Annotated in this window: 95 protein-coding genes and 1 tRNA gene (1 of these 96 running past the window's edge); 44 read left to right on the forward strand and 52 right to left on the reverse strand. The window is 59.0% G+C overall.

Annotation, left to right across the window (positions count from 1 at the left end):
* A protein-coding gene (locus AKL25_RS02265; protein WP_050475997.1) for a methyl-accepting chemotaxis protein crosses the window boundary here: on the forward strand, nucleotides 1-1,108 show its 3' portion. The gene continues 632 nt to the left of window position 1, outside the view; only the last 1,108 of its 1,740 coding nucleotides appear in the window; its start codon lies beyond the left edge, outside the window; the stop codon is at nucleotides 1,106-1,108.
* A 175-nt stretch (nucleotides 1,109-1,283) separates the two neighbouring features.
* Here AKL25_RS02265 and AKL25_RS02270 read toward each other — a convergent pair whose 3' ends face one another.
* The 4 genes from AKL25_RS02270 to AKL25_RS02285 form a co-directional block, all read right to left on the reverse strand.
* Nucleotides 1,284-2,720, reverse strand: coding sequence for an aldehyde dehydrogenase family protein (locus AKL25_RS02270; RefSeq protein ID WP_050475998.1), 1,437 nt, complete (start codon nucleotides 2,718-2,720; stop codon nucleotides 1,284-1,286).
* An 89-nt stretch (nucleotides 2,721-2,809) separates the two neighbouring features.
* Complete coding sequence (kdgD, locus tag AKL25_RS02275) at nucleotides 2,810-3,724, reverse strand: 5-dehydro-4-deoxyglucarate dehydratase (protein ID WP_050475999.1); 915 nt, start codon at nucleotides 3,722-3,724, stop codon at nucleotides 2,810-2,812.
* Nucleotides 3,725-3,971: 247 nt separating this feature from the next.
* A complete protein-coding gene (locus tag AKL25_RS02280) occupies nucleotides 3,972-4,760 on the reverse strand; it encodes a FadR/GntR family transcriptional regulator (protein WP_050476000.1) in 789 nt (262 codons plus the stop codon).
* Between the two features lie 258 nt (nucleotides 4,761-5,018).
* Nucleotides 5,019-6,554: a PAS domain S-box protein gene (locus AKL25_RS02285; protein ID WP_050476001.1), complete on the reverse strand. Its 1,536-nt coding sequence runs from the start codon at nucleotides 6,552-6,554 to the stop codon at nucleotides 5,019-5,021.
* Between the two features lie 273 nt (nucleotides 6,555-6,827).
* On the opposite strand from AKL25_RS02285, the gene AKL25_RS02290 reads away from it, so the two are divergent.
* The 15 genes from AKL25_RS02290 (at nucleotide 6,828) to motD (ending at nucleotide 21,557) form a co-directional block, all read left to right on the forward strand.
* The gene (locus AKL25_RS02290; protein WP_050476002.1) at nucleotides 6,828-7,214 is read left to right on the forward strand and encodes a hypothetical protein; all 387 of its coding nucleotides are present in this window, start codon (nucleotides 6,828-6,830) and stop codon (nucleotides 7,212-7,214) included.
* A gap of 90 nt (nucleotides 7,215-7,304) precedes the next feature.
* Nucleotides 7,305-7,381 (forward strand) — tRNA-Pro (locus AKL25_RS02295).
* A gap of 400 nt (nucleotides 7,382-7,781) precedes the next feature.
* Entirely contained in the window at nucleotides 7,782-9,494 is a 1,713-nt protein-coding gene (locus AKL25_RS02300; RefSeq protein ID WP_050476003.1) for a methyl-accepting chemotaxis protein, read from the forward strand.
* Between the two features lie 95 nt (nucleotides 9,495-9,589).
* Nucleotides 9,590-10,456: a CheR family methyltransferase gene (locus AKL25_RS02305; protein WP_050476004.1), complete on the forward strand. Its 867-nt coding sequence runs from the start codon at nucleotides 9,590-9,592 to the stop codon at nucleotides 10,454-10,456.
* Nucleotides 10,457-10,459: 3 nt separating this feature from the next.
* The gene (gene cheD / locus AKL25_RS02310; protein ID WP_050476005.1) at nucleotides 10,460-11,065 is read left to right on the forward strand and encodes a chemoreceptor glutamine deamidase CheD; all 606 of its coding nucleotides are present in this window, start codon (nucleotides 10,460-10,462) and stop codon (nucleotides 11,063-11,065) included.
* Between the two features lie 93 nt (nucleotides 11,066-11,158).
* Nucleotides 11,159-12,238: a protein-glutamate methylesterase/protein-glutamine glutaminase gene (locus tag AKL25_RS02315; protein ID WP_050476006.1), complete on the forward strand. Its 1,080-nt coding sequence runs from the start codon at nucleotides 11,159-11,161 to the stop codon at nucleotides 12,236-12,238.
* 152 nt (nucleotides 12,239-12,390) lie between these two features.
* Nucleotides 12,391-12,786, forward strand: a complete 396-nt coding sequence (gene cheY, locus AKL25_RS02320; protein ID WP_050476007.1) for a chemotaxis response regulator CheY — start codon at nucleotides 12,391-12,393, stop codon at nucleotides 12,784-12,786.
* Nucleotides 12,773-13,429, forward strand: a complete 657-nt coding sequence (cheZ, locus tag AKL25_RS02325) for a protein phosphatase CheZ (RefSeq protein WP_050476008.1) — start codon at nucleotides 12,773-12,775, stop codon at nucleotides 13,427-13,429. The genes cheY and cheZ overlap by 14 nt, the downstream gene beginning before the upstream one ends.
* 277 nt (nucleotides 13,430-13,706) lie before the next feature.
* A complete protein-coding gene (gene flhB / locus AKL25_RS02330) occupies nucleotides 13,707-14,888 on the forward strand; it encodes a flagellar biosynthesis protein FlhB (protein WP_050476009.1) in 1,182 nt (393 codons plus the stop codon).
* Complete coding sequence (gene flhA / locus AKL25_RS02335; RefSeq protein ID WP_205627199.1) at nucleotides 14,885-16,984, forward strand: flagellar biosynthesis protein FlhA; 2,100 nt, start codon at nucleotides 14,885-14,887, stop codon at nucleotides 16,982-16,984. The genes flhB and flhA overlap by 4 nt, the downstream gene beginning before the upstream one ends.
* Nucleotides 16,981-18,432, forward strand: coding sequence for a flagellar biosynthesis GTPase FlhF (gene flhF, locus AKL25_RS02340; protein ID WP_050476010.1), 1,452 nt, complete (start codon nucleotides 16,981-16,983; stop codon nucleotides 18,430-18,432). The genes flhA and flhF overlap by 4 nt, the downstream gene beginning before the upstream one ends.
* 34 nt (nucleotides 18,433-18,466) lie before the next feature.
* On the forward strand, nucleotides 18,467-19,264 hold the full coding sequence (locus tag AKL25_RS02345) for a MinD/ParA family ATP-binding protein (RefSeq protein WP_050476011.1): 798 nt from the start codon (nucleotides 18,467-18,469) through the stop codon (nucleotides 19,262-19,264).
* 6 nt (nucleotides 19,265-19,270) lie between these two features.
* Entirely contained in the window at nucleotides 19,271-20,005 is a 735-nt protein-coding gene (locus AKL25_RS02350) for an RNA polymerase sigma factor FliA (protein ID WP_050476012.1), read from the forward strand.
* Complete coding sequence (locus tag AKL25_RS02355; RefSeq protein WP_050476013.1) at nucleotides 19,987-20,733, forward strand: flagellar motor protein; 747 nt, start codon at nucleotides 19,987-19,989, stop codon at nucleotides 20,731-20,733. The genes AKL25_RS02350 and AKL25_RS02355 overlap by 19 nt, the downstream gene beginning before the upstream one ends.
* 23 nt (nucleotides 20,734-20,756) lie before the next feature.
* Nucleotides 20,757-21,557, forward strand: coding sequence for a flagellar motor protein MotD (gene motD / locus AKL25_RS02360; protein WP_050476014.1), 801 nt, complete (start codon nucleotides 20,757-20,759; stop codon nucleotides 21,555-21,557).
* 87 nt (nucleotides 21,558-21,644) lie between these two features.
* Here the strand turns inward: motD and AKL25_RS02365 are convergent, their stop codons facing one another.
* The 3 genes from AKL25_RS02365 to flgA all read right to left on the reverse strand — a co-directional run bounded on the left by AKL25_RS02365 (nucleotide 21,645) and on the right by flgA (nucleotide 23,274).
* Nucleotides 21,645-22,124, reverse strand: coding sequence for a flagella synthesis protein FlgN (locus tag AKL25_RS02365; protein ID WP_050476015.1), 480 nt, complete (start codon nucleotides 22,122-22,124; stop codon nucleotides 21,645-21,647).
* A gap of 4 nt (nucleotides 22,125-22,128) precedes the next feature.
* Complete coding sequence (gene flgM, locus AKL25_RS02370; protein ID WP_050476016.1) at nucleotides 22,129-22,443, reverse strand: flagellar biosynthesis anti-sigma factor FlgM; 315 nt, start codon at nucleotides 22,441-22,443, stop codon at nucleotides 22,129-22,131.
* Between the two features lie 108 nt (nucleotides 22,444-22,551).
* On the reverse strand, nucleotides 22,552-23,274 hold the full coding sequence (gene flgA / locus AKL25_RS02375; RefSeq protein ID WP_050476017.1) for a flagellar basal body P-ring formation chaperone FlgA: 723 nt from the start codon (nucleotides 23,272-23,274) through the stop codon (nucleotides 22,552-22,554).
* A gap of 211 nt (nucleotides 23,275-23,485) precedes the next feature.
* Here flgA and flgB point away from each other — a divergent pair, with 211 nt between their 5' ends.
* The 11 genes from flgB (at nucleotide 23,486) to flgL (ending at nucleotide 34,375) form a co-directional block, all read left to right on the forward strand.
* Nucleotides 23,486-23,908, forward strand: coding sequence for a flagellar basal body rod protein FlgB (gene flgB, locus AKL25_RS02380; RefSeq protein ID WP_050476018.1), 423 nt, complete (start codon nucleotides 23,486-23,488; stop codon nucleotides 23,906-23,908).
* A 5-nt stretch (nucleotides 23,909-23,913) separates the two neighbouring features.
* Nucleotides 23,914-24,318 carry a flagellar basal body rod protein FlgC gene (gene flgC, locus AKL25_RS02385; RefSeq protein ID WP_007882609.1) on the forward strand — a complete coding sequence of 135 codons (405 nt, stop codon included), beginning with the start codon at nucleotides 23,914-23,916 and terminating at the stop codon, nucleotides 24,316-24,318.
* Nucleotides 24,319-24,332: 14 nt separating this feature from the next.
* The gene (locus tag AKL25_RS02390) at nucleotides 24,333-25,046 is read left to right on the forward strand and encodes a flagellar hook assembly protein FlgD (protein ID WP_050476019.1); all 714 of its coding nucleotides are present in this window, start codon (nucleotides 24,333-24,335) and stop codon (nucleotides 25,044-25,046) included.
* 33 nt (nucleotides 25,047-25,079) lie between these two features.
* Entirely contained in the window at nucleotides 25,080-26,348 is a 1,269-nt protein-coding gene (gene flgE / locus AKL25_RS02395; protein ID WP_050476020.1) for a flagellar hook protein FlgE, read from the forward strand.
* A 71-nt stretch (nucleotides 26,349-26,419) separates the two neighbouring features.
* A complete protein-coding gene (gene flgF / locus AKL25_RS02400; RefSeq protein ID WP_050476021.1) occupies nucleotides 26,420-27,160 on the forward strand; it encodes a flagellar basal-body rod protein FlgF in 741 nt (246 codons plus the stop codon).
* Nucleotides 27,161-27,181: 21 nt separating this feature from the next.
* On the forward strand, nucleotides 27,182-27,964 hold the full coding sequence (gene flgG, locus AKL25_RS02405) for a flagellar basal-body rod protein FlgG (protein WP_050476022.1): 783 nt from the start codon (nucleotides 27,182-27,184) through the stop codon (nucleotides 27,962-27,964).
* Between the two features lie 58 nt (nucleotides 27,965-28,022).
* Entirely contained in the window at nucleotides 28,023-28,682 is a 660-nt protein-coding gene (locus AKL25_RS02410) for a flagellar basal body L-ring protein FlgH (RefSeq protein ID WP_050476023.1), read from the forward strand.
* 15 nt (nucleotides 28,683-28,697) lie between these two features.
* Nucleotides 28,698-29,837 carry a flagellar basal body P-ring protein FlgI gene (locus tag AKL25_RS02415; RefSeq protein ID WP_050476124.1) on the forward strand — a complete coding sequence of 380 codons (1,140 nt, stop codon included), beginning with the start codon at nucleotides 28,698-28,700 and terminating at the stop codon, nucleotides 29,835-29,837.
* 13 nt (nucleotides 29,838-29,850) lie between these two features.
* Entirely contained in the window at nucleotides 29,851-30,798 is a 948-nt protein-coding gene (gene flgJ / locus AKL25_RS02420) for a flagellar assembly peptidoglycan hydrolase FlgJ (RefSeq protein WP_050476024.1), read from the forward strand.
* 162 nt (nucleotides 30,799-30,960) lie between these two features.
* Nucleotides 30,961-33,222 (forward strand): flagellar hook-associated protein FlgK, encoded by a 2,262-nt coding sequence (gene flgK, locus AKL25_RS02425; RefSeq protein WP_050476025.1) that lies wholly within the window; start codon nucleotides 30,961-30,963, stop codon nucleotides 33,220-33,222.
* A 19-nt stretch (nucleotides 33,223-33,241) separates the two neighbouring features.
* Entirely contained in the window at nucleotides 33,242-34,375 is a 1,134-nt protein-coding gene (gene flgL / locus AKL25_RS02430) for a flagellar hook-associated protein FlgL (protein WP_050476026.1), read from the forward strand.
* 73 nt (nucleotides 34,376-34,448) lie between these two features.
* Here flgL and AKL25_RS02435 read toward each other — a convergent pair whose 3' ends face one another.
* The 16 genes from AKL25_RS02435 to fliF all read right to left on the reverse strand — a co-directional run bounded on the left by AKL25_RS02435 (nucleotide 34,449) and on the right by fliF (nucleotide 50,421).
* On the reverse strand, nucleotides 34,449-35,876 hold the full coding sequence (locus tag AKL25_RS02435; RefSeq protein WP_050476027.1) for an efflux transporter outer membrane subunit: 1,428 nt from the start codon (nucleotides 35,874-35,876) through the stop codon (nucleotides 34,449-34,451).
* Complete coding sequence (locus AKL25_RS02440; RefSeq protein ID WP_050476028.1) at nucleotides 35,876-37,831, reverse strand: MacB family efflux pump subunit; 1,956 nt, start codon at nucleotides 37,829-37,831, stop codon at nucleotides 35,876-35,878. The genes AKL25_RS02435 and AKL25_RS02440 overlap by 1 nt, the downstream gene beginning before the upstream one ends.
* Before the next feature lie 11 nt (nucleotides 37,832-37,842).
* Complete coding sequence (locus AKL25_RS02445; protein ID WP_050476029.1) at nucleotides 37,843-39,057, reverse strand: efflux RND transporter periplasmic adaptor subunit; 1,215 nt, start codon at nucleotides 39,055-39,057, stop codon at nucleotides 37,843-37,845.
* A gap of 137 nt (nucleotides 39,058-39,194) precedes the next feature.
* The gene (fliR, locus tag AKL25_RS02450) at nucleotides 39,195-39,998 is read right to left on the reverse strand and encodes a flagellar biosynthetic protein FliR (RefSeq protein ID WP_050476030.1); all 804 of its coding nucleotides are present in this window, start codon (nucleotides 39,996-39,998) and stop codon (nucleotides 39,195-39,197) included.
* Between the two features lie 41 nt (nucleotides 39,999-40,039).
* Nucleotides 40,040-40,309, reverse strand: a complete 270-nt coding sequence (fliQ, locus tag AKL25_RS02455) for a flagellar biosynthesis protein FliQ (RefSeq protein WP_007882592.1) — start codon at nucleotides 40,307-40,309, stop codon at nucleotides 40,040-40,042.
* Nucleotides 40,310-40,318: 9 nt separating this feature from the next.
* The gene (gene fliP, locus AKL25_RS02460; protein ID WP_050476031.1) at nucleotides 40,319-41,086 is read right to left on the reverse strand and encodes a flagellar type III secretion system pore protein FliP; all 768 of its coding nucleotides are present in this window, start codon (nucleotides 41,084-41,086) and stop codon (nucleotides 40,319-40,321) included.
* Nucleotides 41,073-41,543, reverse strand: a complete 471-nt coding sequence (gene fliO / locus AKL25_RS02465) for a flagellar biosynthetic protein FliO (RefSeq protein ID WP_083444541.1) — start codon at nucleotides 41,541-41,543, stop codon at nucleotides 41,073-41,075. The genes fliP and fliO overlap by 14 nt, the downstream gene beginning before the upstream one ends.
* Nucleotides 41,540-41,989: a flagellar motor switch protein FliN gene (gene fliN / locus AKL25_RS02470; RefSeq protein WP_050476032.1), complete on the reverse strand. Its 450-nt coding sequence runs from the start codon at nucleotides 41,987-41,989 to the stop codon at nucleotides 41,540-41,542. Before fliN ends, fliO begins: the two co-directional genes overlap by 4 nt.
* The gene (gene fliM / locus AKL25_RS02475) at nucleotides 41,982-42,995 is read right to left on the reverse strand and encodes a flagellar motor switch protein FliM (RefSeq protein WP_050476033.1); all 1,014 of its coding nucleotides are present in this window, start codon (nucleotides 42,993-42,995) and stop codon (nucleotides 41,982-41,984) included. Before fliM ends, fliN begins: the two co-directional genes overlap by 8 nt.
* Before the next feature lie 4 nt (nucleotides 42,996-42,999).
* Complete coding sequence (fliL, locus tag AKL25_RS02480; RefSeq protein WP_050476034.1) at nucleotides 43,000-43,521, reverse strand: flagellar basal body-associated protein FliL; 522 nt, start codon at nucleotides 43,519-43,521, stop codon at nucleotides 43,000-43,002.
* A 150-nt stretch (nucleotides 43,522-43,671) separates the two neighbouring features.
* Nucleotides 43,672-44,925: a flagellar hook-length control protein FliK gene (locus AKL25_RS02485; protein WP_050476035.1), complete on the reverse strand. Its 1,254-nt coding sequence runs from the start codon at nucleotides 44,923-44,925 to the stop codon at nucleotides 43,672-43,674.
* 38 nt (nucleotides 44,926-44,963) lie between these two features.
* Complete coding sequence (gene fliJ, locus AKL25_RS02490; RefSeq protein WP_050476036.1) at nucleotides 44,964-45,404, reverse strand: flagellar export protein FliJ; 441 nt, start codon at nucleotides 45,402-45,404, stop codon at nucleotides 44,964-44,966.
* Between the two features lie 37 nt (nucleotides 45,405-45,441).
* Nucleotides 45,442-46,845, reverse strand: a complete 1,404-nt coding sequence (fliI, locus tag AKL25_RS02495) for a flagellar protein export ATPase FliI (protein WP_050476037.1) — start codon at nucleotides 46,843-46,845, stop codon at nucleotides 45,442-45,444.
* Nucleotides 46,846-46,887: 42 nt separating this feature from the next.
* Nucleotides 46,888-47,586, reverse strand: coding sequence for a flagellar assembly protein FliH (gene fliH / locus AKL25_RS02500; RefSeq protein ID WP_050476038.1), 699 nt, complete (start codon nucleotides 47,584-47,586; stop codon nucleotides 46,888-46,890).
* A gap of 77 nt (nucleotides 47,587-47,663) precedes the next feature.
* Entirely contained in the window at nucleotides 47,664-48,659 is a 996-nt protein-coding gene (gene fliG / locus AKL25_RS02505) for a flagellar motor switch protein FliG (protein WP_050476039.1), read from the reverse strand.
* On the reverse strand, nucleotides 48,652-50,421 hold the full coding sequence (fliF, locus tag AKL25_RS02510) for a flagellar basal-body MS-ring/collar protein FliF (RefSeq protein ID WP_050476040.1): 1,770 nt from the start codon (nucleotides 50,419-50,421) through the stop codon (nucleotides 48,652-48,654). The genes fliG and fliF overlap by 8 nt, the downstream gene beginning before the upstream one ends.
* A 268-nt stretch (nucleotides 50,422-50,689) precedes the next feature.
* Here fliF and fliE point away from each other — a divergent pair, with 268 nt between their 5' ends.
* Nucleotides 50,690-51,040, forward strand: a complete 351-nt coding sequence (fliE, locus tag AKL25_RS02515) for a flagellar hook-basal body complex protein FliE (protein ID WP_240475623.1) — start codon at nucleotides 50,690-50,692, stop codon at nucleotides 51,038-51,040.
* Nucleotides 51,041-51,139: 99 nt separating this feature from the next.
* On the opposite strand, the gene AKL25_RS02520 is transcribed toward fliE, so the two are convergent.
* From AKL25_RS02520 to lexA, 10 genes are all read right to left on the reverse strand, one after another.
* A complete protein-coding gene (locus tag AKL25_RS02520) occupies nucleotides 51,140-51,895 on the reverse strand; it encodes a flagellar brake protein (RefSeq protein WP_050476042.1) in 756 nt (251 codons plus the stop codon).
* 81 nt (nucleotides 51,896-51,976) lie between these two features.
* Nucleotides 51,977-52,264 (reverse strand): EscU/YscU/HrcU family type III secretion system export apparatus switch protein, encoded by a 288-nt coding sequence (locus AKL25_RS02525; RefSeq protein ID WP_050476043.1) that lies wholly within the window; start codon nucleotides 52,262-52,264, stop codon nucleotides 51,977-51,979.
* On the reverse strand, nucleotides 52,251-53,426 hold the full coding sequence (gene fliK, locus AKL25_RS02530) for a flagellar hook-length control protein FliK (protein WP_050476044.1): 1,176 nt from the start codon (nucleotides 53,424-53,426) through the stop codon (nucleotides 52,251-52,253). The genes AKL25_RS02525 and fliK overlap by 14 nt, the downstream gene beginning before the upstream one ends.
* A 2-nt stretch (nucleotides 53,427-53,428) precedes the next feature.
* A complete protein-coding gene (locus tag AKL25_RS02535) occupies nucleotides 53,429-53,767 on the reverse strand; it encodes a flagellar protein FliT (protein ID WP_050476045.1) in 339 nt (112 codons plus the stop codon).
* Between the two features lie 48 nt (nucleotides 53,768-53,815).
* Nucleotides 53,816-54,235, reverse strand: a complete 420-nt coding sequence (gene fliS, locus AKL25_RS02540) for a flagellar export chaperone FliS (RefSeq protein ID WP_050476046.1) — start codon at nucleotides 54,233-54,235, stop codon at nucleotides 53,816-53,818.
* 27 nt (nucleotides 54,236-54,262) lie between these two features.
* A complete protein-coding gene (gene fliD / locus AKL25_RS02545) occupies nucleotides 54,263-56,335 on the reverse strand; it encodes a flagellar filament capping protein FliD (RefSeq protein WP_050476047.1) in 2,073 nt (690 codons plus the stop codon).
* Nucleotides 56,336-56,573: 238 nt separating this feature from the next.
* Nucleotides 56,574-56,933 carry a flagellar protein FlaG gene (locus AKL25_RS02550; protein ID WP_050476048.1) on the reverse strand — a complete coding sequence of 120 codons (360 nt, stop codon included), beginning with the start codon at nucleotides 56,931-56,933 and terminating at the stop codon, nucleotides 56,574-56,576.
* Between the two features lie 82 nt (nucleotides 56,934-57,015).
* On the reverse strand, nucleotides 57,016-58,104 hold the full coding sequence (locus tag AKL25_RS02555; protein ID WP_050476049.1) for a flagellin N-terminal helical domain-containing protein: 1,089 nt from the start codon (nucleotides 58,102-58,104) through the stop codon (nucleotides 57,016-57,018).
* Nucleotides 58,105-58,436: 332 nt separating this feature from the next.
* A complete protein-coding gene (locus AKL25_RS02560) occupies nucleotides 58,437-60,404 on the reverse strand; it encodes a tetratricopeptide repeat protein (protein ID WP_050476050.1) in 1,968 nt (655 codons plus the stop codon).
* A gap of 191 nt (nucleotides 60,405-60,595) precedes the next feature.
* On the reverse strand, nucleotides 60,596-61,249 hold the full coding sequence (lexA, locus tag AKL25_RS02565) for a transcriptional repressor LexA (protein WP_050476051.1): 654 nt from the start codon (nucleotides 61,247-61,249) through the stop codon (nucleotides 60,596-60,598).
* Nucleotides 61,250-61,504: 255 nt separating this feature from the next.
* Here lexA and rpsF point away from each other — a divergent pair, with 255 nt between their 5' ends.
* The 7 genes from rpsF (at nucleotide 61,505) to AKL25_RS02600 (ending at nucleotide 66,415) form a co-directional block, all read left to right on the forward strand.
* A complete protein-coding gene (rpsF, locus tag AKL25_RS02570; RefSeq protein ID WP_007882559.1) occupies nucleotides 61,505-61,873 on the forward strand; it encodes a 30S ribosomal protein S6 in 369 nt (122 codons plus the stop codon).
* A gap of 34 nt (nucleotides 61,874-61,907) precedes the next feature.
* Nucleotides 61,908-62,201 carry a primosomal replication protein N gene (priB, locus tag AKL25_RS02575; protein ID WP_050476052.1) on the forward strand — a complete coding sequence of 98 codons (294 nt, stop codon included), beginning with the start codon at nucleotides 61,908-61,910 and terminating at the stop codon, nucleotides 62,199-62,201.
* A 34-nt stretch (nucleotides 62,202-62,235) separates the two neighbouring features.
* Nucleotides 62,236-62,520 carry a 30S ribosomal protein S18 gene (gene rpsR, locus AKL25_RS02580; RefSeq protein WP_007882558.1) on the forward strand — a complete coding sequence of 95 codons (285 nt, stop codon included), beginning with the start codon at nucleotides 62,236-62,238 and terminating at the stop codon, nucleotides 62,518-62,520.
* 26 nt (nucleotides 62,521-62,546) lie between these two features.
* Complete coding sequence (gene rplI / locus AKL25_RS02585; RefSeq protein ID WP_050476053.1) at nucleotides 62,547-62,999, forward strand: 50S ribosomal protein L9; 453 nt, start codon at nucleotides 62,547-62,549, stop codon at nucleotides 62,997-62,999.
* Nucleotides 63,000-63,180: 181 nt separating this feature from the next.
* Nucleotides 63,181-64,587 carry a replicative DNA helicase gene (locus AKL25_RS02590; protein WP_050476054.1) on the forward strand — a complete coding sequence of 469 codons (1,407 nt, stop codon included), beginning with the start codon at nucleotides 63,181-63,183 and terminating at the stop codon, nucleotides 64,585-64,587.
* A gap of 114 nt (nucleotides 64,588-64,701) precedes the next feature.
* A complete protein-coding gene (locus AKL25_RS02595) occupies nucleotides 64,702-65,328 on the forward strand; it encodes a DUF47 domain-containing protein (RefSeq protein WP_016833914.1) in 627 nt (208 codons plus the stop codon).
* A 79-nt stretch (nucleotides 65,329-65,407) separates the two neighbouring features.
* Nucleotides 65,408-66,415 carry an inorganic phosphate transporter gene (locus AKL25_RS02600; protein WP_050476126.1) on the forward strand — a complete coding sequence of 336 codons (1,008 nt, stop codon included), beginning with the start codon at nucleotides 65,408-65,410 and terminating at the stop codon, nucleotides 66,413-66,415.
* A gap of 85 nt (nucleotides 66,416-66,500) precedes the next feature.
* Here AKL25_RS02600 and AKL25_RS02605 read toward each other — a convergent pair whose 3' ends face one another.
* From AKL25_RS02605 to AKL25_RS02650, 10 genes are all read right to left on the reverse strand, one after another.
* Nucleotides 66,501-68,183 (reverse strand): PhoH family protein, encoded by a 1,683-nt coding sequence (locus AKL25_RS02605; RefSeq protein ID WP_050476055.1) that lies wholly within the window; start codon nucleotides 68,181-68,183, stop codon nucleotides 66,501-66,503.
* Between the two features lie 438 nt (nucleotides 68,184-68,621).
* Entirely contained in the window at nucleotides 68,622-69,065 is a 444-nt protein-coding gene (locus AKL25_RS02610) for a peroxiredoxin (protein ID WP_083444542.1), read from the reverse strand.
* 87 nt (nucleotides 69,066-69,152) lie between these two features.
* On the reverse strand, nucleotides 69,153-70,097 hold the full coding sequence (locus AKL25_RS02615) for a polysaccharide deacetylase family protein (protein ID WP_050476057.1): 945 nt from the start codon (nucleotides 70,095-70,097) through the stop codon (nucleotides 69,153-69,155).
* A 275-nt stretch (nucleotides 70,098-70,372) separates the two neighbouring features.
* Nucleotides 70,373-71,428 carry a bifunctional UDP-4-keto-pentose/UDP-xylose synthase gene (locus AKL25_RS02620; protein WP_050476058.1) on the reverse strand — a complete coding sequence of 352 codons (1,056 nt, stop codon included), beginning with the start codon at nucleotides 71,426-71,428 and terminating at the stop codon, nucleotides 70,373-70,375.
* A gap of 14 nt (nucleotides 71,429-71,442) precedes the next feature.
* On the reverse strand, nucleotides 71,443-72,360 hold the full coding sequence (locus AKL25_RS02625; protein WP_050476059.1) for a formyltransferase: 918 nt from the start codon (nucleotides 72,358-72,360) through the stop codon (nucleotides 71,443-71,445).
* Nucleotides 72,357-73,313: a glycosyltransferase gene (locus tag AKL25_RS02630; RefSeq protein ID WP_050476127.1), complete on the reverse strand. Its 957-nt coding sequence runs from the start codon at nucleotides 73,311-73,313 to the stop codon at nucleotides 72,357-72,359. The genes AKL25_RS02625 and AKL25_RS02630 overlap by 4 nt, the downstream gene beginning before the upstream one ends.
* A 149-nt stretch (nucleotides 73,314-73,462) precedes the next feature.
* Nucleotides 73,463-74,584, reverse strand: coding sequence for a DegT/DnrJ/EryC1/StrS family aminotransferase (locus AKL25_RS02635; RefSeq protein ID WP_050476060.1), 1,122 nt, complete (start codon nucleotides 74,582-74,584; stop codon nucleotides 73,463-73,465).
* Between the two features lie 150 nt (nucleotides 74,585-74,734).
* The gene (locus AKL25_RS02640) at nucleotides 74,735-75,106 is read right to left on the reverse strand and encodes an EamA family transporter (protein ID WP_007882542.1); all 372 of its coding nucleotides are present in this window, start codon (nucleotides 75,104-75,106) and stop codon (nucleotides 74,735-74,737) included.
* Nucleotides 75,107-75,121: 15 nt separating this feature from the next.
* Entirely contained in the window at nucleotides 75,122-76,849 is a 1,728-nt protein-coding gene (locus AKL25_RS02645) for a glycosyltransferase family 39 protein (RefSeq protein WP_050476061.1), read from the reverse strand.
* 131 nt (nucleotides 76,850-76,980) lie between these two features.
* Complete coding sequence (locus AKL25_RS02650; RefSeq protein WP_050476128.1) at nucleotides 76,981-77,355, reverse strand: Mth938-like domain-containing protein; 375 nt, start codon at nucleotides 77,353-77,355, stop codon at nucleotides 76,981-76,983.
* A gap of 200 nt (nucleotides 77,356-77,555) precedes the next feature.
* On the opposite strand from AKL25_RS02650, the gene AKL25_RS02655 reads away from it, so the two are divergent.
* Together AKL25_RS02655 and AKL25_RS02660 are read left to right on the forward strand one after the other, a co-directional pair.
* Nucleotides 77,556-78,785 carry a pyridoxal phosphate-dependent aminotransferase gene (locus AKL25_RS02655; RefSeq protein ID WP_050476062.1) on the forward strand — a complete coding sequence of 410 codons (1,230 nt, stop codon included), beginning with the start codon at nucleotides 77,556-77,558 and terminating at the stop codon, nucleotides 78,783-78,785.
* Nucleotides 78,786-78,930: 145 nt separating this feature from the next.
* Nucleotides 78,931-80,241, forward strand: coding sequence for a homoserine dehydrogenase (locus AKL25_RS02660; protein WP_050476129.1), 1,311 nt, complete (start codon nucleotides 78,931-78,933; stop codon nucleotides 80,239-80,241).
* Nucleotides 80,242-80,365: 124 nt separating this feature from the next.
* Here AKL25_RS02660 and AKL25_RS02665 read toward each other — a convergent pair whose 3' ends face one another.
* The 5 genes from AKL25_RS02665 to AKL25_RS02685 form a co-directional block, all read right to left on the reverse strand.
* On the reverse strand, nucleotides 80,366-80,785 hold the full coding sequence (locus tag AKL25_RS02665; RefSeq protein WP_083444550.1) for a surface-adhesin E family protein: 420 nt from the start codon (nucleotides 80,783-80,785) through the stop codon (nucleotides 80,366-80,368).
* A gap of 257 nt (nucleotides 80,786-81,042) precedes the next feature.
* Complete coding sequence (locus AKL25_RS02670) at nucleotides 81,043-81,894, reverse strand: hypothetical protein (protein WP_050476064.1); 852 nt, start codon at nucleotides 81,892-81,894, stop codon at nucleotides 81,043-81,045.
* Nucleotides 81,895-81,933: 39 nt separating this feature from the next.
* Nucleotides 81,934-82,533 (reverse strand): penicillin-binding protein activator LpoB, encoded by a 600-nt coding sequence (gene lpoB, locus AKL25_RS02675; protein WP_050476065.1) that lies wholly within the window; start codon nucleotides 82,531-82,533, stop codon nucleotides 81,934-81,936.
* An 84-nt stretch (nucleotides 82,534-82,617) separates the two neighbouring features.
* Nucleotides 82,618-83,040 (reverse strand): YcfL family putative periplasmic lipoprotein, encoded by a 423-nt coding sequence (locus AKL25_RS02680; protein WP_050476066.1) that lies wholly within the window; start codon nucleotides 83,038-83,040, stop codon nucleotides 82,618-82,620.
* A gap of 70 nt (nucleotides 83,041-83,110) precedes the next feature.
* On the reverse strand, nucleotides 83,111-84,739 hold the full coding sequence (locus AKL25_RS02685; RefSeq protein WP_050476067.1) for a COG3014 family protein: 1,629 nt from the start codon (nucleotides 84,737-84,739) through the stop codon (nucleotides 83,111-83,113).
* Nucleotides 84,740-84,918: 179 nt separating this feature from the next.
* Here AKL25_RS02685 and AKL25_RS02690 point away from each other — a divergent pair, with 179 nt between their 5' ends.
* The 3 genes from AKL25_RS02690 to AKL25_RS02700 all read left to right on the forward strand — a co-directional run bounded on the left by AKL25_RS02690 (nucleotide 84,919) and on the right by AKL25_RS02700 (nucleotide 89,080).
* Nucleotides 84,919-86,067, forward strand: a complete 1,149-nt coding sequence (locus tag AKL25_RS02690) for a helix-turn-helix transcriptional regulator (protein WP_050476068.1) — start codon at nucleotides 84,919-84,921, stop codon at nucleotides 86,065-86,067.
* Between the two features lie 101 nt (nucleotides 86,068-86,168).
* Nucleotides 86,169-87,629, forward strand: coding sequence for a threonine synthase (gene thrC / locus AKL25_RS02695; protein ID WP_050476069.1), 1,461 nt, complete (start codon nucleotides 86,169-86,171; stop codon nucleotides 87,627-87,629).
* A gap of 197 nt (nucleotides 87,630-87,826) precedes the next feature.
* On the forward strand, nucleotides 87,827-89,080 hold the full coding sequence (locus AKL25_RS02700) for a serine hydrolase domain-containing protein (RefSeq protein ID WP_240475625.1): 1,254 nt from the start codon (nucleotides 87,827-87,829) through the stop codon (nucleotides 89,078-89,080).
* A 31-nt stretch (nucleotides 89,081-89,111) separates the two neighbouring features.
* Here the strand turns inward: AKL25_RS02700 and AKL25_RS02705 are convergent, their stop codons facing one another.
* A complete protein-coding gene (locus AKL25_RS02705; protein WP_050476070.1) occupies nucleotides 89,112-90,020 on the reverse strand; it encodes a LysR family transcriptional regulator in 909 nt (302 codons plus the stop codon).
* Between the two features lie 180 nt (nucleotides 90,021-90,200).
* Between AKL25_RS02705 and aceB the strand changes: the two genes are divergently transcribed.
* A complete protein-coding gene (aceB, locus tag AKL25_RS02710; protein ID WP_050476071.1) occupies nucleotides 90,201-91,787 on the forward strand; it encodes a malate synthase A in 1,587 nt (528 codons plus the stop codon).
* Between the two features lie 287 nt (nucleotides 91,788-92,074).
* Here the strand turns inward: aceB and AKL25_RS02715 are convergent, their stop codons facing one another.
* The 3 genes from AKL25_RS02715 to ispD form a co-directional block, all read right to left on the reverse strand.
* Entirely contained in the window at nucleotides 92,075-92,278 is a 204-nt protein-coding gene (locus tag AKL25_RS02715; RefSeq protein ID WP_007878889.1) for a cold-shock protein, read from the reverse strand.
* Nucleotides 92,279-92,440: 162 nt separating this feature from the next.
* Complete coding sequence (ispF, locus tag AKL25_RS02720) at nucleotides 92,441-92,935, reverse strand: 2-C-methyl-D-erythritol 2,4-cyclodiphosphate synthase (RefSeq protein WP_050476072.1); 495 nt, start codon at nucleotides 92,933-92,935, stop codon at nucleotides 92,441-92,443.
* A complete protein-coding gene (gene ispD, locus AKL25_RS02725) occupies nucleotides 92,932-93,672 on the reverse strand; it encodes a 2-C-methyl-D-erythritol 4-phosphate cytidylyltransferase (RefSeq protein WP_050476073.1) in 741 nt (246 codons plus the stop codon). The genes ispF and ispD overlap by 4 nt, the downstream gene beginning before the upstream one ends.
* Nucleotides 93,673-93,886: 214 nt before the next feature.
* On the opposite strand from ispD, the gene mfd reads away from it, so the two are divergent.
* The 3 genes from mfd (at nucleotide 93,887) to AKL25_RS02740 (ending at nucleotide 98,645) form a co-directional block, all read left to right on the forward strand.
* Complete coding sequence (mfd, locus tag AKL25_RS02730; protein ID WP_050476074.1) at nucleotides 93,887-97,342, forward strand: transcription-repair coupling factor; 3,456 nt, start codon at nucleotides 93,887-93,889, stop codon at nucleotides 97,340-97,342.
* A gap of 75 nt (nucleotides 97,343-97,417) precedes the next feature.
* A complete protein-coding gene (gene serB, locus AKL25_RS02735) occupies nucleotides 97,418-98,260 on the forward strand; it encodes a phosphoserine phosphatase SerB (protein WP_050476075.1) in 843 nt (280 codons plus the stop codon).
* Between the two features lie 22 nt (nucleotides 98,261-98,282).
* On the forward strand, nucleotides 98,283-98,645 hold the full coding sequence (locus AKL25_RS02740) for a DUF4870 family protein (RefSeq protein WP_050476131.1): 363 nt from the start codon (nucleotides 98,283-98,285) through the stop codon (nucleotides 98,643-98,645).
* Nucleotides 98,646-98,730 lie beyond the last annotated feature (85 nt).

A 98,730-nucleotide genomic window follows, 5' to 3' on the forward strand; every position in this document is an offset into this window, starting at 1 on the left:
CCTGCGCGGAATTGTGCTGACGCCGCTCAACCGCGCCGTCACCTTGCTGGATCAGGTGGCCAATGGCGATCTGACCATGAAGATTGCCGACCCCGGCCGCAATGAAATCGGCCGTCTGTTTGCTTCCATCCGCAGCATGCAGCAAGGTCTGCTCAACACCGTCTCGCGCGTGCGCAGCAGCACCGACATCATCAACACCGGCGCACAGGAAATCGCCGCCGGCAATCTCGATCTGTCGTCGCGCACCGAGACCCAGGCCAGCTCGCTGGAGGAGACCGCCGCGTCGATGGAGCAACTGACCGGCACCGTGAAGCAGAATGCCGAAAACGCCCAGCAAGCCAACCAGCTGGCGCACTCGGCGTCAGAGACTGCAGTCAAGGGCGGCGAAGTGGTGGCGCAGGTGGTCGAGACCATGAATGCGATCAACGAATCGTCCAGGAAGATCGTCGACATCATCAGCGTGATCGACGGCATCGCGTTTCAGACCAACATCCTCGCGTTGAATGCGGCGGTGGAAGCCGCGCGCGCCGGCGAGCAGGGCCGCGGCTTTGCCGTCGTCGCGTCGGAAGTGCGCAGCCTCGCGCAGCGTTCCGCCGCTGCCGCGAAAGAGATCAAGGGACTGATTACCGACTCGGTGGAGAAAGTCGATTCCGGCAGCCGCTTGGTCGAGCATGCCGGCAAGACCATGAGCGAAGTGGTGGAGAGCGTGCGCCGCGTGACCGACATCGTCGGCGAGATCAGCTCGGCCAGCCGCGAACAGAGCGACGGCATCGGCCAGGTCAACAATGCCATCACGCAGATGGATGAAGTCACGCAGCAAAATGCCGCACTGGTGGAAGAGGCGGCCGCCGCGGCGCAATCCTTGCAGACGCAGGCGGTGACGTTGGCCGATGCGGTCAGCATTTTCCGTATCGACGCCAATGCACAGGCGCTTGCGCCGGTGGCGCGTCCGAGGACGGTGTCTGCTTCGGTGCCGAAGGCGGTGGCTGCAGCGCCAGCTCCTGTCAAGCCGGTGTTGGCAAAGCCTGCAACGAATGCAGTCGCACCATCGAAAGCTGCGCCGAAGTTGCCGTCGCCCGGTTCCGACGACAATTGGGAGCAGTTCTGAATCCCGGTGTTGTCTGATTTGAAAAGCATCGCTCAGGCGGTGCTTTTTTTACGCCTGCAGTTTTTGAGCGAGCATAAAAAAAGCGCCGGAACACACGTCCCGGCGCTGAAACCGCCGTTGCCGGCGGCTGTGGATACCTGATGAGGATCAGGGGTTCTTTACGCGGCCTGCGCCATTACGCGGCGGTGTAAGCAGTCTTCACGGTGGTGTAGAACTCGGCGGCATACGCGCCTTGTTCGCGTGGACCGAAGCTCGACGCCTTGCGGCCGCCGAACGGTACGTGGTAGTCGACACCTGCGGTTGCCGTGTTGACCATCACCATGCCGGCTTGCGCATGGCGCTTGAAGTGGGTGGCGTACTTCAGCGACGTGGTGCAGATGCCCGACGACAGGCCGAACTCGGTGTCGTTGGCCAGTTGCAGCGCGTGTTCGTAATTGTCGGCCGGGATCACGGAAGCGACCGGTCCGAAGATTTCTTCACGCGAGATGCGCATGTCGTTATTGCAGTCGGCGAACAGCGCCGGCGTCATGTAGAAACCGTCGGTGTCGCGTTTGACGCGCTCGCCGCCGAAGGCCAGACGCGCGCCTTCCTGTTTGCCGATTTCCACGTACGACAGGTTCTGGTCGAGTTGCGACTGATCGACCACCGGGCCGATGTTGGTGTCGGCCGTCAATGCATGGCCGATCTTCAGGCCGGCCAGCTGATTGCGTGCTGCTTCGATGAAGCGCGGGTAGATGTCTTTTTCGACGATGATGCGGCTCGACGCCGTGCAGCGTTGACCGGTCGAGAAGAAGGCGCCTTGCACGGCAGCCGTGACGGCGACGTTGAGGTCGGCGTCGTTGAGCACGACCAGCGGATTCTTGCCGCCCATTTCGAGCTGGAACTTGGCCATGCGGGCGACGCAGCCTTGCGCCACGCGGGCGCCGGTCGAGACCGAGCCGGTGAAGGTCAGGGCAGTGACGCGACGGTCGTCGATGAAGCGCTGGCCGACCACCGAACCGCGACCCATGACCAGGTTGAACACGCCGGCCGGGATACCCGAGCGGCTGATGATGTCGGCAATCGCCCAGGCGCTGCCCGGCACCAGTTCAGCCGGTTTGAAGACGACGGTGTTGCCGTAGGCCAGCGCCGGTGCGATCTTCCATGCCGGGATCGCCATCGGGAAATTCCACGGCGCGATGATGCCGACCACGCCGACCGGTTCGCGGGTGATTTCGATGTCCATGCCGGGACGCACGGAGGCCAGTTTCTGGCCCTGGATGCGCAGCACTTCGGCAGCGAAGAATTTGAAGATGTTGCCGGCGCGGCCGGCTTCGCCGATACCTTCGGCCAGGGTCTTGCCTTCTTCGCGCGACAGCAGGCGGCCGAGTTCTTCCTTGCGTGCGAGGATTTCGGAGCCGATCTTGTCCAGCGCATCCGAACGCGCCTGGATGTTGCCGACGCTCCAGGCCGGGAAAGCGGCGTGTGCAGCGGCGATGGCGATGTCGGCTTGCGCGGCATCGGCTTGTGCGTACTCACCGATGATGTCGGACAGGTCGGACGGGTTGACGTTCTTGTTGATGCTGGCGCCTTGCAGCCATTCACCGTTGATGTAATTTGCGAATTGGGTCATCGGGTTCTCCTGGGTGTGGATGCCAAAACTGACCGCGGGACGAATCCGGCGGTCAGTCGAGGATTGAGTTACTTATTGTGGTGTTGCAATTACTGAGGTCCGAGGCGCTTGATCAGCGCAGCCAGTTCTTCATGTTCGGCTTCGGTGCAGGCGGTCAGCGGCGTACGCACCGGGCCTGCATCGTGACCGACAACCTTGGCGCCGGCCTTGACGATGCTCACTGCATAACCGGCCTTGCGATTGCGGATGGCCAGGTAAGGCAGGAAGAATTCGTCGATCAGCTTGCCGACGGTGGCGTGGTCTTCCTTGGCGATGGCGTGGTAGAAGTCCATCGCCGTCTTCGGGATGAAGTTGAACACGGCCGACGAGTAGACCGGCACGCCCAGCGCCTTGTAAGCAGCTGCGTAGACTTCCGCAGTCGGCAGGCCGCCGAGGTAGGTGAAGCGATCGCCCAGACGGCGGCGGATCGTGACCATGGATTCGATTTCACCGACGCCGTCCTTGAAACCGATCAGGTTAGGGCAGCGCTCGGCCAGGCGTTCCAGCATGTCGGCGTTCAGTTTGCAGACGCCGCGGTTGTAAATGATGACGCCGAACTTGACCGATTTGCAGACCGCTTCGACGTGCTCGGCGATGCCGTCCTGGCTGGCTTCGGTCAGGTAATGCGGCATCAGCAGGATGCCGTGCGCGCCCAGGCGTTCGGCTTCTTGTGCATAGGCAATCGCAGCGCGGGTAGGGCCGCCGGCGCCGGCAATGATAGGCACCTTGCCTTTGCAGGTTTCCACGGCGGTGCGGATGATGTCGGAATATTCGCCCGGCACCAGCGAGAAGAACTCACCTGTACCACCGGCCGCGAACAGCGCGCTGGCGCCGTAAGGTGCCAGCCATTCCAGACGTTCGATGTAGGTCTTCGGGCGGAAGTCGCCTTGCTCGTCGAAGTCAGTCAGCGGGAAAGAGAGCAGGCCGGCGGAAAGGATCTGTTTCAGGTCTTGTGGTGTGTACATGTCAGTAGGTGCCAGGTGATGAAGTTAAAAATACCGTCGCGCTTGAGAACAAATTCCGAACATGGTCAGCGCTTCTGGATGGAACTCGTTCTTAAGTGTCTTAAGATATCAGTCATCGTACAACATGAATTGGGAGAAAGCCAGCAGTTTTTTGCTGCCGGCCGGTGTTGCGTTGATTTTGCGCTGATGTCGTTATCAGCTTGCTACGGTAGTGCAGGACAATTCTGAAATACGTTTTATTGCCTGGTCAGGTATCCGACGTGTCCGAGGTCTTTTGCGTACCTGCTGCCGATTCAGCTGCTTCCTGCGCACGGCGCAGACGCTCGCGGCTGTTGGTCAGGTGGTTGCGCATGGCCGCGCGCGCCGCTTCGGTGTCGCGGCGGGCGATGGCTTCGTAGATGTCTTCGTGTTCGCGCTGCACGCGGTCCAGATAGCTGGCTTGCGGGTCGCGCGCCAGTTCGGCGGTGTTCAGGCGCTTGCGCGGGATCACGCCGGCGCCGAGGTGACTCAGGATTTCAATGAAATAGCGGTTGCCGGTGGCGGTGGCGATCTGGAAATGGAAGCGGAAGTCCGGGCCGACGGTGTCATTGCCTTTCTTCAGGTTCTCATGGAAGGCGTCCAGCGCCTGGCGGATCTCCAGCAGTTGTTCGTCGGTGCGGCGTGCGGCGGCCAGGCCGGCGGTTTCGGTTTCCAGGCTGATGCGCAACTCCAGCAGCGCCAGCAGATCCTTCATCGTGGTGATGGTGGCCGGGTCGATATTGATGTTGCCGGCCTTTTGCGCCTCCAGCACGAAGGTGCCGATGCCGTGCCGCGTTTCCACCAGTCCGGCGGCCTGCAGGCGTGAAATCGCTTCGCGCACCACGGTGCGGCTGACGCCCTGGGTGAGCATGATTTCAGACTCGGTCGGCAGCTTCTCGCCCGGCTTGATGGCGCCGTTGGAGATCATTTCGGAAATCGCGCCAACCACTTCCTGAGACAGGCTCTGGGTTTTCTTGCGTGGGCGCATCAGCGGGCTGGGTGTCTCGTTAACTTCCATTTTTATAGGTCGATATGTGTGAAAGTAGCCTGGTATTGCGTGAAAACGCGTCCGGACGAACGCCGTCAGCCCGCAAAAAGATATGCGACATCTTACCAGAGGATGACTGGGTTTCCTACGTTCGATACCGGTTTGAGGCGTCTTCGGCGCGTATTCTTGCCGGATTGACGGTCATTTTTCAGGTTCGGGCGGGAGACTTCGGTAAAAGTGCGGTTGGAAGCCGCCCATCTCAACAATGAACGCGATCGGTAACCGCCATCAATTCTTGCTGCGCAGCGTCTTGGCCAGGTCGGACAATTGATAGGGTTTGTTGAGAAAGGAGAAGCCGTGCACGCTGCCTTGCGTCGAGTTCAGGCCGGGCAGGGGATAGCCCGAGGCGAGGATGATTTTAGTGGCCGGATATTGTTCGCGCGTCAGTTTCGCCAGTTCGACGCCGCTGATGCTGTTGGGCATGACCACGTCGCTGAACAGGATGTCGACGGAGGTGCGTTCCAATACCTCCAGCGCTTCAGCGCCGCTGGTGGCGGTCAGGGCTTCATAGCCGAGCGTGCGGAAGAGTTCTGCGGTCACTTCCAGCAAGTCGAGCTGGTCGTCGACGATCAACACGGTCTCGATATCGACGCGTCCTTCATTGCGCTCCCGCGCTTCGCTGCTTTCCATCACCGGCAGGTAGACGATGAAGGTCGAGCCGAGCCCGGCTTCGCTGGCGATGGCCACGTCGCCAGCCGATTGATTGATGAAGCCGTGGACCTGGCTTAAGCCCAGGCCTGTGCCTTCACCCGGCGCCTTGGTGGTGAAAAACGGTTCGAAGGCGCGGGCGGCAACATCGGGCGTCATGCCGACGCCGGTGTCCTCGACGCGAATCTCTGCATACAGCCCGGCCGCCAGGCTGTTGACGGCTTTTTCTTTCAGGCGGATCCGGCTGGTGCTGATTGCCAGTTGCCCGCCGTCCGGCATGGCCTGGCAGGCGTTGACGACGAGATTGAGCAGCGCGGTTTCAAAACGCGCGGCGTCGATCTTGACGGGAATCGCGCCGGAATCGAGCTGGAGTTTGAACTGGATCGATGAATTGCCCGCGCGGCGCAGCACCGATTCGAAATCGTTGATCAGGGCATTGAGGTCGTGTTCTTCCGACTGCAGCGGCTGTTGCCGGGCAAACGACAGCAATTGCTGCGTCAGGCCGGCGCCGCGCGAAATGGCGCGACGCATGCTGTCGAGCGTGCGCGAGCCTTGCAGTTCAGGATGCTGCGCAACCAGGACGTCCATGCCGCTGGAGGCGACGGCGAGCAGGTTGTTGAAGTCGTGCGCCACGCCGCCGGTGAGTTTGCCCAGGGCTTCCATTTTCTGCGATTGGAACAGGGCCGCATTGGCCTGTGCCAGCGCTGTGGCGGCTTGCTGTTTTTCGGTGACGTCGCGGGTGATTTTGGCAAAGCCGATCAGCTCGCCGCTTTTCTTCATGATCGGATCGATGACGACGCTGGCCCAGAAGCGCGATCCATCCTTGCGCACGCGCCAGCCTTCGTCTTCGAACTTGCCTTCCGTGACGGCGATGCGCAGCGCGCGCGCCGGCAGTCCGACTTCCTGATCTTCGGCGGTATAAAAACGGGAAAAGTGCGTACCCAGAATCTCTTGCTCGGTATAGCCCTTGAAGCGCTCCGCGCCATTGTTCCAGGTAGTGATATTGCCCTTGACGTCCAGCATGTAGATCGCATAGTCGCGGATCGACGATACCGCCAGCTGGAACTGCTGCGCATCCGTCAATTCGACTTCGCCTGGAAATTCATCAGCTGTCATCTGGCTCGTTCCTTCAAATGGTCGATCAGGCGGAATCAGCGCCGATTATTGAAAAACCTGGCTGCAAGGGTGCAATGACGCACCGACAACATGCGAGGTATTGTGACGCGGACAAGCTTTTGACGCAATTACTGTTACTACATTCGTTACCGTAACCAAAGCGCGAGTTGTCGAAAGAGCATGTGGACGTTTCGCGAAGCGGCCTTGCTGTTTGTTAAAGATTTTGCCTCCTTATCCGTTAATTGATAAATACGAGTACGGAATGGATGAGACATGAAGATCGATGCAAGCGACAACCCGCAGGGTGTCGCCTCCCAAGTGAGTGCAAGCGTCAATAAGGCGAGCGCTCCCAATGACAGTCAGGCGCCGGCGTCGACCGATACGGTGACCTTGTCGGATGCGGCGACGCAATTGGCGAGCGGACTCTCGACACTGGCCGCCGCCGTGGCAGCGATGCCCCTGCCGGCACAGCCGCAGCCGCAAGCTATGAAGCGCCGCAAGGCGCAGGGCAACGGCCTGACGCCGATGCTGGACGTCGATGCCTTCCGTTTGATCCGCGACAAATTGCGTTCGCAGAATCTGGGGCTGAAGCCGGCCGATCCGACCGTGAAGAAACTGAAAGACGCCGCGCAGGACGATGGCAAGATCTCATCCCAATAGGATTTTTCGTCATTCGCACGCTGTTTTTCAAACGCATCGAATGTTGGCAGAGACAAAACAAATTCCACTCTGCTATAATTGCCGGCTCGTCGGGGCGTAGCGCAGCCTGGTAGCGTACTTGCATGGGGTGCAAGGGGTCGAGTGTTCGAATCACTCCGTCCCGACCAAAGAAATCGAAGGGCCACAAGTTTTTGCTTGTGGCCCTTTTTGTTTTTTCTTCGACAGCTTCGCCTTCTCATTGCGGAAGTTGCCTACCGGCAGGTATGGCGCAACAGGTATATAAAGATGATGTTTGCCTAGTCGTGAACGCATCGTCCGGTGGATTTTGCATCGACCGTTCCGGCATAAGCTACACGTAAGTTATGCCTTGTAAGCTGCCTTCAAAATAGGGGGAGACTGCGTGCCGGATTGCATAAATAGAAATCGAGGGCGAACCGGCTCGGCGTATCCAGATCTCCTTTCAGACAAGTTGTTCGGACGACATCCGTACTTGCCGAAACGATAGCAAATCAATAGCAAATAAGCAGCTTATCGGGCGGGGCGGAAATACAGTGAGGAGACTGCCGTATGTTCCAAAGGAAAAGCAAGGCGCTGTCGCGTGCGCTGGGGGTGTTGATGGCGGTGGTGATTCCGGTCGCGGTCGGTGTTGGCGTGTTCGCCGGCCTGGGCGCATCGGGATTGCCGGTGCCGGTGCTGTGGCAGGCGGTGATAGCGACGGCAGCGGCGGTGATCTTGTCCAGTCTTGCGAAGAAAAATGGCGACGCCGGGCAGGGCGCCAGCTTCGTCGACAAGATCGGCAGCGAGATCGATCACATCATGATCGGCGCGGCCGAGACCTCTTATTTTGTCGACTCCATCAAAAATAAAATCGGCCAGGACGTGCAGGCGGCCAACGGCATCGTTGCCGGCTCCGAGCAGAACGCCAGCACCACCGAACAGATTGCCGCCAATGCGGAACGCGCCTCCAAGGTTGCTGCCGACGTGCGTTTGGAAAGCGTGGCCGGACGCGCCGAAGTCGACCTGGGGTTGGCGCAGATCAGCAAGGCGCGCCACGATGCGCAGAACGCTTCGGTCATGATGTCGGCGCTGCAGGAAAAATCCAAGCGCATTCACGGCATTACCGAAGTGATCAGCGAGATTGCCGCACGCACCAATCTGCTGGCCTTGAACGCGGCGATCGAAGCAGCGCGCGCGGGTGAGCACGGGCGCGGCTTTGCGGTGGTGGCCGGCGAAGTGCGCCAACTGGCGCAGCGCACCAAGGAGGCGACCGATGATATCGGCGCGATGGTGCGTTCCATCACCGAAGAGGCGGAGCGCGCCGCCGGCGGCATGCAGGCGCTGAGCGTGAAGGTGCAGGAGGCGTCGCAAAACGTCGAACGCGTACACGGCTTCCTCGGCAGCATCGAGCGCTCGGCGGCCATCTCGGAAGAGGAAATTCAGCAGATCGCCCGCGCGTCTCGCGAGCACGTGGAGACCACGCACCGGATCGCCGAGGCGATCCTCAAGATCCGCGACGGCATGCTGGCCACGGATATCGAGTTGCCGCGCGTCGCCGCATCGGCGATGGCGTTGTCGGAGCGTGCCGAATTGGTGTACGACGCGATTGCCGAGAGCAACGCGAAGACGCAGCACGACGACATCCAGAAAGCGGCGGCGGCAACTGCCAAACGCATCGGCAAGTTGTTCGAGGAGGCGATCGCGGCCGGACGCATCACGCAGGCGGCGCTGTTTGACCGCACGTATAAACCGGTCGCCAACACGAATCCGCCTAAGCACACGACGCAGTTCGACGCCTTCACCGATCGGGTGCTGCCGGATGTGCAAGAAGGGCTGCTGGAGGCGATGCCGCAACTGGCGTATGCCGGCGCGGTCGACAACAACGGTTACTTTCCGACGCACAACAAAAAATTCTCCAGGCCATTGACGGGCGACTATGACACCGATCTGGTGAATAACCGCACCAAGCGCATTTTCAGCGACCGTACCGGAAAGCGTTGCGGGGCGAATACAAAACCCTTCCTCTTGCAGACATACAAGCGCGATACCGGCGAGGTCATGCACGACCTGTCGGTGCCGATTTATGTCAACGGCAAGCATTGGGGCGGTTTCCGCGTCGGCTATCGGTCGAGTCAGGCCGAGGCGGGGGCGCCGGTCGCGGCAACCGGCATTGCTGCCGCGCCGCAAACCGTCAGAACGCCGTCAGAAAAGCCGCCTAAGCAGCTAACCGGCGTGAGCAAGAACGAGAACAGCAAGGGATTGGTGCGCCAGATCTCGGCTTGAACAGCTTGACCGTGCAGGGCAGGTTGATAGACTATTCGACAACGGGGGTATTTGTCTCAGAATCGGGCAGGCCGTAATAGAAAAGGAAAATCAACTTGAAACCTGCGCCACAGAATAAGCTTGATTCTGTCAAAGAGTTCGATTTTACCAATCGTGATTTTGACCGGGTCCGCGACCTGATCTACAAGCGCGCGGGCATCGCTCTGGCAGAAAGCAAGCAGGAAATGGTCTATAGCCGTCTGGCGCGGCGTTTGCGCGCGACCGGCATCGGCTCGTTCGTGCAATACCTGGACCTGTTGGAGCGCGGCGGCGATGCAGACGAGTGGGAAGCCTTCACCAATGCGCTGACCACCAATCTGACGTCCTTCTTCCGCGAATCGCACCACTTTCCCATCCTCGCCGATTTCGTCAAGACCTTGAAGGAGCCGGTCACGGTCTGGTGTTCTGCCGCCTCGACGGGCGAAGAGCCGTACACGATCGCCATGACCTTGTGCGAAGCCTACGGCAGCCTGACGCCGCCGGCGCAGATCATCGCCACCGACATCGATACCAATGTGCTGGCAACCGGCGCCAACGGTGTTTATCCGATGGAGCGCATCGACAAGCTCTCGCCCGAACGCGTGAAGAAGTTCTTCCTGCGCGGCAAGGGCGCTCAGGAGGGCTATGTCCGCGTGCGTCCGGAGCTGCGCAAGATGGTGACCTTCAAACAGTTGAACCTGCTGGGCGACAGTTGGCCGGTGCAGGGGCAATTTGACGTGATTTTTTGCCGCAACGTGATGATCTACTTCGACAAGCCGACGCAGAGCAAGATCCTGTCGCGCTTCGTGCCGCTGATGAAGCCGCATGCCTTGCTGTTTGCCGGCCATTCGGAAAATTTCCTGTATGTCTCCGACGCATTGAAGTTGAAGGGCAAGACTGTCTACGAACTCAATGCGGCGTCACAACGCAAAGTGGGGAAATAAATCATGAACCCCCAAGGCCAGGATCAATTCGCATCCAACGTTTATTACGACCGTACCTTCGACTGCGACGCGGCGAAGATACTGCCTGGCGAATACTATTTCACGCACAAGGACATGATGATCGTCACGGTGCTGGGGTCCTGCGTGTCGGCGTGCATCCGCGACCGCGTCACCGGCATCGGCGGGATGAACCACTTCATGCTGCCCGACAGCGGCGACGGCGACAGCCCGATTTCCGCGTCGATGCGCTATGGCACCTACGCCATGGAAATTCTCATCAACGATGTGCTCAAGGCGGGCGCGCGGCGTGAAAACCTGGAAGCGAAAGTGTTTGGCGGCGGCAATGTATTGCGCGGCTTCATCGCCATCAACGTCGGCGAGCGCAATGCGCAGTTCGTCCGGGATTATCTGAAAGCGGAAAATATCCGCGTCGTGGCCGAAGATCTCAATGACATCTGGCCGCGCAAGGTGTATTTTTTCCCGCGCACCGGCAAGGTGCTGGTGAAAAAGCTCAAGCAGCTGCACAACAATACGCTGGTCAACCGCGAACAGGACTACGCCAGCAGGCTGGTCACGAAACCGGTTGGCGGCGCAGTCGACTTGTTTTAAAGTCGGGCTTGCTCCCTGCGGGGCGAGTTGTACAATGGTTCATAGGCTTCCGCGCGCATGCGCAGGAGCGAGTTTCTGGAAAGTACTGATCGTATGAAAATAAAAGTATTGATCGTTGACGATTCGGCATTGATCCGTAGCGTCATGAAAGAGATCATCGGCAGCCAACCAGATATGGAAGTCGTGGGCGTGGCCCCTGACCCTATCATCGCGCGTGACTTGATCAAGCAAACCAACCCGGATGTATTGACGCTGGATGTCGAAATGCCGCGCATGGACGGCCTCGACTTCCTCGAGAAGCTGATGCGCCTGCGCCCGATGCCGGTGGTGATGGTGTCCTCGCTGACCGAGCGCGGCTCGGAAATCACCCTGCGCGCGCTTGAGCTGGGCGCAGTCGACTTCGTGACCAAGCCGAAGATTTCGATCCAGAGCGGCATGCAGGAATACACCGACATGATCGCCGACAAGATTCGCGCGGCATCGAAGGCCAGCATTCGTCCACGCGCAATCCCGCATCCGGATGCGCACAAGAGCTCAGGCGGCGAACCCTTGCCGCAAATGCGCAATCCGCTGCTGTCGAGCGAAAAGCTGATCATCATCGGCGCCTCCACCGGCGGCACCGAGGCAATCAAGGAGTTTCTGATCAAGATGCCGTCGGATTGCCCGGGCATCCTGATCACGCAGCACATGCCGGAAGGTTTTACGCGCTCGTTCGCGCAGCGCCTGGACAATCTGTGCAAGATTTCGGTCAAGGAAGCGGCCGGCAACGAACGTATCCTGCCGGGCCACGCCTATATCGCGCCGGGGCATTCGCACCTGAAGCTGGTGCGCAGCGGCGCCAACTACATGACGCAGCTTGACCAGGGGCCGCCGGTCAATCGCCATCGGCCGTCGGTCGATGTGCTGTTCCATTCGGCGGCGGCGTGCGCCGGCAAGAACGCGCTCGGCGTGATTTTGACCGGCATGGGCAAGGACGGCGCGCTGGGCATGCTGGAAATGCGCAATGCCGGCGCCTACAATTTTGCGCAGGACGAGGCTTCCTGCGTGGTGTTCGGCATGCCGCGCGAGGCGATTGCCGTCGGCGGCGCGCATGAGGTGTTGTCATTGCAGGCCATGCCGGGCCGCGTGATGAGTTATCTCGCAGAGCACGGCAGTCGTGCATTGCGCGTGTAGTTCAAGTTCAAGTACTATGCAGCCCATTATCGAATAAGATGCTCAGTAGTAGCGCAGTGGCAAATGCGTAGTTTTGTAGGACAGGGCCTCAAGTTTCGCTGTATTCGTGTCGTTATCGTCAACAATTGTTTTGATTCAATGGAGTAATAGTCATGGCAGGCCCAAATACCAAGTTTCTCGTTGTAGACGATTTCTCCACGATGCGCCGCATCGTCCGGAACCTGCTCAAAGAGCTGGGTTACACCAACGTGGATGAAGCCGAAGATGGCGTGCAGGCGTTGCACAAGCTGCGCAGCGATCAGTTCGACTTCGTGGTTTCCGACTGGAACATGCCCAACATGGACGGTCTGACCATGTTGCAGGAAATCCGTAAAGATCCGGCGCTGGCCAAGCTGCCGGTCTTGATGGTGACCGCGGAAGCCAAGAAGGAAAACATTGTTGCCGCCGCGCAAGCCGGCGCCAATGGCTACGTGGTCAAGCCGTTCACGGCAGCGACGCTGGACGAAAAGCTCGGCAAGATCTTCGAAAAGATGGATGCCGGAGGCTAACGTGGATACTGCATCCCAAGGAGCCGTTACTCCGGGGGCGGATCAGCAAGACCAGTTCCTGTCACGCATAGGGCACATGACGCGCAGCTTGCATGACAATCTGCGCGGCTTGGGTTTTGATCGTCTGCTGGAGAAGGCTGCGAGCGATATGCCCGATGCGCGTGATCGTCTCGAATATGTGGCGATGATGACGGAGAAGGCGGCGCAGCGCGTGCTGAACGCGACCGAGACCGCCGGCCCGATGCAGGACGCCATCGGCGAAGGTGCCGGCAGCCTGGCCGCAGAGTGGAAAGCTGTCACCGAAGCCGGTTTTTCCGAAGAGGCCTATCGCGCCATGGCGGAAAAGACCCAGCTGTACCTCGGCTCGACCCGCGAAAATGTCAGCATGACCAAGCAGCAGTTGCTGGACATCATGATGGCGCAGGATTTTCAGGATCTGACCGGGCAGGTGATCAAGCGCGTTACCGCACTGGCGCACGATATTGAAAGCCAGCTGGTGCAACTGCTGGTGGACTACTCGCCGCCGGAAGCCAAGCGCGAAGACAATGGCTTGCTCAACGGTCCGCAGATCAATCCGACGGGCACCAATGTCATCGCCAATCAAAGCCAGGTTGACGATTTGCTGGAAAGCCTCGGTTTCTGAGTCAGGGTTGATCGGATGTTGTTGTTTATCAGATAATTCTCTGCAGCAAACCTCGCCGGGACAGATGTAAATTTTCATCCCGGCGCAGGTATCTCCCTCCGTTATTTCTGCCTCCTCCCTCTGAAGGCAGACTTGGCGTGCTTTTCCTACCCCGAAATACGGGGCGTTTCGCCCCTTATTCCCGCGATGATACAAGGCCTCCGTCGCCAATAATTCCCCCTGATAGTCTCAAAATTCCGTCCTTACAAGCGGAAAGCAGCAATACAGGGGAGCGGCAGTGGCCGAAGATAGCGATCAGGAACGGACCGAACAGCCCACCAGCAAACGCGTTGAAAAAGCGCGTGAGCAGGGCGATGTGCCGCGTTCGCGCGAGATGGCTACGTGTGTCACGTTGCTGATCGGCGGCGCGACGGTCTGGATGTTTACCGGTCCGCTGATCACCAGCCTGAACCGCATCATGGTGTCCACCATGACGTTCGAACGCGAGATGGCCTACGATCCGGTGTTGTTGTTCAATCACCTGAGCGGGCATTTCATGGAAATCGCGGTGGCGATGATCCCGATCGCCTTCATGATGACGCTGGCTGCAGTGGCATCCCCTCTGATCCTCGGCGGCTGGCTGTTCAACAGCAGCTCCCTGGTTCCCAAATTCAGCCGCATGAACCCGATTTCGGGCTTCATGAACATGTTTTCCATCAATTCCCTGGTCGAGCTCGGCAAGGGTATCCTCAAGACCGTCCTGGTGGGCACTGTTGCCTGGCTGGCCATGAAGAGCCATATCGATGCGGTGCTCAATCTCAGTGTTGAGCCGCTTGAGGCCAGCAGCATGCACATGCCGCATCTGCTGTGGTCCAGCTTCATCATGATCGTGTGCGCATTGATCGTGATTGCCGCCATCGATGTGCCCTATCAGTTGTGGAACTACAACCGCAAGCTGAAGATGACCCGTCAGGAAGTCAAGGACGAGCACAAGGAGTCCGACGGTAACCCGCAGATCAAGGGCAAGATTCGCCAACTGCAGCGTGCCGCAGCGCGCCGCCGCATGATGTCCAACGTGCCGACCGCCGACGTGGTGGTGACCAACCCGACGCACTTTGCCGTTGCGCTCAAGTACAGCGAAGGTTCGATGTCGGCGCCGACCGTGGTTGCCAAGGGGACCGAAGCGGTGGCCGCGAAGATCCGCGAACTGGCGCGCGAACACAAAGTGCCGATTCTCGAGGCGCCGCCGCTGGCGCGCGCCTTGCACTACCACACCGAAATCGGCGACGAAATTCCCGAGGCGCTCTATACCGCCGTGGCCGAAGTGCTGGCCTACATCTTCCAGCTGCGCACCTATGGCGCCGGCGGCGGTGTGCGGCCGGAAGAACCGCATGACCTGGATGTGCCGAAAGAAATGGACGATCCTTTGTACAAACGCAAGGCCGCAATTGCTGCCATCCGAGCTAGGGCAGCACGATGAATCTGAACAATATCAGCAGCATGAAACTGCCGGCCTGGGTGCCGGTAAAGCATACCAAGGCGCTGGCTGCGCCGGTACTGATCGTGATGATGCTGGCGATGATGGTGCTGCCGCTGCCTGCGTTCGCACTGGACATCCTGTTCAGCTTCAACATCTCGCTGTCGGTCATCGTCCTGCTGACTGCCTTGTACACCGTCAAGCCGCTCGACTTCGTTGCCTTCCCCGCAGTGCTGCTGGTGAGCACCATGCTGCGCCTGTCGCTCAACGTCGCTTCCACGCGCGTGGTGCTGACCGAAGGCCACACTGGGCCGGACGCCGCAGGTAAGGTGATCGAGGCCTTCGGCCACTTCCTGATCGGCGGCAACTATACCGTCGGTATCGTGGTGTTCATCATCCTGACGATCATCAACTTCACGGTCGTCACCAAGGGCGCCGGCCGTATTGCTGAAGTTGGTGCGCGTTTTACCCTGGATGCGATGCCGGGTAAACAGATGGCGATCGATGCCGACCTGAACGCCGGCATGATCGGCGAGCCCGAGGCGCGTGCGCGCCGCAAGGAAGTGGCACAGGAAGCCGAGTTCTACGGCGCGATGGACGGTGCCAGCAAGTACGTGCGCGGCGACGCCGTGGCCGGCATCATCGTCACCGTCGTCAACATCGTCGGCGGTCTGGTGGTCGGTATGATCCAACATGACCTGGCCTTCGACATGGCGCTCAAGAACTACACCTTGCTGGCCATCGGTGACGGCCTGGTGGCACAGATTCCTTCGCTGATCATCTCGACCGCAGCCGGCGTCGTGGTGTCCCGCGTGGCCAATGACCAGGACGTCGGCGGCCAGCTGATCAACCAGTTGTTTGCCAAGCCGGAAGTGCTTTACCTGACCGCCATCATTATCGGCGGCATGGGGCTGATCCCGGGCATGCCGCATATCGCTTTCATCCTGCTGGCGGGCATATTGGCCGGTACCGCTTATGCGGTCGGCAAGCGTATCCAGGAAGCCGCCGTGCAGACCGAAATGCCGGCGCCGACCGCCGTCGCGCCCGAAATCGAAGAGGCGACCTGGCAAGATATTCTGCCGGTCGACACGCTGGGTCTGGAAGTCGGCTATCGCCTGATCCCGCTGGTCGACAAGGGGCAGGGCGGCGAACTCTTGCGCCGCATCAAGGGCATCCGTAAAAAATTCGCGCAGGAAGTCGGCTTCCTGTCGCCGCCGGTGCACATTCGCGACAATCTGGAATTGAAGCCGTCGGCCTATCGGATTGCGTTGAAGGGTGTGGAAATCGGCAAGGGCGAAGCGACATTCGGCCAATTCCTGGCGATCAATCCAGGCATGGTGACCGGTCCGCTGCCGGGTCTGATGACCAGCGATCCGGCCTTTGGCCTGCCTGCGGTCTGGATCGAAAGCGGCATGCGCGAAATGGCGCAGACCATGGGCTACACCGTGGTCGATACCGGCACCGTGATCGCGACCCACCTGAATCACCTGATTACCTTGCACGCCGCCGAATTGCTCGGCCGCCAGGAAGTGCAGCAACTGCTCGACCACATCGCCAAAGATGCGCCCAAGCTGGTCGAAGATCTGGTGCCGAAGCTCTTGCCTTTGGGCACGGTACAAAAAGTGTTGCAAAACCTGCTCATCGAAGGCGTGCATATTCGGGATATGCGGACTATTATCGAAACCCTGGCCGAAAATGCGGCGCGGGTGCAGGAGCCGAACGAACTTACCGCCATCGTGCGTATTGCCCTGGGCCGCGCGATCATCCAGCAGATTTTCCCGACCGAAGAAGAGTTGTCCGTCATGGCGCTCGACGGCAAGCTGGAACGTTTGCTGATGCAGGCGATGCAGGCCAGCGGTCCGGACGGCGGCGGCATCGAGCCGGGCCTGGCCGACGCACTGATTACACAGACAGAGAATGCAGCACGGCATCAAGAGCAATTGGGTTTGACCCCGGTATTGTTGGTCCCGGCTCCGTTACGAGCATTGTTGTCGCGCTTCCTGCGACGCGCAATGCCGCAGCTCCGGGTGCTTTCGCACGCTGAAGTTCCTGATTCGAAAACGATTAAAGTTACTAGCCTAGTTGGAGGGCAAGCATGAACGTTAAAAAATTTATTGCAGGTTCGTCGCGCGATGCATGGCGCCAGGTTCGCGAAGCGCTTGGACCGGATGCGGTCATCCTCTCCAATCGTAATATCGACGACGGCGTCGAGATTCTGGCGATGGCAAACGAAGACATGTCTTCGCTGGTGGTGCCGGCCATGGCCAAGGACGCGATGCCGCGTCCGGCCGTGCGACGACCTCCCGCGCAACCGGTCCAGCCGCAAGCTGCGGCGCCGCGTCGCGTCGAGCATCAGGGCCTCGGCGTCGAATCGAACGCGATCGAACACAGCGCCGCACAGGCGGAAGCGCGCGTATGGCGCACCCGCAACGCCGCGCGCGCCAGCGCCAAGGAGCAGCAAGAGGGCGCTCAGCAGCAGCGTCCTGCCTCTGCGGCTTCTGCGGCAGCGTCGCCGTCCGCACAGCGTCCGAAGCAATCGCCGATCATGGCTGAATTCGACGGCAAGGATTACGACGAAATTCTGTCCGACGTGATGACCGAAATCCGTTCCATGCGCGGCGTGCTGGAAACGCAACTGGCTGAAATTTCCTGGGGCGGTACGCAAAAGCGTGAACCGGCCAAGGCCGCCATCATGCGTGAAATGCTGGCCGCCGGTTTCAGCGCCAGCCTGTCGCGCCTGATCACGGAAAACTTGCCGCAGAATCCGAAGTCGCAAGATGCGATGTTCTGGGTGAAATCGGTGCTGGCCAAGAATCTGATGACCATGGCCAACGAAAACGAATTGCTGGAAGAGGGCGGCGTCTACGCGCTGGTCGGTCCGACCGGCGTTGGCAAAACGACCACGACCGCCAAGCTGGCGGCGCGCTGTGTGATGCGCCACGGTCCGGGCAAGCTGGCCCTGATCACGACCGATGGTTATCGTATCGGCGGCTACGAGCAATTGCGCATCTACGGCAAGATTCTCGGCGTGATGGTGCACTCGGTGAAAGACGAAGCCGATTTGCGTATCGCTTTGGACGAACTGCGCGGCAAACATACTGTCCTAATCGATACGGCAGGCATGGGCCAGCGCGATCAGATGGTGGCCGAACAGGCAGCCATGCTGTCCGGCGCCGGCACCGAGATCAAGCGCCTGCTTTGCCTCAATGCAACAGCGACCGGCGGCACGCTCAACGAAGTCGTGAGCGCGTATTCGGTCGACGGCCTGGCCGGCTGCATCATCACCAAGCTCGATGAAGCAGCGACCATCGGCAACGTGCTCGATGTTGTCATCCGTCAAAAACTGAATCTGTATTACGTCGCAAACGGTCAGCGCGTTCCCGAAGACTTGCACGTCGCCAACAAGTTGTATCTGGCTGACCGAGCCTTTAAACTGAAACGTGAAACCGCGCCGTTCGAGTTTCAGGATGCAGAGTTGCCCGTTGTTGTCGGACCGACAGCAACGGCCATGAATGACAAAAGCCTGCGGGAGGTGATCCTTGGCTAGCTATGATGTTGATCAAGCGGAAGGACTGCGCCGGATGCTGGAGCGTCCGACGCCGCGCGTGTTCAGTTTCTTCTCGGTACTGCCCGACGACGAAAAAGGCGCGATGCTGATCAATCTGGCTGCTTCTCTGGCCGCGAATGATTGCAACGCCCTGCTGGTCGACGCTTGCATGACGCCATCGAGCATCTTGTCCCGATTCGGCGGACTCACCGTGGCGAGCCTGCTTGACGTCGCACGCCAGGAGCGCGATCTTGAGGAGGCGGTGCGCCTGGTGCCGGAAGGTTTTGCGCTGGCGCGCCTGTCGCGCAAGAATGTTTCTGCGGCAACGCATCCGCAGGCGTCGCGTCTGGCGGCAATTTTCGATGCGCTGACGGAAGAGTCGGACATCACGCTCGTCAACGGCGAGCTCAGCGACGATGATGTTTTGCCGGTTCCCGCCATGGAAATGGGGGAGATCGTCGTGCACATGTCGACCAGCGCCAATTCCATCAAAGCGGCGTACGTGCTGATCAAAAGCCTGAGCGACCGCCTCGGGCGCCGTCCCTTCAATTTGCTGGTGACCGGCGGTTCGGATGCGGAAGCGCAAATGGTGTTCGCCAACATGGCGCAGGCAGCCAACCGTTATCTGGCGGCACAATTGAATTTCATGGGTTCTATCCCGGCCGACGAGCATATCCGCCGTGCTTCGGGGCAGGGCCGTACCGTGTTGGAGGCATTTCCTCTGACCGGCGCAACAGTAGCATTCAAGCGTTTGGCCAATCAGTTCTCGCTTTCCAATCTCACCAAAGGCACGTACGGTATGGCAACCGATGGCGCCAGTCTCGGAGTATGACGTGTTATGTATAACGTCAATGGCAAGACGGACAAGAATGATTTGCTTCGGCAGCATGCGCCGCTGGTAAAAAAGCTGGCGCATCAGATGAAAGCAAAGCTTCCGCCGAGTGTGGAAGTGGACGATTTGATTCAGGCAGGCATGATAGGTCTGCTTGATGCCGTCAATCGCTATGAAGAAACGCATGGTGCGCAGTTCGAAACGTACGCCGTGCAACGCATTCGCGGCGCCATGCTGGATGAGCTGCGCAGCAGCGACTGGCTGCCGCGCAGCATCCGTCAAAGCACGCGCAAGATCGAAGATGCAATCCACGTTCTGATGCAGCAACTGGGACGGCCGCCGCAAGAGGCGGAAGTCGCCAAACAGCTCAAGATGAGTCTGGACGAATACCAGGAGATGCTGACCGAGTGCGGCGGCCATCAACTGATCTATTACGAAGACTTTCACGATGCCGAAGGCGGCCATGAGCATTTCCTCGATCGCTATCAGACCAGCCAGAGCGACGACCCTCTGCAGAATCTGATCAACGGCGGTTTCCGCGAAGCGGTGATCGATTCGATCAAGGCGCTGCCGGAGCGAGAGAAGATCCTGATGGGCCTGTACTACGAACAGGAAATGAACCTGAAAGAAATCGGCGCCGTCATGGGCGTGTCCGAGTCGCGAGTATGCCAGCTGCATAGTCAGGCGATTGCTCGTATGCGCTCGACCTTGAGGGAGCAAGCGTGGACTGGAGTAGCATAGGCGGTTTGGCGTTGGCCCTGGGAGGGATTTTCCTGGGGCAGATATTGGAAGGCGGTCATCTTGGTTCCATCCTGCAGCCGACGGCATTCCTGATCGTCTTTGCCGGCACAGTCGGCGCCGTCCTCCTGCAAACCAGACTCGACAATTTCGTGCGCGGCGTGAAATTGATCGGGTCGGTGTTTTCTCCCCCTGATCACGACCATCGCAAGCTGATTGAAGACATCACGCTCTGGAGCACGGTGTCGCGTCGCGAAGGACTGCTGCATCTGGAGGAATACCTGGACAGCGCGAACGATCCGTTTGTGAAAAAGGGATTGCGCTTGCTGATCGACGGCATCACGCCCGCCAAGATGCTCGAGATCCTCGAAGTCGACATTTCCACCTACGAAACCCGGCAGCGCCAGGCCATGAAAATCTGGGAAGCTGCCGGCGGCTATTCACCGACGATCGGCATCCTCGGGGCCGTGCTGGGGCTTATCCACGTCATGGAAAATCTGGCGGATCCGGCGCGCCTGGGCGGCGGGATTGCGGTGGCGTTTGTTGCCACGATTTATGGCGTAGGCCTCGCCAATCTGTTCTTTTTACCGGTTGGCAATAAACTGAAAGAACTGTTGGCCGCGGAAGTGACCAAACGGGAGATGATTGCCGACAGCCTGTTCGGCATCGCCAGCGGCGACAATCCCCGAGTCATTCAGGAACGCGCCGAGTCCTACTTCGAAAACGCGTAACAACGCAAAATACGGCGGTATCCATGGCGCGCAAAAAACATGAGGAAGAACACGAGAATCATGAGCGCTGGTTGGTTTCCTATGCCGACTTCATCACGCTGCTGTTCGCCTTCTTCGTGGTCATGTACGCGATCTCCCAGGTCAACGAAGGCAAGTACAAGATACTCGCCGACTCACTGATCAATGCCTTCGGCAAAGAGCCGGTATCCACTGCGCCGGTGATCGTGCAGGCCGGCGGCCAGGGCGCGCAGCAAGCCGCCACGCCAAAAATTCCTCCGCTGCAAAAACCGCGCAACAACGAAGCCTTGCGGCGCGAAAAAGAGCGCATGACCGACATGGCGCGCGACATCATGCAAGTGCTGGCGCCGCTGGTGCAGGAGGGCAAGGTGCGTGTGACGCAAACCAGTGTCGGCGTCAACGTCGAGATCAATGCGAACGTCTTGTTTGCGCCGGGCGACGCCAAGGTCAGCAAGGAATCCGAGGAAACGCTGATTGCCATCGCCAGGGTGCTCAGGAACGACGATCATGCGATCCAGATCGAAGGCCATACCGACAACACGCAGATCAGCACGACGGTGTTTCCGTCCAACTGGGAATTGTCGGCAGTGCGCGCCAGTACGGTTGCGCGTCTGTTCGGCAATCAGGGGATTGCCGAAATGCGCTTGACGGCGGTGGGGCATGGATCCAATCAGCCGGTGGCGTCGAATGACACCCCGGAAGGGCGCCTGCGCAACCGGCGCGTGGACGTGATGATCCTGTCGCGCCTGGCAGAGCAGGTGACCGAGGTGCCGATTGCCGACGGCACGCCAAAGATCAGGCCTTAGCCAGCATCAGGCTGATCAATAACGCAAACCTGGCAGGCAATAAAAAAGACCGCATCGGCGGTCTTTTTTTTGCTTTGCGCGGCGGGCTCAGCCTATGCCAAGCGGGCGTCCGGTTGAGCCGACACTGGCCGAACCATCCGGACCGTAGAGCGAACCGCCGCCGCTTCTGCCTTGCAGAATCTTCAGGGCGTTTTGATTGATGGCCATCTGACGGCCGACCAGCGTGCCGTTGACGCGGTTCAGTTCCCGCGCCGATTGCGCCAGTTCGAACAGCTCATTCCATTGTGTTTTCGCGGCATCGGCGCCGTGCTGCTCGAGCCAGCTTTGCATGCCGTTTTCGCTGGCAGGGAAACCTGCCGCCGACAGCAGTTTGTAGCGTTGCTCGGCCAGTCTCGCCATTTCGGCAATGATCTGCGCTTTTTCGTTGATGACGCCGGGAATTTCATCGGCATCGCCGTTACCGCTGAGCAGTGCCTGCTCTTGTTCCAGCGTGGCAACAAGGCGCGACGTTACCTGCTTTTCTTCAGCCAGGTATTGCGAGGGCAATTGCGAAGTCGTGCTTGTCATTACATTAAGCTTTGCTGCGTGTGCTGATCAGATTTTTCACGGTGTCCAACAGGCCGCTGGCAACTTTTTCAGGATCAACCTGGAAGGTGCCATTGGCAATTGCTGCTTTGATTTCTGCAACTTTCTTGGCGTCGAAACTGCCGCTTGGACTTGCTGCCGCCTTCGTACCAAGCGACTGATACTGAGCAGACAACTGTACATTGGCGGAATCGGCGCTGACTGTATCCGTCTTGGCTCCGGTCGCGCCTGGAGTGCGCGGCTGGGGCTGCGCTACCTCGGGTAAACCTGTGCCAGTTTTAAGGGCGTCATTAACGTTCACGGCATCATCCTTGAGTGGTTAGGGCTCTCTGGCCCGCCTGTTGCATAGATTATCGGCGATTTTTCCGCAAACTTTAATTCTTTTTCTCCGGCAATAATTCGTTGCTCGTCAGTAATTGATCTCGACAATTCCGCCCGCTCTGGCGACCCCGCTGACCACCTGTCCGGCGGGCGTCCGGGCTTGCGCTATCTGGCCTTCGCTGGCGTTGTTCAGGGCGCGTCCCTCGGTTGCAATCTGGAAACCCGGGCCGGTGGATACGATGCGGACCGATTGCCCTTGTTGTACGACACGATTGGCGCGTAAAGTATCCTGGCGCAGCGGTGCGCCGGCCGCCAGGGAGATGTTCGCGGTGCGGCCGATCGCCTGGGCCGGGTCAGTGATGATGCCGCTCGGCAAGTTCGACAAATCGCCCTTGACCTTGCTGATGTCGTTGGGGCCGATTGTCTGGCCTTGCGCCAGCGGCGTGGCTGCGACAATATATTCGGCAATGACTTGCACCGTGGCGCGTACGTAAATCGTCCAGGGCGAAGGGGCGGTGCACTTGATGCCGATGGTTGTCTTGCCCCACAGGCGGCCGCCGTTAGGCAGGAAGGCTTGCGGCGACGGGCAAGAGGGCAGGTTCAGGCGGCTGTCGACCGGTTCAATGCTTGCATTGACCGTGCCGGACAGGCCGGTGGTCTGGACTTTGACGAATTGTTCGGCGATCTGCTGCAGGGCGCCAAGATTCTGCCGTGGCGGTGAATTTGCAGGGTCGGGAATTGCCGTTTGTGCAAGCACCGGGGAGCCGATCAGAGGCAGGAGCAACGCCAGCGCTGTGAAGAATGATTTCATAACAACAACTTTAACACCTTAGTGGCCGCAGGAGTGGCCATCGTGTCAGCAATACTAATAGCCGCAGCCCTCATCAAAAGGCTGAACAAGGCACAGATTTATCTCTTTATCGGGCAATCGAGTTTCAGGTGGGGTCGTATGATCCAATGGTATCTAAATCCCATTATCGGCGTAATGCGTACTTTTTGAAGGGCGCATTCAGGAGAAATTGATGGTCGCAAAACTGGATGATTATCTGAGGTTTAACGAGACGGCGCTGAACTTGCGCGCCCAGCGTCAGCAATTGCTGGCGTCCAATATCGCCAATGCCGATACGCCCAATTATAAAGCGCGCGACATCGACTTTGCGAAGACCTTGCAGGGCGCCATGGACGGCAAGACGACCAAAGTGCCGCCGGTGGAGCTGGCGCGTACGTCGGCAGGCCATATTGCCGGCAAGCCGACAGGCGACAGCGGCATCGGCGGGTCGCCGCTGCTGTATCGCACGGTCACGCAGGGTAGCGTGGACGGCAATACCGTCGACATGGACGTCGAGCGCAACCAATTTACCGACAACGCCGTGCGTTACGAAGCAGGCGTTACGGCCGTCAACGGGCAGATCAAGACGCTGCTCGCCGCCATCCAACCGGGCTGATCATCATGTCTCTTTCCAATATCTTCAATGTCGCCGGCTCGGCCATGAGCGCGCAGTCCCAGCGCCTCAATACGGTCGCCAGCAACATCGCCAACGCCGACAGCGCGACCAGCCCGAACGGTCAGCCGTACAAGGCCAAGCAAGTCGTGTTCAAGGCTGTGCCATACGGCAATATTTCCGACAGCGGCGTCAAGGTCGACCAGATCGTCGAAGACCAGGCCCCGCCAAAGCTGACGTATGACCCGAAGCATCCATTGGCTGATGCCAACGGCTATGTCGCCATGCCGAACGTTAATCCGGTAGAGGAGATGGTCAACATGATCTCCGCTTCGCGCTCGTATCAGACCAACGTCGAGACGATGAACACCGCCAAGAATATGTTGATGAAAACCCTCACTATCGGTACTTAAGGAAGATCCTAATCATGACTACTGTTTCCAATGATCTGCTGACGTCCATGAATGGGACGCAAACTTCGACAAGCACTTCCAGCCTGAACGACAACAGCCCTGAAGCGATCCAGCAACGCTTCCTGAAGCTGCTGACGGTGCAGATGCAAAATCAGGATCCGACCAATCCGATGGACAACTCGCAGCTGACCACTCAGCTGGCTCAGCTGTCGACCGTGTCGGGCATCAGTCAGTTGAACTCTACCCTGGCGTCGCTGATGAGCAATCTGGGCGCGTCGCAATCGCTGCAAGCGGCCAACATGATCGGTCACAGCGTTCTGGCGCCGGGCAACAACGTCACGCTGACATCGGACACGACCAAGGATGCCAGCGGCAACGACGTCACTACACAAAAAGCCATCTTCGGCGTGCAACTGGCGGACAACGCGGACAGCGTCAAAGTCACCATCCGCGACTCGGCCGGCAACGTTGTCCACTCGCTGGATCTGGGTCCGCAGAGTTCGGGCACCTTGCCGATCATCTGGAACGGCGCAACCGATGCCGGCGGCCAGGCAAAAGACGGCACCTATACCTTCACCGTGTCGGCAACCAGCGCCGGTACTGCAGTCGGCGCCACTGCTCTGGCGTTCGGTACAGTCGCCAGCGTCAGCACCGGCACCGACGGCGTCAAGCTGAACGTATCGAACATCGGCACCATCAAGACTACCGACGTAGTCCAAATTCTTTAATCCACTGACCGCGTCCAGCAAAAGGAGAATCAAATGAGTTTTCAACAAGGTCTGAGCGGTTTGGCAGGGGCATCGAAGAGCCTCGACGTCATCGGCAACAACGTTGCCAACGCCAGCACAGTGGGTTTCAAATCGGCGCAGGCGCAGTTCGCCGACATGTACGCGAACTCGATGAACCGTTCCGGCAACTCGCCGGTCGGTATCGGCGTGGCAGTGGCTAACGTGCAGCAGGCGTTCACACAGGGCAACGTCACCACCACCAACAATCCGCTGGATATCGCCATCAACGGCGACGGCTTCTTCCGCATGCAAAGCAGCCTGTCGGATGCGGCGCCGCTATACGGCCGTAACGGTCAGTTCCAGCTGGACAAAGATGGCTACATCATCAACCCAAGCGAAAAGGGCGCGTACCTGACCGGTTGGCTGGGTACGGTGGTGGGCGGCGATCCGGTTCCGCTGAAGATCGATACCTCGAATATTCCTGCGACGCAGACGACAGGAGTTACAACCAAGTTGAATCTGGACTCGCGTCTGACCGGGATCAACTCCACGACAACGCCATTCGTTTTCGGTGACTCGACAACGTGGAACAGCACGACCGGCGTGACCGTCTATGACAGTCTGGGTAATAGCTATAACGTTCAGACTTACTACGTTAAGAACACAGCAACGTCGACTGCAACCGCGACCAACTGGGATGTCTATACGACCGTTGACGGTGCGCCATATCCGGCTATCGTGGCTCCTGCCACACAAGCGAAAGTCGGTACGCTGACTTTCGACAATAACGGTATTCTGACCAGCGCGCAGCCTGCCGCGACGCTGAATCTGACCGCGAAACCTGGCGCGGCTTTTGCTGCTGCCGGCATCACCCTGAACTATAGCGGCACGACCCAGACCGGCGCCGATTTTGCACCAGTCGCGCAAAGCCAGGACGGTAAAGAGCCAGGTGTTTTGTCGAGCTTCTCGATCGGCAAAGACGGCCAGATCATGGGCAGCTATTCGAACAATGACACCAAGGTTCTGGGTCAGGTTCTGCTGGTCAATTTCGCCAATCCCAACGGCTTGCAGCCTCTGGGCAGCAACTTGTACACCGCGACGTCCGATGCGGGCGATCCATTGATCGGCAAGCCGACCACCGGCCAGTTCGGTGTCTTGCAAGCGCGTGCCGTGGAAGACTCCAACGTCGATCTGACCACTGAGCTGGTCAACATGATCGTGGCGCAACGCGTTTATCAGGCCAATTCGCAAACCATCAAGGTGCAGGATACCGTCCTGCAAACCTTGGTCAGCCTGCGTTAATCGGTCTGAGCAATCTGCATTAAGCGGGGAAGCGTGCGGCAACACTGCCGCACGCAAATATAGGGGTAACTATGGATCGTGTGATCTACACCGCGATGTCCGGCGCCAAGCACTCATTGGAGCAGCAGGCCAATGCCAGCAACAATCTGGCCAATGCAACGACGACCGGTTTTCGCGAGCAGCTCAACACATTTCGCGCAGTGCCTGTTGTCGGCGAAGGGCTGGCCACGCGTACGTTTGTGGTCGATTCGACCGCAGGCACCAATTTCAGCGCCGGTCCGATTCAGGACACCGGGCGCGCGCTCGATGTCGCCGTTCAGGGGCCGGGCTGGATTGCCGTGCAGAGTTCCGACGGCGGCGAAGCCTATACCCGCAACGGCAGCTTCAAGCTGAGCGAAAACGGCATTCTGCAAACGCAGACCGGCCTGAACGTCATGGGCGACGGCGGTCCGATCAGTATTCCGCCCGATGTCACCATTGCGATCGCTTCCGACGGCACGGTGTCGTCGATTCCGACCACCGGGACGCCAAATGCGGTGAATATCCTGGGACGGATCAAGCTGGTCAATCCGGATGAAAAAGCATTGAAGCGCGGCGATGACGGATTGTTCCGCATGACCGTGGGCACGCAGGCGCCGCCGGACGCCAACGTCCGCCTCGCCGGCGGTGCGCTGGAAGGCAGTAACGTCAATGTCGTCGAGTCGATGGTCAGCATGATCAATCTCGCACGCCAATTCGATCTGAACATGAAGGTGATTACAACCGCCCAAAGTGATGCAGATAAAGCAAACCAAATTCTGTCGTTGAGTTAATAACCAGGTACTGGAGAAAAAATGATTCGTTCCTTGTGGATTTCCAAAACCGGTCTGGATGCGCAGCAAACGCAGCTGGACGTGATCTCCAATAACCTGGCTAACGTCAGCACCAACGGCTTCAAGCGTTCGCGCGCCGTGTTTGAAGATCTGATGTACCAGACCATCCGTCAGCCGGGCGCGCAATCGTCGCAGCAGACGCAATTGCCATCGGGCCTGCAAATCGGTACCGGCGTGCGTCCGGTTGCCACCGAGCGTATTCATACGCAAGGCAACGTGAACCAGACAGACAATGACAAGGACATCGCCATCCAAGGCGCAGGTTTCTTTCAGGTTCTGATGCCGGACGGCACTACGCAATACACGCGTGACGGCTCGTTCCAGACGGACAGCCAGGGTCAACTGGTGACTTCCAGCGGCTACACCGTTCAGCCGCCGATCACGATTCCTGCCAATACCACCAAGCTGACAGTCGGTCGCGACGGCACGGTATCGATCATGCAAGCCGGCTCGACGGCAACAACACAGATCGGCACACTGCAGGTCGCCACCTTCATCAATCCGGCCGGTCTGGAAAGCAAGGGCGAAAACCTGTATGCGGAAACTGCCGCATCCGGCACGCCAGCACCGAATACCCCGGGCACCAACGGCGCCGGCGCACTGTGGCAAGGTTACGTTGAAACATCGAACGTGAACGTGGTCGAGGAAATGGTCAACATGATCCAGACCCAGCGCGCTTACGAAATCAACAGCAAGGCCATCACCACGTCCGACCAGATGCTGGCGAAACTGTCGCAGATGTAATGTTTGGTGTCATGCGTATTTGTATTACTTTGTTTTGTTGAAATGGGATGAGGCAAACATGAATAGCCTGCTGAAACTTGCTGCCATCATCGGGATGTTCGCCATCGCTGGATGTACCACCGTGCCGGAGTCGATCGTCACCGGGCCGAAGTCGGCCCGGCCCGAGCCGGCTTCGTATGCACCGCCGACCAACGGTGCGATTTTCCAGTCGGCGGCATATCGTCCGTTGCTGGAAGATCGTCGTGCGCGTCTGGTGGGCGATACGCTGACCATTGTCATCAATGAAAACACCACGGCCGCCAAGTCGGCCGGCAGTTCGTCCAGCAAGACCGGCAGCGCAAGCGCCATCGCGCCGACCTTGTTCGGCACGTCGATCAAGGAGTTGTCCGGCAGCGGCGGCAGCACCAGCAAATATGATGAGAAGGGCGCCATTTCGTCCAGCAACAACTTTACCGGCACCATCGGCGTGACCGTGATCGAAGTGCTGCAAAACGGCAATCTTCTGGTCAGCGGCGAGAAGCAGGTCGCGCTCGACAAAGGCGTTGAATACGTGCGCTTCTCCGGCACCGTCAGCCCCGACAAGATCGCCACCGGCAATACCGTTTCGTCCACCGCTGTGGCTGACGCCAAAGTGGAATACCGCACCAATACCCGTGTGGATATGGCCGAATTTATGTCCTCGTTGTCGCGCTTTTTCTTCAGCGTCTCACCGTTCTAATCAGGGAGTCGCATGATGATTCAACGTTCATTCCTGGCACAGCAGACCACCCGCCTGGTGTCGGTCCTGCTGGCCTCCGTTACTTTGCTCAGTGCCGGCGTTGCACACGCCGAGCGCCTCAAGGATCTCGCCAGTATTCAGGGCGTGCGCCAGAATCAACTGGTCGGCTACGGCCTGGCCGTCGGTCTCGACGGCAGCGGCGACCAGACCACGCAAACGCCGTTTACCGTACAAAGCGTCGTCAGCATGCTGCAGCAATTGGGCGTCAATCTGCCCAGCACGTCGACCAGCAACATGCAGTTGAAGAACGTCGCTGCCGTGATGGTGACGACCTCGTTGCCGGCATTCTCGCAGCCGGGGCAGACGCTGGACGTCACCGTGTCGTCGATCGGTAACGCCAAGAGCATTCGCGGCGGCACCTTGCTGATGGCGCCGCTCAAAGGCGCCGACGGCCAGATTTACGCCATCGCCCAGGGCAACATCGTGGTCGGCGGCGCCGGCGCTTCCGCAGCCGGCAGCAGCACCACCATCAATCAATTGAGCGTGGGCCGCATTTCTGCCGGCGCCACGGTTGAACGCGCGGTTCCTTCGGCCTTGGGCCAGGGCGACGCCATCAATCTGGAATTGAACGACAACGATTTTTCCACCGCCAGCCGCGTGGTGGAAGCCGTCAACAAGCGTTTTGGCTTTGATACCGCCGTGGCGCAAGATGGCCGCGTGATCCGGATTCGTGCTCCGGTAGGCAGCGGCGAGCGCGTCGCCTTCCTCGGTGCGCTGGAAAATATCGATGTCGTGCCTGCACGCGTCAGCGCCAAGGTCATCCTCAATGCCCGTACCGGCTCGGTCGTGATGAACCAGTCCGTCAGCCTGGACACCTGCGCGGTATCGCACGGCAACCTGTCGGTGGTGATCAATGCAGAGAACAGCATCAGCCAGCCTGGCGCCTTGTCCGGCGGCCAGACGGCAGCCAACCAGAACGCCCAGATCTCGATCAATTCGACGCCCGGCAAAGTCATGTACCTGAAGGGCGGCGCTTCGCTGGCCGACGTCGTCAAGGCGCTCAACGCGATTGGCGCCACGCCACAGGATTTGCTGGCCATTCTGCAAGCGATGAAGGCTGCCGGCTCGTTGCGCGCCGAGCTGGAAATCATCTAATCGAGGCAAGTTCATGATCAACAACATCAAGCCGGTCAATCCGACTGAAAGCCTTGCCGTCGATGCCAACAGCCTGAACAGCCTGAAGTCGTCGGCTGCAGCGCAGTCGCCGGAATCGCTCAAGGGCGCGGCCAAGCAATTCGAGGCCTTGTTCCTGAACATGATGTTGAAGAGCATGCGCGATGCAACGCCGCAAGACGGCATGTTCGACAGCCAGCAGACCAAGATGTTTACCAGCATGCTGGATCAGCAACTGAGCCAGAACATGGCGCAGCGCGGCGTCGGCCTGGCCGACATGCTGGTGCGCCAGTTGTCGCATAGCCTGAACAAGCCGTTCCCGACCGATGACGAAGCGTCGTCGTCAGGCTTGCCGCTGGATATCCCGCTGGCCAACGGCCTCAGCGATCTCGACAAGGCGCGCCTGGTGCAAGGCATCGCCAACGGCACCGACGACGTATCGCAGGGCGGCGGCAAACGCAACAAGGGCGGTCAGCAGCGTCCGGCGCATATCGAAGCATTCCAGAACCGTCTGCAGGCCGATGCCGAAGCCGCCAGCCAGGTCACGGGCATCCCGGCCAAGTTCATGCTGGCGCAAGCCGCATTGGAAACCGGTTGGGGCAAGAAAGAAATCCGCGCCCGCGACGGCAGTTCCGCGCACAATCTGTTCGGCATCAAGGCCACAGGCAACTGGACCGGCAAGGTGGTTGAGGCGACCACGGTTGAGTACGTCAACGGCGTGGCGCAGCGCAAGATTGAAAAATTCCGTGCTTACGACTCCTACTCGGAAGCCTTCCAGGATTACGCCAAGCTGCTGCGCAGCAACCCCCGCTATGAAAAAGTGTTGGCGAACGCGCAAGACGCCCACGGTTTTGCTTACGGCCTGCAACGCGCCGGCTATGCAACCGACCCGCATTATGCGGAAAAGCTATCGCGCATCATCCGACAATCCCTTTCCGCCTGATTGTTGGTCCGGCTCCGGCATGACCGTGGGGGCGATGGCGATGAATGGCGCTTTTTGGGGAACGCCCTTGTATAAGCGCACTCTCAAATTCATTGCCGGTCACTCCTAAAGTTTCCTGACGAAATGCCGTTGATCAGGATATTCCGTTAAAGAAAATATCGTATGGCTACCAGTATCTTCAGTATCGGGCAGAGTGCACTTGCGGCGGCTCAGGCGGCGCAAGCGACGACCAGCCACAATATTTCCAATGCGACAACCCCGGGTTACAACCGGCAGGTGGTCGTGCAAAGCACGGCCGGCGGTATTAACTACGGCTATGGCTTTGTCGGTCAAGGCACTCAGGTCGCGGAAATCAAGCGCGTCTATGACGATTTCCTGTACAAGCAGGTGCTGTCGTCCCAAACGACTGCCAGCTCGCTGGACTCTTACGCCACGCAGATCAGCCAGATCAACAATCTGATCGCCGATACGTCGGCAGGCTTGTCGCCGGCATTGCAAAGTTTCTTCACGAGCACGCAGAATCTGGCGTCGACCCCGAACAATGACGGCGCCCGTCAGTCGGTGATTTCTGCCGGTCAGACGCTGGCTGCGCGTTTCCAGAGCCTGAACGATCAATTGACGCAGAGCCGTAACGGCGTCAACAGCCAGATCACGTCGACCGTCGACACCATCAATACATATGCCAGCCAGATCCTGGCGCTGAATCAGGCCATCCTGAAGGCGTCCGGCGGCAGCGGCGTTGCACCTAACGATTTGCTGGACCAGCGCGATCAGGCCATCGCCGATCTCAACAAGATCGTCAAAGTCACAACCCTGCCGCAAGACAATGGTTCGATGAGCGTCTTCATCGGCAACGGCCAGCCGCTCGTGCTGGGCAATACGATATCGACACTGGTGGCGACAACGGCGACCAATGATCCGACACGCCTGCAGATTTCGTATCAGACCAATGGTCAAAACGTCCTGATTCCGGATTCGGCATTCGCCGGCGGCAGTCTCGGCGGCATCCTGCAATACCGCAGCGAGACGCTCGATCCGGCGCAAAATTCGCTGGGCCGCATTGCCATCGCAATGGCGACGGCGTTCAACACACAGCACAAGCTGGGCCAGGATCAGAACGGCAACCTCGGCACCGATTTCTTCAACGTCGGCAAACCGGTGGTGTATGGCGACACCGGCAACTCGGCGACTGCTGCAGCGACCGCGACCATCACGGATCCATCCAAGCTGTCGACCAGCGACTACAAGCTGAGCTACGACGGCACCAAGTACACATTCACGCGTTTGTCCGACAACACCAAGACGATCGTCGATCCGACTGCTGCGCCGCCGGGCACCTTCCCGGTGACGATTGACGGCGTGACCTATGCCGCTCCTACGATGGCAGCGGGCGACAGCTTCCTGATCAAGCCGACCGTGGCCGGCGCTGCATCCATGAGCGTAGCGATCACCAATACGCAACTGATCGCCGCGGGTACGCCCGTGCTGACTTCCAGCAATGCCGTGACCGACATGGGTATCGTCACTACCGGCAACACCGGTACCGGTGTGATCACTTCGGCCACGGTAGACAAAGCGACATTTACACCTGGCGCTACGCAGACCTACACCTATAACTCCGGCACGACGTCGCTTGCGCTGGTGCCGCCGGCAGCAGTAACAGTGACGACGACCGCCGGCGTGACGACAACCTATGCATCCGGTGCGGCGATTCCGTATTCGGCCGGTGCGACTGTTTCCAGCGGCGGCGTCAGTTTCGTGTTGAGCGGCGCTCCAGCCAACGGCGACACATTCAAGTTTTCGCCGGTTCCTGCAAATACCGGTACCGCCACCATTTCATCCGGTACGATCGATTCGACCTATACGCCATTGGCGGCAGGCACCAAGCTGGCCTTTACGTTTAATAGCGCTACGAATCAATTTACTCCGTCGGCATCGGTCGGCGCTGTGGTGGTGACGCATGCAGACGGCACGACGACCAACTATGCCGCGGGTGCAGCGATCAACTACACGTCGGGCGACACGTTCACGACCGCCGGCGCCAGCTTCAAGATCACCGGCCAGCCGGCCAACGGCGACCAGTTCTATCTCGGCCCGAATACCGGCGGCGTCAACGACAACCGCAACGCCCAGGCATTGAACGCGCTGCAGACCGCCAATACCATCGGCAACACTTCGTTCCAGGGATCGTATTCGCAACTGGTTGCGACTATCGGCAACAAGACCAATGAAATCAATGTCACCAACAAGGCTGAAAATGCCCGTCTGACATCCATTCAGCAGCAGCAGCAGTCCGAGTCCGGCGTGAATCAGGATGAGGAATTGGCCAACATGATCAAGAACCAGACCGCCTACCAGGCAGCAGCCAAGATCATTCAGGCTGCCAGCGATATGCTGAATGTCTTGTTCACCCTTGGCGGTTAAAGTTTGAAGGAAGATTAAAATGCGCATCAGCACCAACATGATTTATCAGTTGAGCAATAACGACCTGACCAGCATGCAGGGCGGGATCTTGAAGCTCAACCAGCAGATCAACGCCGGCCAGACGGTCTTGCTGCCGTCGGATAGCCCGATCGCCGCTGCGCGCGCGCTGGATCTGGCGCAGACGCAAGCGCTGAACACCCAGTTTGCGACGAACCGCAACAACGCCAACAGCTCGCTGGCGACGGTGAGCAATGCACTGACCAGCGTCACCGACATGATGTCCAAGCTCAAGTCCGACATCATCGAAGCCGGCGACGCGTCGTTCTCCAATGCCGAGCGCGCCAACATGGCGACGGAGCTCAAGGGCAACCTCAACGAAATGCTGGGTTTCGCCAATTCGACCGACGGTCTGGGCAATTACGTGTTTGGCGGCTTCAAGAGCGGCACCGCGCCGTTTTCCTTTGATGACTCCGGCAATATCGTCTACAACGGCGACCAGGGCGCACAAACACTGCAGGTCGATTCGACGCGTCAGATGGAAGTCAGCGTGTCGGGACAGTCGGTGTTCCAGGGCAATGGTGTGGATACATTCAAGATGATGCAGAACATGATCACCTTGCTGTCCGTACCCACCACGGAAGCGGCAAACAACGCCGATACCCAGGCTGCCAATACATTTGAATATCCGTCGGGTTCGGGGCAGTTCCCGATCCAGGCTTACAAGACCGCGCAAGCGGCATTGGACGCAGCTCAGCCGACCGATCCCAACTATGCAACATTGTTGACGCAGGCCGCCAACGCCAAGCTCTTGTCCGACAAGGCTGACGCCGCACGTACGCCGATTGCCGGCAGCCAGGCAGCGCTGACCCGCAGCTTGAATTCGTTCCAGGCGTCGATCACTTCGCAGATGAGCAATATCGAAGCCGCGACGGCGTCGGTCGGTGCGCGCCAGAACGAGCTGGATAACCTGGATGCGCAAGGCAAGGTACTGGATCAGCAATACACCCAGACCACCAACGATTTGCTGGGCCGCAACCTGAGCGACACGACTGCACTGGTCAGTCAGCTGGCGCTTCAGCAACAGTATCTGCAGGCCGCACAAAAGGTGTTTGTGTCGACTACCAGCCTGACGCTGTTGAACTACCTCAAGTAATTCCCTCTGCCGGGTGAGCATGCGCTCGCCCGGCGTCGCGTTTTTCCTTCCGCTTTCTCTTTCTTTTTTCTGCTTATTGCGTGCTTTGCGACGTTACCGTTGCAAGCTTGTCGTCGCCTTGCATATCGCCGCCCAGGGCCTGATACAAGGTCATCTGGTTATTCAGCCGATTCAGCCGGTTCTGCGTCAGCGACACTTCCGCCGTGCGACGTTTTTCCTGCGCATCCAGCCAGTCCTTGAGCGCCACATAACCGGTGCGGTAGCGCAGCTCATAAAGGCGTTCAGTGGTCCGGGCCGCTTGCAGATTCTTTTCCAGCAGGGTCCCTTGCGCGGCATATTGTTCGCGCGCCGACAGCGCGTTTTCAACGTCGGAGAGCGCGGTGTAAAGCGTCTGGCGGAAGCTCACCACGGCGCTTTCGTAATCGGCTTGTGAAGACTTGATGTTCAGCTGCATCTGGTTCCACTGCAGGAAGGGCAACACCAGCCCGGCGCCCAGCGTGCCGATCGGGTTCAGCAATACGTTGCGCAGGTCCTGGCTGCTGCCTCCTGCCGCCGCGGTGAGTGTCAGGCTGGGGTAGTAGCTGGCGCGGGTGTAGTCGACCGTGGCGAGCGATTCGCGCAGGCGCAGTTCCGCTGCGCGCAAGTCCGGACGACGTCCCAGCAGATCTGCGGGCAGGCCCGCCTGCAACTGCGGCAGTGCCTGCTCAGGCAGGCGTTGCGGCGAAGGATAGCTTTTTCCCGGCGGACCGTCGAAGAGCAGGGCGAGCGCGTTGGCGGCCTCGACTTGCTGCTGCAGCAGTTCGGTATGGCTCGACTGTTGCGTGGCCAGATTCTGTTCCGCTTCCAGTACTTCCAGCGACGACACCGCGCCGGCCTGGTATTGCGTGCGCACCAGCGCCAGCGTCTTTTCGGCGTAGGCGATGCTTTCCATGCTCAGGGCGATGCGCTGATTCAGATAGGCGCTTTGCCAGTACAGGTTGGCGGTGGTGCCGATCAGACTCAGGGCTGTGCTTTCGCGATCCTGTTCGGTGGCCAGCGCTTCCCATTTTTTGGCGTCGTACTGGCTGCCGAGCTTGCCCCAGAGATCGGCTTCGTAGCTCAGCGTCACCGCGGTGGAGCTCGACTTGTAGCTGCTGCGGTCATTGCGCAGAGCGCGATTGTAAGTCGTGGAGGTGCTGGAGCTGAGCGCAGGCAAGCGCTCGTCGGCGGCGATGCCGGCTTGCAGTTGCGCGCGCCGCACCTTGATGGTGGCGGCCGCGAGATCATTGTTGCGCAGCAGGGCTTCATCGATCAGGCGGTCCAGGTTGGCGTCGCCGAAATGTTGCCACCATTTGCCGCCATCGACTTCTGCGCGGCCGTCGCCGTGGGCCCAGGTGGCCGGGATGGCGGTGGTGGGCGCCGTGTAGGGCGTCTGCATCAGCGCGCCGCAGCCGCTCAGCAGGCCGGCGGACAACAGGAGGGCCGCCAGGGCAGCAGGGCGGAGGGTAAGGTATTTGTTCATTATTCTCTCGACAGTGCATCGACCGGATCCAGCCGTGCGGCATTGCGTGCGGGCAGGAAGCCGAATATGACGCCGATCAGGGTGGAGCAGGCGAAGGCGGAGACGATGGAGGTCGTCGAATACACCATGGTGAAATTTTTGCTGAAGCTGGCGAACAGCGCGCCGAACGACAAGGCCAGCAAGACCCCGAGCAGGCCGCCGGCCAGGCACACCAGCACCGCTTCGATCAGGAACTGCTGCATGATGTCGCTCTGGCGCGCGCCGACTGCCATGCGCACGCCGATTTCACGCGTACGTTCGGTGACCGAGACCAGCATGATGTTCATCACGCCGATACCGCCGACGATCAGTGAAATGACGGCGATCATCGATACCAGCAGGGTCAGCGTGGCCGTCGTCTTTTCGATGGTCTGGCGGATGCTGTCGGTGTTGAAGACATAGAAATCCTTGGTGCGATGGCGCAAGGTCATCAGCTTCACGATCCCTTGCTCGGCTGCGGATGAGGGGACGCTGTCGCTGACGCGCACCGTGATGCCTTTCAGGTAATTTTGCCCGAGCAGGCGGCTCATGGCGGTGGTGTAGGGCACCCAGACATTCAGGCTGTCGTTGTTGCCGAAACCGCTTTCCTGCTTCTTGGTGACGCCGATGATGCGGCAGGGAACGCTGCCGAGAAAGATCACCTCGCCGATCGGATCGGCGTTGTCGGCAAACAGTTTTTTGCGCGTGTTGGCATCGATGACGACTTCTTGCGCACGCGACGCGACGCCGTCGCTGTCAAAGCTTTGTCCCTCGGTGACGGCAAGCCCGCGCACGCGGAAATACTGTTCGCCGACGCCGCTGATCTGCGCGCTGACCGAGACATTGCGGTAGCGCACCGACGACGTGGTCGACACGCTCGGCGTGACGCTGTCGACATAGCCTTGCTGGGCCAGCGCGTCGGCGTCGGCCGGCACCAGCGTGCGTATTGCCGACGCTTTCATGTCGCCGAAATCGCTGCCGGGAAAGACGTCGATGGTGTTGGTGCCCATGGCGCTGATATCTTTGAGGATGCGTTCGCGCGACCCGGCGCCGAGCGCGACGACCGACACCACCGAGGCAATGCCGATGATGATGCCGAGCATGGTCAGGAAGGTGCGCAGGCGGTGTGCATTCATCGCCAGCAGCGACATGTGGAAGGCTTCCGACAGCCGATCCAGCCCGGCGCGCCAGGGGCTGATGGCAGGCGCGGCTTTCACCGGCGGCGATGATGACGCTGCAGGCTGGGCGGCCTCCTTGCGGCGGTCGCCGATGATGACGCCGTCGCTGATTTCGATGATGCGCTGCGCGTGCTCCGCCACTTGCATATCGTGGGTCACGATGATCACGGTGTGGCCTTCGGCGTGCAGCTCCTTGAGGATGCTGATGACTTCCTGGCCGCTGTGACTGTCGAGGGCGCCGGTCGGCTCGTCGGCTAGGATCACCTGGCCGCCGTTCATCAGCGCGCGCGCGATACTCACGCGCTGCTGCTGTCCGCCCGAGAGCTGGCCGGGCTTGTGCTGCATGCGTTCGCCCAGGCCCAGGCGCTGCAGCAGGCCGGCGGCACGTGCATGCCGGCTGTTGCGTTCCTTGCCGGCATAAATGGCCGGGATCTCGACGTTGCCGAGCGCGCTCAGGTCCGACAGCAGGTGGTAGCGCTGGAAGATGAAGCCGAAATGTTCCCGGCGCAGTTCCGCCAGTTCGTCAGGGCTGAGCCGGGCGGTCTCGCGGCCGGCGACCATGTAGCTGCCGCGCGTCGGTTTGTCGAGGCAGCCGAGGATGTTCATCAGCGTTGATTTTCCCGATCCGGATGCGCCGACGATGGCCAGCATTTCGCCGGCGTTGATGGACAGATTGACGTCGTTGAGCACCGTGATGGTCTGGTCGCCCGCCGGAAATTCGCGATGCAGATTCCGCAGTTCGAGTAAGGGGGTATTCATGCGCGCCCCGATTACATCATCGGCGGCGGACCGCGGTGTGTGTTGGTGGAGAGCGTATCGGCGCCGCTGCTGTTGCCGATGACGACGCGCTCGCCGGCGTTCAGGCCTTCCGTGATTTGTACGCTGGCGTTGGTGTTGATGCCGATGCGCACCTTGCGCGCCGTTGCCATGCCTTTGGCGTCGAGCACGCGCACCGTATAGCGGCCGCCGGCGTCGCGTTCGCCTAGCGCAGTGGAGGGAATGACGATGGCGTTGCGCGCTTCCGCCAGCACCACGTAGACCTGTGTGGTCATGGAAATGCGCAGTTTGCCGTCCGGATTGGGCACATCCAGCAAGCCGTTGTAATAGATGGCCGTGGAGGTGGTGCTGGTGGTGGTCGACGATGTCGACGTGGTCGAGGTGTCGTCCTGCAGGATCGAATCCGGGGCCGGTTCGATGGAGCGCAGTGTGGTGGTGTAGCGCTTGTCTGGCTCGCCGAGGATGGTGAAATAGACCGGCTGCCCGGTCTTGACGCGGGTGACGTCGGCTTCGGATATCTGCGCCTTGACGGTGACCGTATCCATGCGCGCCACCTTGATGATGGTCGGCGTGCTCTGGTTGGCGTTGACGGTCTGGCCTTCCTGCGCAACGATGGCCACGACGGTGCCGTCGATAGGCGCAGTGATCTTGGTATAGCCGAGCGTCACACGCGCCGTGTCGACGGAAATCTTGCCCTTGTCGATTTGCGCCTTGAGTGCGGCGATATCCGCTTTGGTGGTGTTGAGCGTGGCTTCTGCGGTCTCGTAGTTCTCACGCGAGCTGGCGTCTTGCGCCAGCATCTGCTGCTGGCGCTGATAGGCCAGTTCGGATTGCTTCAGCGTCGCTTCCTTGGCGCGCAGCTGCGCACGCGTGTCTTCCAGTTCGGCCTCGGCGGTCTTGAGCGCATTCTCTTGCGTGAGCGAATCGATCTCGGCAACCAGTTGGCCTTTTTTCACCTGGTCGCCCAGCGCAACCTTGAGCGACTTGATCTGGCCCGATGCCTGGGCGCCGACGCTGACCTGCTTGAAGGCTTTGATGGTGCCGCTGGCAAGGACGGTGTCCTGGATGTCGCGTCTGGCAGCGGTGGCGCTGAGATAGTCGGGCGCTGCTGCGGAAGGGAAAAGCGTCATCCTGGCGAAGGCCAGCAAGGCAATGACGGGGACCAGGACAAGGGTGTATCTGAGGATTTTTTTTCGGCGGGTATTCATGCGTCATGACAGTTGAAAATATCGGGAAAATGGCGGCAGGCGGTCCCGATATGGGGGCGAGGAGCAAGTGTGCCTCCGATCGCGCCCTTGAACTGTAAAGATGCGTAAAGTGGATGTAAGTTCGCTGTAAAAGCTGATCAGCGCTTGGGCATGGGGGGAATGGTCGCCATACCGCCCAGCATGCGAACCAATTCGACGGTGTCGTTGAGGAAGTGCTGCATCGGCGTGAGCATGTACGGCAAGCACACCGCGATGAGCACGAAGCCGACCACCATCGTGATCGGGAAGCCGATCCCGAACAGATTCAGCTGAGGCGCCGCGCGCGTGAGGATGCCCAATGCGACGTTGGTGATCAGCAGCGCCACCAGCATCGGCAGGGACAGCTGCAGGCCCATGCTGAAAATGCGCGTGCCGGACAAGGCGAGATAGTGGAAGCCTTCGGCAGTGATCGGCGCCGCGGTGATGGGCAGGGTGTGGAAACTGTCGGCCATCACTGCAATGAGAACCAGGTGGCCATTGATGCTCAGGAACACCAGCGTGCCCAGCAGTGAGAACAACTGGCTGATCGCTGAAGTGCGGCCCTGCGACTGGGGATCGAAGAATACAGCGAAACCGAGGCCCATGGTGTTGCTGGTCAGTTCGCCGGCCATTTCGATGGCGGCAAAGACCAGGCGCACCGCAAATCCCATGGCCAGGCCGATCAGCAATTGCTGGAGCAGGATCATCAAGCCGGTGATGGACATCGGGTCGAGCGCAGGAGGAACGGGGACGTCGGGCGCGATGACCAATGCAATCATGATGCCCAGCAACAACTTGACCTGCATCGGCACGCTGGCGCTGCCGAATGGCGGCGCGATGGACACCAGGCCGAGAATGCGGGTCAGGGGCCAGATGAAGGAGGCGATCCAGATGGCGAGCTGGTCGCTGGTGAAATTGATCATGTTTTTTGTCGGATTGCAGCGAAGTGCAATCGCCGCCGGTGCTATTGCACCATGGCGGGTATGCCGGTGAACATCAGGCGCATGTAGTCGAGCATGACGCCGATCATCCACGGACCGGCAATGATCAGCGCCAGAAACACGCCTACCAGCTTGGGAATGAACGACAGCGTGGCTTCATTGATCTGCGTCGCCGCCTGGAAAATGCTGACGAGCAAACCGATGACCAGTGCCGTCGCCAGCATCGGCGCGGCGATCATCAGGGTGATTTCCATGGCATGGCGGCCAAGGGACATTACGCTTTCAGGAGTCATGATCGAACCTTAGTAAAAACTTTCCGCCAGCGAGCCGATCAGCAGCTGCCAGCCGTCGACAAGCACAAACAGCATCAGCTTGAACGGCAGCGACACGATGGCCGGCGACATCATCATCATCCCCATCGACATCAGGATACTGGCGACCACCATGTCGATGATCAGGAACGGAATGAAGATGGCAAAACTGATCTGGAAGGCGGTCTTGAGTTCGCTGGTGATGAAGGCCGGAATCAGCAAGCGCAGCGGCACGTCTTCAGGGCCTTGCAGGTCCGGGCTGTGCGACAGCTTGACGTACAGGGCCAGATCGGACTGGCGGGTTTGCTTGAGCATGAATTCCTTGAGCGGGCCCGCGCCTTTTTCCATGGCGTCGATCATGGAAATCTTGTTTTCCGAAAACGGCTGGTAAGCGTCGACGTAGATCTTGTCGAACACCGGCCCCATCACGAAAAACGTCAGGAACAGCGCCAGTCCGACCAGCACCTGCGTCGGCGGCGTCGACGACGTGCCCAGCGCCTGGCGCAGCAGCGACAGCACGATGACGATGCGGGTGAAGCAGGTCATCATCAGCAGCGCCGCAGGGATGAACGAGAGCGAGGTGAGGAACAGCATCGTCTGGATGCTGAGATTGTAGGTCTGGCCGCCGCCGGCCGACGGCGTGCTGGTGAAGGCCGGCAAGCCCTGCGCCGAAGCCGCAAGCGGCAGGCACAGCAGCAAGACCGGCAACAGGCGCAGCCAGGAAGGTGAGCGCGCCAGGAATGTTCTAACTGCTGCCATTACGCTTATCGATAGTTTGTTTGAGCCAGGAGGCGAAGTTGGCGGACGCGGTTGGCGTCGTCGCCGCAACATGCTCCTGACGCGGCATGGTGGCCAAGGTGTTGACGCGTCCGGGAGCGACGCCGACGACGATCCACTGGTCGGCGACTTCAACCACGATAACGCGCTCGCGTGTGCCTACGCTGACACCGCCGATAATTTTTGCCACAGCGTTGCCGCCGGCGTTCGGCGCCAGTCCGCTGCGTTTGAACAGCCATGCGATGCCGACCATGAGCGCCAATACGGCGATCAGGCCCAATAGCATGGTGAAGATGCTGCCGGACGTGGAGGGAAGGGCGGCGGCCGGTTGCTGCTCGGCCGCCTGAACCGCACCGGCAGCGAGTGCTGCCGGCAGGACTGCGATGAGGCTGTAAAACCTGCGAGCCGGAGCGAGGCTGAGGCGGTTTGGACGGTTCATCTATTCAGTTTGCGAATACGCTCTGCAGGCGTGATGATATCGGTGAGGCGGATACCGAACTTGTCGTTCACCACCACCACTTCGCCCTGGGCAATCAGGCAGCCGTTGACCAGCACGTCCATCGGTTCACCCGCCATGCCGTCCAGTTCCACCACGGAGCCCTGCGCCAGTTGCAGCAGGTTCTTGATGGCGATCTTGGTGCGGCCCAGTTCGACGGTCAGCTGCACCGGGATATCGAGGATGAAGTCGATATCGTTCGGTGTATTGGTTTGCAGATCCGCCGCGCTGAGATCCTTGAAAATCGTCGCTTCAGCCGGTTTTGCAGTAAGCCCGCCGTCGTCTTCCGGAGTCTTTTTCTGCGCTTCTTCAGCCTGTGTTTGTTCGGCCAACGCGGCGCCCCACGGATCGTCTTCCGCCGCTGTTTGGTCAACGTTGTCTTCAGCCATTCTGCTCTCCTTGAATACTTTCTGGTGTTTCCTGTTGCGTGATGGACAGCAGTTTCTCGACGCGCAATGCGTATTGACCGTTCAATTTGCCGTAACTGCATTCCATCACGGGGACGCCATCAACCTGCGCGGTGACCGGTGTCACGGTATGCAGCGGGATGACGTCGCCGACCTGCATGTTCAGCAAGTCGGTAAATGTGACGCGGGCGGTGCCGAAGTTGGCGATGAGCTCCACTTCGGCAGTCTGGATCTGTTGCTTCATCAGGCGGATCCAGCGCTTGTCGACTTCCAGCGCTTCGCCCTGCATGCTGCTGGTGAGCTTGTCGCGGACCGGCTCGATCATCGAGTACGGCGTGCAGATGTGAATTTCGCCGCTGACCGGACCCAGTTCGACGGTGAAGGTGGTCGACACCACCACTTCGTTCGGGGTCGCGATGTTGGCGAACTGCGTGTTCAGCTCGGAGCGGATGTACTCGAATTCGATCGGGTAGATCGGCTCCCACGATTTGGAATAGTTTTCGAAGCAGATTTCCAACACGCGCATGATGATGCGTTGCTCGGTCGGCGTGAATTCACGACCTTCGATGCGGGTGTGGAAACGGCCGTCGCCGCCGAACATGTTGTCGACCAGCAGAAACACGAACTGCGGATCGAACACCACCAGGCCGATGCCGCGGAACGGCTTGATATGGACCAGGTTCAGGTTGGTCGGCACGACCAGGTTGCGGATGAATTCACTGTACTTGGCGACCTTCACCGGGCCGACCGAGATTTCGGCGGTACGGTGAATGAAGTTGAACAAGCCGATGCGGAAGAGGCGGGCGAAACGCTCATTGATGATTTCGAGCGTCGGCATACGGCCGCGCACAATACGTTCTTGCGTCGCAAGATTGTAGTTGCGTACCGTACCGGGGGCTTCTTCGACGACCTTTTCTTCGTCTTCGTCCCCCGTCACTCCTCTTAGGAGTGCATCGACTTCTTCCTGGGATAGAAAGTGTTCGGCCATGATGCTACTGCTGTTGAATCACGAAAGAGGTATAAAACACGTCGGTAATTGTCGGACCCTTGCCGCCGCCGGCAAATGGTTCGCCCAACTGATCGATGATTTCATCGGTCAGGTTGCGCTTGCCTTCATTGGTCATCAGTTCGGATGCTTTTTTGCTGGACAAGACCATCAGCAAACGGCTGCGGACTTGCGGCATGAAGACTTTGAGCGTTTCTGCGGTTTCGGCATTCGGCACTTGCAGCGTCAGCGCAACCTGCAGGAACTGATCGCCGGTTTCCTGCAACAGGTTGACCACGAAAGGTTCGATCACGACGAAGACCGGCACCTTGGAGGTGGCCTCTTCTTTCGGATGGTCTTCCGCGCCTTTCTTGGCTTTGCTGCCCATCATCATGAACGCGGCAGCGCCGCCGCCGACAACCAGCAGCAGGACAACGCCCAGAATGATGAAGAGCATTTTCTTCGACTTTGGTGCCGGCGCATCTGCTTCCGCCCCCTTGGCTGCCGGTTTTGCTGCTTTTGTTGCCATCTATTTTTCCCTTTCGTGGGTGCCTGCGGTGCACATAAAATTACTATCGGCAAGAATCTGCTGATATTGAATGCTGCGGTCCGGACACCTGTTTATTTTTGAATTCTGTTTAACCCGACTCTTCGTCGCGTCTTATGTGTTCATCCGCACTTATGCAAATGTGTCCACGAGTCCCTGGCCGCCGGTTGCAACCGGGCGCGGGACGATGGCGACATTCACGTCGGCGTCATCGGTGCCGGCGCCGAAGTGCGACGAGTTGCTGCCGCGCGCCTGTTGCTGATTGGCGCCTTGCTGCTGGTTCGGGTTGCCGGTGTTGACGGTTGCCTGGCCGAGCTGAATACCGGCCTGATCCATCATTTCACGCAGCTTCGGCATGGCGTTTTCAAGCGCCTGCTTGACTTCCGGCTGGGCAGTGATGAAGGTGGCGTCGGCGTGCTGGTTGGTCACGTGCAGGACGACTTGTAACGGACCCAGATCCGGCGGGTTCAGCGTCAGCGATGCGCTTTGCGTACCGTTGGTGGCCATCCACAGGACTTTTTGTCCGACGGCCTGATCCCAGCCCTTGCCGCCTACTGTCGGCGCCAGGCGATCCACGGCCTGGCCGGCGAGGGCGGCTTGCTGGCTCACGGTCAGGCTTTGCTGTAAAGCGGGAATGACGGTGGCTGCGGTAGGCTGCGCGGTGTCTGCCGGCTTGACGACGACTTCAGGCGCTGCCTTGGCGGCGGCGCGCGTAGCGTTGGCGGCATCTTGCAGGTCGGCCTGAACGGCCTTGGTGCTGACCGGCGATTCAGGCTGCGCCTTGTCTGCGGCGGAACGCGCCTGGAAGACCGGTTTGTCTTTGCTGTCGGCAACGTCCTTGTTGTCCGACATGCTGGAAATATCGAGTGCTTTGCCTTTGCCGTCGTCCTGCTTTTGCAGATCGGCCAGGTCTTTTTGATCTTTGGCGTTGATGACGGCGATGCTCTTCTTGCCGCCTTTCTGGTTGGCGAGCGCATCCATATCGGCGTCGCCCGGCTTCCTGGCGGTCGGTTGAACGGCGATCTGGCCCAAGTTGGCGACCAGCGCCAGCATTTGCGCCGAAGCGGCGTCGGTGGTGCTTTGATCGTCGGCTGCGGCTTTGTCTTCGTCGCTCTTTTCGTCTGTGGACGCGGTCTTGGTGCTGCTGTCCGAACTGGCCGCCGTGCTTGCCGGCGGTGTCGGCGTCGCAGGTTTGGCTGCGTCGGCCGCGGCGTTGTCCTGAGTGGCGGTGTTCGGTTTGCTTTGATTTTCGGTGTTGCGGTTGCTGACTTCCTTGTTCAACACCTGGTTGAACGGGACGTCGGCCGAGAAGGAATCGGCTTGCGTTGCCGGGCGTGCAGAATTCTGCAGGCTTGCGACATTGAGTATCGGCAATTGTGTGTTCATCGTTTCCGCCAGTCCTTGCTTACCGTTCTTACCGGTTATTACCGCTTGTAAAACGTGATCCGCGAAGCATGTTCATCCGTCTGCTTCTGATCACGTCGACTTTCGCGCAACTGCGCAGTTTGCTTGGCGCGTGTCGCCAGCGTGCCATACGACATCCGCTTGCGTTCGCATGCCTGCCATGCCGCCCGAGCGTCGGCGACACGTTGCTGCGCATTCCTTACTACGTCTTGCTGGCCGGAAATGGCGCTGTCGATTTTTTCAATGAATAACTGAAAATTGCGATAGCTCATCGCCGTCAAACCAGATGATAAGCTTTCCTGAAAGCGCAAAGCATAATCATCACGGTATTGTTCCAAAATAACAAGTTTCTGCTGTGCTTCTTCACTCGTGCGTACTGCCCGTCCCAAGCGCTTTGTCGCTTCATCGGTTTCTTTGGTCGCCAGTTCAATCAGCGTCTCGAGGGCAGAGGTCGTAGCCATGGTAACTTTGATTATATTTTCCGGGCCAACTGCTCAATCACTGGAATAGAGCGGTAAGTTGCCCCAAGCTCTCGGTAACACCGGCTCTTTCCGGAATTCCCTGCTGCAAGAACGCTTCGATTCGCGGCAAAAGCTGGATCGCCTGGTCCAGAACCGGGTCGGTTCCGGCGGCGTAGGCGCCCACGCTGATGAGGTCGCGATTGCGTTGATAGCGGGAGTACAACTGTTTCAGCCGGCGCGTATCGCGCTGATGTTCCATGGAGGTAATGCTGTGCATGGCGCGGCTGATGGATTGTTCGATGTCGATGGCGGGATAGTGCCCGGCTTCCGCCAGTACGCGGTTGAGCACGATGTGGCCATCGAGAATCGCGCGCGCCGCATCGGCGATCGGATCCTGTTGATCGTCGCCTTCCGTCAGCACGGTGTAAAACGCCGTAATCGAGCCGCCGCCGACGTCGCCGTTGCCGGCCCGTTCGACCAGCGCCGGTAGTTTTGCAAACACCGAGGGCGGATAGCCTTTGGTCGCCGGCGGTTCGCCGATAGCGAGCGCGATTTCGCGCTGGGCCATCGCATAACGCGTGAGCGAATCCATGATCAGGAGAACGTTTTTGCCTTGGTCGCGGAAGTATTCGGCGATCGCTGTGGCATAGGCTGCGCCTTGCAAACGCATCAGCGGCGGGGTATCCGCGGGGGCGGCGACCACCACGGAGCGCGCCAGGCCTTCGGTGCCGAGAATGTGTTCGATGAATTCCTTGACTTCGCGTCCCCGTTCGCCGATCAGGCCGACCACGATGATGTCGGCGCTGGTGTAGCGCGCCATCATGCCGAGCAACACGCTCTTGCCGACGCCGGAGCCTGCGAACAGGCCCATGCGCTGGCCGCGTCCGACGGTCAGCATGCTGTTGATGGCGCGTACGCCGACGTCGAGAATGTCGACAATCGGTGCGCGTCCCAGCGGGTTGGCGGCGCGGACATTGAGCGGTGCGGAATTTTCGGTATGCAGCGGCCCCAGATTGTCGAGCGGGCGGCCGGCGCCGTCGAGCACGCGGCCGAGCAATTCGTCGCCGACCGGCAGGCGGCGGCTGTGTTCGTCAAGGCGGCGAACGTAAGCGATGGGGCCGGTGCGCGGCGGCGGCTTGACCGGTTCCACCGGGTAGACGCGGGTGCCCGGTACGATGCCTTCGACGTCGCTCTGCGGCATCAAAAAGAGTCTATCGTCCTGGAATCCGACGACTTCTGCTTCGATCAGGTTGCCATTCGGGAGCGGCACCGTGCATGGGCTGCCGACCGGCAATTTGAGGCCGACGGCTTCCATGACCAAGCCCGCCACGCGCGTGACGCGACCTGAAATCTGGGTAGGCTCAGTCATTCCCACCAGGCCGCTGCAATTGTGCAGGTAGGCCTGCCAGCGGCTGAAGTGGGAGGGCATCGGCGAGTTCATCGTTGCACCTGTGAATGAGGATTGCCGGGTGCGATCATGCTGCTACTCCAGCCAATCGAGTTGCTTGCTGAGCGATTCGGCGATACGGCGCCAGCGCGTTTGCGTGGTGGCGTCGACCTGGTTGGTGCCGGTTTCGATACGGCAGCCGCCGCGGTCGAGTTCCGGATCTTCGACGATACGCCAGCCTTGCTGGCTGAGGTCGTCTTCCATGTTTTCGCGCACCAGCGCGGCATCGGCGGGGTGCAGATACAGCAAGGCCGGCAATTGCAGGCTGGGCAGGGAATGGATGGCGGCGCTGATGGTCGGCAGGATCAGCTCCGGCTTGACCTTGAGCACGGTTTTCAACATGGCCTTGGACAGATCCAGGCCCAGGTTGAGCAATTCCGGCGCCATGTTTTCACTGCATTGCGACACTTCGGTGCCGAAAGAAACGGCGACCTGGCGCAGATGCTGGATGATTTCGTTGATTTCTTGCTGGCCTTGTTGCAAGCCTGCCATGTAGCCTTCCTGGCGGCCTGCCTGCAGACCTTGCTGCTGGCCTTCGGCGTAACCTTCCTGACGGGCTTGTTCGCGGATGGCGTCGAGCTCTTCGGCGGTCAGCATCGGCGGCGGCGGAGGCTCATCGGCGAGCGGTTCTTCTTCGACCGGAGGCAATTCCTCTGCTTCGTCGAAGGACGCCAGTTCCCAACGCTGATAAGGCGTCATCTGTTCTTTGGGAATGATGTTGTTTCGTGATGCCATTTCAGATCCGGTAAAGCTGAGTAGTCACAATCGATGCGATGCGGCCGGGTAGGCCGCACGCATCGGTCGTGGCGACCTTAGATGAATGCATCTTCGCCCTTGGCGCCGAGCACGATCTGGCCTTCGTCGGCCAGGCGACGAACGATTTGCAGAATGGCCTTTTGTTGCGCGTCGACTTCCGACAGGCGAACAGGGCCTTTGGATTCCAGATCTTCCCGCATCATTTCCGCAGCACGCTGCGACATGTTGCCGAAGATCTTGTCGCGCAGGCCTTGCGATGCACCCTTGAGCGCGACGATGAGCGACTCGGACTGGACTTCGCGCAGCAGCAGCTGGATGCCGCGACCGTCGATGTCGATGATGTTTTCGAACACGAACATTTCGTCCATGATCTTTTGCGCCATGTCTTCGTCGTAGGCGCGCAGATTGTTCATGACCGATGTTTCGTTCTCGCCCGACAAGAAGTTGAGGATTTCCGCAGCAGTGCGGATACCGCCCATTTGCTGCTTCTTCAGGCTTTCGTTGCCGGTCAGCAGTTTTGTCAGAACGTCATTCAATTCTCGCAACGCCGCCGGCTGCACGCCGTCGAGGGTTGCAATACGGAGGACCACGTCATTGCGCAGGCGTTCCGTAAAGTTGTTCAGGATGTCGCAGGCGTGATACCGCTCAAGGTGGACCAGGATGGTGGCGATGATCTGCGGGTGTTCGTTGCGGATCAGTTCGGCCACCGATTGTGCGTCCATCCACTTCAGGCTCTCGATGCCGCTGGCGTCGCGGCCGCCCAGAATGCGGTTGAGCAGGGACGTGGCCTTGTCGTCGCCCAGCGCCTTGGTGAGCACGCTGCGGATGTATTCGTCGGAGTCGAGGCCGAGCGAAGACGCCTGGCCGGTTTCGCCGACGAACTCGATCAGCACTTCGTTGATGTCCTCGAAGCTGATGTTCTTCATGGCCGACATGGCGGCGCCGAGCTTTTGCACTTCGCGCGGTCCGAGGTATTTCATGACTTCGGCGGCCTCGTCCTCGCCCAGAGCGAGCATCAGGATGGCACCTTTTTCAACGCCTTCGTTACTCATTGTTCACCCATGTCTTAATGATGCTTGCCACCAGTTTAGGATCATTCTTGGCCCATTGCTTGGCAGTCTCGAGATTGGCCTTGTATGCGGCGCGTTCGTCGATTTCGCCGCCTTCGCCGGAGAGGTTGACGATGGCGTCCGGATTGTCCGGATCGTACATGGCGGCGGCAGCAGCGGCAGCTTCGGCGGCTTCGGCTTCGGCGCGGGCTTTGGCTTCTTTCTCTTCCTTGCCGGTGATCTTCCAGATGATAGGACGCAGAACACCGAAGTAGAGGTAGAGCAGGACTGCGGCCAGCAAGACGTACTTGCCGATTTCCTTGGCCAGCTGGATCATGTCCGGTTGCTTCCACAACGGCAGTTCCGGCTCGGCATCGCTGCTGAATTGCGTATTGACAACATTGAGCGAGTCGCCGCGATCCTTGTTGTAGCCCATTGCTTCTTTGACCAGGTCCGAGATCTGGCTGCGTTCGGCTTCGGTCAGCGGCTTCATGACGATCTTGCCGGTCTGGTCGATCGTGCGCTTGTAGTTGACGACGACCGCAACCGTCAGGCGCTTGACGCCGCCCATCGGCTGTTGAACGTAGCGGACGGTCTTGTCAACTTCGTAATTGATCGTCGCGTCTTTGTGCGAGGTGCCGTTGGTGGTGGCCGGCTGGGCCGCCGCAGCGCCTGCTGCGCCTGCCGCTGCGCCGGCAACCGGCGGATTGGTGATGGGCGCGGTGGCCGGAGCAGGCGGCTGGTTGGTCAGTGCGCCGGGAACGCCGGAAGTGCTCGAACTGCCGTTTTGCGATTCGCTGCTTTGCTTGCTGCGCACTGCGGCGGTATCGGCCGTCTGGTTCGGCTTGTAGGTTTCCGCCGCTTGTTCGCTGCGCGAGAAGTCGACGTCGGCCGTCGCTTCGGCACGCACGTTGCCGTTGCCCACGATAGGCGCAATGATCGATTCAACGCGCTTGACGATGTCTTGCTGCAGGTCCTGGACGTATTTCAGCTGGGTCGGATCGAGGCTGTTGCCGGGTTGCTTGGTCGTGGTGTCGGAGAGCAGGTTGCCGTTTTGATCGACGATGGTGACGGCCTTGGGCGACAGCTCGGGGACGCTGCTGGCGACCAGATGCACGATGGCGCTGACTTGCTGGGGATCGAGCATGCGGCCCGGATACAGGCTCAGGATGACCGATGCGGTCGGTTTTTGCTGGTCGCGTACGAAAACGGAGGCTTTGGGCAGGGCCAGGTGAATACGAGCAGCCTGTACTGCGGAAAGGGACTGGATCGAGCGCGCCAGTTCGCCTTCGAGGGCGCGCTGGAAGTTGACTTGCTCGAGGAACTGGGAAACGCCGAGCTTCTGGTTTTCCATCAGCTCGAAGCCGACATTGCCGCCCTTGGGCAGGCCTTGCGCAGCCAGTTTCAGGCGGGCATCGTGCACCATGGTTTCTGGGACCAGGATGGCGCTGCCGCCTTCGGAATACTTGTAGGGGACGTTCATCTGCTGCAACGAGGCAACGATGGCGCCGCCGTCGCGGTCGGAGAAGTTGGAGAACAAAACCCGATATTCGGTCTTCTGGCTCCACATCCAGATGCCGATCATCAAGGCGATGACGGCTGCCGCCGCCACCATCAACAGGACGCGACGTCCTTGCGGCGACTGGGCGTAACCCACAACGCCGCTGCGGCGCGCTTCCTGAGACGATATCTCGCCCGGAACCGCGCCTTCAGTGGCGGAGCTGTTGCCGTCGTTGGTCATCGTGCCATCGGCTGCTACCGCCATGATTTCCCCTTGCGTGTGCCGCCGAGCTTGTGGCTTTGTATGATTTGCTTCACTGCTTCCCTACCCATATAGGTTTTTTGCTTAGTGTGGATTGTCCTGCCAGAGCCGAAATTTGATCTATGGAACAGAATGGCTATTTCCCCGCTTATTGTTGCGAGTCGCGAAGACTCGCGTGGTAATCTGCCGTTGTAGAAGCGGGAAGTGTGATTGCGGTGTGCAATCATCTGTCGCGGAATTGAATTCGAAGAGGTGCAAATTGGCCGTCAGCATGATTGATACTAGCAGAATCGAAGCCATGGTGGCGCAGCTGAAGGCGGCTGCTGCCCGTGCGCAAGGCGCGCAGAGCGACGTCGCGCCGATCGACAGCATCACCGGTAGCGAAAAGCCGGCTGCGCGCGTCGATTTTGCCAGCGTGTTGAAGAATTCGCTCGATGAAGTGAATTCTTCCCAGGACAAGGCGAGCAAGATGTCGCAGAGCTTTTCCATGGGCGACGACAACATCAATTTGTCGGACGTCATGATTGCAATGCAGAAGGCCAGTATTTCCTTTCAGACAAGTGTCCAGGTCCGCAACAAGTTGGTTTCGGCTTATCGCGACATCATGACGATGCAGGTGTAGGCCGGTTGTCGTGAGTGTGGCCGGCTATGCCGTGTTTGTTGCTGCAAAATAAAAAAGCTGCCATCGGCAGCTTTTTTTTCGGCAACTTTTCGTCAAGCCTTACATCATGCCGGATGCTTTGGCATTTTGTTCGCGTTCCAGCTTCGTGATGAAGCGCTGGATCGCCGCCAGAACGGCGCGCGGAATATCGACAAATTCGCAGCCGAAGCGGTTGACGGTCTTGCCGGAGGTCAGTTTGACTTCCTTGCAGTCGCGAATCTGCAGTTTGACGGTCACGACTGTGTTGTCGGTCATTTCCAGCGAGCAGTCTTCGTAAATGCGGCCCAGCGTCGTGTCGAGCAGCTTCTTTTCGTCGGTAATGCCGACGCCGCCGGCGCTGATGTTGTTGAGCAGGGTGACGACCGTGCTGAACGAGCCGTCTTCACGCGTGACGCGGAACGTGCAGCGCAAAGGCTTGGCGATGGGCGTCGCAATGCGGAAATATTCACGGCGTTGCAGGCGCACCAGGCTATTCGGAATGGTGATCTTGAGTGCAGGGCGTTCCTGGAACAGGCACTTTTGCGCCTTGTCGACATTGAACGTGATACGGATGTTGTTGTAGACGGCTTCGAAACCGATGCGATTGCTTTGCAGGATGCTCTCGTTGAGCGAGGTGCTTGGCGCAGCGTCAATAACGACGCTGTCGTCATCTTCGTCGATATCCAGAATCGACGTGATAATGGATTCCGAGCCACCCTTGATGAGCAGGCTCAGCAGCTGATTGCGCTCCATCATGCTGGTCAGCAGTGACACAATCTCCCGTCGGGAATGTACTCGAAACGGGCTGTCGTCTTTGATCTCGTCGTTGTTTGCCATCTGTGCGTCTATGCGTCTCAAATCAAAGGATAGAAGGATAAAATTCTATCCCAAAGGGGGACTTGCTAATCTAACCCCTAATCATACATCACTGTGGTCCAATTGCATATTTTCAATGCGATACAACCAAGCCAAAAGTTCCGCGACCGCGCGATAAAGCGCAGGGGGAATCTGTTGGTCGAGGTCGACCTGCATCAGCAGTGAGACGAGTTCCTTCGATTCATGGATATAGACGCCGCTTTCCTTGGCGCGCGCAATGATGGCCTCGGCAATCAGGCCGCTGCCCTTGGCCACGACGCGGGGAGCTGCCTGGTTGGTGTTGTAGGCCAGCGCGACTGCATTCTGGTAGGGGAGATTAGGCTTTTCCATCTTGCTTCACAATCAATGAGTCAAGAGAAGAGCCGGCCGCAGCCATGGCGTCGGAGAGCATGCTGCCGTTGGCGCGCAACGCTGCCGCGGTGACGTCGCTGTCGGTACGCACTTGCATGTGGATTTGCTGCCCGATCAGGCGTATCGAGGCGGAAACGCTGCCCAGATGAGCGAAATTGAAGCGCACCACGCTGTGCCAGCTGGGCGTGGGGCCGCCGTCCTGTTCGTTCTGCTGTGGCGTATCGGAGGAGTCCTGGCCGATTTCCCACTCCATGTGCTGGCCGGGCCAGACTTCACCATGCCAGACCAGGCGTTGTTGTTCCAGCGCATTCAGCTGGAGATTGACGATCTGGCCGAGCTGCGTGTGCGCAGGATCCGAACTGGTAAGCAAGTCGGAGATGCTGTCGCTTTGCGCTTGCTGAGCAAGCTGGGCCTGCGGCTCTTTTTGCAGTTCTGCAAGCGGGCGCCTGCCGTCGGCCCACGCCGCGACATGCGATTCGTAGAAGGTGCCGCTGAGAGCGATCGAGTCGTGCAGCGCACCGGCGAGTTGCGTGGTATTGGTCGGATTGCTGACAAGCGGAGCATTGGGTTTGATGGCGCTGGGCAGGTCGCTTTCTTCCGAGGCGTGCAGCAGGGCGTCGACCAGTTTGCCGGCTACGCTGAGCGAGGTCTTGGTGCTTTCGGGGACATTGGAAGGGGTTTGCGCAGCCTGTTTGCCCTCTTCGTCTGTGAGTTGGTCGTTGCGACCGACAACGGTGGGAAGGCCTGGCTGCGCTGCTTTGAGCGATACCAGGTCTTTTTCCATCATCTTGCCTGCGACGCTGAGCGAAACGGCGGTCTCTTCGCTTTCCTCGGGGCTGGTTTCCGTCAGCAGGAAAGTGGGGCGCGGATCTTTGCTGACCATCGTCAGCAGCAGGGAGTCTCCGGTTTTGGTCGCCGTCGGCAGGACCATGCGGGCGGCCGTATTGGCGATACGGACCAGATATGAGCCGTCGTTATACGCGGACAGCACCTTGCCTTGCAGTTGTTGTCCGATGGCAATTTGCGCAAGCCTGCTAAAGGCCTCTTGTCTGGCATCGGCGACCGAAACGATGGACGTCGTCGCCGCGACGTTGGCGACAGGCTGGACCGTGTTGGTGGCGAGGTCGGCCCGGGGTATCATCGCTAACCTCGTTGATTGGTGCTGCCGTAGGCCTTAACCAGTTTGCGTTCGACACTGGTGCTTTGGATCAGGGTGGCAAGTTTTTTCAGGCCGGGATCCGTCAGGTTGCGGATATCGCGGTCATCTTCCAGTATTTTTTTCAGGATTTCAATCTTGCGCTCGCGCCTGTCGTCGGTCAGCGTGACGGTTGCTTCATGTTTTTTCAAAATGTCGACAACATGGGCGCAATCGGCCTCAAGTTTCGATAGCAAATCCCATTCTTCCCGGCGTGCAGCGGCAAGCATCTGATCAGTCAGTTCTGCGACCGCTTCATAAAGGGAAATGACTTCTGCGCCGTCCATGGTTGTGCTTTCGCGAGTGTTTGTTGCGAATTGTTGTAAGGCGGCAGCTTAAGCTGCGTCTTGCGCCTGATTGGTGCCATTGGGACCGATGGTCTCCCAGGCATCTCTCAGGCCGTCCAGCAGGCCGTGGACTTCTTCCAGGATTTCCTGGGAGTTTTCGACATTGGCCGCGAACAGGCGCCTGCCCATGTATTCGTAGAGCGCATCCAGATTGAGGGCGATCTCGCCGCCGACATTCTTGTTAAGGCTGGCGCGCAGGCCGCTTTCAATGATCAGGATGGCTTGGGTGATCGACTCGCCCTTTTTTTTGATATCGCCGGCGCCCATGTATTTTTGGCCCATGGCAATCGCCACCAGGGCGCCATCGAACAGCATGGTGATCAGCTTGTGCGGACTCGCTGCGACGACACCGGTCTCCACGCCAATATTTGCGTACGCATTTGCGCCACGTTGCATGGTTCCGAACATTATCTTCTCCCGCCTTCAGTCAAACGATTAGCTTGCTTTTGGCAAGTTTGCCAATTGTTGCGTCAGATAGCTTTGTGTTGTCGCCATGCTTGCCAGTGTCACGTTCAGAGCATTGAACTGGGTCGTGTACTGGTCCTGCATGGTGCTCAAGCGTGTGTTGATGGCAGTCTGTCGATCGCTATTGATCTTCAGGCTGGCTTGCAAACCCTTGGTCTTGGTATCAATGATACCGCCATCTGCGAGAAAACCATTGACCAGCGTTTGCAAATTTGTCAGGACGCCGTTGGTGCCTGTTGTATTTGGCGTGCCGTCGGCATTGGTGCCGGAGGTCGATGTGAACAGATTGGCAATGCCGGCGAAGTTGTTGGTGGTGGCAGTCGACAGTTTGGAGGCGTCGAGCGCCAGCGTACCGTCTTTCTGGAAGCCGATGCCGATGTCGGTCAGCGAGCTGATGCCGTTGCCGCCGGCCACGCTTGCCAGCAGAGCGTTGCGCAATTGGGTCATCATGCTTTGCACTGACGACTCGCTTGCCAGCGGCGACGACGTGCCTGCCTGGCCGATCGTTGTCGATGGTGTCTGTTGCGTCAGCCCGGTGATCGCTTTTTCCAGCGAGTTATACGCTGAAACAAACGTGTTTGCCGTGCTGGCGACGCCGCTGGTGTCGTTGCTGATATTCAGTGTGAAGTTATCCGATGCAGTCGTGACCTTGGACAAATTGAGGGTCACGCCGGAAATCGCATCCGTCACCTTGTTGGTTGCGCTGGTCACGCTGACGCCGTCAATGCTCAGCTTGGCGTCTTGTGCCGCCTGCAACTGGCCCATGGTGCTGCCGGTCAGGGTGGCGAAATCGCCGGTGCCGGTCAGCGAGACGGGGCTGGTGGCACCGGTGCCGGAAGGCGTCAGCACCAAATGATCGTTCGTGCCGTCGTTGGTGATGCTTGCCGTCACGCCGGCATTGGCCGTGTTGATGGCGTCGCGGACATTTTGCAGGGTTTGGCCGGCGCCGCTCAGTGCGATGGTGGTCGCAGTACCGCCGACATTCAGCGTCAGGCCGCCGGCTGTGGCGTCAAATGTCTGGCCGGTCGCAACATTGGGCGAGGTGTATTTTCCGCTCGGGTCAAAAGACAGCGACGAATAATCGCCGGTGCCGGTAACGCGGATCGAATTCGTGGCGCCGCTGTCTTTGGCTGCAATTACCAGGTGGGCACTGGTGCCGTCGCTGACGATCGTGGCGCTTACCCCTGCATCGCTGGCGTTGATGGCGTCGCGCACCCCGGCCAGCGTGTTGGTGGTCGGCTTGATGATCGCGGTTGATCCGTTGCCTGTTTTGATCGCCAGGATGCCGGAAGTGAACGAGGCAGAGGACGAAAAACCGACAGAAGTAATCTTTTGCGCTTGCGCCAGTTGGGAGACGGAGACCGTATAGTTGCCGGATGCGGCAACAGTGGCGTCGCGTGGCGCCTGGATTTGCGTTACTGTGCTGGCCGTCCCACTGGCAGGATCGTAAGCGAGGGACGCCAGGCTGTTGTTGGCCTGGACTTTGATGGTGTTCGCAGTCCCTGCGGTGTTCGATTCCAGAACCAGATGGTCACCGGTTCCGTCGGTTGTGATGCTGGCCGTCACGCCGGTCTTTGCAGCGTTGATGGCGTCGCGCACACCTGCGAGCGTCGCATTGGCTTGCAGCGTGACAAAGGTTGGCGGATTGGTGCCGACCTTGATTGCAACGGAGTCGCCCGCATTGAAAATCTGCGAACTGGTAAAACCTGCCGATTGAATTTTTTGCGCCAGCAATTTCGTCGAATCGTCGGTATTGACGTCGGCGGTGAAAGGGTCTGTCGTAAGAGTTGTTCCTGTGCCGCTATTGGAAACAGCCGCTTTTTGCGCGCTGAAGCTTGCTGCGGTGAGGCCGTTCAGTGCGCTTTGATATGAGGAAATCGCGCTTTTGAGGCTGCCATAGGCTGAAATCAGGCTGTTGTAGCTACTGGCCTGCTGCGTCAACGGGGTGAGAACGCTGGATTCCGCGCTCATCAACTTCGCCACGAGCGAATTGACGTCTAGGGGGCCGGCGGAAGTGGTGATGGTCCCGGTGGAAGTGGCCATGAGATCTCCTGATTTCTAAATGCAAATGCGATGTGCTGATTCCAGAAGCCCAGGCGACGAACGCTCAATCAGGCGTGCTTCAGTATTCTTGGGCACTTATCCGAGAATGACTTCCGGCACTATCTTACACATACGAGATGATATAAATCCGCTATGAATTGCCGAGGCGAAATATAACATGCGCAAATATCTTGTTTGCGCATGAATATTTCTGGTGCGCCAGCAGTTCGTATCAGACTCAAACTTTATGGTTGATCAGCAAACCTTGCAGTTTGTCGATCGACTTGGCGATTTCAATCGCTTCCTGGCTTGGAATCTGGCGAAGAACCGTATTGTCTGCTGTATCAATAACCTTGATCACCGTCTTGCCGCTGTCCTGATCTTTCGAAAAGGTAATGGCAGAAGCATTTTGGCTTGCGAAGTCATTCAATTTGCTGACAGCGTGCTCAACATCGCTATCGCTAGCACGTTGCGCCTGAGGTGTTGCCGCAGGTGCAACAGTCGATACCACCGGATCTGGTTTTGTAGTTGAACTCTGTGCTGGCGTGTAAGAGCCAGAATCGCCAGCTGCAGTGATATTAAGTGGGGAAATCGACATGGTGTTACTCCCTTAAAGGAATGTGCGGAGAATACGTACGCATACATATTCCCCGCACTTTCATCCTACATAGCTCTTAAGACTATTTCAACAGCGACAGGACGCTTTGCGGTGCAGAGTTCGCCTGAGACAACATCGCCGTACCTGCTTGTTGCAGAATTTGCGCACGTGTGAGGTTTGCAGTTTCTGCCGCGTAGTCGGTATCCATGATACGGCTGCGCGATGCAGTGATGTTTTCGCTCGAAATCTGCAAGTTGCTGATAACGGCGGTGAAGCGGTTTTGAACTGCACCGAACTCTGCGCGCTTGGACGAGATCAGGTTGATCGCTTGGTCCAGGTTCTTGATCGCCTTTTGCGCATCGCTTTGTGCCGATGGATCGGCAATTGCCTTGTCCAGGGACAGCTTGGCGGTGTCGATGGCTGCTTGCAGGGTCACTGCAGATGCTGCCAGCGCTGTGGATGTCATTGTCGAACCTGTTGCGAACAGGTTGTCCAGAGCAGCCTTGGCCGAAGTGTAAGTCACTTGAGCAGCGTCAACCGAAGTTGTCACGCCCAGACCGATCAGACCCTTGGCGCTTGTACCGATCACGTTAGCGATCGTCGAAGCGTTGGACAGGTCGGACAGCGAGATGCTGATTTGGTCATTCAGCTTGTTGTCGGTAACGTTGGCGCCGACTTGGAAAGTCAGTGTCAGCGAAGCCGAAACGTTAGCCGAATCAGCGCCGGTACCAGCGCTGGCGCCGGAACCGATACCGGTGAACAGGTTTTGACCGTTGAAAGTCGTACCGTTCAGGATACGGAATGTTTCATCCGACAGCTGTTTGTATTCGTCGTTCAGGGTCTTGCGGTCTTGTGCGCTGTTGGTGCCGTTCGATGCTTGAACAGCCAGCTCACGCATACGTTGCAGGTTGTCGGTAACTGTGCTCAGTGCGCCTTCAGCGGTTTGAGCCAGGGAGATACCGTCGTTGGCGTTACGTTGCGCAACTGCCAGACCTTTGATCTGTGCATTCATGCGGTCGGCAATTGCCAGGCCTGCAGCGTCATCCTTTGCGCTGTTGACGCGCAAGCCGGAGGACAAACGTTGAATCGAAGTATTCAACGACGATTGCGAGGTGTTCAGGTTGCGTTGCGTGTTAAGCGACGCAATATTGGTATTGATGACTGATGCCATATTAGTTCTCCTAAGATTTGAGGCCGATAAATCCGAGTTTCAGTGCTTAACTTTGGTTTTTACCTAAAGCCTCAGGCGTTCAAACCGCTGTTGTTAGCTATATCGGACGGTATCGGAAAAAGTTTAATGTTTATCGCAAAAAATTTTTTTCCAATGCTGTCCGACCTAAAACTGCGTGCTTCTATACGTCAAGCAAATCTTATTTCGACGGCATTTCAGAAAACTTTAGTGGGTATTTTTGTAAAAGTTCCCGAAATGATGCCGGGGAGGATTGCATTGCATCATTCGTGAAGCTTGACGCAATGCAATTTTGGCGGAGGATAAGTCTTTGATTAGGCGAGATTTTGCTTCTTTTGATCGCGCAATGCCGCAAGTTCGGATGACACTTTGGCAATGACGGACGGCCAGTCGCCGCGTTCTTGCTGCCTGAAAAGACGCATGCTTGGATACCAGGGAGAATCTTCCCGGTCATTCAGCCAGCGCCAGTCAGGGGTTTGGGCGAGAAGCGTCCATGTCGGCCTGCCGAGTGCGCCGGCAAGGTGGACAACGGAAGTGTCGACGCTGATGATCAGGTCCAGATTCGCCATGGCCGCGGCCGTATCGGCAAAATCATTGAAATCATCGCCAATATTGTATACGGGCAATTCCGGCGGCAGTTTGGCCAGGTCGGGTGTCGCGTGGCCTTTCTGGATCGAAAAGAATTTGACGCCCGGGACGTTCAGAATGGGGGCAAACGTTTCCAGCGGGATCGAGCGTTTGCGATCGTTGCCGTGTTCAGGGTTGCCGGCCCAGACAAATCCGACGCGCAGGTCGGTTTTGTTGCCTGCCAGTGCGTCGAGTTTGTCGCCCCACTTGGCAATATCGGCGGGATCGGCCGACAAGTAGTGCGGGTAAGACGGAATGTCTTCAACATGATCGGTGCCGAGCGCATGCGGCAGACTCATTAATACATAGGCGCAATCGCATTTCGGCAGCGGGTCGTTCTCCCTGACAAGCGTAACCTGGTCGGAAACGCTGCGGAACAGCCGCGCAAGCGGATCCTTGACGTGCAAGGCCACGCGCGCGCCTTGTGCCAGCAGGGCATGTACATAGCGTACGAATTGGATGCTGTCGCCGAAGCCTTGTTCGTGCATCAGCAGGATGTACTTTCCCGCTAGGGAAGACTGGCCGTCCCATTTCGGGATGATCCCGAACAATTTGTGGATCAGCTTATAGACGTAGCGGCGTTCTTTGACGTTCAGGCGGCTTTCATGATTAGCCCAGCCTTCCTTGAGGTCGCCGGCCAAAAGTTGCCCCAGCGCAAGATTGTGCTGTGCTGTCAAATAGTTCGGTTTGAGGGCCAGGGCATCTTTGAAATACTGCAGGGACGTCTTCGTTTCGCCATGGTCGTACATGGTGGCGCCGATGTTGTTTAACGTCAGCGGATGCTTTGGATCGACCTCCAGGGCGCGACGGAAGATCTCCATCGCATCTTCGTAACGATCCTGATTGGAGAAATAGCTGGATGCCAGCTTGGTGTAGCTGTTGGGATCCTTGGGCGCGAGCTCGATGATGCGCTCATAGTGCTCGTGCGCTTTTTCAAATTCCTTCAGTTTTATATAGGTGTCGGCGATCTTGTTTTGTGCGTAGATGTCCGTGGGGTCCAGCAGCAGCGAGGTTTTGTGGCACTCAAGAGCGTCGTTGAGCATGTTCATTTCTTGGAAGGCAATGCCCAGATTCGTATGCGCAGGGGCGAAGTTGATCTGAAGCTCCAAGGACTTCAGCAGGACGCCGACCGCTTCCTGATATCTTTTTGCGTCGATCAGGGCTTTTCCCAGATGGGACAGCGGACCCGGCGCATCGGGAGTGCGCCTTACCGCTTCTTCGAAATATGCAATCGAGGCATCGGCGTCATTCTTTTCATGCAGTGCATTGGCGAGTCCGATGCGGGCTTCTTTGTTCTCGGTATTGATCTCGATCGCTTTTTCGTAAATGGCGATGGCGTCGTCGATGCGGTCCTGATTGAGGACGGCGCCTCCCAGATTGGTCAGGTATTCGGCATTTTCCGGGTCGGCCTTGATTGCCTTGCGCAGCGCCTTTTCTGCTTCGACATAGTTGTTTTCATGCATGGCGATCAGTCCCCATGCGTGATTGGCAAAAACCAGGTCGGGTGCGCGCTTGAGTACTTGCGCGCAAAGTTCTTTGGCTTCGGCGACCTTGTGGTCGTCCAGAAAGCTGAGGCATTCACGAACGGCTAGCAAATCCTTGAGATTGTGAGACGTATTCTTTTTAACCGGCTTGTTGCTGCTACGCGTTGACATTGGAAATCCTTGGCAGGTGATGATGTCCCAAGGCGACCGTCTTCACTCCGGGCGGCGGGAGCGGCGATCGCCATTGCGACGGCGCAATTAATCAGTGCATATCATATGATGCAATTTCTCATTTGATTGTGCAAACAGACGTAAAAAAGCCCGCATTTAGCGGGCCTTGGCGGATTTTCAAGTCCGTATCATCAGTTCCAGCTGCGCAATAAGCCGACCGCAAGACCTTCCAGCGCAAAATTGTCTTCTTCTGCGGAGACCTTGATGATGTTGAAGTCCGGATTTTCCGGCAGCAGCTCAATCAGCGAGCCCGTCTTGCGATAGCGTTTGACGGTGACGTCGTCGCCCAGGCGGGCCACCACGATCTGGCCGTTGCGGGCCTGATCCGTTTTTTTGACCGCCAGCAGGTCGCCGTCGAGGATGCCTGCGTCGCGCATCGACATGCCGCGCACTTTCAGCAAATAGTCCGGTTTTGCGGAAAAAAGGGCCGGGTCGACGTTGTAATTGCTCTCTATATGTTCTTGCGCCAGGATAGGCGAGCCTGCGGCCACGCGTCCGATCAGCGGCAGCGACAATTGCATGAGGGCAGGGTGGGGCAGCGCCATCTGGCGGCCGCCGCTGGCGGAGGGGGCATGATCGCGCAGGCGGATGCCGCGCGATGTTCCGGGGGAAATCTCAATGGCGCCTTTTCGTGCCAGCGCCTGCAGATGTTCTTCGGCGGCATTGGCGGAGCGGAATCCGAGCTCGTTGGCGATTTCTGCCCGTGTCGGTGGGAAGCCGGTGTTTTCAATGGCGTCTTTGATCAGATTCAGAATCTGTTCCTGGCGAGCGGTCAGTTTGAGCATGTCGGCTTTCGGTGCGAAGTTATGCTGGTTGCATAAACAGTCTGTATTTTTATACAGTTATAAAGCAGTGTCAATCTGCAATATTGAAATCATGTCATCGCAGACGCGTCGCCGTTACAACGCCGCATGCACGGCAAATGCCTGAATGTATTGAGGTTTTTGGTTCAGTGTTGTATGATTGCGGGCTTTCCTCTTCCCACACTCGTCTTGACGCCGAGGTGGGCGATTTGTTAATCAGTCCATAAAGGAGTCTACATGCGTCATTATGAAATCGTATTTATCGTCCATCCGGACCAAAGCGAGCAAGTTCCAGCGATGATCGAGCGTTACAAGGGCATCGTTACTGCACGCGGCGGCAAGATTCACCGTGTCGAAGATTGGGGCCGTCGTCAATTGGCGTACCAAATCCAAAAACTGGCAAAAGCGCACTACGTTTGCCTGAATATCGAAGTTGACGGCGAAACTCTGGCCGAAATCGAAACCGGCTTCAAGTTCAACGATGCAGTGTTGCGTCACCTGACAGTCAAGATGAAGAAGGCCGAAACCGGTCCTTCGCCAATCCTGAAGGCTGTCCAAAAGGAAGACGCTGCAAAGAGCAATCGCGCAGAAGCACCAGCAGCTTAATTGCTGATGCTGCGATAGAAAAGTACCAGGGAGAGTGAACCAGTTTCAGTTTGTCGCCATCATCGCCGAGCGTGACGTCGTACGTTACACCCCGGCGGGCATACCGGTAGTGACTGCAAAATTGCAGCACCAGTCGGAACAGGCTGAAGCAGGCATCAAGAGGTTGGTCGAGTTTGAAATCACTGCATTTGCTGCAGGCGAAATTTCAGGCCGGCTTAATCGGGCCGGTCTCGGCGAGGTGCTCAAGTTCACCGGCTTCATGGCACGCAGAAATCGCAACAGCAAAAGCCTTGTGTTTCACATCGTTGATTTTGAATCTGTAGTTTAGAACCACTCAATTTTTAGATATCAGGAGCCGCAAAATGGCATTCGGTAAAAAGTTCGATAAAAGCAAGTTGAAGCAAAAACGCCAACAGCAAAACCCGCTGTTCAAACGTAAAAAATTCTGCCGCTTCACCGCAGCAGGTGTTGAGCAAGTCGACTACAAAGACGTCGACACGCTGAAGGATTTCGTGCAAGAAAACGGCAAGATCATGCCAGCACGTCTGACCGGCACCAAAGCACACTATCAGCGTCAAGTTGACACCGCGATCAAGCGCGCACGCTACCTCGCGTTGCTGCCATACACTGATCTGCACAACGCGTAATTGACGACGAGATATAGGAGAAAAATATGCAAGTTATTCTGTTGGAAAAAGTCGTTAATCTCGGTGGCCTGGGCGAAGTCGTCCGCGTCAAAGACGGTTATGCACGTAACTTCCTGATCCCGCAACGCATGGCTCGCCGTGCTACAGCAACCGCGATCGCTGAATTCGAAGCGAAGCGCGCCGAGCTGGAAAAAGCAGCTGCTGAAAAGCTGGCGGCAGCACAAGCCCAAGGCGAAAAGCTGAGCGGCCTGACTGTTCAGATTTCGCAAAAGTCCGGCGTTGATGGCCGTCTGTTCGGTTCCGTGACCAACTTTGACATCGCTGAAGCGCTGGCAAAGCAAGGCTTCCCGGTCGAAAAGGCGCAAGTTCGCCTGCCGCAAGGTCCTTTCAAGGTCGTTGGCGAACATGCTGTTTCGGTTGCTCTGCACACCGACGTCGTGGTTGACGTGACTGTTGCTGTCGTGGGCGAACACGCGTAAGTCTTGCGCTGAAGTCGTTCCATGTACTGAATAAAGAAGCCGGGTTCGCCTGGCTTTTTTATTGCGCCGGATTTGTCTGCTTGCCCTGAGAGCAAACCGGCGCAAAGCTCCACTGCATTTCGTTTGTCAAAACCGGCTAAATTCGCCGCCGCTCCTGAAGCGACTACTCTTAGCAGGTATAATGCGCGCCATGAACGCATCTTCCGATCCGCAAATAGAATCCCTGCGTGTCCCTCCGCACTCCATCGAAGCCGAACAATCCGTCCTGGGTGGTTTGATGCTGGACAACGCCGCGTGGGACCGTATCGCTGACTTTGTCAGCGCGGACGATTTTTATCGTTACGATCACCGCATCATCTTCCAGCACATCGTCAAGCTGATCAACGAAAGCAAACCGGCGGACGTGATTACCGTCTACGAGGCGATGTCGACCAGCGGCAAGGCCGAAGAGGTCGGCGGCTTAAGTTATCTCAATGCGCTGGCGCAAAACACGCCGTCTGCGGCGAATATCCGCCGTTACGCCGAAATCGTGCGCGACCGCGGCGTGCTTCGCAAACTGATTACCGTCTCCGACGAAATTTCCGGCGACGCCTTCAATCCGCAAGGCAAGAACGTCAAGCAGATGCTCGACGAAGCGGAATCCAAGATTTTCGCCATCGCTGAAGAAGGCTCGCGCGGCGCGCAGGGCTTCCTGGCGATCCAGCCGCTGCTGACCCAGGTGGTCGAGCGTATCGACGAGCTGTACAACCGCGACAGCACCAGCGACATCACCGGCGTGCCGACCGGCTTTATCGACCTCGACAAGATGACCTCCGGCCTGCAGCCGGGCGATCTGATCATCGTCGCCGGCCGTCCTTCCATGGGTAAAACCGCGTTTTCCATCAACATCGGTGAAAACGTTGCCATCGACAGCGGATTGCCGGTCGCCGTGTTTTCCATGGAAATGGGCGGCGCCCAGCTCGCGATGCGTATGCTGGGTTCGGTCGGCCGTCTCGATCAGCACCGTCTGCGTACCGGCCGTCTGATCGACGAAGACTGGCCGCGCCTGACGCACGCCATCCAGAAGATGAACGATGCGCAGTTCTACATCGATGAAACGCCGGCGTTGAGTCCGATTGAATTGCGCGCACGCTCGCGCCGTCTGGCGCGTCAATGCGGCAAACTCGGTCTCATCATCATCGACTACCTGCAGCTGATGTCCGGTAACGGCGGCGGCAATAGCGGCGAAAACCGCGCGTCTGAAATTTCCGAAATTTCGCGTAGCCTCAAGGGCCTTGCCAAAGAACTGAATTGCCCGGTGATCGCCTTGTCCCAGTTGAATCGTGCACTGGAGCAACGCCCGAACAAACGTCCCGTGATGTCCGACTTGCGCGAATCCGGCGCTATCGAGCAGGATGCCGACGTTATCTTGTTCATTTATCGTGACGAAGTTTACAATCCGGATTCGCCGGACAAAGGCACCGCCGAAATCATTATCGGCAAGCAGCGTAACGGCCCGATCGGCAGTATCCGTCTCGCCTTCCTGGGACAATTTACCAAATACGACAACTACGTCGGCAGTCTGGCTTCGCCTTACGGCGGCGACTGACGGGCTGACGCCTGGGGTTTATCGTCCGCTTGTATCCGGACGGACAATGCAGGCCGCTACACGGCGGTCCTTATTGTGTAAGTGCAGCACCAATTAATCATAAGAGAGTGGAACATGTTTGGACGCCTGATGCCCACCGAGGGCAAATTTTTTGATCTCTTCAACCAGCATGCCGAACTGGGTGTGAAATGCGCCAAGGAAATGGTCGCATTGATGACCAATTTCGACGACCTGGAAATTCGCGTGCATGCGATCGAGACCCTGGAAAAGCAGGCCGACAAGGTCACTCACAACACGATTGAGCTGTTGCACAAGACCTTCATCACGCCGCTGGACCGTGACGACATCCATCAGCTGATCACGCGCATGGATGACATCCTCGACCTGCTGGAAGACGGCGCACAGACGATTTCGCTGTATGACATCAAGGCCATCACACCCGAAGCCAAGCGTCTGGCGGAGTTGTGCCTGGCCTGCGCCGAGAAGGTCAAGGCGGCCGTCGGCCTGCTGCACAACATGGACAACTCGCGTCAGATCCTCGCCATCTGCGAAGAAATCGACCGTTTCGAATCCGACGCCGATCATGTGATGCGCGCTGCGATGTCCAAGCTGTTCCGCGACGAGCCGGACGTGCGCAACCTGATCAAGCTCAAAGCCATCTATGAAATCCTGGAAACCGTTACCGATCGTTGTGAAGACGTCGCGAACATCATCGAAGGCATCATCGTTGAAAATGCCTGATTTTCGTCATTGATTGCGGTGGTTTTTCCTGCCGGCGCAATGCAATGCCACCGATGCTTCTCAAGATAACGGTTCATTCATGCATACAGTTCAAATTAGTTTTCACATCCTCGCTTTCCTGATCGTCCTGGCGCTGCTGTTCGACTTCATGAACGGCTTCCACGACGCGGCAAACGCGATCGCGACCGTGGTGTCCACCGGCGTATTGCGCCCGCAGACAGCCGTGGCGATGGCGGCCTTCTTCAACCTTGCGGCGGTGTTCGTCTTTCACCAGTTGCATGTCGCCGCTTCGGTGGGCAAGGGTACGATCGACCCTGCCGTGGTCGATCATGTCGTGGTGTTCGGTGCATTGGTCGGCGCGATTTTCTGGAATCTGGTGACCTGGTACTACGGCATTCCGTCGTCGTCGTCGCACGCCCTGATCGGCGGCCTGGTAGGCGCTGCCGTGGCCAAGGCCGGTACGGGTTCGCTGGTGTCTTCCGGTCTGATCAAGATCGTCCTGTTCATCGTGCTGTCGCCGTTGCTGGGCTTCATTCTCGGCTCGATCATGATGCTGCTGGTGTCATGGATTTTTGTACGCTCGACGCCGCGCAAGATCGACGGCTGGTTCCGCCGCGCGCAGTTGCTGTCCGCATCCATGTACAGCCTCGGTCATGGCGGCAACGACGCGCAAAAGACCATTGGCATCATCTGGATGCTGCTGATTGCCTCGGGCTATTCCGGCACCGACAATCCGCCGATGTGGGTCATCATCAGCTGCTATTGCGCAATCAGCCTGGGTACATTGTTCGGCGGCTGGCGCATCGTCAAGACCATGGGCCAGAAGATCACCAAATTGAAGCCGGTCGGCGGCTTTTGCGCAGAAACCGGCGGCGCGATCACGCTCTTCATCGCAACCGCAATGGGCGTGCCGGTCTCGACCACGCACACCATCACCGGCGCCATCGTCGGCGTGGGCGCATCGCACAAGATGTCGGCCGTGCGCTGGGGCGTGGCGGGCAATATCGTGTGGGCGTGGATCTTCACGATTCCGGCATCGGCATTTGTTGCCGCGATCGCCTGGTGGATCGGCATGCGTATACTCTGAAGCACGATTTCTCCGGACAACAAAAAAGCCACCTTGCGGTGGCTTTTTTGTTTGCTGCGGATGTTTCCGGTCGTGTGCGTAACGCTTACAACACGTCGCTGGCGTGATCCGCCAGACGTGAACGCTCGCCGCGCGCCAGGGTGACGTGGCCGCTGTGCGACCAGCCCTTGAAGCGATCGACCACGTAAGTCAGGCCGCTGGAGCCTTCGGTCAGATACGGCGTATCGATCTGTGCGATGTTGCCCAGGCAGACGATCTTGGTGCCCGGACCTGCACGGGTGACCAGCGTTTTCATCTGCTTCGGCGTCAGGTTTTGCGCTTCGTCGATGATCAGGAACTTGTTGACGAAGGTGCGGCCGCGCATGAAGTTCAGCGACTTGATCTTGATGCGCGAGCGGATCAGGTCTTGCGTTGCCGCGCGACCCCATTCGCCGGCGTCGCCGTCGGACTTGTTCAACACTTCCAGGTTGTCGTCGAAGGCGCCCATCCACGGCCCCATCTTTTCTTCCTCGGTGCCCGGCAGGAAGCCGATATCTTCGCCCACCGGCACGGTGACGCGGGTGACGATGATTTCGTTGTAGTTCTTGGTTTCCAGTACTTGCGCCAGACCTGCCGCCAATGCCAGCAGGGTCTTGCCGGTGCCGGCCTGGCCGAGCAGCGTGACGAAGTCGCATTCCGGATTCATCAGCAGGTTCAGTGCGAAGTTCTGCTCGCGGTTACGTGCCGTGATGCCCCAGACGCTGTTCTTGGTGTGGCCGTAGTCGCGCAGGGTTTGCAGGACTGCAGTCTTGCCGTTGATCTGCGTGACCTGGCCGTAGAAGGCCGGTTCGCCGTTCTTCGGCTCGATGAAGACGAACTGGTTCACCAGCATCGACGGCACGTGCGGGCCGGTGACGCGATAGTAGGTGTAGCTGGTGCCGTGCTTGTTTTCTTGCCAGGACTCCATGCCCTTGCCGTGCTTGTTCCAGAAATCGTCCGGCAATTGCTGGATGCCCGAATACAGCAGGTCGGTGTCTTCCAGCACGTGGTCGTTGAAGTAGTCTTCCGCCGGCAGGCCGATGGCGCGCGCCTTGAGGCGCATGTTGATGTCTTTCGACACCAGCACGACCGGGCGTTCCGGATATTGCTGGTCCAGTGCGCGCACCACACCGAGGATCTGGTTGTCGGCTTTGCCTTCCGGCAGGCCTTCGGGCAGCTTGGCGTTTTGCAGCTTGGTCTGGAAGAACAGGCGGCCCTTGGCGTCCTTGTTGCCCAGTTTGGACAAGGGGATGCCGAGGTCGATCGCGTCTTCCGCGATGTCGCTGACCAGCGCGTCCAGCGAGCGCGAAATCTGGCGCGCATTGCGGGCGACTTCGGACATGCCTTTCTTGTGGTTGTCGAGTTCTTCCAGCGTCACCATCGGCAGATAGATATCGTGTTCCTCGAAGCGGAACAGCGAGGTCGGATCATGCATCAGCACGTTGGTGTCCAGCACGAACAGCTTCGACACGCCGAGCTTGTCGGCGGTGCGGCTGGTGGTCGACTTGGCGCGCGATTCAACGGCCTTGGGCGCGGCGCGCGGTTTCTCGACCGGGCTCTTGCCGGTGATCTTGGCTTGCGGCGCCTGCGGCTTCGGAGCCGCCTTGGCGACGGCAGGGATGACGGCAGGTGCGACAGGTTCTACTAATGCGATATGGGGTTTGACAGATTTATTACCGCGTTCGGCCTTGGGATAGTCTTTGGGTGCTAATAAAGCAGCTGGTTTACTCGGCAGTTTGGGCAGGGGCATCAGAACCTCGGTAGTGAATGGAGAAAAAATGCCGCTTTGTCAGAGCGAACAGGTACTGCAGGAGGTACAACAAACGAAGGACGGCTGCCGCTAATAAAACCCTTCTTGGTACAAGCATGCATCGCCGACGGATGCAGGAAAAGAGGAAGGAGGGCTTGATTAGTGGAAGAACTACAGGCGTTGAACAAGACACCGTCAATGGAGTGATGCGGCGCTGCCATCGGCGTCGGGCTGGCAGCGCTAAATTGCAAAGTAAAAAAGCCGTTTTGGCAGGTTCGCGACCTGATCCAAAAACGGCTTCTCAAAAACGGTTTTCTATTTGAATTCAAAGGCTTATCTAAAATAACCGCATCTTTCGGCTAGCCGCGGCAAAAACGACTTTTCAGATCCATCCTGCCGCCGCTCCGGGAAACGTCATCCATCGTGGGAAAACGTTTCTTAAGCAATTGTCTTCACAAAATCCAGCACCTCGTCGACATGCGATGGCACCTTCACTCCACGCCATTCTTTCACCAATGTGCCTGCGCCGTCAATCACAAACGTGCTGCGTTCGACGCCGCGTACTTTCTTGCCGTACATGTTCTTCATTTTCATCACGTCGAACATGATGCACATCGTTTCGTCAGGATCCGATATCAGTTCAAAAGGCATGCCCAGCTTGGCTTTGAAGCCTTCGTGCGATTTCAGGCTGTCGCGGCTGATGCCGAAGATTTCGGTATTGTGCTTCTGGAATTCGGGGTGCTTGTCGCGGAATTCGAGGCCTTCGGTGGTGCAGCCCGGCGTGTTGTCTTTTGGATAAAAGTACAGCACCAGATTCTTGCCCTTGTAGTCCGACAGCGAGAAGGTTTTACCGCTGGTCATCGCTGCGGAAAATTCAGGCACGGTCTTGTTCAGTATGGATGGTGTGTCGTCAGTCAAAGTAGCGCCCCGAGGTAAGTGTTCGTATTGTGGTGTCGAGAGTGATGGCAATCATGCCGCCTGCAGGATCATGTCTCCGGAGCGTCCCGGCAATTCGCCCCAGGCAATCGGGAGAATCGGCAAGACATCGTCTTTTACGGTCTGGTAGTAGTCGCCCATGGAGACCAGATCGTAACCCTGCGCGCGCCAGCCAAGCAGCAATTGCTCGAAGATGGGGGCAAGTTTCTGTCCTTCAAGCTCGGCGTGCAGCGTAAAGACGTGGTCGCGCGTTTGTCGTTCGGTCAGTCGCAACAGCATAGCCGCAACATTTGACGTATCCATGACAACGCCGTTGATGCTGCGCCCGAGCAGCTCGTCCAGTGTCGGCAGCGTGGTCGGCAATTGCACGCAGGCCAACGGCTTGCCCAGTACAGAGAGCCGATGCGGACCGGCCGCAGCGTCATCCAGCGAGCCGTCTTCCTTCAACACGGCGCGTCCGTCGGACGAATAGGCGATGCCGAATTGGTCCAGTTGCGCAAATGCGTAGTCGTTCATCTGCCAGCCGGCGGCGCCGTGGGTTACGGGTGTGTGGCCGAAGATGTCGTGGAAGCGTGCATACGAGCGTTGCATCACCTCCTGCGTCCACGCCGCATCGCGGACGCGCACGTTGTCTTGCCAGACCCGGTGGTCCCAGGTGTGGATGCCGCATTCGAAGCCCGCGTCGCGTACTGCGCGCATGTAGTTGCCGCAGGTCTTGCCGATATCCGGCGCAGGCAGCAGGGTGCCGTACATCAGCGTCTTGATGCCGTAATGCTCCACCACCGAGGTGCGCGATACCTTGCTGAAGAAGCCGGGACGGAATACCTGTTTCAACGCCCAGCCCGTGTGGTCGGGACCGAGCGAGAACAGGAAGGTCGCGTTGGCGCCATGGCGCAGCAACTGCTGAACCAGATTGGGAACGCCTTCGCGGGTGCCGCGATAGGTGTCGGCGTCAATTTTGAGAGTGATCTGAGGCAAGGCGTCTTGCTTTCGTGATGGGGAAAATGATCGGCGCCTGCCGCGAAGAAGAGCGAAGGGCAGACCCGGTTGCCGGATGGCTAAATTGTGGCACGAAAGACGCAGCGAATAAACCCATTTTGAGGATTCATTCGTGTTTGCTCAAGATGCGGTGATTTCGGCGAGCGTGGGCAGCGTGCAAATCAGGGACGGCATTGCGCGCGAATAAGGCGGCAGAAATGAAAAAAGGATCCGCCCGGATGAGCGAATCCTTTTCTCTCCGACCGTCGGGAGGCTTAGTCGACCAGTGCGCGTGCTTCTGCGACCTGACCGCGGTAAGCGTCGAAAATGTTGCGCAGGGTGTCGGCCATGGTGAAGGTCGGCTTCCAGTTCAATTCTTCGCAGGTGTTGGTGATCTTCGGCACGCGATTCTGCACGTCCTGATAGCCCTTGCCGTAGTAGGCGGTGGAAGTGGTTTCCACCAGTTTGACCTGTTTGGCGGAGTCGGCATATTCAGGATATTCGGCGGCCAGTTTCAACATCATGTCGGCCAGATCCTTGATCGAATAGTTGTTGGTCGGGTTGCCGATGTTGTAGATCTTGCCGGTGGCGACGCCGCCTTCGTTGGCGATGATCTTCATCAGCGCGTCGATGCCGTCGTCGATGTAAGTGAAGGCGCGTTTTTGCTGGCCGCCATCCACCAGGGAGATGTTCTCGCCGCGCACGATGTGACCGAAGAACTGCGTCACGACGCGCGAGCTGCCTTCCTTCGGCGTGTGGATCGAATCCAGGCCGGCGCCGATCCAGTTGAACGGACGGAACAGGGTGAAGTTCAGGTTGTCTTCCATGCCGTAGCCCCAGATCACGCGATCCATGAGCTGCTTGGAGCAGGAGTAGATCCAGCGCGGCTTGTTGATCGGGCCGCAGATCAGTTCGGATTCTTCCGAATCGAATTCGTCGTCATGGCACATGCCATAGACTTCCGAGGTCGACGGGAACACCAGATGCTTGCCGTACTTGGCGGCGGCACGCACGATCGGCAGGTTGGCTTCGAAGTCCAGTTCGAACACGCGCAGCGGCTTGTTGACATAGGTCGATGGCGTCGCAATGGCGACCAGCGGCAGGATCACGTCGCATTTCTTGACGTGGTACTCGACCCATTCCTTGTTGATGGTGATGTCGCCTTCGAAGAAGTGCATGCGCGACTTGTACGCCTCGTTTTCCAGAATGTCGGTGATGCGGTCGGTCATCATGTCCATGCCGTAGACGTGCCAGTCTGTAGTTTCCAGAATGCGCTTGGACAAGTGGTGGCCGATAAAGCCGTTGACGCCGAGGATGAGGACTTTTTTCATATTAAGGGGATGGCTTAAACAGCCATGTATTTCAGATAATTGTTAAGAGAGACATCCTGATCGTTGATCTGGATGCCCAGGATTTGCAGATAGTTGCCGTCGCCGCAGCGTGCGTACAGGCGGCCGCCTTCAAAGAACTTGTCTTGTGCGCCGTGCGACCTTTCCAGTGTCGGACGGGCAGAGGCCGGGACCATTCGCGTTCTCACCAGCGTGATTTTATCACCTGCGATTTCTTCGAAGGCGCCGGGATAGGGCGGGGCGACGGTCCGGACCAGATTATGCACGTGTTGCGCGGGCTTTTTCCAGTCGATACGGCCGTCTTCGGGCTTGCGGCCGCCGAAGTAGCTGCCCTTGCTCAGGTCGTTCGGCAGCTTCGGTGTGCGTCCGGCCAGCATCAGCGGCAACACGCGCCACAGGGTTTGCTCGGAGGCAACCACCACCTTGCCGAAGACTTCGAAAGCGGTGTCGTCCGGCAAGATCGGCACGGATGTCTGCGCGACGATGGCGCCGGCGTCCGGCTTGGCCGCCATCTCGTGCAGCGTGGCGCCGGTTTCGGTCTCGCCGTGCAGGACCGCCCAGTTGATCGGCACGCGGCCGCGGTATTTCGGCAGCAGCGAACCGTGCATGTTGTAGGCGCCGTGCTTGGCCAGCGCCAGCAGGTTCACCGGCAGCATGTGGCGGTAGTAGAAGCTGAAGATGAAGTCCGGCTGCGCCGCCTGGACCTGCGTCAGCAATTGCGGCGATTTCGGATCTTCCGGGGTGATGTAGGGGATGCCGTATTCGCGGCAGACGCCGGCGACCGAGTTGAACCAGATGTTTTCGGTCGGGCTGTCTTCATGCGTGACCACCAGCGACACGCGTACGCCGCGCGCCAGCAATACCTTCAGGCAGCGCACGCCGACATCGTGATAGGCAAAGACGACGGCGTTCATGAGCTTTGCTTGTCCTCGCTGGAGGATTGTTCGAGGATCGCCTGCACCACATAGCGCGGACGCGCGCGCACCTGCAGGTAGATGCGGCCGATGTATTCGCCCAGCAGGCCGATGCCGAACAGGATCACCCCGATCAGGAAGAAGGTGATGGCGAACAGCGTGAACACCCCTTGCACTTCCGCGCCGAGGATGAAGCGGCGGATCACCATCAGGATGAACAGCGCGGCCGACGCAAACGACAGCCCGATGCCCAGCAGCGAGAAGAATTGCAGCGGCACCAGCGAGAAACCGGTGACCAGGTCGAAGTTGAGGCGGATCAGGCTGTATAGCGAATACTTGGATTCGCCGGCCGAGCGCTCTTCGTGCTCGACGATGATTTCCGTCGGCTTGCGGGCGAAGGTGTACGCCAGCGCCGGCACGAAGGTGTTGACTTCGCTGCACTGGTTGACGAGGTCGATCACGTTGCGGCCGTAGGCGCGCAGCATGTTGCCCTGGTCGGTCATCTTGATGCGCGTGATCTTTTCGCGCAGGTGATTCATGGCCTTGGAGGCCCAGGTGCGCCACGCCGAATCCTGGCGTTGGCGGCGAATCGAGCCGACGTAGTCGTAACCTTCGCGCATCTTGGCGACCAGGTTGCCGATTTCTTCCGGCGGGTTTTGCAGGTCGGCGTCGAGTGTGACGACGATGTTGCCGCGGGTGGCTTCAAAGCCGGCCAGGATAGCCATGTGCTGGCCGTAGTTGCCGTTGAAGAGCACAACGCGAGTCACGTCCGGACGGGCGCGATACTGATCGGCCAGAATCGCTGCCGACTTGTCGCGGCTGCCGTCGTTGACGTAGATGATTTCATACGCGATACCGAGCGCGTCCAGCGCCGGATAAAGGCGGGCGAACAGCTTGGCAAGGCCGGATTCCTCGTTGTATACGGGGATGACGACGGAAAGTTCTGGTTTCATCAAAGCCTGATAATGAAAAATTGCTGTACTGAAAGCGATAATGTAATACATGCAAGCCGCATACCACCGGCTGGTCGACGGCTTGCTTCAAGGAGTAGTTCGAAATATTGCTTCTCGAACATACTCAACGCTTCAATTATTCCTGCGAATTATGCGAGCACGGATTTTACCGCGCCGACTGCGCGTTCGACATCTTCTTTACTCATCGCAGTAAACATCGGCAGCGACACGATCAGGCGGCCGACGCGTTCGGCGATCGGGAACATGCCTTCCCGGAAGCCGCGGTCGCGGTACAGCTTGAGCAGGTGGATAGGCGGGTAGTGGTAGCCGATGCCGATCTGGCGCTCCATCATTTTTTCCATGAATGCGGCGCGCGTGATGCGCTCCGGCAGCACCAGCTGGAACATGTGCCAGTTGCTGTTCTCAAAGTCGGCGACCGGCAGCTGGGCGCCGCTTTGCGCTTCGAAATCCGGGCCGAACACCTCGAAGTAGTGCTTTGCCAGGCCGCGGCGCTTTTCGGTGATGGCGTCGATATGCGCGAACTGGCCCAGGCCGATGGCGGCGGCAACGTCGGTCATGTTGAATTTGCCGCCCAGCACGTCGACTTCCAGGCCGTCGAAGCCGCTGCGGGTCACGCCTTGCAGGCGATATTTTTCGGCCAGGCGCGCTTCGTCGGCATTGTTGACGACCAGGCAACCGCCTTCGGAGCTGGTGACATTCTTGTTGGCCTGGAAGCTGAACGAGACGAAGTCGCCGAATGCGCCGATGCGTTTGCCTTTCCAGGTCGAGCCCAGCGCCTGTGCGGCATCTTCGATGACGCGCAGATTGTGTTTTTTGGCGATGGCGTACAGACGGTCCATGTCGACCGGCAGGCCGGACAGGTAGACCGGGATCACGGCCTTGGTGCGCGGCGTGATGGCGGCTTCGAGCTTGTCGAGATCGATGTTGCGCGTGATCGGATCGATATCGGCGAACACCGGCGTGGCGCCGGTTTCGATGATCACGTTGGCGGTTGCTACCCAGGAAATCGGCGTGGTGATGACCTCGTCGCCGGCGCCGATGCCGGCGATGCGCAAGGCGATCTCCATGGTGCAGGTGCCGGAGTTGAAGGTGCGCACGATGCGCCCGTCCAGGTAGTCGGACAAGGCTTTTTCGAAGGCCTGCACCTTGGGGCCGCTGGTGATCCAGCCGGAGCGCAGCACGTCGCCGACGGCGGCGATCGTGGCTTCATCGATGGTCGGTTTGGAAAACGGTAAGAACGACTGGGTCATGGAATGCTCGCAATGAATCGGATAAAAGTCGGAGAAGACGCTTATCCGGGTCTGAAAATGAAATGCTGCCGATGCCGTCGCCTGGTGCGGTGTCAGGCATCTACATACCGGCGCGTATTGTAAATCAGCCGATTCGCGTACGTCAGCAAATTAGCTTCTGGTCAACAGGATGACGCCGACAATGATGACACCGATCGCCAGCAGGCGCTGGGCCGACACGGCTTCGCCAAGGAAATACCAGGCGCCGACGGCGTTGATGATATAGCCCAGCGACAGCAAAGGATAGGCCACGGTCACGTCCACGCGCGACAGGCCGATGATCCACACGCCGACCGAAATCACATAGCAGGTCAGGCCGCCGATGATCGGCAATTGCGTGGCCAGCTTGATTCCGGTCGAGAACCAGTTCTCGGCGGTCAGGTGGATGGCGCCGACGGCGTTGGTGCCGGCTTTCAGCAAGAGCTGGGCGACGGCGTTGAGGCAGATGCCGACGAAAATGAAGCCGAACGTAGCGAGATTCATGGCGTTGCTTTCTTTTTATTTATTGCCGGCCGTGCCGGTATTGGTGCTGCCCGCATTGTCGGGATTGTTGGCGACGATCACGCGGCGCGGGTCCTGGCCGATCAGGCGCATCGGGATGCCGCGCTGCTTCAGGTCGGCATAAACGGTCGGATCCATGATCGCGATATCCTTCTTGCCGGCGGTGTGGTCGGCGACCCATTGGGCGACGAACGCATCAATCGTCGGCAGCCACAGCTGCGGTTCCTGCTTCAGGCCGAATTCCATTTCATCGGCGTGGCGCACCAGCGTCATGGTGCGTTGCAGGTAGAACGGCAGCGCCTGCTCGTAACGGCCGACCAGGTACATCGGCGTTTCCGGCGTCAGTTCAGCCTGCAGTGCCGGCACATAGTCGATGCCCGCCGAATAGCGGCCTTGCGGGTCATGTCCCAGCATCAGCAGCTGGCCGCTGATGAAAGTGCCGGCGGCCAGGCACACCATCGCCAGGTCTTTCTGGCTGCGCGCAAAACGAATCGCCAGCACGGCGCCGATGAAGGCGACGATGGTGGCGGCGTAAATCCATGGCACGTGCGCGGTCACCAGCGGCAGCGAGTAGGCATCCTTGGCCAGCAGCGGTACGCGCGGGATGAAAGCCATGGCGATCGCGCAGGGCACGGCCACGACCGATGCCGACAGCACGATGGCCTTGAACGTGGCGCGTTCCAGGTAGCAGGCGATCAGCAGCGCCAGCGTCGGGAAGATCGGCAGGATGTAGGACGGCAGCTTCGAGCTGGAAATGCTGAAGAACACGAAGATGAACACCGACCAGATCAGCAGCATCTTGCGCGGCTGGAACTTGCCGCTCGACAGGCTGCTGAAGCTGCTGCCGCTGTGTTCTTCGCGGGTGCCTGTCAGCAAGCTCTGGACGAATACGCCCAGCCAGGGAAGGATGCCCAGCAGCAGAATGGGAATGAAGTAGTACCAGGGACCGGTGCGGCTATGGATCTTGGTCGTGAAACGCTGGAAGTGTTCGTGGATGAAGAAGAATTGCGGAAACTCCGGATTCTTCATCGACACCAGCACAAACCATGGTGTGCAAATGGCGAAGAACAGGATCAGCCCCTTGACCAGGTGCAGGCGCTTCCAGATCGCCCAGTCGCGCGAAAACAAGGTGTACAGCACCAGCACCGCGCCCGGCAGGACGATGCCGATCAGCCCCTTGGACAACACCGCCAGCGCCATGCCGGCCCAGCACAGCAGCATCCAGCCGCGCTGTTCCTCACGGTTGGCGTCGTTGCGCTGCGCCAGCAGCAGGGCGCAGATGCTCAGCGTCATCATCGCCGCCAGACCCATGTCCAGCGTGTTGATGTGGCCCATGCCGGCCCAGAACAGGCTCGACGCCAGCACCAGCGGAGCATAGAAGCCAACGCGTTCGTTGAACACGCGGCGGCCGGTGTAAGCCACCAGACCGATGCCGAACAGGCCGCACAGGCCGGTCCACAGGCGCGCTTGCCACTCGCCGAGGCCGAACAGCTCGAAGGTGATAGCGTTCATCCAGGTTTGCAGCGGCGGCTTTTCGAAATACTTGATGCCGTTCAGTCGTGTGGTGATCCAGTCTTGCGTGGCCACCATCTCGCGCGCCATTTCGGCGTAACGGCCTTCATCGCTCGGCACCAGCGTGCGTGCACCCAGCATGTAAAACCAGACCAGCAGGAAGAGGATGAGCAGCGTCCAGACGAACGCCTTGGATTTATACAGTTCGCGCATCAGGCGAGATCCTTAGTGTAGATAAGCAGTGCAAATTGCGGTGCGAATATGCTTGGTAAGCCGGCACGACGGGCTGCCACCATGCCAGGTGAAGATGTTGAGATCGCGCTCGGTCGATCCCGGTTCAATGATCAGTGTTCTATGATCAGCGCCAGCGCAACTTTCCGGCCTTCCGCCATCAGGATGTTGTAGGTCCTGCAAGCGGCCTGATTGTCCATGCACTCGACGCCGATGCGGCGCGACGTCAGCACGGCGGTCAGCTTCGGATGCACGAAACGCTGGCGCCGGCCGGTGCCGAAAATCACCACGTCCGGCTGGGTCGCATCGATCTGGTCGAAATGTTCCGTGGTCAGCTGGTCGAACGACGCCACCGGCCAGGCAACCGGGGGTGTTTCCGGCAAGACAAGCAAACTATGCTCGAAGCGGGCTGCGTTGATTTCAATGCCGCTTTCGTCATAGGAGGTGACGGTCTGGTATTGCTGGGTTTCTGTGGAGTGGAGCTTCATGGCGCGCAGTGTCGAATTGCCGTTCGCGGCAGGGCGGTCAGGCAAATATCGGCAATAAGGTCTTAAAGTGCTGCATTGTAGCGTTTTCCTGTTCCGGACTCTGTTTTATTCATTGATAAAATAGAGGGCTTTCGGCAAAATGGCCGGTTCCGGCGGCTCGGCCGGGCTGGCCTGATTGGCTCATTCAAAGGATTTGTACTGTGCGACCGATTCAAAAATCGAAAAAACTGGCTGATGTCTGTTACGACATCCGTGGACCCGTGCTGGAAAAAGCGCGCCAGATGGAAGAAGAAGGCCACAAGATCATCAAGCTGAACATCGGCAACCTGGCCGCCTTCGGCTTCGATGCGCCGGATGAAATCGTGCAGGACATGATCCGCAACATGGGTAATGCCTCCGGCTATACCGATTCCAAGGGTTTGTTTGCGCCGCGCAAGTCGGTCATGCATTACACCCAGCAAAAGAACATCCAGGGCGTCACCATCGACGACATCTACCTCGGCAACGGCGCTTCCGAGCTGATCGTCATGAGCGTCAACGCCTTGCTCAACACCGGCGACGAAGTGCTGGTGCCGTCGCCCGACTATCCCTTGTGGACCGCGGCGGTCAGCCTGTCCGGCGGCACGCCCGTGCACTACGTGTGCGACGAGCAGGCCGGCTGGCAGCCGGACATCGACGATATCAAGAAAAAGATCACGTCCAACACCAAGGCCATCGTCGTCATCAACCCGAACAATCCGACCGGCGCCCTGTACAGCACTGACGTGCTCAAGGAAATCGTCGAAGTCGCGCGGCAGAACCAGCTGATCATCCTGGCCGACGAGATCTACGACAAGGTCTTGTACGACGGCAACACGCACACCTCGCTGGCGTCGCTGGCGGACGACGTGCTGTTCATCACCTTCAACGGTCTGTCCAAAAATTATCGCTCGTGCGGCTATCGCGCCGGCTGGATGGTGGTGTCGGGCGAGAAGAAACACGCCAAGGACTACATCGAAGGCCTCAACATGCTGGCGTCGATGCGCCTGTGCGCCAATGCGCCGGGACAGTATGCGATCCAGACCGCCCTGGGCGGTTATCAAAGCATCAACGACCTGGTCGGCCCCAACGGCCGCCTGGCCAAGCAGCGCGATCTGGCGCACAAGCTGTTGACCGACATTCCCGGCGTGACTTGCGTCAAGCCGAAGTCGGCGCTGTACATGTTCCCGCGTCTCGATCCGGCGGTTTACCCGATCAAGGACGATCAGGAGTTCGCCTACGAACTGCTGGCCGAAGAGAAAGTGCTGATCGTGCAGGGCACAGGCTTCAATTGCCCGACGCCGGACCACTTCCGCGTGGTGTTCCTGCCCAACACCGACGACCTGACCGAATCGATGGGGCGCATTGCGCACTTCCTCGAAGGTTATCGCCGTCGTCACGGCACCGCCTGATTCCGCCTGCGCAGCAAGTGAAGCATTCAGGCCGGTTTGCCTCGCGGCGTGGCGGGGCAAACCGGTCGTTCGAGTTTTACCGCAGTACCCGTCATGGAATCGTCATGACGGCATTTTTAGCATGTTTATCAACCACGAAGACATTATGAAATCCATCAAAGTAGGTTTGCTCGGCATCGGCACCGTGGGTTCCGGTACTTTCAATGTATTGAAGCGCAATCAGGAAGAAATTGCGCGGCGCGCAGGGCGCGGCATTGAAATTACCATGGTGGCCGATCTGAACACAGAGCGCGCCACCGAGCTGACCAATGGACAAGTCAAGGTGGTTAACGACGCCAATCTGGTCGTCAACGATCCGGACATCGATATCGTCATCGAACTGATCGGCGGCTACGGCCTCGCCAAGGATCTGGTTCTGAAGGCGATCGCCAACGGCAAGCACGTGGTCACCGCCAACAAGGCTCTGATTGCCACACACGGCAACGAGATCTTCAAGGCCGCCCAGGAAAAGGGCGTCATGGTCGCATTCGAAGCGGCAGTGGCCGGCGGCATCCCGATCATCAAGGCGTTGCGTGAAGGCCTGACCGCCAACCGCATCCAGTGGATCGCCGGCATCATCAACGGCACCACCAACTTCATCCTGTCCGAGATGCGCGACAAGGGCCTGGACTTCGACGTCGTGCTGAAAGAGGCGCAACGCCTGGGTTATGCAGAAGCCGATCCGACCTTCGACATCGAAGGCGTGGACGCTGCCCACAAGCTGACCATCATGGCCTCAATCGCGTTCGGCATCCCGGTGCAGTTCGACAAGGCGCACGTGGAAGGCATCACCAAGCTGCAGGCAACCGACATCCGCTATGCAGAACAACTCGGCTACCGCATCAAGCTGCTGGGCATCACACGCCAGACCGCCAACGGCATTGAACTGCGCGTGCACCCGACGCTGATTCCATCGGGCCGCCTGATCGCCAACGTCGAAGGCGCGATGAACGCCGTCATGGTGCGCGGCGACGCCGTGGGCGAGACGCTGTACTACGGCAAGGGCGCCGGCTCCGAGCCGACCGCGTCGGCCGTGATTGCCGATCTGGTAGACATCACGCGTCTGGCGACCGCCGATCCGGAACACCGCGTGCCTTACCTGGCGTTCCAGCCGCACGCCATGGCCAGCACTCCGGTGCTGCCGATCCAGGACGTCACCACCAGCTACTACCTGCGCATGCACGTGGCCGACAAGCCGGGCGTGCTGGCGGATGTCACACGCATCCTGGCGGACTCGTCGATTTCGATCGACGCCATGCTGCAGAAGGAACCGTCGGAAGGCGAAACCCAGACCGATATCATCATGCTCACGCACCAGACGCAGGAGCGCAACATCGAGGCCGCCATCGCCAAGATCGAAGCCTTGTCGACGGTTGTTGGCACGGTGATGAAGATTCGCCTGGAAGAGCTGGGCTGATCCGGCTGCAATCAGGAAAATAAAAAAGGAGCCTTCGGGCTCCTTTTTTATGCGGGTGCGACCAGCGTGCGCTCACGGAAAAGGGCGCCGAAGCGCCCCGGGTTCCTGCCGCGATTGTCGCGGCTTATTTTTTTACGTCGGCAATCTTGTAGTCGCAGACGGCCTGCACCATGGCCTCGGCAACAGACAGCGGCTTGGGTTTGACGAACTGCATGTTTTTCAGCGCATCGGAATGATCGCGGCTATCGCCCTTGCCGTCGTTTTCTGCGTAGATGATTTCCTTGGTCAGTTTCAGCGTCTGATCCTTGCAGTTGTATTGATGCATGTCCTTGTAGGACTTCAGCGTCGGAAAGCCGCTTTCATTGTTGGGGCGGGCTTCCTTGAAATTCCAGATCGCCCAGGCTTCGCGAATGCCTTTGGTTTCCTTGATGGAGTCGACATCGATCGACAGCTCAGCCTGATCGGAGCCGCCCAGGCTTTGCCAGTTTTCCGCATGCGCAGCGCCAGCGCAAATCATGCCCAGCATCAAAATCCATTTTTTCATCATCTATCCATTTCTGTTCAGAGTGGAGCGCGTGCATGGCAGTGCCGCCGGCGATCCGTGAGTGAATATGCAGAGAAAGCCGCACCTGCATACGCTTCAGGGCAGTCAGCATAGCGTGCCGGGAGGTTGCTTACAACCCCGGTAACGTTTTATTTCACTTCGTCAGGAGAGAGAAAGAAGCGCTCGGGAGCGGCCGATGCGTCGATGCGCCGCGGGAGGGGAAGACCGGCGCGCAGCTTGTGCGCCGGCCGGGGACATCACTTGAAGATCACCGTCTTTTGCTCTTGCACGGTGTCGGACTGGCGTTCGATGCGGCGCGAGCTGCGGGTGGAGGCGGCCGGATTGAACTGCGCCTCCATCTCGGCGGCGACCGCGTCGCCCAGCGAACGCGATACCTCTTGCATCACCTTGCTCTTGTTGAGCGCGATGACCGTGCCGGCGGCATTGGCCAGGCGCGTGTCGGAACCTTCGCCCATGGCCGAGAAGGCAGCTTTGATCTCATAGGTTCTGGTATTGATCAGCGAAAACTCGCCGACCAGCTCCAGCGCCAGCGAGAACGACACCGCATTGGAGCCCTGGATGGGGTTGCTCTCCTGGCGGAAGTCGATGTTGTTGATCGACCCGAACAACACGTAATCCGCGCCGGGGTAGTAGCCCTTCTTGATGCGGTCGATGATGTCGTACAGCTTCTCGGTGTTTTGCTGCGTCCATGGCTTGCCCTGCACCAGGCGATAGGCGCCGGACTTCAGCAGTTCGCCCTTGATGTCCGCCGTGAACTTGCGCAGTTCGCCGCGGCTGATCATGGTGATCGAGCCTGAAGCGGCGACCACCGAGCTTTCGCCGCGGCTGGAAGCGCGTTCCGACGACGATCCCGACGAACTGAAGTTGGAGTCGCGCGAGCGTTCGCTGGCGGAGTAGCTGTTGTTGTGCTTTTCGCGCGCTTCGAAGTATTGGAAATACTCCTTTACCTTCTCTTCGTACGACAGATCGGTAACGGCAATCCTGGGCAGATTCTGCGCGTGCAATGCAGGCGTCGCAGCGAGCAGGGACAGTACGACGACAGCCTGTCCCAGCAAGACGTTAAGCATCTTTGATGGCGATGTCAGCATGATGAAATTCCTTCTGTAGGCGTGACGGTCAGTGAACGATCAACGCTTGGAAGTCTTGCGAATTTCTTTTTCGTCAGCCCATTCGATCGTGCCCGATTCGATGTTGGTCATGATCAGGCTGAATTTGTAGTACACGTCCTTCATGTCGCTGCTGCGCTTGACGATGGAAGTGATGTTACCTTCGATGCGGAACTGGGCGCCTTCCATCTTGCCGACTTTGGCCGTGGCCGATTTCTTGTACATGCCGCTGTTGTTCTGGCGCACCAGTTCGTCGGTCTGGTTCTGCATGCCGGCGATGTCGGTGGCGAAACGCATGGTGCCGCCCTTGAGCAGCTGCACGCGGATCGAGTCGGTGATCGAACGCGTATCGATGTATTCGCTGGTCTTGTTCTTGACGTCGGCAATCGTCACCAGCGGCTTGCTCTTGTAGCCGGCCGCGGATTGACCGAGCGAACGCGCCATCGATTCAGCGATGGTTTGCAGGTCGGTCGAACCGAATTCGTTGGTGACTTGCTCGACGGCCTTGGCATCGCCGTACTGCACGTTGCTGCCGACGGTCGGCGTACCGGTTTGCGCGCAGCCGAACATCAGGGCGGAGATGGCGGCCAGGGAGGTGCAGCGGAGTGTGTTGTTCATCATGGAAATATCCTCGTTGATTCTGGTAATGGTTTTGTTTTGTCGCCGCACTGACGCTTGCTCAGCAACGTGTCGTCCCAGGCGGCCTTAGCGGCCCATGTATGGCGAGTCGCTGGTCGACAATGACTTGTTGATCGTGGCGCTGAACTGGATCGCAAAATCGCGCGCCTTGGTTGTCGGCGAGACGATCTGCAGCGTCAGCTTTTGCTCGCCGTTGATCAGCAAGGGTTTCCACGGTTCGTCGTCCCAGACCTGGAAGCCGGTCTCGTCCATCCATTTGACGCGGTAGTAAGCCGTATGCGGGCGATTGTCGCGATTGGTGACCTCGGCCTGGACGTTCAGCAGGCCGTTCTGGTCGCGCATGCGCAGGCCGGTGAATTCCAGCGAGGCGGGCGCGCCCAGCAATTCAATCTTGGAGGCGATGGTTTGTGCGTGCGCCGGCGATGCCGGCATGCCCAAGGCAAGCGCAGACGCCAGCGCGCCTGCGATGACGGCGGTATTGATCTTCATGTTGTTGACTGCTCCCTGTTATCCCACACTACGTGTTCTTGTTGCTGCATTTGTTGCCGCATCGGATGCATCACGGCGCCGTGACGCTGGCCGATACCGGCACAATGGCTTTTTTCTTGCTGCCGGCGACGGTGCTTGTTTTGTCTGCCGTGGTGTTCGTCGTGCTTGCAGCCGTATTCGTTGTCGCTGTTGTCTTTTTCGCTTTCCCCTTGGCAGCGACCTTGGCGGATGGCACCGGTTTGTCCGGGGCCGCCAGCGCCAGCGCTGCCTGCTCCGCATTATAGGGTGTCTGCGCCAGATAAAGCGAGGGGCCGGAGGTGCGCAGGGTCACCAATGCGTAGGCGCCGGAGACGCCCACTTCGCGCAGCTGCGGGCCGGTCGCGGTCGGCAGCAGGATCTTGTGCATGCCCGGCGACAGCTTGACGCGGGCCACCGAGAAGAAGCCGGGCAAGGTGCGCCAGGTGCGTTCGTCGGCCACTTCGCTGACGACGGTGCCGACCTTGGCGGCGATGCTCAGCAGCGAGCCGAACGCACCCATCGAACCGGCGTTGTCGTCGATGGCTTTTTGCGCCACGCCTTTGGTGATGGCGCGAATCGACGAGCGCGCGATGATGCCCGGCATTTCATCCGACAAGGCGCGGCGCGCCATCTGGTCGACGCTGGTCAGCAGCGAAACCGGCACCGGCTTTTCGTCCACCGTGATGCTGGCCGGAACGATGGAATTGTCGGCGGCGCGAATCACCGGCCAGGAGATCGGCGTGGCGATCAGGCTGAGGCCGTTGCGGCCCGGAATCGGCAGAATGATCGGCAAGGTCATCGAACTGATGGCCGGCGCGCTGCCGGATTCGATCACGATCAGCGTATCGACCAGTTTCGGCGAGCGGGCGCGTACACGGCCATCGAGACCTTTGAGTCCGTCTTCCAGCAACGCCTGGCCCGGACGCATTTCGATCGCCTTGCGGTAGCCGGCTGCGGCCAGCGAGGGCTCGCCCAGGCCTTCGTAGACGAAACCGGCGAGATAATTGGCGAAGGCCGATTCGTAAGAATTCTTCAGTGCGCGCACCGCAGGGTCTTCCAGCGTTTCCACCGGATAACCGTTGAGCTCCTTGTAGGACGTGGTCTTCAATCCTTTCGATTCGGCGCTGCTCTTGGCGGCGTCCAGTTCCTTGCTGCGGAAGTCCGAAATGATGGCTTCGCGCTCATGCATTTTCTTGATTTCGGTGCGGGCGGAGTCCCAGTCGCCGATGGCCAGATGGTCCAGCGCGAGACGAACGTTGACGAAGACTTTTTCGTAATCGCGGCCATCGTAACGGCGCGTGGTGTCGTTCAGCAGGAAGGAGCCGATATCGCCCATCACTTTGGAGGGATCGGTTTTGACCTGGTCTTCCCAGCCGCGTACTTTTTCGTCGGCGGCGAGCCAGGTTTCCTTGCTGGCTTCATACGAACCCTTCATGCGCAGGAGTTCGCCTTTTTCAAGGAAGTAGAGCAGATCCTTGTCTTTGTCCGGGTTCTGCTGCTCCAGCGCCTGCAACGCCATGTCGGTGTTGCCCATTTTCATGGCGTCTACGGTGGAGGTCGCCTTGCGATCGTAGCCCTGCGTCGCGCAACCGGTGATTAGCGCGGCGATACAGACGCTGCTGCCGACGCTCTTGCTGAATTGCCTGAATTGTTTTGTGATGGAATTGTTGTGCTGAAGCATTTTTTATCCTCCCCAGGAAAGCCTTGCTGCCGAAAGATGCCGGCAGGCATTTTTTTGTTGTATGCATTGTAAAGATTGCAGGCGCAAATTGCCTCATTCATTTGAATGAGGCAAGGAAATGTTCTATTCTCAGCCGAGGGAAAGTCGCAGCAGAAAAATAAAGCGATTCAGGGGTAGCCATGACAACAAGCAATAGCACGGGGAACGCCGGGCAACGCTTTGGTCAGCTGGTCGAGTTGATCTACGACTCGGTGCAGGACCTGGGGCAGATTGCACCGGCGATGGAAATGATGTGCCGCGAACTGGGCGCGATTGCAGGGCACTATGTCCAGATGGATGTGCAGAGCCGCGAAGTCATTGCGTCTTGCGTGAGCAATAGCGACTATCAGGCCGGGGATCTCGAATACAAGGAATACTACAGCCAGGTCGACGACCGGCTGGGATGGCTCGCGACCGGCGAGGTCGGCGAGTGGCGCGCCGACCACCAGCGTTTCGACGAGCGCTTCGTGCGCAAGAGCGAGATCTACAACGATTTTCTTTTCAAATACGGCGGGCGTCACATGGTGGTGGGGCGCATCGCGGAGAACGCCAGCCAGTCCGAAGCCATCGCTTTGCTCAGGCCGCTCGGCGCGCCCGAATACGCCGAGCAGGAATATCAATTCCTGCGTACGCTGTCGCCGCACCTGATTCGTTCCGCCACCTTGCGCTCGCGCATGTGCGCGCTGGAGCGCCAGCAGTGCGCCAGCGAATCGGTGGTGGCGCATCTGCCTTACGGCACCGTCTGGGTCAATGCCGCCGGGCGTATCGTCTCGATGAACACGCAAGCGGCGGATATCTTGCAGGCCGCCGACGGTTTGTCGGTGCGCAAGGATCGTCTCGTGGCGTATGAAACGGCAGATGCGGAGAAACTGGCGTGCGCCTTGCAACTGGCGACGACAGCGCAGGCGCGACAGGGTCAGTGGTTTGCTGTGACGCGTCGCAAGGAAGCCGTGCCGCTGGTGGTGTCGGTCATCCCCGCCACGATTCCGGCAGCGCTCGATCCCCTGAGCGGCGGACCGTTCGCCCTGCTGATTCTGCAAGACATGACGCGCCAGCGCGTCTCGCGCGCGACGCAGTTGCAGATCATCTATCGCCTGACGCCGGCGGAAACGCGTCTGGCCGAAGCCCTGCTGGAAAACGACACCATCGAATCCTATGCGCTGAAAAGCAGGGTCAGCCGCAATACCGTGCGCACCCATCTGGCCAGCCTGTTCGCCAAGACCGGCACCAAGCGCCAGGCCGAACTGATCCGCACCTTGCTGGCCTCGCAGCCGCACGTGATTTTGTAGCCGCCATCAGCGCACAGCCCGAAAATCGTGGCCCCCTGCGGCCAGCCAGCTATAATGACGGTCTTCGTGCAACCTGCTGCAAGACTTATCTCATATACGCTATGCAATACGTTTCCACCCGCGGTCACTCTGCAACACCTTCCTTTTCCGAAATCCTGCTGGGCGGCCTCGCACCGGACGGCGGCCTGTATCTGCCGGCCGACTATCCGCAAGTGAGCGGCGCCGAGCTGGATCAATGGCGCAAGCTTTCGTATGCCGATCTTGCGTATGAAGTGCTGAAAAAATTCGCCACCGACATCCCCGACGCCGACCTCAAAGCGCTGACGCACAAGACCTACACGGCCGACGTCTATCGCAATACGCGCGCCGGTGAGGACGCCTCGCAGATCACGCCGCTGCGCACGCTGGAAGACAAGGATGGAAAGAAGCTGGTGCTGCAGGGTTTGTCGAACGGTCCGACGCTGGCGTTCAAGGACATGGCCATGCAATTGCTGGGCAACCTGTTCGAATATGCGCTGGCGAAGAAAAATGCAGAGCTGAACATCGTCGGCGCCACCTCGGGCGACACCGGCAGCGCGGCCGAATACGCCATGCGCGGCAAGAAGGGCATTCGCGTCTTCATGCTGTCGCCGCACAAGAAGATGAGCGCCTTCCAGACGGCGCAGATGTTCAGCCTGCAGGATCCGAACATTTTCAACCTGGCCGTGGAAGGCGTGTTCGACGATTGCCAGGACATCGTCAAGGCGATCTCCAACGACCTCGATTACAAGGCCACGCAAAAGATCGGCACCGTCAATTCGATCAACTGGGCGCGTGTGGTTGCACAGGTGGTGTACTACTTCCGCGGTTATCTGGCGGCGACGACGAGTAACGAACAGAAGGTGTCCTTCACCGTCCCGTCGGGAAATTTCGGCAACATCTGCGCCGGCCATATCGCGCGCATGATGGGTTTGCCGATCGATAAACTGGTGGTCGCCACCAACGAGAACGATGTGCTCGACGAATTCTTTCGCACCGGCATCTACCGCGTGCGCAAGTCGGCCGAGACTTACCACACCAGCAGCCCGAGCATGGACATCAGCAAGGCGTCCAACTTCGAGCGTTTCATCTACGATCTGCTCGGGCGCGATAGCACCCGCGTCAAAGCCTTGTTCCACAAGGTCGAGACCGCCGGTGGCTTCGACCTGACCGGCGCTGCCGGCAGCGATGGCAACGAATTCGCCAGCGTGATCCGCTACGGTTTCGCCTCGGGCAAATCGACCCACGCCGATCGCCTGGACACCATCCGCTTTGCCGAAAAGACGTACGGCATCACCGTCGATACGCACACCGCCGACGGCATCAAGGTCGCGCGTGAAAACCTCGCCGAAGGCGTCACCATGATCGTGCTGGAAACAGCGCTGCCGGCCAAGTTCAACGAAACCATCCGCGAAGCGCTGGGCCGCGATGCCGAACGCCCGGCCGGTTTTGAAAACATCGAAGCGCTGCCGCAGCGTTTTGAAGTGATGCCGGCCGATGCGGCGAAGGTGAAGACGTTCGTGGCCGGGCATACCGGGCTGTAATCTGCCGCCGACGTTGTGCGAAGCTGGGTCCCGACGCAAGCCGGGACCCAGTTTTTTTATGCGTCATACAAACCTTCCCGGCTGACGTCAGTGCACAGTCAGATTGCGATGCCACGATGCCACAATGTCGCTATTGCGGCACGTTTCATCCCTGATTATTCCCTTCCATTAGCGGTCATTGAATTGCGGAATCGGACATGGCAAACCTGTTGAATGCCGGAAATCTCATGATGCTGGCGTTGGCGCTTTCTGCCGGTGCGGCCGGCGCTGCGCCGGATGAGCAAGCGCTCGGTCAGGCTGCGGGTTATCCGGCCGCGAAGAATCTCCGGCAGGCGTATCAGCAAACCTACATTGTCGGTTCGTTCAGCGCGATGGACAGTTTCAATCCTTCGTGTTCGCAGGCGCCGTCGGATCATCCTTTGCCATTGACGAGTGCCGCCGTGCCGACGGCATTTACTTACCGTTTTCGCGGAGACTCTTTTACGCTGGACGACTACATGCAGCGCCAGCGCGTGACTGCGCTGGTGGTGGTCAAGGACGGTAATATTGTGGCCGAGCGATATAACTATGGCCGCACGCCGCAGATGCGCATGCTCTCCAACTCCATGGGAAAAACCATCGTCGCGCTCGGCATCATGAAGGCGCTGGAAGAGGGCAGGATACACTCGCTCGACGACCGGGCCAAAGACTATGTTCCCGCACTTGCCGGTTCGCTGTATGGCGAAACGCGCATCCTCAATCTGATGCGCATGGCCTCGGGCGCCAGCTATGTCGAAGACTATTCCGCTCACGACGATCGCGCCAGCTTCAACGAAGTCATGCGCAAGGCGGGAGTCTTGCAGGCGGTACGCAGCGTCACCAGGCGCAGTGATCCTGAGGGAGAACGCTTCAACTACGCCGGCGCGCAGACTGCAGCGCTTACGCTGGTGCTGCGCGCCGCCACCGGGCGCAGTCTGTGCGACTACATCGAAGAAAAAATCTGGAAGCCGATCGGCGCACAAGCCAGGGCGACGTGGCTGCTGAATCCGGCGGATGACGTCGAACTGGGACAGGGGGGATTCAACGCCACTGTCCACGACTATGCGCGCCTGGGCATGATGATGGCTGCTGACGGCCAGGTGCGGGGTAACGCGGTGATAGAGCGCGAACACTTGCTGGACATGACCGACGCCGGCCGCCAGCCGCCGGCATTTCGGCCGGGCAGCATGCAATATCACGGCAGCACCTACGCCGGGTATGGACTGCAAACCTGGATCCTGCCCGGCAGCCGTCGCCGTTTCGCCCTGCTGGGGGTGTACGGCCAGGCGATTTTTGTCGATCCCGAACTGAATTTGGTGGTGGTGCACATGGCGGCCGGCAAGGACGCATCGGGCGACGCCAGCGGCACGCACCTCGGGGCAGAGCGCGATGCCTTGCTGCGCGGTATCGTGGCTGCCTACGGCAAATGGTAGCGGGTCCGGGCCTGCTCGCGTGTGTGAGCGCTCAGCGAGGGTGCCGCCAGTAACTCGGCTGTGCATAAGCATGCCGCAGGAAATCCACGAAGGTGCGGATGCGCAAGGGCAGATGTCGGCGCTGAGCAAAGACGGCATAGATCGCCGGCGCCGGCGCGATGAACTTGTCCAGCACCGTCACCAGTTCGCCCGATTCGATCGCTGCACCGACTTCCCACATCGAGCGCCAGGCCAGTCCCTTGCCGTTGAGCGCCCAGTTGTGCAGCACTTCGCCATCGTTGCAGACCATGTTGCCGCCGACTTTGTACACGCTGACCTTGCCGTGTTGCTTGAGCGTCCAGCCGCGCTGGCTGCCTTCGCTGCTGATCGCCAGGCAGTTGTGGCGGCTCAGGTCGTCCGGCGTTTGCGGCGTGCCGTGGCGGCGCAGATAAGCCGGCGCGGCCACGATGACGCGATCGTTGTCGGCCAGTTTGACGCTGATCAGGTTGGAGTCGGTCAGGTCGGCGATACGGATGGCGACGTCGATGCCTTCGCCGATCAGGTCGACGATGCGGTCATTCAGGTTGAGCGTGAGCGTGACGTCGCGGTGTTCCGCCAGGAAAGACGGCACCAGCGGCGCAACGTGCTGGCGGCCGAAGCCGGCCGGCGCGGAAATCAGCAAGCTGCCGCTGGCCCTGGCGCTGCGCTCCGACACCGACGATTCGGCGTCTTCCAGATCGGTCAGGATGCGTTGGCAGTCTTCCAGGAAGGCAGTGCCTTCGTTGGTCAGTACGATCTTGCGCGTGGTGCGCTGAAGCAATTTGACGCCCAGCCGTTCTTCCAGCGCATCGAGGCGGCGGCCGATCATGGCGGGGGCGATGCCTTCGGCGCGGGCAGCGGCCGACAGGCTGCCTTTGGCGGCGACATCGACGAAGGTGGAGATTTGCTTGAACTGATCCATAGGGGTACTCTCGAACTGCAAAGACGATCAGGCCATTATCTCTTCACTTGTGACTAAAACGCAAAGATAAAGTGATAAAACGTTTCACTCATGGTCATTTAGTTTAAATATACTAAGTGCACAAAAATACAGTCTGACAACGAATTTCTTTACCCGCATTTCTTTACTGAGGAGCACAGCATGACGCAATTGACACTGCCGGCCGGGATGCAGATTTCTGGTGAAATCAAGCCTGGTTATGAACAGATCCTGACGCCCGACGCGCTGGCGCTGGTAGCAAAATTAAGCCGCGCTTTCGAGTCGCGCCGCCAGGAACTGCTGGCCGCCCGCGCAGAACGCGTCAAACGCCTGGACGCCGGCGAGCGTCCCGACTTCCTGCCTGAAACTGCGAACATCCGCAGCGGCGACTGGAAGATCGCTCCTATCCCTGAAGCGCTGAAGTGCCGCCGCGTGGAAATCACCGGCCCGGTCGAGCGCAAGATGGTCATCAACGCCTTCAATTCCGGCGCCGACAGCTACATGACCGACTTCGAAGATTCGAACTCGCCGGTCTGGGACAACCAGGTCACCGGTCAGATCAATTTGTTCGACGCGATCCGCCGCACCATTTCGCTGGAATCGAACGGCAAGAGCTACAAGCTCAACGACAAGATCGCCACGCTGGTGGTGCGTCCGCGCGGCTGGCATCTGGACGAGAAGCACGTCACCATCGACGGCAAGCGCATCTCCGGCGGCATCTTCGACTTCGCGCTGTTCCTGTTCCATAACGCCAAAGAGCAACTGGCGCGCGGCGCCGGTCCGTACTTCTATCTGCCGAAGATGGAATCGCATCTGGAAGCCCGTCTGTGGAACGACATCTTCGTGATGGCGCAAAATGAAATCGGCCTGCCGCAAGGCACCATCAAGGCGACCGTGCTGATCGAAACCATCACCGCCGCTTTCGAAATGGAAGAAATCCTGTACGAACTGCGCGAGCACAGCGCAGGCCTGAACGCCGGCCGTTGGGACTACATCTTCTCCTGCATCAAGAAGTTCAAGAACGACAAGGACTTCTGCCTGGCCGACCGCGCCAAGGTCACCATGACGTCGCCGTTCATGCGCGCTTACGCCTTGCTGCTGCTGAAGACCTGCCACAAGCGCGGCGCGCCGGCAATCGGCGGCATGAGCGCACTGATCCCGATCAAGAACGATCCGGAAAAGAACGCCATCGCGATGCAAGGCATCATCAACGACAAGCGCCGCGATGCAACCGACGGCTACGACGGCGGCTGGGTTGCCCATCCGGGCCTGGTGGAAGCATCGATGAAGGAATTCGTCGACGTGCTGGGCGACAAGCCCAACCAGTTCGAGAAGCAACGTCCCGACGTCGACGTCAAGGCGTCGGACCTGCTCGACTTCAAGCCGGAAACACCGATCACCGAAGCCGGCCTGCGTTACAACATCAACGTCGGCATCCACTATCTGGGCGCCTGGCTGGCCGGCAACGGTTGCGTGCCTATCCACAACCTGATGGAAGATGCGGCAACGGCGGAAATCAGCCGTGCGCAAGTCTGGCAATGGATCCGCAGCAGCAAGGGCAAGCTGGAAGACGGCCGCAAGGTTACCGCCGACATGGTGCGCGCGATGATTCCGGAAGAGCTGGCCAAGGTCAAGGAAGTCGCCGGCACCGGCCCGACCTACGATCGCGCTGCAAAGATCTTTGAAGAAATGTCGACTTCGGAAACCTTCGCCGAATTCCTGACATTGCCGCTGTACGAAGAGATCTGATGTAAGCCGGGGAGTGCAGCGGCAGAATGCATCGCCGCTGCGAACCTCGTCGTCGAAATTGAAAACGCCCGCTGTTCGCGGGCGTTTTTCATTGATCCAGAACTTAACTTATATGAATAATAGAAACGTAACTGAAGTTACGTTGTGCCGTGACGCACTGAGCCGTATCGCTATGCCCGATTGCGATCGGCGAGAGTCGGTCGCAAGAAAGGGCGCGAAACGTACAGACGAAAAAAATCCCCGAACATGTCGGGGATTTTTTCTTCATCTAGCTTACTAAGCGATGCTTAGATTGCTTGGATGTTCGAAGCTTGCTTGCCCTTAGGACCAGTAGTCACTTCGAAAGAAACGCGTTGGTTTTCTTTCAGGGACTTGAAGCCGTTCGATTGAATAGCCGAGAAGTGAGCGAACAGATCTTCGCCGCCTTCGTCAGGAGTAATGAAGCCGAAGCCCTTCGAGTCGTTGAACCACTTTACGATACCAGTTGCCATGTTAATTCCTAAATAAGTTAATGTGGGCTTTGCCCGTTATTATCGTTTAAACCTAGAGAGGAATGACAGACTAATACCGCACTACCAGCTCGAATCTTAACGACCATTTAATTATACCGATTAAATTGCCAATGCAAGTGGTTTTCACTCGCGAGGAACAATTTAATTTGCAGTCGGTTTGTATACCAAAACCACCGCTTCAGCGGCGATTCCTTCCTCGCGGCCCAGATAACCGAGCTTTTCATTGGTTTTGGCCTTGATGTTGACTTGCTCGACGGCAATGCCGAGGTCCGCCGCAATATGTGCCGTCATCTGCGGTATGTGGGGCGCCATCTTGGGTGCTTGCGCGATGATCGTCGCGTCGACGTTGCCGATCAGGTAACCCGCAGCGGCTACGCGCTTGACGGCTTCGCGCAGCAACACGCGCGAATCGGCGCCCTTGAATTCGGCCGCGGTATCGGGAAAATGCCGGCCGATGTCGCCCAGTCCGGCCGAGCCGAACAGCGCATCGGTGATGGCATGCAACAGCACGTCGGCGTCTGAATGGCCCAGCAGGCCGGTCTTATGCGGAATGTCGACGCCGCCGATAATCAGTTTGCGGCCGGCCACGAGCGCGTGGCAGTCGTAGCCCTGGCCAATGCGGAAGGGGAAAGTCATTCTTGTCCTTGTAGAAATAATTCAGCCAGCGCGACGTCGTGCGCCAGCGTGACCTTGAAATTGCGCGGGCTGCCTTCCACCAGTTTCGGTTGCAGTCCCAGCATCTCGACGGCGCTGGCGTCGTCGGTGATGTCGCCCACGCGTCCTTGTTCTTGCGCGGCATCCAGCGCACGTTGCAGCAGCGCGTAGCGGAACATCTGCGGCGTCTGCGCCGCCCACAAATCGTTGCGCGGCACGGTTTCCGCCACACGTGAAGCATTGCTGCGCTTGAGCGTATCGACGATAGGCAGGGCCAGCAAGCCGCCGACGTCGTCGTCGTGCAAGGCCGCGATCAGCTTGTCGAGCAGGGCGTCATTGAGGCCGGGGCGGGCGGCGTCGTGCACCAGCACCCAGTCGTCGTCGCCGACTTGCGTGCGGATCGCCAGCAAGCCGTTGCGCACGCTTTCCTGGCGCGTCTCCCCGCCGCGGCGTACGACCGTCACTTTGCCGGCCAGTTGCGGTTGTGCTGCGAGGAAGTCGTCGATGTAGCCGTCCGCAGCGCTGACGACGATAAACGTGTGCGCGATGGCTGCATTGTCGGCGAAGGTGTCGAGCGCGTATTGCAGCATCGGTTTGCCGGCCAGCGGCATATATTGTTTGGGAGTTGCGCCGCCCAGACGCGCGCCGACGCCCGCAGCGGGGATCAGCGCGAAATGCCGGACGGGTCGGGCGGTGTTCTGTGAAGTTGGAGCGCTCATGCGAGATGCGCCATGACAGCCAGAAAGCAGGAAATGCCTGCTGAGCTCACCTTGCGGGGCGGCCTTGTCTGCAGAGGGCTTCGTTTATAATGTGAGGCTGAATTCTAAAGCTAAATTTGGCGCCTGATAACAAATCATTGTTAAGCAGGCCTTGGCTTGTCCAGCAGCATTTTGTCGTATTTTGCGCGCTTCGGTGCGCCTCCCTATCCAGCCAATGTCTTTTGACCTGAAAAAAATCCTTCCCAAGCCGGGCGTGCGTTTCGTTCCTCCTGCCGTGCATGGCTCCGCCGACGCTTATTTGCTGGCGCAGGCGGCCGTTGCGCTCAAGGCCGACAAGCGCATGCTGACCGTGGTGGTCGCCAACGCCACCGACGCGCAGCGTTTGCTGGCGGAAATCCCGTGGTTCCAGCGCCAGGTTGACGGCGGCGACGACAACAGCAAGCTGCGCTGCCATCTGCTGCCGGACTGGGAAACCCTGCCTTACGATGCCTTCTCGCCGCACCAGGACCTGGTGTCCGAGCGTCTGGCGACCTTGTATGAAGTGCAAAACGGCCAGTGCGACGTACTCATCGTGCCGGCCACCACGGCCTTGCTGCGCATGGCGCCGCCAGGCTTTTTGGCGGCGTACACCTTTTTCTTCAAGCAGGGCGAAAAGCTCGATGAAGCGCGCCTGAAAACCCAGCTCACGCTGGCCGGCTACACCCACGTCACGCAAGTGATGTCGCCCGGCGAATATTCGGTGCGCGGCGGCCTGATCGACATCTTCCCGATGGGATCGCCCTTGCCGTATCGCCTCGACCTGTTCGGCGACACCATCGAAACCATCCGCACCTTCGACGCGGATACCCAGCGCTCGCTGTATCCCGTGCGCGAGGTGCGTTTGCTGCCGGGGCGCGAATTTCCCATGGACGAGACTTCGCGTACCGCGTTCCGCAGCCGCTGGCGCGAAGTGTTCGAAGGCGATCCGTCGCGCTCGGCCATCTACAAGGATATCGGCAACGGCATCGCCTCGGCCGGTATCGAATACTACCTGCCGCTGTTTTTCGAAGAGACGGCAACGCTGTTTCGCTATTTGCCCGACACCACGCTGTTCGCCACCGTCGGCGATATCGACCAGGCCATCAAGCGTTTCTGGAGCGACACGCGCTCGCGCCACAACTTCCTCAAGGCTGACCGCGAGCGTCCGGTGCTGCCGCCGGAACAGGTTTTCCTGACCGACGAAGACTTCTTCACGCTGGTCAAACCATACGGCCGCCTGGCGCTGCAAACCGACGACGCACCCTCGGACTTGTCCGCGCCGATACCGAATATCGCCGTCAATCGCCGCAGCGAAGATCCGCTGATCAACCTGCGCGCCTATCTGCTCAAAACCGGTAAGCGCGTCATGTTGTGCGCCGAATCGAACGGCCGCCGCGAAACCCTGCAGCAGTATTTCAAAGAATACGACTTGCACCCGGCGCTATGCGACGGCTATGAAAGCTTCATTGCCAACAACGAGCTGCTGATGCTGGGCGTGGCGCCGCTGCATGCCGGTTTCGAACTGGTCGATGCGGAAGTGAGCTTCATTACCGAGACTGAGTTGTATGCCGGTTCGGGCCGACGCGCGGGCCGCAAGAAGCAGGAAGCCGTCACCCAGGTCGAGCACATGGTGCGCGATCTGTCGGAGCTGAAAATCGGCGATCCGGTGGTGCACGCCAATCACGGCATCGGCCGCTACATGGGGTTGCTCAGCATGGACCTGGGCGAGGGCGAAACCGAGTTCCTGCATCTCGAATACGCCAAGGAAACCAAGCTCTACGTGCCGGTCTCGCAACTGCATGTGATTTCGCGCTACTCCGGCGCCTCGCCGGACGATGCGCCGCTGCACTCGCTCGGCTCCGGCCAGTGGGAAAAAGCCAAACGCAAGGCCGCGCAACAGGTGCGCGACACCGCCGCCGAATTGCTGAATCTGTACGCGCGCCGCGCCTTGCGTCAGGGCCACGCCTTCCAGTATTCGGCACGCGATTACGAAACCTTCGCCGAGAGCTTCGGTTTTGAAGAAACGCCCGATCAGGCAGCCGCCATCAACGCCGTCATCGGCGACATGACCAGCGGCAAGCCGATGGATCGCCTGATCTGCGGCGACGTCGGTTTCGGCAAGACCGAAGTCGCCTTGCGCGCCGCCTTTGTGGCCGTCATGGGCGGCAAGCAGGTCGCGATCCTGGCGCCGACCACCTTGCTGGCCGAGCAGCACGCGCAGACCTTCGCCGACCGCTTCGCCAACTGGCCGGTGCGCATCGCCGAGCTGTCGCGTTTCCGCAGCGGCAAGGAGATCACGCAAGCGATCAAGGGCATGAGCGACGGTACGCTGGATATCGTCATCGGCACGCACAAGCTGCTGTCCGACGACATCAAGTTCTCGCGTCTCGGCCTGGTCATCATCGACGAAGAACACCGTTTCGGCGTGCGTCAGAAAGAAGCGCTGAAAGCCTTGCGCGCCGAAGTGGATGTGCTCACGCTGACCGCCACGCCTATCCCGCGCACGCTGGGCATGGCGCTGGAAGGCTTGCGCGATTTTTCCATCATCGCCACCGCGCCGCAAAAGCGCCTGGCGATCAAGACCTTCGTGCGCGCCGAAGGCGAATCGACCATCCGCGAAGCCTGTCTGCGCGAGTTGAAACGCGGCGGACAAGTCTACTTCCTGCACAACGAAGTCGAGACCATCGAAAACCGCAAGGCCATGCTGGAAGCCTTGCTGCCGGAAGCGCGCGTGGTCATCGCCCATGGCCAGATGCACGAGCGCGATCTGGAAAAGGTGATGCGCGATTTCGTCGCGCAGCGCTCCAATATCCTGCTGTGTACGACCATCATCGAAACTGGCATCGACGTGCCGACCGCCAACACCATCATCATGCATCGCGCCGACAAGTTCGGCCTGGCGCAGCTGCATCAGTTGCGCGGCCGCGTCGGCCGTTCGCATCACCAGGCGTACGCCTATCTGCTGGTCAACGACGTCAAGGGCCTGACCAAGCAGGCGCAGCGCCGTCTCGAAGCGATCCAGCAGATGGAAGAGCTGGGCAGCGGCTTTTACCTCGCCATGCACGATCTGGAAATCCGCGGCGCCGGCGAAGTGCTGGGCGACAACCAATCGGGCGAGATGCACGAGATCGGTTTCCAGATGTATTCCGACATGCTCAACGAAGCCGTGCGTTCTCTCAAGAACGGCAAGGAGCCCGATCTCGCCGCGCCGCTGGCCAGCACCACGGAAATCAACCTGCACGTACCGGCGCTGTTGCCGAGCGATTATTGCGGCGACGTACACGAGCGTCTGTCGCTGTACAAACGTTTCGCCAATTGCACCTCGCAGGACACCATCGACGGCCTGCAGGAAGAACTGATCGACCGTTTCGGCAAGCTGCCGGAAGTGGCTAAGGCGCTGGTCGAAACGCATCGCCTGCGCATCGCCGCCAAGCCGCTGGGCATCATCAAGATCGACGCGCATGCCGAATCGGCGCTGCTGCAATTCGTGCCGAATCCGCCGGTCGACGCCATGCGCATCATCGAACTGATCCAGAAGAACCGCCACATCAAGCTCAACGGCCAGGACAAGCTGCGCATCACCGCCAACATGCCCGACCTCAATGCGCGGGTGACCCAGATCAAGGCGACCATGCGCTCGCTGGTAGGATGATGACAGGCGTGACGAAAAGCATGACGGCAGGGCGATTCTTACCCGACTATTTACGATATTGAAACAAGACTGAACATGAATCTGATTCTCCAAGGACTCCATACCGATCGCGCCGCCGTTGCAGCCATCATTCAACTGGCGCAGCCTGCGCGCGTGGTGGACATCAACGCCCATGCCTGGCGTTGCGAAGGCGTGGCGTACAGGGACGCGCTCAAGGCGCAGATCGATGCGGCCTGCTTCGCGCAGCAAGTCGACTATGCCTTTATCGAAGCCGGTCGCACCCTGGCCGATTTCAAGCTGGTGGCGATGGACATGGATTCCACGCTGATCACCATCGAATGCATCGACGAGATCGCCGACATGCAAGGCCTCAAACCGCAGGTCTCCGAAATCACCGAGGCCGCCATGCGCGGCGAAATCGAATTCAACGAAAGCCTCACGCGCCGCGTTGCCTTGCTCAAAGGGCTGGACGCCGGCGCCTTGCAACGCGTTTACGACGAGCGTCTGCAACTGTCCTTGGGGGCGGAGAAGATGCTGAATGCGATTCAGGCTGCGGGTCTCAAAACCCTGTTGGTGTCCGGCGGTTTTACCTTCTTCACCGACCGCATGAAGACGCGCCTCAATCTCGACTACGCCCATTCCAACGAATTGGAAATCGTCGACGGCAAACTCACCGGCAAGGTGGTCGGCGGCATCGTCAACGCGGAAGAAAAACGCCTGACCGTCGAACGCGTCTGCGCCGGGCTGGGTGTGCCGACCTCGCAGGCCATCGTCATGGGCGACGGCGCCAACGACCTAAGGATGATGGGCGTGAGCGGCTTGTCGGTAGCGTTCCGCGCCAAGCCGGTGGTGCGCGCGCAAGCGAGCGTGGCATTGAACTTTGTGGGACTCGACGGCATCTTGAACATATTGGCATAACGCAAAGGAGAAGCGCATGAGCATGAGTCAGGATGTTGTTCTGGATGCAGACCTGCAGTCGACCAAGGATCTGGCCTGGTGGCTGTACATCTTCCACGGTCTGAGCCTGGTGTTGTCGCTGGGCATGCTGTCGTGGCTGCCGTTGATCGTCAATTACATCAAGCGCGGCGATGCCGCCGACACCTTTGTGTACAGCCATCACCGCTGGCAGATCCGGTCGTTCTGGTGGTACCTGTTCTGGATGTTCGCCGGCGGTGTGATCTGGATGACGATTATCGGTATTCCGCTGGCGGTGCTGATCTGGTCGTTGGCATGGATCTGGAAGGCTTATCGCATCATCAAGGGCTGGTTGGATCTGAACGACAACAAGGCCATGCCCGCGTAATCGTACTTGCACGTGCTTGTCACATAGTTGGATTAGAATGTTTCGGCAGGTTTTCAGCATAATTCAGAAAAGAGAGGCGACCGTA

The organism is Herbaspirillum rhizosphaerae (genome assembly GCF_001189965.1).
In the GTDB taxonomy this organism is placed as follows: domain Bacteria; phylum Pseudomonadota; class Gammaproteobacteria; order Burkholderiales; family Burkholderiaceae_D; genus Herbaspirillum; species Herbaspirillum rhizosphaerae.

What these genes read in the sequence shown, in the direction of transcription:
- AKL25_RS02270 (WP_050475998.1), bottom strand. Translation starts at nt 2,720, where the DNA reads ATGACCCAATTCGCAAATTACATCAACGGTGAATGGCTGCAAGGCGCC.
- kdgD (WP_050475999.1), bottom strand. Translation starts at nt 3,724, where the DNA reads ATGTACACACCACAAGACCTGAAACAGATCCTTTCCGCCGGCCTGCTC.
- AKL25_RS02280 (WP_050476000.1), bottom strand. Translation starts at nt 4,760, where the DNA reads ATGGAAGTTAACGAGACACCCAGCCCGCTGATGCGCCCACGCAAGAAA.
- AKL25_RS02285 (WP_050476001.1), bottom strand. Translation starts at nt 6,554, where the DNA reads ATGACAGCTGATGAATTTCCAGGCGAAGTCGAATTGACGGATGCGCAG.
- AKL25_RS02290 (WP_050476002.1), top strand. Translation starts at nt 6,828, where the DNA reads ATGAAGATCGATGCAAGCGACAACCCGCAGGGTGTCGCCTCCCAAGTG.
- AKL25_RS02300 (WP_050476003.1), top strand. Translation starts at nt 7,782, where the DNA reads ATGTTCCAAAGGAAAAGCAAGGCGCTGTCGCGTGCGCTGGGGGTGTTG.
- cheD (WP_050476005.1), top strand. Translation starts at nt 10,460, where the DNA reads ATGAACCCCCAAGGCCAGGATCAATTCGCATCCAACGTTTATTACGAC.
- AKL25_RS02315 (WP_050476006.1), top strand. Translation starts at nt 11,159, where the DNA reads ATGAAAATAAAAGTATTGATCGTTGACGATTCGGCATTGATCCGTAGC.
- cheY (WP_050476007.1), top strand. Translation starts at nt 12,391, where the DNA reads ATGGCAGGCCCAAATACCAAGTTTCTCGTTGTAGACGATTTCTCCACG.
- cheZ (WP_050476008.1), top strand. Translation starts at nt 12,773, where the DNA reads ATGCCGGAGGCTAACGTGGATACTGCATCCCAAGGAGCCGTTACTCCG.
- flhA (WP_205627199.1), top strand. Translation starts at nt 14,885, where the DNA reads ATGAATCTGAACAATATCAGCAGCATGAAACTGCCGGCCTGGGTGCCG.
- flhF (WP_050476010.1), top strand. Translation starts at nt 16,981, where the DNA reads ATGAACGTTAAAAAATTTATTGCAGGTTCGTCGCGCGATGCATGGCGC.
- AKL25_RS02345 (WP_050476011.1), top strand. Translation starts at nt 18,467, where the DNA reads ATGCTGGAGCGTCCGACGCCGCGCGTGTTCAGTTTCTTCTCGGTACTG.
- AKL25_RS02350 (WP_050476012.1), top strand. Translation starts at nt 19,271, where the DNA reads ATGTATAACGTCAATGGCAAGACGGACAAGAATGATTTGCTTCGGCAG.
- motD (WP_050476014.1), top strand. Translation starts at nt 20,757, where the DNA reads ATGGCGCGCAAAAAACATGAGGAAGAACACGAGAATCATGAGCGCTGG.
- AKL25_RS02365 (WP_050476015.1), bottom strand. Translation starts at nt 22,124, where the DNA reads ATGACAAGCACGACTTCGCAATTGCCCTCGCAATACCTGGCTGAAGAA.
- flgA (WP_050476017.1), bottom strand. Translation starts at nt 23,274, where the DNA reads ATGAAATCATTCTTCACAGCGCTGGCGTTGCTCCTGCCTCTGATCGGC.
- flgB (WP_050476018.1), top strand. Translation starts at nt 23,486, where the DNA reads ATGGTCGCAAAACTGGATGATTATCTGAGGTTTAACGAGACGGCGCTG.
- flgC (WP_007882609.1), top strand. Translation starts at nt 23,914, where the DNA reads ATGTCTCTTTCCAATATCTTCAATGTCGCCGGCTCGGCCATGAGCGCG.
- AKL25_RS02390 (WP_050476019.1), top strand. Translation starts at nt 24,333, where the DNA reads ATGACTACTGTTTCCAATGATCTGCTGACGTCCATGAATGGGACGCAA.
- flgE (WP_050476020.1), top strand. Translation starts at nt 25,080, where the DNA reads ATGAGTTTTCAACAAGGTCTGAGCGGTTTGGCAGGGGCATCGAAGAGC.
- flgF (WP_050476021.1), top strand. Translation starts at nt 26,420, where the DNA reads ATGGATCGTGTGATCTACACCGCGATGTCCGGCGCCAAGCACTCATTG.
- flgG (WP_050476022.1), top strand. Translation starts at nt 27,182, where the DNA reads ATGATTCGTTCCTTGTGGATTTCCAAAACCGGTCTGGATGCGCAGCAA.
- AKL25_RS02410 (WP_050476023.1), top strand. Translation starts at nt 28,023, where the DNA reads ATGAATAGCCTGCTGAAACTTGCTGCCATCATCGGGATGTTCGCCATC.
- AKL25_RS02415 (WP_050476124.1), top strand. Translation starts at nt 28,698, where the DNA reads ATGATTCAACGTTCATTCCTGGCACAGCAGACCACCCGCCTGGTGTCG.
- flgJ (WP_050476024.1), top strand. Translation starts at nt 29,851, where the DNA reads ATGATCAACAACATCAAGCCGGTCAATCCGACTGAAAGCCTTGCCGTC.
- flgK (WP_050476025.1), top strand. Translation starts at nt 30,961, where the DNA reads ATGGCTACCAGTATCTTCAGTATCGGGCAGAGTGCACTTGCGGCGGCT.
- flgL (WP_050476026.1), top strand. Translation starts at nt 33,242, where the DNA reads ATGCGCATCAGCACCAACATGATTTATCAGTTGAGCAATAACGACCTG.
- AKL25_RS02435 (WP_050476027.1), bottom strand. Translation starts at nt 35,876, where the DNA reads ATGAACAAATACCTTACCCTCCGCCCTGCTGCCCTGGCGGCCCTCCTG.
- AKL25_RS02440 (WP_050476028.1), bottom strand. Translation starts at nt 37,831, where the DNA reads ATGAATACCCCCTTACTCGAACTGCGGAATCTGCATCGCGAATTTCCG.
- AKL25_RS02445 (WP_050476029.1), bottom strand. Translation starts at nt 39,057, where the DNA reads ATGAATACCCGCCGAAAAAAAATCCTCAGATACACCCTTGTCCTGGTC.
- fliR (WP_050476030.1), bottom strand. Translation starts at nt 39,998, where the DNA reads ATGATCAATTTCACCAGCGACCAGCTCGCCATCTGGATCGCCTCCTTC.
- fliQ (WP_007882592.1), bottom strand. Translation starts at nt 40,309, where the DNA reads ATGACTCCTGAAAGCGTAATGTCCCTTGGCCGCCATGCCATGGAAATC.
- fliP (WP_050476031.1), bottom strand. Translation starts at nt 41,086, where the DNA reads ATGGCAGCAGTTAGAACATTCCTGGCGCGCTCACCTTCCTGGCTGCGC.
- fliO (WP_083444541.1), bottom strand. Translation starts at nt 41,543, where the DNA reads ATGAACCGTCCAAACCGCCTCAGCCTCGCTCCGGCTCGCAGGTTTTAC.
- fliN (WP_050476032.1), bottom strand. Translation starts at nt 41,989, where the DNA reads ATGGCTGAAGACAACGTTGACCAAACAGCGGCGGAAGACGATCCGTGG.
- fliM (WP_050476033.1), bottom strand. Translation starts at nt 42,995, where the DNA reads ATGGCCGAACACTTTCTATCCCAGGAAGAAGTCGATGCACTCCTAAGA.
- fliL (WP_050476034.1), bottom strand. Translation starts at nt 43,521, where the DNA reads ATGGCAACAAAAGCAGCAAAACCGGCAGCCAAGGGGGCGGAAGCAGAT.
- AKL25_RS02485 (WP_050476035.1), bottom strand. Translation starts at nt 44,925, where the DNA reads ATGAACACACAATTGCCGATACTCAATGTCGCAAGCCTGCAGAATTCT.
- fliJ (WP_050476036.1), bottom strand. Translation starts at nt 45,404, where the DNA reads ATGGCTACGACCTCTGCCCTCGAGACGCTGATTGAACTGGCGACCAAA.
- fliI (WP_050476037.1), bottom strand. Translation starts at nt 46,845, where the DNA reads ATGAACTCGCCGATGCCCTCCCACTTCAGCCGCTGGCAGGCCTACCTG.
- fliH (WP_050476038.1), bottom strand. Translation starts at nt 47,586, where the DNA reads ATGGCATCACGAAACAACATCATTCCCAAAGAACAGATGACGCCTTAT.
- fliG (WP_050476039.1), bottom strand. Translation starts at nt 48,659, where the DNA reads ATGAGTAACGAAGGCGTTGAAAAAGGTGCCATCCTGATGCTCGCTCTG.
- fliF (WP_050476040.1), bottom strand. Translation starts at nt 50,421, where the DNA reads ATGGCGGTAGCAGCCGATGGCACGATGACCAACGACGGCAACAGCTCC.
- fliE (WP_240475623.1), top strand. Translation starts at nt 50,690, where the DNA reads ATGATTGATACTAGCAGAATCGAAGCCATGGTGGCGCAGCTGAAGGCG.
- AKL25_RS02520 (WP_050476042.1), bottom strand. Translation starts at nt 51,895, where the DNA reads ATGGCAAACAACGACGAGATCAAAGACGACAGCCCGTTTCGAGTACAT.
- AKL25_RS02525 (WP_050476043.1), bottom strand. Translation starts at nt 52,264, where the DNA reads ATGGAAAAGCCTAATCTCCCCTACCAGAATGCAGTCGCGCTGGCCTAC.
- fliK (WP_050476044.1), bottom strand. Translation starts at nt 53,426, where the DNA reads ATGATACCCCGGGCCGACCTCGCCACCAACACGGTCCAGCCTGTCGCC.
- AKL25_RS02535 (WP_050476045.1), bottom strand. Translation starts at nt 53,767, where the DNA reads ATGGACGGCGCAGAAGTCATTTCCCTTTATGAAGCGGTCGCAGAACTG.
- fliS (WP_050476046.1), bottom strand. Translation starts at nt 54,235, where the DNA reads ATGTTCGGAACCATGCAACGTGGCGCAAATGCGTACGCAAATATTGGC.
- fliD (WP_050476047.1), bottom strand. Translation starts at nt 56,335, where the DNA reads ATGGCCACTTCCACCGGGACCATCACCACTTCCGCCGGCCCCCTAGAC.
- AKL25_RS02550 (WP_050476048.1), bottom strand. Translation starts at nt 56,933, where the DNA reads ATGTCGATTTCCCCACTTAATATCACTGCAGCTGGCGATTCTGGCTCT.
- AKL25_RS02555 (WP_050476049.1), bottom strand. Translation starts at nt 58,104, where the DNA reads ATGGCATCAGTCATCAATACCAATATTGCGTCGCTTAACACGCAACGC.
- AKL25_RS02560 (WP_050476050.1), bottom strand. Translation starts at nt 60,404, where the DNA reads ATGTCAACGCGTAGCAGCAACAAGCCGGTTAAAAAGAATACGTCTCAC.
- lexA (WP_050476051.1), bottom strand. Translation starts at nt 61,249, where the DNA reads ATGCTCAAACTGACCGCTCGCCAGGAACAGATTCTGAATCTGATCAAA.
- rpsF (WP_007882559.1), top strand. Translation starts at nt 61,505, where the DNA reads ATGCGTCATTATGAAATCGTATTTATCGTCCATCCGGACCAAAGCGAG.
- rpsR (WP_007882558.1), top strand. Translation starts at nt 62,236, where the DNA reads ATGGCATTCGGTAAAAAGTTCGATAAAAGCAAGTTGAAGCAAAAACGC.
- rplI (WP_050476053.1), top strand. Translation starts at nt 62,547, where the DNA reads ATGCAAGTTATTCTGTTGGAAAAAGTCGTTAATCTCGGTGGCCTGGGC.
- AKL25_RS02590 (WP_050476054.1), top strand. Translation starts at nt 63,181, where the DNA reads ATGCGCGCCATGAACGCATCTTCCGATCCGCAAATAGAATCCCTGCGT.
- AKL25_RS02595 (WP_016833914.1), top strand. Translation starts at nt 64,702, where the DNA reads ATGTTTGGACGCCTGATGCCCACCGAGGGCAAATTTTTTGATCTCTTC.
- AKL25_RS02600 (WP_050476126.1), top strand. Translation starts at nt 65,408, where the DNA reads ATGCATACAGTTCAAATTAGTTTTCACATCCTCGCTTTCCTGATCGTC.
- AKL25_RS02605 (WP_050476055.1), bottom strand. Translation starts at nt 68,183, where the DNA reads ATGCCCCTGCCCAAACTGCCGAGTAAACCAGCTGCTTTATTAGCACCC.
- AKL25_RS02620 (WP_050476058.1), bottom strand. Translation starts at nt 71,428, where the DNA reads ATGAAAAAAGTCCTCATCCTCGGCGTCAACGGCTTTATCGGCCACCAC.
- AKL25_RS02625 (WP_050476059.1), bottom strand. Translation starts at nt 72,360, where the DNA reads ATGAACGCCGTCGTCTTTGCCTATCACGATGTCGGCGTGCGCTGCCTG.
- AKL25_RS02630 (WP_050476127.1), bottom strand. Translation starts at nt 73,313, where the DNA reads ATGAAACCAGAACTTTCCGTCGTCATCCCCGTATACAACGAGGAATCC.
- AKL25_RS02635 (WP_050476060.1), bottom strand. Translation starts at nt 74,584, where the DNA reads ATGACCCAGTCGTTCTTACCGTTTTCCAAACCGACCATCGATGAAGCC.
- AKL25_RS02640 (WP_007882542.1), bottom strand. Translation starts at nt 75,106, where the DNA reads ATGAATCTCGCTACGTTCGGCTTCATTTTCGTCGGCATCTGCCTCAAC.
- AKL25_RS02645 (WP_050476061.1), bottom strand. Translation starts at nt 76,849, where the DNA reads ATGCGCGAACTGTATAAATCCAAGGCGTTCGTCTGGACGCTGCTCATC.
- AKL25_RS02650 (WP_050476128.1), bottom strand. Translation starts at nt 77,355, where the DNA reads ATGAAGCTCCACTCCACAGAAACCCAGCAATACCAGACCGTCACCTCC.
- AKL25_RS02660 (WP_050476129.1), top strand. Translation starts at nt 78,931, where the DNA reads ATGAAATCCATCAAAGTAGGTTTGCTCGGCATCGGCACCGTGGGTTCC.
- AKL25_RS02665 (WP_083444550.1), bottom strand. Translation starts at nt 80,785, where the DNA reads ATGAAAAAATGGATTTTGATGCTGGGCATGATTTGCGCTGGCGCTGCG.
- AKL25_RS02670 (WP_050476064.1), bottom strand. Translation starts at nt 81,894, where the DNA reads ATGCTGACATCGCCATCAAAGATGCTTAACGTCTTGCTGGGACAGGCT.
- lpoB (WP_050476065.1), bottom strand. Translation starts at nt 82,533, where the DNA reads ATGATGAACAACACACTCCGCTGCACCTCCCTGGCCGCCATCTCCGCC.
- AKL25_RS02680 (WP_050476066.1), bottom strand. Translation starts at nt 83,040, where the DNA reads ATGAAGATCAATACCGCCGTCATCGCAGGCGCGCTGGCGTCTGCGCTT.
- AKL25_RS02685 (WP_050476067.1), bottom strand. Translation starts at nt 84,739, where the DNA reads ATGCTTCAGCACAACAATTCCATCACAAAACAATTCAGGCAATTCAGC.
- AKL25_RS02690 (WP_050476068.1), top strand. Translation starts at nt 84,919, where the DNA reads ATGACAACAAGCAATAGCACGGGGAACGCCGGGCAACGCTTTGGTCAG.
- thrC (WP_050476069.1), top strand. Translation starts at nt 86,169, where the DNA reads ATGCAATACGTTTCCACCCGCGGTCACTCTGCAACACCTTCCTTTTCC.
- AKL25_RS02700 (WP_240475625.1), top strand. Translation starts at nt 87,827, where the DNA reads ATGGCAAACCTGTTGAATGCCGGAAATCTCATGATGCTGGCGTTGGCG.
- AKL25_RS02705 (WP_050476070.1), bottom strand. Translation starts at nt 90,020, where the DNA reads ATGGATCAGTTCAAGCAAATCTCCACCTTCGTCGATGTCGCCGCCAAA.
- aceB (WP_050476071.1), top strand. Translation starts at nt 90,201, where the DNA reads ATGACGCAATTGACACTGCCGGCCGGGATGCAGATTTCTGGTGAAATC.
- AKL25_RS02715 (WP_007878889.1), bottom strand. Translation starts at nt 92,278, where the DNA reads ATGGCAACTGGTATCGTAAAGTGGTTCAACGACTCGAAGGGCTTCGGC.
- ispF (WP_050476072.1), bottom strand. Translation starts at nt 92,935, where the DNA reads ATGACTTTCCCCTTCCGCATTGGCCAGGGCTACGACTGCCACGCGCTC.
- ispD (WP_050476073.1), bottom strand. Translation starts at nt 93,672, where the DNA reads ATGAGCGCTCCAACTTCACAGAACACCGCCCGACCCGTCCGGCATTTC.
- mfd (WP_050476074.1), top strand. Translation starts at nt 93,887, where the DNA reads ATGTCTTTTGACCTGAAAAAAATCCTTCCCAAGCCGGGCGTGCGTTTC.
- serB (WP_050476075.1), top strand. Translation starts at nt 97,418, where the DNA reads ATGAATCTGATTCTCCAAGGACTCCATACCGATCGCGCCGCCGTTGCA.
- AKL25_RS02740 (WP_050476131.1), top strand. Translation starts at nt 98,283, where the DNA reads ATGAGTCAGGATGTTGTTCTGGATGCAGACCTGCAGTCGACCAAGGAT.